This window comes from Helicobacter sp. TUL (genome assembly GCF_002287135.1).
In the GTDB taxonomy this organism is placed as follows: domain Bacteria; phylum Campylobacterota; class Campylobacteria; order Campylobacterales; family Helicobacteraceae; genus Helicobacter_F.
The window spans coordinates 1-98,808 of the sequence record NZ_NESU01000007.1 but is presented as its reverse complement, the minus strand read 5'-3'; the positions used below and the strand labels follow the sequence as shown (position 1 = coordinate 98,808).

The window sequence follows — 98,808 nt, the reverse complement described above, 5'->3', positions numbered from 1 at the left end:
CAAAAATACTAAACTTCCGCTTACACCTATTGATGTGTATAAACAAGCAGGATATGATGTTATTTTTATCACTTCTGGTAATCAAAATTGGTATAACCTTGGAGATTATCTTATGACCTTAGGTGCAGATGCTATCTATGATAGTAGTTATATAGCACAACACTACCCACAAAGCAAGGCTAATGCTTGGGCATTTGGGAATGCTGATGAATATGCTTTTGCGCTTGCCACAGAGATTCTGTTAAAAGCAAAGAAACCTACTTTTATTATGATGCTCACAATCTCAAATCATCCTCCATTTGCGACACCAAAAAGCTTTAAGGCACCAGAATATGAAATAAACTCATATACAGAATTCTTTAGTAGTAAGCAAAAAATCCATGATGTTTTAGAAGCTTTCACATACGCAAGTGATGCCTTTGGAAACTTTGTTAGTGCTATACGACATAATCCCATACTTAAAGATAATGTCATTATTGGAGCAAGTGGTGATCATTTGTGTCGTGATATGAAACAAGGTGCAAATATTGCACTTGATCATTCTGTGCCATTTTATCTCTATATCCCTACAGCTATTGCTAAGGATTTAAATTTTAATCCAGATACTCTAGGATCACACAAAGACATATTTCCTACACTCTATGCCCTAAGTCTTCAAGAATATGATTTTCTTTCACTTGGAGGAAGAAACCTCTTTGATACAAATGCCAAAGACACATATGCCTTTGCATATAATGAGGCAGTATGGATTGACAAAGATGGCATATATCCACTTGGATTAGATACAGGATTGAAATACATCACAAAAAATGGCATTATCACGCCTCAAGAAAGCTTTATAATCCCAGAATCTAAAAAGCAGTTCATACAAAATTATACTAAGCTTTCTTGGTGGCAGATTAATTATAGAATCTATGGAGAAAATACACAAAAATAATGCATAAAGAGTGCTTAGATTAAGGTCTAAGCATAACTCTTGGTATCAATAAGCCTTTATGAAGCTATTCTCAAAGTATTGCGAATCTTTTCATATGCCTCTTGTATGGTTCTAAAACGCTCGTTATAACTCTCAATCACTTCAGAATCTTGCCCAAAAACATTATCAGGGTGATATTCTTTGGCAAGTTGCAAATAACGCTTTTTGACAACCTCAAAATCATCTTGATAATGAGATTCTAAAATCATATAACTATGGCGCAATTCTCGCTCTTGATCTGTAAGAAAGCTATCACCAAAGCCACCCATACCGCCACGATTTTTAAAGCTCTCATAATCAAAATCCAAAATCACATTATGAATCACTTTAAAACTCACAAGATTAATGATACTATCCCAAAAATACGGCTTAGTGCTATCTAAATAAATCTCATCACGATCACAACCCAAATAATATTCATCAAATAATGTAGCAATATAGCGCCTTGCTGTTGCATTAGACTTGCTCATCTTAAGCATTACACGCACACCATTAATAATACGCAACGAAATTTTTACGCGTTCTAAGAGGGAATTTTTGCCCACAATCTTGATACGAATAGGCAAATATGTAAAATCAAGCAAATATTCTAAGTCTTGCATTTCTTGGTTTGTGGTTTGGTTATTTTGATCATTTTGTAAGCACGCGTGATATGCCCAATTAATCAAATAATCTTTTTTGAATCTCTCACCATCATCTAAAATAAGCACGGTGCGTGAAAGTCTATAACTTTTAGAAAAATACTTCTCCGCATATGCGATTGCTTTATGTAAAAAAGCATTATCATCTTCGACAGTGATTTGAATATATTTCTCATTTAGTGCTACATGCATTCTATTAACTCTCTAGATTCAAAAATTAACCTGATTCCAACTACTATTAAGCAAAAGCAAACAAAATTCCACCTTTGCTTTTGGCATCAAGTATAGCATAAATCGACTGACAAGAGAGTTTTTTAATCCACTACTACTCTAATATCTCTCCAAAAGATCTCAAAAATTGTTACAAACTAAGGATTGATGTGCTACTATCCACGCTTTAAAAAGCTTACCACAAGGAGAGATTGTGCTAGATCCTACAATACAAGAGGGAATATTTGCCCTTATTGGTTTTATTAGTGGCATTGCTGCTGGTTTTTTTGGTATCGGTGGAGGCGTGATTATCGTGCCTTGCTTATTATTTTTTGGTATCAGTATGGAATACGCCATAGGCACTTCGATTGTGCAAATGATTTTTTCATCGGTTTTTGGAAGTATCCTTAATATTTGGCGTAAAAAGCTTGATTTGCGTGCTGGATTCTATGTAGGACTTGGGGGACTTATTGGCGCGAGCTTTAGTGGAATTATCGTTGCCAATATACATAGCACAATTTTATTGATATTGTTTATTCTGCTTACCCTTGTGAGTGTCAAAAAATATATTTTTAATACCAAAACCACTGCCAATCCCAATCCTCCTATCAAAGACCCTACTCAACAAAAGCTTGTAATGATTGGTATAGGAGCGCTAACAGGGATATTTGCGATTTCGCTTGGTATCGGTGGTGGGTTGATTATAGGACCACTTCTTGCCTACTTTCTTGGACTAGATTCCAAAAAAGTTGTGCCTATTGCTCTTTTTTTCATTGTCTTTGCGTCCATATCTGGATCACTTTCACTCTATAATCAAGATCTTATTGATTGGCATAAGGGATTGATTGTGGGTATTTGTGCGATGATTGGTGTTGCCATTGGTAGTAAGCTTATCGATCTTACAAGCCTTACAAATCATCGATACGCACTTATTGGAATCTATGTTTTCTCACTTTGTGCGAGTCTATACAAACTTTTTCTAATATTAGTTGAATAAAATCTCTAATTATTATGTTTGATTTTTACTTTTTGTAAATATCGCATAATAAAATTAGAGTTTATTAACCTAAGATAAATGATTTTTAGTATAAATTTTAGTTGTATACAACAACCACGGAGACAACCAATGAATGAACAAACTCAAATAGCACTAATTGGTGGTGGGATTATGAGTTTTACTCTCGCTACAATCCTCAAAGAACTACAACCATCACTACAAATACATATCTATGAAATGCTTGATGATGTCGGACTAGAAAGCAGTATGGCGTGGAATAATGCTGGAACTGGACATCAAGCCTTATGCGAGCTTAATTACACACCGCGCCAAAAAGATGGCTCAATTAATATCACAAAAGCCCTCAAAATCAATCAACAATTTGAGCTTAGTAAGGAATTTTGGGCATATTGTGTCAAAAACAATCTTCTTGATACACCAAAGAGCTTTATTAATCCACTACCACACTTAAGCTTTGTGGCAGATTCTAATGTTGCGTTTCTCAAAGATAGATTTGAAGCCTTGCGTCAATCTCCATTTTATAAAAATATGCTTTTCTCCCAAGACAAAGACCAAATCGCACAATGGGTGCCACTTGTCATGCAAGATCGAGATCCTAATCAATCTGTTGCAGCGACATTTATAGATAGCGGTAGTGATGTAAATTTTGGTGCCATAGTAACCCAACTCAAAAACAATCTCACAAAACAAGATGGAATAGATATTTTCCTCTCACACAAAGTAACAGATCTCAATCGAAGCTCTAAGGTCTGGGAATTGCAAATCACTGATACAAAAAATGATATACGCAAAAAAGTCCAAGCGGATTTTGTCTTTTTGGGCGCTGGTGGTGGTGCATTCCCACTACTTCAAAAAAGTGGAATACCTGAAGGGCGCGGTTATGGAGGATTTCCTGTAAGCGGTTTATGGCTCGTGTGCAACAATAAAGACCTTATTGATAAACACGCTACAAAAGTCTATGGTAAAGCTTCTGTGGGCGATCCACCTATGTCTGTCCCTCATTTAGATTCAAGAATTATCGATGGCAAAAAAGAGTTAATGTTTGGACCTTATGCTGGTTTTAACACGAGATTCTTAAAAAGTGGTAGCCTTTTAGATTTCCCACTCTCTGCGCGGTGGAATAACATTATGCCTATGCTACAAGCTGGGATTGATAATATTCCACTTACTGCATACCTTGTGCGTCAAGTCTTTTTGAACAAAAAAGGGCGTGTGGAAAAATTAGAGTTTTATATGCCAAGTGCAAAAGAAGAAGATTGGGATCTAAAACTTGCAGGACAAAGGGTGCAAATTATCAAGAAAAATGCTCAAGGTAGAGGTTTCTTAGAGTTTGGGACTGAAGTGGTTGTCTCCGCTGATAAATCTCTAGCAGCAGTGCTTGGAGCTTCACCTGGGGCTTCTATCTCGGTTGATGTTATTCTTGAATTGCTAGAAAAATGCTTTGCAACGCAAGTAAGTAAAAATTATGACAAACTCAAAGAAATGATTCCCTCTTATAAAAACACGCTTGAGCAAAATATCGCTGCATTCAATACTCAACGATCAAAAACTGCACAAGCCCTACAAATGCCTTTTACAGAGATTTAAATCTCTGTAAGGCAAACGCGTTATGCCTCTTGTGTTTGCCCCTTTTTGGTGTGCAAATGAATATATAAATGCAACACATCAAGACTAGCGGGTGTAATGCCACTAATCTCACTTGCTTCAAAAAGAGATTTTGGATTAAATTTTTTTAGCTTTTCAATCACTTCAAGACTAAGCCCTGGGATTGCATCAAATTCGAAATTTTTTGGAATCTCAACTTGCAACATTTGCTCCATATTATTAATAGAATCTTGTTGCTTGGTGATATAGTTTGCGTATTTAGATTCTATACATACCTGCTCTTTGGCTTGCGAACTCACATCTATAAGATCCAATCCAAAATGTTTGCAAAGCCCATCAAGAGCTTGAATATTTATCTCATTGATACCAAGAAGCTGCAAGAGCGAAGCTTTATCGCCAATGCCCTTTAATCCTAATGAATCTAAAAGCTCTTTATTTGCCTTGCTAGGCGTGATAAAATTATGTGTAAGAAACTCTAGTATCCTAGCAATGTCTTGTTTATCTTTTAGAATCTTATCGTATTCATCTTGTGTGAGTAAGCCAAACTCATAGCCATATTCCCCTAAGCGCAAATACGCATTATCTTCTCGCAACAACAATCGATACTCTGCCCTAGAAGTAAAAACCCTATAAGGCTCATTCGTGCCTTTTGTTACAAGATCATCAATCATCACACCGATATACGCAAGACTGCGTTGCAAGATAAATGGCTCCTTGCCTTGCACACGCAATGCAGCATTAATCCCTGCCATAATGCCCTGTGCTGCTGCCTCTTCATAGCCTGTAGTGCCATTAATCTGCCCTGCTAGATACAAGTTTGTGCATTTTTTGCACTCGAGCGTGTGATACAATTCGGTAGGCTGTATATAATCATACTCTATAGCATAACCATAGCGCGTGATTTTGGCATTTTCTAAGCCCTCGATAGAATGAATCATCGCCTCTTGCACCTCCACTGGAAGTGAAGTTGTTAATCCATTGATATAGTATTCTACGCAATCGCGTGTTTGTGGCTCTAAGAATAATTGATGTCGTTCTTTGTGCGCAAAACGATTTACCTTATCTTCGATACTAGGGCAATATCTTGGTCCCACTCCCTGAATCTGTCCAGTAAAAAGTGGTGCGCGATAAAAGTTTTGGCGGATAATTTCATGCGTTTTTTGATTGGTGTATGTTACAAAACACGGAATCTGTGTGGGATTAAAATCCTTAGTGCGTGCGCTAAAATGTGGTGGATTCTCATCGCCATTGTGTTTTTCAAGATTGCTAAAATCAATACTACGCCCATCAATCCTCGCACAAGTCCCTGTTTTTAACCGCCCCACTTCTAAACCCATTTGATGAAATGAATTACATAATGTGCGTGCGCTAAGCTCACCAAAACGCCCATTTTCTAGCTTAGTTTCACCCACATGAATAAGTCCATTTAAAAATGTGCCTGTGGTGAGAATCACGCATTTTGCTTTGTATTCTTTATTGAGGTTGCTTTTAACTCCTATGACTGCAAAGTTTCCATCTGAATCTTGCTGCAATAACAAATCCGTAATAAGTTCTTGAGAAAGCGTAAGATTTGGGGTATTGAGTGCAAATCTTTTTGCAATGATAGGATACATATCCATATCAATTTGTGCGCGTGTGCCACGCACGGCTGGTCCTTTGGAGGCATTAAGAGTGCGAAATTGCAATCCACACAAATCCGTAATTTGCCCCATAACACCGCCAAGCGCATCTATTTCCTTGACTAAATGCCCCTTGCCCAATCCTCCCACTGCAGGATTACAACTAGCAAGAGCAATATTTTGGATTAAAATCGTAAAAAGATGTGTTTTTGCACCCATTTTTGCACTCGCAATGGCTGCCTCTAATCCAGCGTGTCCTCCGCCCACAACAATCACATCAAAAGTATTTTCCATGATAATTTCCATTTATATTGTGATGATTTTAAGATAAGGGTGGCATTATAGCAAATTTTTGGAGTGTCTTTTGCTTTGAGATGATTTGAAACTCTAAGATTCTAATAGGCAAGGATTATGCAAGAATACGATAAAACAACAGATATAGCGGCTAAAAAACAACTTTGTGCACAGGCGTTTGCTGATAAAAATTATAGCGAATGCGTGGGATTGTGTGTAGAGATTCTCACACTTGATCACTTTGATATAGATACTTGGAATCTCGCAGGGATAACGATGATAGAACTCAAAGAATATGCTAGAGCTATCGAATATCTCGCAGAGGGGCTACACCTTGCGCGCGAGAGGCTAAAAAGTTTGCAAGTGCAGGTGCTACACAAACATGATGAATCTTCTACACAAGATATGCAAGATCCATTGCATACGACACTACGCCAAACATTGCGCCTTTGTGAGGGTTTATGGCTTAACCTTGCGGAAGCCTATCGACGCGATAATAATCCCCAAGAAGCCATTACAATTTTGCACCAAGCTTTAGAATCTATACCGGTTTTAAACGAAAATCCTACCTTGCATTTTAATCTAGCAAAAGCCTATGTAGATGCAGGGGATCCACTAAGCTCGGTAGAACATTATGTCATATCATTGCGTTTAGATCCCAATGATTTGGGGGCAATGTTTAATCTCGCAAATGCTCAAGTTACCTTAGCGCGTTTTCCTGAAGCAATAGAACTTTATGAAATGGCGTATAAAAGAGGATTTCTCCAAGCCGGTGTGAATCTCGCCAATACCTACATTAAGCTAGGATTTTTTACACAAGCGCTTGAAATATTTAGAGAGCTTTATCCTGTCTTTGAAAATGATAGTGTATTTTTATTTAACTATGCCAATGCCCTAAACTATCTCAACGCAGATTTTGATGAAACCAAACATTATTATTTGCGCGCTATTGAGTTAGATTCTCAAAGGGTGGAGTATGCTATCAATTATGCGCATTTTTTGCTAAAAAATCATCATTTTGCTGAAGGTTTTAGCGTGTATGAAATGCGTAAAAAGTTTGATAATATGCTTCCTATCAATCTTCCAAATCTATGGAATAAGGGCTGTGAAGACACACAGAATCTACGCGATAAAAGAGTGCTTGTGCATTATGAGCAAGGTTTTGGGGATTGCATAATGTTTGGGCGTTTTATCCCTATGCTTACTCAAATTGCTAAAGAAGTCATTTTTTGTGTCCAAGAACCACTAAAAAATCTCTTTAGTGATGCACTTGAGCATATCCCAAATCTCACGATTCACACACAAATCCCAGATACAGAATCCTTTGATGTGAGTATTTCACTACTTTCACTTCCCTTAGCACTTGGCATACATACAAAACAACAAATCAAAGAACAACAACACTATCTTGTCTATCAAAATATCATCAAACGCGCACTTGTGCGGGGCGACATACAAGAAATCTATGGCATAAAGCCCAATATCTTAAAGATTGGTATTTGCTTTCATACAGATTCAAATTTCGCTGAAGTGGAGCTAAAAAATATCGATCCTAAAGCACTTTTGACAATGTTACGAGAAGTGTTTCCCAAAGATTCAAAAACACAAATTTATAGCGTCAATTATAATGGGATTGAACGCGCATTGTGCGAAGAATTTGGGGTGCATGATTGCAAAGAAGAAATGCAAGATTTTTTGCAAACACGCAAAATCTTAGAAAAACTAGATGTAATCATCACAATTGATACCGCACTTGCGCATTTATCTGCAAGTCTTGGCAAAAGCACACTTGTATTGCTACATAAACGCTTTGATTGGCGGTATGATAAAGGCATAGATAGCGTGTGGTATGAAAATATTTTGGGTTTTGTGCAAAGCGATATGGGAAAATGGGAGAGTGTGCTTCATAATCTCAAAAGCTACCTAAGTAGCGGATATGGCGAATATAGTCATGATATGCTCAATTGATATTTTAGAGCGATTATATGCGCTAAAACTCCTAGAAAATGCACCCAAATGGTGGTGGGTTAATGCTGGGAGTTTTGAAGTGATACTAGGTTGTGTGCTTGTGCAAAATAGCAAATGGGAAAATGTGCAAAAAACACTCCACGCCCTACGCAAAAATGGAATCTTGCCTATCTTTAGTGGGGATTTTGAAACAGATTATCATGATGAGGAGCAAAATTATCGTGCAATCTGCAATATCGCAGCACTTTCGCAAGATGTGCTAAGTTCTTATATCTTTGGTTTGCAAAACCAAAAAGCACAACGACTAATCCTCTTAGCACAAAATTTATTGCAAGATTTTGAGAGCTATACATCTATGACACACAATCTCACCAAAGAATGGCTATTAGCCCAAAAGGGATTAGGACTTGAAAGTGCTGATTGTGTGCTCAATTATATGTGCAAGCGTGAGGTAATGGTGGTAGATCGCTATACTTACAAACTTTTGTGCGCTCTTGGGATAGAAATTCCAGATTATGATGAATTACAAAGCTTTTTTATGCGTGGTGTGGAGGAAAATATACATCGTGCCTACGCCCTATATGGTGAGGCTAACCTCGCCTATATATACGCGAGATTTCATGCTAAGATTGTAGAATTTGGCAAACGCAAATATGATCCAAAGATTCTTATAAACTAAATGCGTTAAAACTCATAGCCTATGGACATTCCTACTGCTTGTGTAATATTATGAGGCTCATAGTATACGCCTATGAATCTGCCATTATAATATGCACTATCAGCGCTAGAATCTGCGATATTCCAATATTGCAGATACGCACCAAACACGATAATACCACTATAACCATACTCATCTAAATTGCGTCTGACACCTATATCCAAACGTACGCCATATCCTCTATTTTGCGTAAAATAGAGATTCCTATCAAAACCAATATCTTGAAAATGGCTTGTATTATAGCCACGCAATAACTGCTGATAGGTAAAAATTCCATACAATGCTATGCGGTGAGAAAACGCATATTGCATATGGATAAAAAGAGGCATATACACATAACTTTGCTCTCTAGCATAGCCACTACTTGCACTAATAGCATTATCCAAATCCCAAAAGCCAAGTCCAAATCCTGTATATACAAATGTCTCGCTATCTTGATACATAAAAGAACCAAAGCGATATTCTAATGTGTAATATGAATCTTGTGAGGTGCTTTGTAAAGGTGTGCATAATGTGGCATTGGTGATACCACATTCTGACCCATCATAACGCGTTATACCACCAAAATAATTCGCATGTATTTGATGTCTAAAACGCTGTTGTGCCATATACGCATACCCTCCCACACCATACATAGCACCGCTTATATTCATCACTTGTGGTTCGCTATATTTATAATACCCTCCACTGACATTCACGCCAAAGCCAAATTCTTGCGCATAGCTTATCGCACAAAATATGGCGACACAACAGAATCTAATCCACAAAAAGTTCAGAATGCGCATCAAAAACACCACTTGCAAAAAGTGCAAGAAACAATCCACCTATGCAGATTCTATAAATTCCAAACGGCACATAACTAAAGCGAGAGACAAACGCAAGGAATACCTTTATAGCCACAATCGCACACAAAAATGCCACAATCCCACCAACCAAGAGAATGCTAACATTTGCATTATCAAGAATATGGAGGTTTTTATACACATCATAGCCTGTGGCAGCAAACATTGTAGGTAATGCCAAAAGAAATGAAAATTCTGCCGCCACACGACGATTTAACCCAAGCAATAAACCGCCTATAATTGTAGCTCCACTGCGCGAAGTGCCAGGAATCATAGCAAGACATTGCATGAGTCCGATAAGAAATGCTTGTTTGTAGCTTATTTGCGTAACTTCATTGGTTTGATACACCTTGTTTTTGTGCCAATACTCTATCAATAAAAACGCAATCCCACCTACAATAAGCATAATTGCCACGACATAGCCATCAAAAAGTTGCTTGATATATTTATACAAAAACAACCCACAAATACCAGTAGGCACAAAACCTATGCAAAGCTTAATCCAAATATCTATACCTTGAAACAATCGACGATAAAATAAAAAAAGCACTGCCAAGATAGAGCCAAACTGAATAGCAATCTCAAATGTTTTTAAAAACTCATCTTGAGGCAACCCAAGCACACTCGAAGCCAAAATCATATGTCCCGTGGAAGAAATAGGAAAAAATTCCGTCAATCCCTCTACTATACCTAAGACTATCGCATCAAAAAAATCCATACTTTAAACTCCTTGTATAATATCCCTACCCTCTATCGTGGTAACAAAAGGTGTGATTGTAACAAATTTACATTTAAGCTAGTTTTATGCATAATCCCAAGAATCTAAAAAACACCACGAAAACTTGGAGCGTTCCTCATGAAAAAAATTTTACGGTCTATTATATATAGACTAAGAACTATTCTTACAGCACAACTCAATGCAAAACTTGATAAATTACTCATGCTTTCTGCTCACAATCTCTCATTACGCAACGCTTCATATGCACAAAAGCTTGGTGCTACTCCTATAGGGGGGGGGATAGGCATAGAGTCTAGTGAATTTAGTGTTTATAGCCAAAATGGTGAAGATGGAATCATAGATTTTTTACTTCATACCCTAGACCTTAGCTCATATCCAAAGGCTTTTGTGGAATTCGGTGTGGAAAATTACACAGAGGCTAATACAAGATTTCTACTTAAATTTCGCAATTTTCAGGGATTAGTAATTGATGGTTCGCAAGATAATATCAATTTTATTAAACATGATGAAATATATTGGAGACATGATTTACACGCACAATGCGCATTTATCACCAAAGATAATATCAATAGTATTATTCAAGATTGGTTAGATTCTAGAGAACTAAATAACATCGCGATTCTTAGCATTGATATTGATGGCAACGATTACTACATATGGGAGAATATTACTTGCGTGTCTCCAGCTATCGTTATTATAGAATACAACGCAATTTTTGGTGCAACAAGAAGTGTTAGTATCCCATATAAAGAAGATTTTATGCGACATTCGGCTCATTATAGTGGACTTTATTTCGGTGCGAGTATAAAGGCACTCATAGAACTAGGTAAACACAAGGGATATACTTTCATTGGGGCCGATTCAAGTGGTACAAATCTATTTTTTGTCAAACAAGAATGTGCCAAAACTTTGGATTCCCTTATAGTTTATCCCTTAGAAGAATATTGCAAACGCCATCATGCACGGCAAAGTCGAGATGAAAATGGAAATCTAACTTTCTTAAGCCACACGAAGCGTTATGAAACTATCTCTTCTCTCCCATTATATGAAATCCATACACACTAGCCTTTGAGTCTTGTATTTATTATTTATTCACAATCCCACCATAGACTAAAGAATGTATAGTTCCAAATCTATGGCTATCAAAACACCTAAACTTTTATTCTTGGCTTTGATGTCATATCACAGCTACAATCGGTATTTTACAAATACCAAATCTTGTCTATCATTAAGGAGAAGTAATGCGTATAATCATTGCTATATTTTTGCTTATGAGCACTATATATACTAGTGAAACTAGTAATGCACTAATGAGTCCTAGAAGGGATATAAGCGTTGAGTCTTTAAAAATGAATGAACACTACTACTACCAAATCCCTTTGTCTAAGATGTATAACTACACTACAAAATACTCTCATCTTAATGATGAGGAATTACAAGAATACTTTGACCCTACATTTATTCCCTTTATCCATACACTCCCAAAGGTTACAAATACTCTCAAACTCAAAGGCAATCTTAGAATTTCTTGGAGCTTTGATATAAATTATAATAAAAACATTGATGTAATCTTTTTCCCTGAAGAAAATCCTTATATTAATTATGCGGTATTGTTTGCAAAAGACTTTCCTAAAACCATAGATAAAGATAAGAGAGAATTAAGTGCTATTAGCATTCCTTATGATATCAATTATGATTTTGTTAAAAAAGTCCTCTCTCAAAGTGCTTTAAGTAAAGCACAACAAGAGAAATTCTTTGAAGTAAGATTTGGCAGTGTGTTTGTGCCTATGGAGATTGAGTTTGAGTGGTATAATGTGCATTGGGATCCTTACCCAGAATCTAGCATTGAAAAGAATATTCTATTTCCAAAATACGATCCATATCTTAATTTTAAGTTTATTGATGAGCCACTTGCTTATCTTTGTCTTGGCATTATTAAATCTTATCAAGTCCTACCCACAAACACTCCACTAAACTTTTCTGATTCTATTGAAGATTGGGGTTACGATTATATAGTTTGGAAGCTTTTCTTACTCCCAAATCTTCACTCCTCTGCCTACTGCTGCTTTAGCACTCACGCAAACTAACATTGGAGATTATCTTGTGAATGTGAGAGATAAACCAGATTCTAAAGAGGGTAAAATTGTGACACAACTCCTAACACAAAAAACAAAATTTCCTTCTGATTTCTGTCTGAGTTATGGTAACCATGGTTGTGAAGTTAATCCCTTGTATCAAGAAATAGTGTATCAAGGGCTCAAATGGTATAGAGAATCTTATGATAATAGCTCTACAGATGATGAAGGAGGTTTTTTATACTACAACGACAAAACCAAACAAGCCTATTATAAAAAAGAAAAGTCTAAACTTATTAATCCTTTAGATAAATATCTTATCTTAGTATGGAATATAGATTCTAATAATTGGGCAAAGGTGTGGGTATTAAAAATGATAAGAGATGAGGATTGGGTAATGGTAGATGCATATGATTCTAGTGAAAAAGAAAAAAATACTTTAGGGATGAGACAGAAGATAGATTTAATGATGATCTCATTGCATTTATCAATGGCAGCTATTCCCAAACTTTCTTAGAATCTCCTTCTACTCTCAAACTCTATGAAGGCTATATTCATTGCAGTGGTTTGAAATACTTTACACCTTTTACACAAAACTACATCAAGCGATAAATTCCATTATGGCAATAGTAAGTATGATATACACGAGATTTGCTTGAGAGATTATAAAGTGGGGTTAATCGTGGAGGAAATTTGATATACTAACTTCATCTCACAATCCCAAGCATACACAACCATTCTACACAAATACGGATTTAAGCATAATGCTTTGGCTTTAGTTTTAGATTCACAATCTCGCTAGGAGCCAAAAACCGCATTGCTGGTCCCCAAAATCCTACCCCTGAACTTACATAAAGTTGTGTCTTAGAATCTACTTGATAAAGCCCATGAACATAATGCTGATCAAGCCATACAAAAATCGAGAGTGGGAAGACTTGTCCAGCATGTGTATGCCCACATAGCACAAGATCAAAATCACTTGCATCATTATGACGCACGAATTTTGGTTGGTGTGCCAATAAAATACTTGGCTTATTTGGGTTTAATCCATTTCTAGCAGCAGATAAATCAGGAGGCAAAATACCAAATCTACGCCCTGCCAAATCACTTACTCCTGCTAAATTAAAACTTTGTAATTCTATATTTTGATTTTCAAGTATCGTAAGATTGAGGGTTTTGAGAAATGCACTAATAGATTTTATACCATGATAATATTCATGATTACCGCTTACATAATACACACCTTCTTTGCTTTGGAGGTCATTAAGTGGGAGCAAAAAATCTTTGGCAAATTCAATATTTTCATCAACCAAATCCCCAACAATCACAACAATATCAGCATTAAGCGTATTGATACGATCCACAACGCCTCTGACAAACTCCCCTTGAATCATTTTGCCCACATGCACATCACTAATCAAGGCGATAGTTTTTGGGGTATCTAAACCCTCTATTTCTACCTCTACTTCTCGCACCTTAGGAATGTTTAGAGCATTTTTAATACTTTTTGTGCTAAATATTATAAAAAGTGCCAAAACTCCCAAATCTAGCACAATTTTTAAAAATCTCCGTCGTTGTGAATCTAAAATATGAGATTTATCCTCTATCACTTTGCCCACACTACGCGCCATATCGCCAATAATACACGCTAAAAAGAGTGCATAACTCACAATCACACACGAACCAAGCGCAATATATGTATGATGATCAAATCCGCGATCTTTTGCTAAAAAGAAAAATGCCACTTCACCAATATACAAAAGACTAAGTAGCACAATAAGCAACACTCTATGATGAGAAAAAATAAATGTATGGCGTAAAAATCGCCTATAAGCATAGATTTTTATCAATGCCAAAACAACAAAAATAATCCCAACAACAAATAGAATCTTCATGCAAAACCTTATATGTAGTAATCACAAATTTAGATTCTATCATAACTTTTAGCTCACTAAATTTTTCGTATCAAATGTGATTTTATAAATCTTTTATACAAGTTTTGGTGTAATAGCAACCTTACATAAATTTTGCAAGGAGTGAGTATGGCACTAAAAGTGTATTATGACAAAGATTGTGATTTAGGGTTAATTCAAAAGAAAAAGGTGGCAATTATCGGTTTTGGGTCTCAAGGACACGCACACGCAGAAAACTTACGAGATTCTGGAGTAGAAGTTGTTATTGGGCTTTATAAAGGTGGCAAAAGCTGGGCAAAAGCAGAAGCAAAAAACTTCAAAGTCCTTGAAGTAAGTGAAGCCACAAAATGGGCTGATGTAGTGATGATTCTAATCCCTGATGAATTACAAGCCGATGTGTTTGAACGCGACATAAAAGCAAATTTGAGTGAAGATAAAATCATTGCTTTTGGGCACGGATTTAATATCCATTTTGGACAAATCAAAGCACCAAAGGGCGTAGGCGTGATTATGGTAGCACCAAAAGCACCTGGACACACAGTGCGAAGCGAATTTGTAAAAGGTGGCGGAATCCCTGATCTCATCGCGGTAGAGCAAAACACAAGCAAAGGTGATGCAAAAGCGATTGCACTAAGCTATGCGAGTGCGATTGGCGGTGGTAGAAGTGGGATTATTGAAACTACGTTTAAAGATGAAACTGAAACCGATCTTTTTGGCGAGCAAGCCGTGCTTTGTGGTGGCGTAAGTAGTCTTGTTAAAGCAGGATTTGAAACACTTGTAGAAGCTGGATATCCTGAAGAAATGGCGTATTTTGAATGTTTGCATGAACTTAAACTAATCGTGGATTTAATCTATGAAGGTGGCTTGGCAAATATGCGATATTCTATCTCAAATACCGCAGAATACGGCGATATGGTAAGCGGTCCTAGAGTGATTAATGCTGAATCTAAAAAAGCAATGAAAGAGATTTTGAGCGACATTCAAGAAGGACGCTTTGCAAAAGACTTTATTTTAGAGCGTAAAGCAGGTTATGCGAGAATGAATGCAGAGCGCAAAAATCTAGCCAACCATAAAATCGAGCAAGTGGGCGAAAAACTTCGTGCTATGATGCCTTGGATTGGTGCAAACAAGCTTGTCGATCAAAACAAAAACTAAAAGATAAGATTGTGAGAAAGCAAGGTGGGAAAAAAGGCTGTGTCGGCACTTATGTTTTGTGTGTGGAGCTATGCTGATGATCTAGCTTGTCTTGTGCAGACACAAATAGATTCTAAAAACTATGCGGTGCGAATTTCTAAGGAATATGGAACACAAGAAGAGGTTTTAGAGCGCCTTAATGAACGCTTTGGCGGGAGAATCCACACCTTGACACTCACACAAGGGAATGACTTTGATGTCATCTCTCTTGGAACACAAAGTGTAAAAAATTTCAAGCTATATGAAACCTTGCGCGATTCAAATGGTGATGTGGCGTTTGCATATGACAAAGACAACACGCCTATTATTCAAAAAGGCAAACTTGTAGCTGAAATTCCTTATTTGGATCGTTTTGATGACATCGTGCTTATCCAAGCCTCCACACCCGGTAGTGCTTCTGTTTCTGGCATTGTGAGCCTTACATTGGAAAATGGCAAAACCATAGAATACGCAATACAAGAAGATGCAGTTGCAAGCGATGCATTTTATGATGAAAAAGGGCAAGTATATCTTGAGTGTGCGGCACTAGAGATATAGTAATCTCACATAGCATACAGAAATGCACAAAACTTTGCTATAATTGCAAACTTGTTTTCGGAGTATAGCGCAGTCTGGCTAGCGCACACCCTTGGGGTGGGTGAGGTCGTGGGTTCAAATCCCGCTACTCCGACCATGAAAGCATAAAGAACATATATTTCTATCCTAATCCCCTAGACTACATCTTACAAAACTTGATACTTTCTCACACATATTTGCAATCTTAAAATAGCGTGCAAGTATCACTTATACTGATTCATCATATGTGAGTATTGCTCACCATTCTTTAAGAAGGCAAGACTTTTTGCGTTAGGCTTAGATTAAAACCACTTAGTGTGCTAAAAGTATGCCCTACACCCGCACTCTCTGAACTTGAATTAAGCAATCTAAACTCCTCTATGCCTAACTCTCGCAAAATCTGTGCGCCAATGCCTAATGTTTTGAGATCTTGTTGTGGTTTGGTATCAAGGCAGATGAGATACCCACCCTCTTCTTGAAGCATTTCTATACTCTGCAAAAATGCTCTATGCGCTTGGAGTGAATCTTCAAAATGCTCATAATCCTTTTGGATTATATGGAATTTCACCAATGGATTTTTTGGAGAGAGATTCTGTGTGAAAGCATATACGATATGTTGATGATGAATGTGATCCATAAATATATATTTGAGACATTCTTTATCAAGAAATTTCGCTTCCATTTTGCTTTGTAATGTGATAAGCTTTTCGTATTGAAGGCGATATTGAATAAGATCTGACACATATAAAATCTTAAGATTATGTTCCTTAGCAAATTCGGCAATATCCGTGTTACGCGCCATAGTGCCATCATTTTTCATAATCTCACAAATCACACTCACAGGCTTAAGACCTGCTAGGCGACAAATATCAACACTTGCTTCTGTGTGTCCTGTGCGCACAAGCACTCCGCCTTCTTTGGCAATAAGCGGAAATATATGCCCTGGGCGCACAAAATCCTTGGGCGTGCTATAATCTTGACACATAAGCTGTATTGTCAAATCTCTCTCATGTGCCGAAATGCCTGTCTTAGCACTTGCCGCATCAATAGAAATTGTAAATGCTGTCTCATGATTGGAGCTATTTGTTTCCACCATAGGTGCAAGATCTAATCGCGTGGCAATTTCTTGAGTCAATGAGACACAAATAAGCCCACGTGCTTCTTTTGCCATAAAATTGATTTTTTCTGGGGTACTAAAAATCCCCGCCATAACCAAATCACCCTCATTCTCCCTATCTTCATCGTCCATTACTATAATCATTTCACCCTTTTTGATAGCCTGTAATGCCTCTAAAACACGCTGTTTATACATAGAATCTAACCTTAAAGTAATATTGTATTTATTATAACTTGTCGTTCCTTAAAGACTTGTTGTTATATAATGGCGGTATTGTAGCAACACTTCTTACCAAAAAGGGAAATCATGAAGATTCATGTATCATTTTTTATGTATATCGCGGTGGGTTTTTGTGTCTTGTGGCTTAGTGGGTGCTCACACAAAGATACAATGCAATCTTTTAATGATAAATACTATAGTGGAAATCTCACCTCCGCCTATAAACTTGCAAAATCCAAATATGACGACAAAGATGATATGGTGCTATGGGGCTTTGAATCTGGAGTTATAGCCTCGCAACTTAATGATCAAGAGAGTTTTGCATTGCTTGATGAAAGTGAAAAAATCTTTAGTCAATATGAACAAGAAGGGTTATTTTCTGGAATTTTTAGTGGAGCAGCAGCGGTAGTTATCAACGAAAATGTCACAACATATCGGGGCAATATCTATGAGGGTGTGCTGATGAATTATTACAAGGCGCTTGTGCTTATGAAAGAGGGTAAAAATGCCCTTGCTAGAGTGGAATTTAATCGTGCCAATGATCGCCAACGACGCGCCAAAGATTATTTTGCAAAAGATATCCAAAAGGCTATGATGGATCAAGAAGCACAAAATGCCAAAGACACAAGCACACAAAGACTTAATACACGACAAACCACCAATGAAGCAGACTCGATTCTTGCACAACAATATTCCAACCTCAAGGCATATCAAGCCTATAATAATTTCATAAATCCCGCAGTTAGTTATGTTTCCGCGCTGTTTTTTATGCTTGAATCTGATTGGGCAAAATCATTAGATCTCTACAAAGAATCCTATGGTATGAGTAAGGCAAAAGTCATTGATGAGGACATACAAATTTTAGAATCTCGTCGCAAACAAGTAAAAAACTTTTACACATGGCTTATTATTGAAGATGGTATAAGCCCCACAAAAGAAGAGGTTACGATTAATCTCCCTACCTATCTTGTAAGCAGTAATGTTTTGCACGCTGGTGTGGCATTTCCTAAGCTTGTAGCGGGCAAAGAATTTTATACAAACCTCAAAGTAATAGGCGATAATAAAACCTTTAATGTCTCAACGATAGCAGATCTTGAAGGTGTGATCGCAAACGAATTTCAAGCACAATTTGGGTTTATTATGACACGCGCCATAAGCTCTGCGGTTCTTAAAGCAGCTACACAAGCTACATTAAGCGATCAAGTCGGCATATACGGAAGTTTGGTGGGTATGATTTATTCTTTGAGCACCACATCAGCAGATGTGCGAAGCTCAAGTGTCTTGCCTAAAAAAATCCATGCGGTGCAAATCCCAAATACACAAGGCAAATACCAACTCATAGGGAATCAAAAACCACTTATTAATCTTGAAATATCTCCTGCTTGTCAGCCACAAAATAACACCGCCTTGAGTGCGCAAAAATTGATTTTGTGTCAAAAAAATGATAACATTCTTTATATCAGATTACGACCAACAACCATAAGTATCCAAAAATTGCGTGGGCAATAATAACCAAACACATAAAGGATGTAACGATGAAAGTAATGTCTAAGGTAATTGTAGCTTTAGTAGGTATTGTGTTTTTCAGTGCGTGTAATAATGGTCCAGAATATGTAGATTCAGCAGATTCACGCTCGTATGCAAGTATGGGACTAGATTATCACGATATAGAAAGTGTCGTAGAAAAATCCGTTGATTCATTGCTTTCAAGCGGTTATGTGCAAAATATCAAACAACCAAAAGTGCTTGTTATTTCAGATATTATCAATGATACTATGCAAAATGTTGATGTTGAGCAGCTTAGTAGAAAAATCACACGAAATATGCGCAATAGCGGTAAATTTAAACTCTCTTTGGCAATTTCTGGCACTGGGACAAGTAGCGATAAAATGATAGATTCTGTGCGAAAACAAACGCGTGGTAATGAAGAATTTGATCAATATAGCGTGATTGAAAAAGGGCAATTAAAAGGTGCTCAGCTTTCACTCTCGGGAAAAATTTGGCAAAAAAATGTGAAAGTCAATGGAAAGCAACGCACGGATTATTTTTTCTTGCTCACACTTGTTGATTTAGCTACAGGAGAAGTGGTGTGGGATGATGAAGCAAATATCATCAAAGTAGGCTCGAATAAATCTGTAAGTTGGTAGGATACAGATACGCGTATGCAAAAATTTATCTTGGCGATAGGTATTTTGTTATTAGGGTGTCATGATACCCCTACTCCGCCAAGCTGGTATTATGAAAGCCAAAGTGATGCAAACAATCTCTATGGTGTAGGAAATGCAAAAAATCTCCAAACCGCCAAAGATAATGCCATTACCGATATGCTCTCTCATATGCAAGTTTCTATAAGCTCAAATTCACATCTTATGCAACAATATCGTGATGGCGTAGAATCTAGCACTATGTCTCAAAGCATTGAAAAAGACATTACTAAAACCACGCTTAGTAATGTATCCTATACAACAAAGCGTGTCGGTGATGAATATTTTGTGCGCGCCCAAATCACAAAAAAAGACTTCATAACACAACTCCAAAAGACACAAAAACAAGCCCTACAAACACTACAATCCCTTAATCTCACATGTCAAGATATAACACTCTCCCAATACAATACCCTTGCACAAGAACTCAACAAGGCGTTGGGTGCAAAAAGCTATCTTGATGCGTTGGGAGAAACACACGCTATCTCTTTATCGCCATATATGCAGATTTTAGAATCTAACTCACCAAAACCTACTATTGCCCTTGTGTTTGAAACCTCGCTAGATTCATCGTGGCTAAAAAATTACCTCCAAAAAGAACTTATCAAATTTTATCGCCTAACCACGCAATCCTCACAAAAAATCACCATTTCCTTTACTATGCCTACACCCACGAGTATCAAACTACATGCCACTATCACAGATTGCAATGGGAATCCGACATTTGTAACACAAATTTCAGAATCTTTACCAACCAATACTAGTCTTGATACACTTGGAAATCGCGTGGGCGTGCTACTATACAAAAAACTTCTAGAAAACATACAATAAAGGGTTTTGCAATGCAAATGAATACACAAACATTTATACTTTCTGCGCTATGGTTTGCGCTTATCATTGTTTTGGCAAATTTTAGTGTGCAATATCCTATCTTTGGCACACATTTGACATATGGTGCATTATGCTATCCGCTAAGCTTTTTACTTATGAATATTTTGAGTGAAAAATATAGCAAAGATCAAGTCTTAAGAACCTTGCGTTTAGGGCTTGTGTTAGCATTTATTCCTAGCATTTTTGCAGCAGAATTTCGCATCGCGTGCGCGAGTGTGTGTGCGTTTTGTTGCTCACAAATACTTGATGTGTATGTGTTTTTTTATCTCAAACAAAGATTCCCAAAAATTTGGTATCTTAGAAATAACGGCGCGACTATGGTATCCCAACTCGTTGATACAATGATTTTCTTTCATGTTGCATTTTTATTCACCAAACCATATGAAGAGGTAATACTTATGGCATTATCAGACTATGCCATAAAAATCATTCTTACCCTATGCAATACGCCACTTTTTTGGAATTTTGCTATACGCGGTAAAAATCTCTATAAAACAACTTTTGCAAACAAAAAGGATTCAGTATGACTAATCTTATATCTAGGCTTTTTGGTGCATTTGCCTCTATGGCATTTCCCTCAATCATTCAATCTTTTATTAATCGCGTATATATCGCTTTGTTTCATATCGACCTTAGTGAATTTGAGGAAAGCAAAAACTTCACAACACTTAACAAACTCTTTACGCGTAGGCTAAAACAACCGCGTATCTTTGATACGACTCCAAATGTGCTTATTTCTCCTACAGATTCACTTATCACAGAATCTGCGACAACCTCCAAACACAAAGCACTACAGATTAAGGGTATGGAGTATGATATAAATGAGCTTTTAGGCGAGAAAATTCCGCAAGATATGGAATTTTCATATGTCAATCTTTATCTTTCTCCGCGAGATTATCATCGCTACCACGCTCCTTGTGATATGTATATTGAAGAGATTCGATATTTTGGTGGGGAACTCCTCCCAGTGCATATTCCAGCGCTCAAAAAATTCAATAATCTCTTTATTCGCAATGAGCGCGTCGTGCTAAAAGCCAAAATGTATAATGGCAAAACAATCTATTTTGTCGCGGTGGGTGCGCTCAATGTGGGTTCGATTGTTTTTCATTGTGAGCCAAAGATTCACACCAATGCCAAAAAAGGCAATGAAACCTATACTTACGCCTCACCAATCGCCATACAAAAAGGCGAGGAACTTGGAATGTTTAATATGGGATCAACCATTGTCCTTTTTATTGAGGATTTTACACCACAGATTCAAAGTGGCGATAAGGTGCGATACGCACAGAATCTTGGGACTTTAGCATAAGGAGAAAAAATGTCGGCAACACTAGAAACAATGATGCTAGAAATTAAAGACTTACTGCACAAACTTGATGCGCTTTTGGTAGCACATTTTTATCAACGCGATGAAGTCGTGGCTCTCGCACATTTATGTGGAGATAGCTTGGAGCTTTCAAGAAAGGCTTCCCAAAGTCCAAAGAATCTTATTGTGTTTTGTGGCGTGGCTTTTATGGGGCAAAGTGTCAAAGTTTTGGCGCCACAAAAACGCGTGATAATGCCAAAAATGGCGTGTTGTTCAATGGCGCGAATGATAGATTCAGAATATTTCGATAGAAGTATCGCCACATTAGAATCTTATGGCATACCAAAAGAAGACATTTTCCCTATCACCTATATCAACTCAAACGCCGATGTCAAAGCCAAAGTCGCCAAAATGGGTGGGCTTGTCTGCACAAGCGCAAATGCCAAAAAAATCTTTGATTATGCCAAGTCTAAGCAGAAAAAAATCTTTTTTCTCCCAGATAAATGTCTAGGGCAAAATCTTGCAATAGCAGATGGTAAAACATCTTGTATCATAGGAAATGCAAGCAAAGAGGAGGTCCTTGGGAGTGATGTTATTTGCTATGATGGTTTTTGTTCGGTGCACCAGCTTTTTAGCGTGAGTGATGTAGAGTTTTATAGACAAAAATACCCAGATATACAAATCGTTGTGCATCCAGAATGTGATCCTAGTGTCGTGAGCATAGCGGATTTTGTGGGATCGACTAGTCAAATTATTTCATATGTGCAAAGCCTGCCCTTAGAACAAAGAGTTGCTGTTGGCACCGAATTTAACCTCGTCAATCGGTTACGCCCAAAACTCAATGGAATAAACACAACCTTTGTGCTTTCTGCCTCCAAACCAGAATGTCCGACGATGAATGAAACGACACTACAAGATGTGCTTGATTGCTTGAGGGCATATGAGGATAATATGCCAATCAATGAGGTATTTTTAGATGATGATACGCAGCATTGGGCAAAAATAGCCCTAGATAGAATGCTAGAACTCTCTTAAGGAAATCAAATGTTAGCCCCAATTGTGCTTTTTACCTATAATAGAGTAAATCATACAAAACAGGTCATAGAAAGCCTCACGCAAAATGCTCTAAGCCCACAAAGCGATCTTATTATCTATTCTGATGCTCCAAAAAACACAGAGGCTACTCAACAAGTTGCTGCTGTGCGTGAATACCTAAGGAATCTTGTAGATTCCAATAAAGACAAGCATGTATTTAAAAGTATTACAATTATTGAGCGTCCCTATAATTTTGGATTGGCAGATTCTATCATAGATGGAGTCACTGCCACGATGAATAAATATGGTAAAGCAATCATCTTAGAAGATGATATCGTAGTTTCACCTGTATTTTTAGATTACATGAATGATGCCCTTAATCGTTATCAAGCAGAGACAAAGGTGTGGAGTATCAATGCATGGTCTTATCCTATAGATTCTCATGATTTGGGGGATAGTTATTTTTGGTCTATACCTCATTGTTGGGGATGGGGAAGCTGGGGCGATAGATGGCAATATTTTAAGCGTGATATCCAATGGGTGGAGCAAAATTTTAATAAAGCAGATATAAATGCAATCAATCTTGGCGGAAGCACAAATTATTTTGGAGACTTTATCCTCAATAAACAGGGCAAGATAAAGAGCTGGGCGATATTTAATTATCTCATAGCCTACAAACATAATGCCTTAAGTCTTGCCCCTAGTATATCTTATGTCTATCAAATTGGCTTTGATGGAAGTGGGGTGCATTGTGGAGAAGAGGGAAATGTCTTTAATCCATCTACTATTAATGTAAAGTTTCCAATAAGTTATCCTACAGAAATTAAGGTCTCTCATCTTGCATTTGAGAGAATTTGTGCCTTTGAAAAATCTCTAAAAAAACCTCTATGGATAAGGATAAAAAATAAACTCGTAAGAATCTTCAAAAAACTTTTGGCAACCACCTAAGAGCTATATAATTTCTTCTTAAAGCTCCTTTGGTAATGCATTTTTGTGAAACATTGCAAGAAAAAGCATTAGATTCTAAGAAAGAATCTAAAGAAACAAATAGCACAGAATCTAAACAATTACACATAAAACCCATAGCAGATTCTATACCTCTTAGTATAGAGATAGAGAAATGCCATAATGGTATAAGTGGGAATCTCCTAAGAAACACAACAATATATATTTATAATCATAGATTTAAAAGAGTGGTAGCTAAAGGCAAAAGTGATGAGAACGGAAAGCTTATAGTGCATAATGTCTATGTAGGGAAAGAAGATACTATAGATAAATTAAGCTTTATTACTGATAGAGATAACTTTGATGAGAGGGTAGCGTAAATGAGTGAGAAACAAGAAAAAAATGCAGAATCTAAAAAGCTAGATTCCAATGGTGATGAGATGATTTGGGAGTTGGAAAAAAAATAATATATTCAATGCTCTATGGAGTTGGGGAATCTTGATTATTGTTTTATTGGCAGTGCTTTTTGTTTTTACATTGCTTCCCTTAAAATATAGTTTGGGATTTGCAACTTTTCTGATATTTGTCATTGGTGTGTTAGCAATTATTGGGATATTTTGTGATTTTTTTTATAAAACACTTAATATTAAAAAAATATATGCTACCAAGGATTATCTTGTCATTGAAAGATTGTTCAACAAAAATATAATGATTCCACTTGGAAGTTTTTATATAAGATTGGCAGGTGAACCATCTCCAATTATTTTGGACAGTGTTGGTTGTTTTAGCTTTGTTTCTATTATCAATTTTCAACAGCAAAAAGAATTGTATAATTTTATATTACCAAGCATAAATCCGCTAAAATCCACGAATTTTAATTTACTAGAACAAATAATGATTCCAAAAATTGAATTATATCTTGCCAATATAGGCCAAGATGACTATGAAAAAATATCAATACAAGAACACCCAGAGATTATAGGCTCAAAGATTGATTTTGATAGGATAGATAAGATGAGAAAGGAAAAAGGCAATGGAAAATAAAAATATTTATAAAGGTTTAGAATGCCATTGCAATGAGTTTGAGAAAATTCCCATAAATCGTAGAGATTTAGGCTTCTATGGTGGGGTAGCAACCTATGGGATTGCAATAGGAGAAAGTTATACAAGTTATAAACTTGATAAATATTTAGAATAAAGTGAGTAAGGAAAAATTGAAATGAGTGAAATAAACAACAATGAAATTACTAACATAGAATCTAAGAAACTAGATTCTAATGGGGAAGAAATTGTGTGGGAGATGAAGAGAAGTTTTCATATTGGGAATAAAATATATCGTATCTATTTCCTTATAATTAGCATTATAGTATGTTCTATTATCACCTATACAATATTTTGGACAGCATCTCCACTTAATGGATTTCGAGGACTATTTTTAATTTTATTCGTGCTGGCTGTATATTATGTTTTTTTATCAGAAATCTTAGGACTATTTAATTTTAAAAGACTATATATTACTAACAATTATCTTATTATTGAAAAATATATTGGCAAAAAAGCAATACTTCAGCTAGGAAGTTTTTACGCTCATTCCTCGAGACTTCCCACTAATCCTTCAAGCCCAAAATTAACAAAAGATTTATGTCTTACATTTTTTTTACAAAATAACGAATTTCGAATTGATGAATCAAATTTATCCTATGATAATACTACAGATGAATTAACTAATAAATTAAATGTAATCTTTGAGCCATACATAACACAATATCTACTAAACTTAGATGAAAAACAATATTCAAAGGTTAAAAATGATACCTTCATCAAAAATGAAATTTCATACTTCAAAGAAATAGACAAACTGCGAGAGGAACAAACAAACAATGGTTGAAAATAAAAATATTTATAAAGGTTTAGAATGTTATTGCAATCACTTTGAAAAGATTCCTATTGATAGGAGAGATTTAGGAATAGCTGGAGATATAGCACCTTATGCTTTTGCAATAGGAGAGGGTTACACAATCTATAAATTTAATCAATATGCCAAACAAGAGAATATAGGACAATGGGGGCAAAAATCAGCAAGAATAAATATTAAAATGAATGGAGGATTATTAAGTTTTTTACAAGCAATAATAGAGGGGAAATCTGGTGAGAGAGGATTAAAAGAAGCAGGAATTAGTGTTGCAAGCGGAATCTTTGCAGACAAGATTATTGACAACAAACTAGGCAACAAAATAATTGAAAATGCTACAAAACACACCCTTAACCAAACTAGCAAACTCGCCTCAAGCAGTGCCACTAGACTTGCTACTTCAAGGGTAGCTTCAAATATTGCAGCCAAAACAGGCGTATCTCTCCTAACTCGCATTGCCACAGGAGCAGCCACAGGAGCAGCAGTTGGTTCTACTGCACCTATTGTAGGCACAATAATAGGTGCAGTAGCAGGAGCATTAATAGCTGGAATGGTTAATGATTATATGTTTGCAGACGAAGACGAACAACTAAAAAAGGATAAAGCCCATAACGCAGAGATAGAGAGATTAGAAAAAGAATACAAATTAAAGATTGATAGAATAACAGACTATCTTGTGCGTTATCACTATATAGAGCTAAGAGAGCTTACAGAAGCAGAATCTGAAGAACTTTGTAAAGAAGTAGGCAATCTTAAGAATAGTTATTTTCAAACTATTATGCTTATGCAAAGCTTTCCTAATTACTTGGATATAGATAAAGAGTTCTATGAAACATTGCAAGAAAAAGCATTAGATTCTAAGGAAGAATCTAAAGAAATAAATAGCACAGAATCTAAACAATTACAAATAAAACCCATAGCAGATTCTATACCTCTTACTATAGAGCTAGAGAAATGCCATAATGGCATTTCTCTAGCTTCGTAATATTGGCTTTTATTGACAATCCCTTAGATTCCAACGCTCAATATAAAACCTAAAAAGAAAAATTCACATACATACAAGGGACACGGGCTATTTTTCAGCCGCTGTATCAGGTAGCGTATCAACCAAAAGCAATTTACGATTTTGCTTATCAATCATAATATGGCTTTGCTTAGCATCTTGTAGCACCAACCCATCACGCCCATTTTTGGGAAAAAGATACTCATAAAATACCTCATTATGATTCTTCCAAGGGCTATGGCATATAATCCTTGCATCTTGTAGCACCTCATCAATATGTTGCAAGGCATTACTTTTTTCTTTGGCACAAGTTTGGAGAGACACAATACGATCTTTGAGAAACTGCGCACGCTTAAGGGTTACTACATATTCAGCTATCGCTTTTGTAATCTTAGGATCCACTTGTTCTTTTAGGCGCTTTTTTTCTTCCACGATTGTTTTTAGCTGTGCGATTATGGGCTTACTTTGCTTAATAAGCGTATTATCTTTGCCCAAAAGATGCAACAAAGCATTTATTTGTTTAATATAATGCTCTATTTGGGCATTGTTGTGTGTTATGGTATCGCGCAGTTCGTAATATTGCGCTGCTATATAAATCTCATTTTCACTTCCCACAAGTGTTTGAAGCTCAAGCGTATGAGAAACATAGATTTTAGCGTGAGAATGGAGCTTTTGTATTTTTAGATTCTTTGCATACACACTTCCGCCACTAACCTCATCGATTTCAACATCACATCCATCGATTTTTCCCATTTCTGAATGCTTGATTTTGATATTTTGTGCTTGCACACTGCCTTTTAAAAAATCGATTTCGCAATTTGTAGCCTTGATACTTGAGCTTTGGTGGGTTTGCCCATGAATCTTGACATCTGTTCCGATAATCTGTGCTTTTTCGCCAACAGATCCTACAATATCTATTTGTGCTGCTTCAAGGATTGTGCCCTGCCCCAATGCGTCATCGTGCGGATTTGGACATGTGATACTAATCACCATATTTTTTTCGATACCACCGACAAGACTTCCTGTTGATCGCATATTGACTTCTCGAAATTCTTGCATTTCAAGGAGCTTAAGCGTATTATCGCTAAATGATACATAACCCTTGCTAAGCGCTGTATATACGATGATGTCTTCAGATTCTGTCTTGCTAAAAAGTCTTTCATCATAATGTATCTCTAATGGCTTATTTTCTTTAGAATCTGTATGTTCCTCGCTAGATTCTGCTGTATCGTTTGATACCTGCACATAATGTCCGCATAAATTCCTCCCACTCACGCCACTTTGGGGCATACTCACATGCAAAACCTCTTCATTAGAATCCACCGCATATGAAGCAGATTCTAAACTCATAGTATTTTTATGCTCCCATGCTTTTTTGGGAAGCAAAAGAGCGCTAGAGCAAATCTCTGGCTTATACACGCGTGCGCGCATTATCTCTATACGCACATCACTAGAAAGCACATTTGCAACATTTTTGCATTGTTCTTTGAGGGAAGCTATCGCTTGGGGTTTTTTTGCGTCATCTATGGATTCGACAATAACGCCCAAGAGGGCTTTTTGTCGCTCGATTTCTGTATAGAGATTCTCCCAAAATTTCTCTTTTTTAGTATCCAATCCTTGTTTTAAGATTAGTGTCAATGTATGCGCATAAGGATCCAGCTCCAAACTCACAAAATGCGCCAAATCCTCTGCACTAAGCTCACGCACACTAATATCAAAACTCTGGATAAGATCAAATCCTGCTGCATTATACGCATCGCTATTTTCCAAAAGATTGGCGCATTCTTCTGGGCTAAGTTTGATATTTTCTTCTTGAGTAGGAAGCTGCTTAAAGGTATGAATGCGCAAAATTTCATATGTCGCACCTTCAAGCGCATAGGTGGCACAAATATTTTCTAAGCATTCTTTGATGTTTTGAATCTCACGCACTATCACAGAATGAAAATCCTGCATTCATATTCCCCTTAAAGCTTTTGGTGTTATAATTCCGAAATATTGTAGCTTTTTTACACTTAATTTATTTTTGTATTGACTAAAGAGGGTTTGTGATACGCAAAGCATTTTTGACAAATAGTATTGGCACTTTATGTTCTCGAGTCTTTGGACTTGTTCGCGATCTTTGCATGGCGTCATTTCTTGGGGCTGGAATTTTGAGTGATATTTTTTTTGTAGCATTTAAGTTTCCTAATCTTTGTCGCCGAATTTTTGCTGAAGGTGCATTTATACAAAGCTTTTTGCCAAACTTTATTCAAGCTCGCAAAAAAGGGGCTTTTAGTGTGCTAGTCTTTGGCATATTCTTTGGGGTTATTTTTATCCTTAGTCTGTTTGTATGGGAATTTAGCGGACTGGTTACAAAAGCCTTGGCAAATGGATTTTCAGAAGAACAAATCGCATTAGCAAAGCCTATTGTCGCTATTAACTTTTGGTATTTGGAGCTTATTTTTGTAACAACATTCCTAAGCTCATTATTACAATACAAAAACTGCTTTTGGGTAAGCGCTTATAATACCGCACTGCTCAATATCTGTATGATTATTGCGCTTTTTTTTGTGCGTGATATTGAGGATATGCGTGCAGTATATATTTTGAGTTATGGAGTGCTTTGCGGAGGATTGGCACAAATTGCACTGCATTTTTATCCACTCTTTAAGCTTAACTATTGCCGACTTTTTAGTGTCGGTATACAAGAAATTTGGCGTGTATGTAAGCAAAAAAATGGGACACAAACCCCAAGATTCAAACAAATCCTTGCAGATATTCGATCTTTTTTTATGCGATTTTTTCCCGCAATGCTTGGTAGTTCTACGGCACAAATCGCTTCTTTTCTTGACACGGTGATTGCTTCATATCTGGGTGCTGGCGCTATTAGCTATCTCTATTATGCTAATAGAATCTTTCAGCTCCCATTAGCCCTCTTTGCTATTGCTGTCTCCACTGCTCTTTTTCCTACCATCGCAAAAGCGGTAAAAAACGCTCAATACACACAAGCCCTTCAGTTAATGAAAAAATCTTTTTGGTTTTTGTTACTTGTATTGTGGGTGTGTGTAGTTGGCGGTGTCATGCTCAAAGATGAAATCACATGGTTACTTTTTGAAAGAAATAAGTTTGTGCGAGAAGATACACTTGCTGTGGGTATGGCGTTTGGTATGTATATGTTGGGACTGCTTCCATACGGATTAGCAAGGATTTTTTCTCTTTGGCTTTATGCACACAATCTACAAGGCAAAGCTGCCAAAATCTCTGCAATATCTCTCCTTGTTGGTGTTGGATTCTCGCTTGTGCTTATGCACCCTTTGGGCGCGAGTGGCTTGGCGTTGGCGTCTTCACTTGGTGGAGTGCTACATTTTATCCTTACGATTAGAATCTTTGGTATGCAACACTTTATAGATATACTCAAAAATACAAAAGGCTGGATTTTCCTTGCTATAATTACAGCTTTAGAGATTCTTATTTTATATATTTTTAAACTTTACGAACACCATTTTGGCATACTCACATAAAGGAACGCGATGGATATAAAACTCTATGATAGTGCAAAAAAACAAAAGTGCGATTTTGTAAGCCTCAAAGACAAACAAGTGCGATTGTATGTTTGTGGTCCAACCGTGTATGATGACGCACATTTAGGACACGCGCGTAGCTCTATTGCTTTTGATCTGTGGCGACGCGTCCTTATAGCTAATGGATATGAAGTGTGTTTTGTCAAAAACTTTACAGATATTGATGATAAGATTATCAAAAAAGTCCAAGATTCACACGCTACAAACCCACAAGATACAAGCGATCTCTACACACGCTTAGAATCTCTCACCGCGCACTATATAGATTCTTATCTCCGCGATATGGACGCTCTTGGCGTGTTGCGCCCAGATTTAGAACCCAAAGCCACCCAAAGCCTCCAAGCTATTGTCAATATGATAGAAACTCTTCTCCAAAAAGGCTATGCATACAAGGGAGAAAATAATGATGTCTATCTAAGTATCGCCAAAGATTCACGCTATGGCACTCTCTCCAATCACAATCAAGATCACACTAAAAGTCGCGTAGAATCTGCGGGTGATAAACTTGAGAGCAAAGATTTTGCACTATGGAAAGGCTATAAGGGTGAGCAAGATATAGGGTATGAAAGCACACTTGGTAAGGGGAGACCAGGTTGGCACATCGAATGCTCAGCGATGATAGAGCAACATTTGGCATATGATGATTGTGAATATACTATTGACATTCATGCTGGAGGTGCGGATCTGCTATTCCCTCATCACGAAAATGAAGCTTCACAAACACGCTGCGCCACTCAAAGAGAACTTGCAAAATATTGGCTACACAATGGGTTTGTAAATATCAATGGCGAAAAAATGAGTAAGAGTTTGGGTAATAGTTTTTTTATAAAAGATGCGCTTAAAGTCTATCATGGCGAAATTTTACGAAATTATCTTCTTGGCACACATTATCGATTAGTTTTAGATTTTAACGAGGAAGATTTGCTTGTTTCTAAAAAGCGCCTTGATAAACTCTATAGACTAAAAAAACGTATTAAACCTACGCTTGTATGCACACCAAATGCACAAAGTGCTAATGACCTCTCTATATCTTGGCGACAACACGCAAGCAAGGCAAATGCACAATTTATCAGCGAATGCCTACACGCGCTTAATGATGATCTGAATATCTCTAAGGCGTTGAGTGTGATTGAAGAGATGATAAGTAACGCCAACGAACGCCTTGATACGAATCCAAAAGATACCTTGTTTATGCAAGAAATCGCCCATAATCTAGCAATTATAGAGCTTTTGCTAGGGATTGGAACACTAGATTCTGCGGCATATTTTCAGCTTGGCGTTGATGAATCCACAAAACAACGCATACAAACTCTTATCGATGAACGACTTGAGGCAAAAAAACAAAAAAACTTTGCTCTTGCAGATTCTATCCGCAACGATCTAAAGGCGTTGGGTATAGAGATTATGGACACGCCACAAGGCACAATGTGGGAAAAACAAATCTAAACTTAGGAGAACACAAATGCCAAATACTTACCGAAACCTAGAAATTGATATCTTACGTGGAATCTGTGTTATTAGTATTATCATGATTCATACAACATTCTGGAGTGGCGGAGCTTATGTTCCATGGCCCGTGCAATCTCTATCCCTTCTTATTGATGTTCCAGCTTTCTTTTTTATTGCCGGAGCAAGTGTGGCCTATACACAAAAAATCCAACCTATCAAGGTAATCTACAAGATGATACTTTATTTTGGTGTCACACTCCTTATCTATGATATTGTGCAAAGTATCATAACTCATACAATAAATTTCGATGCCACACTTAGCGCATTTGGTCTACATGGCTTTGAAACACCTCTTTTACCAGTGTTTGGAGGATCGTATTGGTTTGTGCCGGTATTCTGTGCAGTAAGTATCCTAGCAGCTATCATCTTGGAGTATTTCCCAAAGGCTATAGTAGGGTTTATTCTTGGAGGATTAATATTGTATGTCTTAGGTTATTTCATGAATTTTCCTGTAGGAGGTAAATTTTTACATACAACTTTAAATTTTTGTATATTTTATACAAGCTTATATCTTTTGGGTTATCTCTTTATCCAAAAACAATATTTTCGCAATTACCAATTTGCTCTTAGTCTAATAATTATAGGACTTTTAGGTTTTATCTTGACATACTTTCTTAAAGGAGGAAACCAATTTTTCGTCTTACAATCTTCCAAATTTCCGGTATCTCTACCTTATGTCCTAGCTTCGCTTTTTGGTATAGGGTTGCTTCTTGTAACTTGGAATCTTTGGAAAAAATTCTCAAGTATAAATGGGGGGGGGGCTATCATCAAATTCCTTACATTTGCTGGACAAAATGCAATCTATTTCTATATCGCACAAGGTATTTCCTCAAGTTTTCTACTTAAAATTACCCCAAAGATTCAGATTTTTTGGATACCAAAACTCGCTTTATGCTTTTGTATTAATTTTGTTTTGTGTGTTTTATGTGTGGCTGTTTTAAAGATATTCTTTGGATATCTTGAAACTTTCTTACAAAAACTACGATAAAAATCATAACAAATCAATGGGAAAAAATGAAAAAAGATAAATAAAATTTTACTAATGTATTGTCTAGTTGGCAAAAAAAACTTACAATTACCAATATTTGCAACATATCTCTTATTACATTAAGGAGACACTATGGCAGACGCACAAACACAGGATATGCCACGGATTCTCATTCTTGGTGGCGGTTATGGCGCTCTAAAAACTGCACTTGGCTTACAAAGACGATTGCCACAAGGCAAAGCACACATCACGATGATTAGCAAACATGACTATCACTACCAAACGACCCTTTTACACAAAGTCGCTGTAGGAACACTCAGCGCGAGAAAAGCAAGAATCTATTATCGCAAGATTCTTGATCCACAAAAAATCACCTTTATCAAAGACAAGGTATTAGAGATTCACCCAGAAACAAAAAATGTTGTTTGTCGTCGCACGGGAAATTATAGTTATGATTACCTTGTGATTGGACTAGGCTTTAAGCCCGAAACCTTTGGTATAAAAGGTGTAGATAAATACACATACAAGCTCTCTTCACTCAATGCAGCCCTCAAACTCACAGACAATATCGAAAACAAATTTAAAGATTTTGTGCTAACCAAAGATCCTAACGATCTTCGCGTTATCGTGTGTGGCACAGGATTTACAAGCATAGAGTTTGCTGGAGAACTTGCGACACAACTTGATGATCTTTGTCAAATTTGTGGTATAGATCGCTCAATCCCACGCGTGATTTGTATAGGACGATCTGAAGAGATTCTTCCTGTCTTCAAAAAACCTCTTGCAGATGCAGCAAAAAAGAAATTGCTTGACTTAGGTGTAGAAATCATCACCGGCGCAGAAGTCAAAGAATGCAAAAGTGATGGCGTGATAATCCAACTATGCAATACAGGCGAGGAAAAAGAGATCAAAGGTAACACAATCCTTTGGGGAGCAGGTGTGCGTGGAAGTGATGTGATTGAACATTCAAGCTTTACAAACAAACGCGGAAGAATCCCTGTAGATTCGTATTTGCGTTGTTTTGAATATCCAGAAGTATTTGTCGTGGGCGATAGCGCGCTTGCCACAAGCAAAGATGTTATCCACGCACCCACTGCGCAATTATCCGCGCAAATGGGGGATTTTGTAGGCACATACCTTAGTAACCTCATATTAGGCAAACCCAACAAAAAAGACTTCCGATTTATTCATCGTGGCACCATGTGTAGTATCGGACATACTGATGGTGTTGGGGTAGTGTTTAACAAAAATATCAAAGGCGAATTAGCGGCGTTTATGAAAAATACTATTGAAAATAGGTGGCTTTTAAGTATCGGTGGATTGCCTATGGTATTTCGCAAAGGACAATTCCGCTACCGCACAAGCAGCTAGATTCTAAACCTAAAAATATGTATATTCTTTTTAGCCCAAGTGAAGGTAAGCAAATATCACAACAGCACTCCCAAGATTCTAGCCTCCTTATCCTAACCATTTTTGGGACCTCACAGCCTTTAAGATATTGAAAAATATCTTGATGAAAATACCCAAAAAATTTATTTGGTTTATGTCTTGATCTTTGAAGCTCCAAGCCTATAATTTCTTCAAATGCCTTGTAATTATCACTCATACACTAAACGTATCGAATCTAAATACAAAATTTTGTGTGCTTGATGGCAAAGTAGTGAAGGTTTTGGCGAATGGATAAATTTCATAAATAAGCTAAAAGAACGAGTTTCCAAGGCTAGATTTTTTAAGCTAAAATTTGTTTCCAAAAAGTTTTCAAGCATTTTTATAATTTTGCTCGTAATTTTAATAAAAAGGAGCAAAAATGCTTAAGAAATGTCTAGTTTATGTGCTATATTTAAGTATAGCTTTTAGTGCGGCAAATGCTGCAAAATTAACAGGGGTTGGTGCTACTTTTCCTATGCCTGTTTATAAGGAACTTTCAAAAATTTATTTTGAACAAACAAAAAATCAAGTAAGCTATTCAGGTGGTGGCAGTGGCAAAGGGATAGCAAGCATAAGTGCTAAAAATGGTGATTTTGGTGGAAGTGATGAGCCATTAAAACCAGAGGTTTTAGCTGAAAAAAACTTGATTCAATTTCCAGCTGTAATTGGTGCAGTAGTGCTTGGATATAATTTGCCAAATATTAAAGATTTGCAATTAGATGGAAATGTATTGGCTGATATTTATAGTGGCAAAATAACAAGATGGAACGATGCAAAAATAGCTCAATTGAATCCAAATTTAAAACTACCTAATAATGAAATAATTGTTATTGTTAGAAGTGATGCTAGTGGAACTACATTTAATTTCACAAATTATCTTGCAAACAATGAACAATGGCGCTCTAAATACGGAGTAGCAAAAAGTATAAATTGGGACGCAAAAGTAGTACCTGTTGCTTCAAATCCACTAGTAGCTACAATGATACAAAAAACTGCTTTTAGTATAGGATATTTAGAATATTCTTATGCTCAAAAAATGGGCTTAGCAAAGCTAAAAAATTCAAATGAAGAATTTGTATCACCGGATCCTGTAAGTTTCAGTGCGGCTAGTAAAAATGCAAATTTTTCTAGCGAAAATGACTTTTATAAAATCCTTACAAATGCTAGCGGTAAGGGCTCTTATCCGCTAGTAGGAGCGAGTTTTATTTTATTACATAAAGATGGCAAAAATAATAAAGAAGTAGCGGATTTCTTTAACTGGGCTATGAGTGATAAAAAAGCTCTAGATGCTACAAGAGCACTAGGATATGAGCCGATTGATTCGCAAACTAGCGCAAAAATTAAAGCATACTTAGAACAAAAACTTTCAAAATGATAGAAAAAAGCTTTAATTTTTTAGTAAAACTATGCGCATTTAGCATAGTTTTACTTATGTTTGCGTTACTTTTAGTGCTTATTTTTGGTTCATCTACTGCTTTTGAACGCTTTGGTATAGGCTTTTTATTTGATAGTAGCTGGGATATAAGCAAAGAGCATTTTGGCGCAGCCGCGGCAATTTATGCTACTTTGCTTAGCTCGGCAATTGCGATGATTTTTGCTTTGCCTGTTTCACTTGGAATAGCAATTTTTCTTACGCATATTTTAACTAATCGTTTCAAATCGTTTTTTAGCATTTGCATAGAGCTTTTGGCCGCAATTCCTAGCATAATTTATGGAATGTGGGGCTTTTTGTATTTTGTGCCAATTGTGGGGGCTATTTTTGGTGGTTCTGGTGTGGGGCTCTTAGCTAGTGGTGGAGTTTTAGCGATTATGATTTTGCCACTAATTGCCTGTATTGCAAAAGATGCGATAAATGCAGTGCCAAGAGCTATGGTTGAATCCGCTTATGCGCTTGGTAGCACTAGGGCGCAAGTGCTTTGCTCTGTGGTTTTAATACACGCAAAAGGTGGCATTTTAGCCGGAGTAATTTTAGCACTTGCTAGGGCTTTGGGTGAAACTATGGCGGTAGTTTTTTTAATGGGTGGAATTTTAAAAGTTCAGCCTAGTTTAGTAGAGCCCGCAAGCTCAATCGCACTAACAATTGCTTTACAATTTGGCGAAGCAATAGGAAATGCCACACACCAAAGTGCACTTTTTGCTTTGGCCCTTATTTTATTTGGTATTTCTGCAATTTGCTCATTTGGAGTTAGATATGCTTTTAACAAATGAAATAAAAGACAAAATTTTTAGCGCAATATGCATATTTTTTGGTTTTCTTGGTGTTAGTTTTTTGCTTTTTATTATTGCTTGTTTAATTTATAAAGGAATCGGCGGATTTAGCCTTTCTTTATTTACTATGCCTACTGCTTTTGGTGGTCTTGGCAATGCAATTTTAGGGCAAATAATTTTAGTATTTATGGCTAGTATTTTAGGATTATTTTTTGGTTCTTTTGCTGGTATTTATATTAGCGAATATATCAAAAACAAAGCCCTAAAAAATGCCTTTAAATGTTTAGTAGAAGTAATGCTTAGCACACCTAGCATTATTGTAGGTGTATTTATTTATGCCACTTTTGTAAGATTTTTTGGCTCTTATAGCGGTATAGCTGGTGCATTGGCACTTGGTTTTATTATGCTTTGTGTAGTAGCTAAAACTTATTTTGAAGCACTAGAATCTGTAAGTGTAAAACTAAAAGAAGCTAGCTTTGCTTTGGGTGCAAATAAAATGCAAGTAATAATGAGTGTAATGATAGCAAATGCTAAACCTGCACTTATTACTGGTGTAATTTTAGGTATAGCTAGAATAGCGGGTGAAAGTGCGCCATTATTATTTACAAATGCCAATAATGACTTTTTTAGCTTTGATATTTTTAGCTCGCTGCCAAGTCTAAGTGTAAGCATTTATGAGTTTAGCCTAAGTAGTGAAGAAAACTTACGAAATGCGGCGTGGAGTGGAGCAATGCTATTACTTATTATGGTGCTAGGAGCAAACTTAATAAGCAAAATAGCATTTATGAAAAAACAATAAATCAAGGATAATACAATGAATAGAAGAGGCTTTATTAAAACGACAATGGCAATCAGCTGTGCTAGTTTTGATGGCAATTTGTATAATAGCTATCTAAACAAAAGACTTGAATTGAATCCATAATCAAAATCAGTAATTATAAAACGCCTAAAAGGGATACAATGAGTATTTTAGAGATAAAAAATTTTAGCTTTTATTATCCAAATAAAAGCGAAGCGAGCGTTAAAAATGTAAATTTAACGTTAAAGAAAAATAGTGTAACTGCACTAATAGGACCTAGTGGATGTGGCAAAAGCACTTTGCTACGCTCTGTAAATAGAATTTGTGATATCACAGAGGGTAATCGCTACACTGGTGAAATTATTTTCAAAGGCAAAAATATTCTCAAAAAAAGCACAAATTTAATTGATTTACGCAGTAAAATAGGTATGATTTTTCAGGCACCTACACCCTTTAATATGAGCATAAGAGCAAATGTGCTTTATGGATTAAAAATTAAAGGCGAACGCGACAAAACCATACTTGAAACAAAATTAGAAAGCTCACTAAAAAGAGTAAATCTTTGGAATGAAGTAAAAGATCGGCTAAATAGCGATGCTACCGCATTAAGTGGCGGACAAGCCCAGCGCCTTTGTATCGCAAGAGCTATCGCGCTAAGTCCTGAAATTTTACTTTTTGATGAGCCAACTTCCGCACTAGACCCTATAAGCACAGCAGCGATTGAAGAGCTAATTTTAGAGTTAAAAGAAAAATACACCGTATTAATTGTCACGCATAATATGGCACAAGCTATGCGAATAGGTGATTTTACTGCATTTATGTATATGGGTGAAATGATTGAATCTGGCGCTAGTGAAGAAATATTTAAAAAGCCACAAACTAAACTTTTACGAGCTTATTTAGGAGGTAAAATAGGATAATTTATTTTTTAACAATTCCACAAAAAAGCCCGAGTTTAAAAATTCACAATAAACAAAGGAGAAGCAGTGACAAAAATTATAATAATTGACAATGAAAAAGATGTGTTAAAGCTTTTAAAACATCATTTCAAAGCTGAAGATTACGAAGTGACTTGTTTTAAGTCTTGCACCGGTATTTTAAAAGAATGCCAAAATGTAGATTTGCTTTTAATTGATATAGATTTAATTGCAGAAAATGGATTAGATTTTATTAAAAATATTCGCGAAGAAGGCATTGAAATAGGTATCATTGTAATTAGTGCAAAATGCGAACAAAGCGATAAAATAAATGGCTTTTTAAGTGGTGCTGATGACTATATAGCAAAGCCTTTTGATATAATTGAGTTAAAAGCTAGAATAAAAGCTGTTTTGCGCCGCATACAAGGTATAAAAAATGAGCTAAATTTTAAAAATATATATATGGATTTATCTCAAAATAAAGTGCGAGTAAAAAAGAAAAATATAAAACTTTCTGCACTAGAATTTCGTATTTTAGCGCATTTTTTAAGCAATAAAAAACGGCTAATTGAACGCTATGAATTAGCTAGTGAAGTTTGGGGTGATGATAGTGTCAAAGATAAGGCAATAAACATTGCTATTTCACGACTAAAACGCAAATTAGGGAAAAGCGGTAAAGCCCTTGATGCAGTCCGCGGACAAGGGTATATATTGTGCTAAATTTATGTGCGATTTCTCACCACTTTTACTTTTTATCAAAAAAACACTTTTATAGAGCATCATACTTGGGTTATTTTTTTCAATCAATGCTTGTGAGCACTCCTTCATATTCATTTTCTGTAAAACATATTTTTCAAATTACTTTGTGATATAAAATCTAAAATAGATTCTTGTCCCAATGTGTTTATTCATTTAATGATATGATTATTTCTCTACCTACCTTATAAGCTAAATATACAGGCACAGCATCGCCTATTTAAGCCTTGTTTTTATTGTATATTAAAAGCCTTTTTTGCATTTTCAAACAAAAATATCTTAGATTATATTTTCTAGGTCGCTCGCTTTTTAATCTATTTATCATCGCGATTTTTTGGTATAACTCTAAGTTTTCTAGAGCTAGATTCGTGTCTATTTTTGCATTACAAAGCCCACATGTATAAGCATATATCCGCCCACAAATACGGACTACCGATGATATCCAACCTCACTCTGCGCTTTATGTCAAGTGTTTTTACGATTGCAAGGTTATTTTCATCTATGCTTAATGCTTTTGAGGGTATTGAAAGGCACGTTTCACCCTCTTAGTAATTGCATTGGGTACGGATTGTAGCATCATCAGAAATTATATTATTAAATTTGCTGTTTTGATAGAAACGTTTATCATATCCTAAAGCCATGGTCACTCCCCATTAAATTTTAAACCTTTAGGCAATATCCACTATCTCCAGCACCTCCTCTATGCTCAAGGGCTTTGTTTTATCGCATACAAACGCCTAATGAAACTCTAAGCCTACTTTCTCAATTTTTATATATTTCTCAACACATAAAATGATGATGCGACACTAGATTCGTAACGCGAATTAGTAACTTCCTAGCAAGATTTCTGCAAACCTTACCTAAAATTCAAAAGAACTAAGATATAATTAAGGAACATTAAGAGATTTTAGGAGTATATATGCTTATCACCCCTCGAACATTGAGTGGATTCAAAGATTGCCTACCACAAGAGGCAATGGCGAAAAAAAATTTATTACAAAAAGTTAGTGAAGTATTTTTGAAATTTGGCTTTGTGCCTATTGAAACACCACATTTAGAATATGCTGAAGTGCTTGTCAAACAAGGTAGCGATGAGATTCAAAAAGAACTCTATCGCTTTAAAGATAAAGGTGATCGTGATGTTGCCCTGCGATTTGATCTCACCGTCCCATTAGCGCGTTTTATTGCCCAATACCAAAACCAGCTCCAACTTCCCTTTAAGCGTTTTGCTATAGGTAATGTGTTTCGTGGTGAGAGAGCGCAAAAGGGGCGCTACAGGGAATTTACACAATGTGATTTTGACTTTATTGGGAGCGATTCACTCTCTTGTGATGCGGAGATTCTCCAAGTTATCTATGCCTCACTTGTAAATTTAGACATTGATGAATTTAGCATACGTATTAACCATCGCAAGATTCTTAATGGTATTTGCAAACATTTTGGTATCACACAACCTCAAGATGTTAATGCAACCTTGCGTATCATCGATAAGCTTGATAAAATCGGAGAAGAAGGGGTATTGGCTGAGCTTGATAGTGAGCTTGACATAAAAGAACAACAAGCAAAAGAAATCTTGCAATATGTTTCAATCAAACAAAATGGTTCTGGTGAAGAATTTTTTACAAGTATCGCGCATCTCAAACAATGGAATGATGAACTCAAAGAGGGCATTGAGGATATTGAGCGACTTTATGAGATTCTAAAGCCACTCCAAATGGATAAAGATTGCTATCGTGTGCATTTTTGTATTGCTAGAGGGCTTGGATATTATACAGGGATCGTATATGAAACAATCCTCACACAAATTCCAAGCATTGGCAGTGTATGCTCTGGAGGACGATACGACAACCTAACTACGACATTTTCTAAGCAAAAAATGAGTGGCGTGGGTGCGTCTATAGGTGTTGATAGGCTTCTTGCGGCTATGAAAGAACTTAAGCTTTTAGAGGGCAAATCCACTTCTGCACGCGCATTGCTTGTATGTATGAGTGAGGAATATATGGCGTATGCGCACACTCTAGCAGAATCCTTTAGGCGATCAGATATTGCGATTGAAATATACCCTGACATCGTTAAACTCAAAAAACCATTTAGTTATGCCAACACTCTAGGGCACGAATTTGTGCTTGTCATAGGAGAAAGTGAGTTTAAAGCAAAAAGCATAACACTAAAAAATATGACAAGTGGTATGCAATTAGAAGATATATCCTTCCTCAAAACGCTAGAGATTCTCAAACAAAACTAGGGGACAAAGGAGCAAATATGCAAACACGAACAAAACAAAACAGGACAAACAAAGTCACACCAAAACCTATAAAAATGCGATTTCCCACAGATTCTGTATGGAATCTAAAAGCACTTTTTGCTTCACAAAAACAAGCACAAGGCGCGTGTATAAAAGCACAAAATGCGTGTAAGAATTTTGCCAAAACTTATGAGGGCAAGTTGCATACTCTCGCGCCAAAAGAATTTGAAATCGCTATCAAAGAATATGAGAATCTTTGTGAGAATCTAGGTAGGATTATGACATATGCGTTTTTGCTTTTTGCACAAGACACGACAAATGGCTCGATATATGCGGAGTTTGAGCATAAAGTCAATAAGGCACAAAATGATATTGTATTTTTTGACCTAGAACTTGCGAGATTGGATTCACAAAAACTTAATGCCTTTATACAATCCGCTCCACAATACAAATTTTATCTCCAAAATATCGCCGCACAAGCCAAGCACAATCTAACTCTCAAAGAAGAACAAATTATCCTTAAGCTCTCCCCTATTGGAAGTGATGCGTTTGGGCGACTTTTTGATGAGCACCTTGCACAAATGAGATTCAATATGGGTGAAAAAAACCTCTTAAGTGAAGAGGAGATTCTCGCGCGCCTACACCACCCACAACAAAAAATGCGCAAAAAAGCACAAAAGGTTTTTAGTAAAAAACTTGCTAAATCACGGCATTTACTTACCTATATCCTAAATATCGTTCGCAAAGATGTCGCGCTTACTAAGCAATTGCGTGGCTATCCAAAAAGTGAAAGTTTCCGCCACATCAGTAATTGCATATCACAAAAAAGTGTCGATACGCTTATAGAATCTGTTACAAAAAACTTCCATATCGTGCAACAATACTACAAGCTCAAAGCCAAAATGTTGGGGCTAAAAACACTCAAAGATTATGACAGATACGCGCCACTAGAAACCAAAACACAAGACACAATAAGCTATAACAAAGCATTGGAGCTTGTCTTGCACTCCTTTAATGCATTTTCTCCGCGTTTTAGCGACATCATCAAAGAAGCCATCAAAAATGGTTGGGTAGATTCACATCCTAAGCCAAATAAACGAGGTGGGGCATTTAGTCATGGTGCAGTGCCTAGCGCACATCCTTATGTATTGCTAAACTACACGGATTCAAGGCGTGATATTTTTACCATAGCTCATGAGTTTGGGCATATGATTCACCAAGAGCTTAGCAAAAAAATGGGCTATCTTAATATGGATACACCACTCACTACAGCCGAAACAGCGTCGGTATTTGGTGAAATGCTACTCTTTGATACGCTCAAAACTAAACTTAGCAAAGAAGAGCTTATCCCGTTGTATGCTGGAAAACTAGAGGATATCTTTTCCACGCTTTTTAGACAAATTGTTATGACAAATTTTGAACGCGCTATACACAGCATAGAAGGCGAGTTACAATCTCAAGACTTTGATAAAATCTGGCTAGAAGAAAATACCAAAATGTTTGGAGATTCACTTAAACTTACCAAAAACTATGCTTCGTGGTGGTGCTATATCCCACACTTTATCCACTCTCCATTTTATTGCTACGCCTATAGCTATGGGCAACTTCTTGTATTGGCGCTTTTTGGACTCTACAAACGCGCACAAACCCCAAAAGAGAGACAAAAATTTATCAAAACCTATACCGAATTTCTCTCTCTTGGTGGTAGCCAAAGCCCAAGAAAACTTGTCAAAAAATTTGGCTTTGATATTGAAGATGGTGCATTTTGGGATATTGGTATTCAGGAAGTGCAAAAACTTTTTAGTGAATTTGAAGGGTTGCTTGCATGATTTGCCAAAATATCAAGCTAAAAGCCCTGCTTACCAAACATGCAAAAGAAATTTTACATCTCCTTATTGAGCAAAATATTTCTTTTAGCATTTTGTGTGATATTTCTCAAACAACCTTTGATCCACCATTGCCACCAGACATTGACAAAAATCTTGATACACTTACTCTCTTTGTGCTTGCAGGCTACACATTTGAGAGTATCGAGATAGGAACGCATAGTATTAGCTTTGAAGCTGGGTTTGGGGCGCATAATTTTGGGAGTTTAGTAACTATCCAATATGATGGAATCGTGCAAATCCTGTTGCAAGATTCTACATTGGCGCAAGAAATATCGCTTTTTATCAATGTCAGCAATCCTAATTTATATAGCGGTCTTGAAATCGCGACACAAGATTCAGAGGGCTTGGAGCACTCATTTTTTGCTCTCTCTTCAAACCCCAAAAATGCGTATTTATTTGAAACAAAAGATGATAAATCATAATCCTATGGAGCAATTGTGAAGCTTTTTTTAAAATTCTTTATCTCGGCACTTGTTGGGGCTTTGTGGTTTCATTTTGGCGGAAACGACTCGGCTATGGCGCTTGTGTTGTTTATGGTTGTGCTTGGTATGATGTTTATGAAACCTATACAATACCAAGATCCAAAACGACGCGAACAATATATGCAAAAAATACGCGAAAGCAAGGAGCGCAAAGTAATGCTTGAAAAAGAGCGGCTTGAGGAAAGGAAACGCGCCAAACAAAATTTACGAGAACAAGAGGCAAAGCTTAAAAAAGATTTTGAAAATAAACTAAGAAATAATCGCTAGATTGAACGCGCATCAAGGGCACGATTGAGTGTCTTTGTAAGCTCGTATTCCAAGTCAGGATTAAGCTTTCGCAAGAGTGTATCAGCATTAATAATAATCTCGTGTGTTGCATGTTTATGCACTACAAGTGCAAACAAAAAAGCTTTTTTCTTGTAATCACTAAGCTCCATTTCATCATAATAGGTAAAAAAATCATCAGAAGCTTTTTGCAAGGCTTTTGTATCACTTTTGGGATTATCCACAATCTCCATAATCGCCTTAAGTCTATCTTGGGCTTTTGGCGTCGTTTCCTCCTCAAGTGTTACAACCTTTTTGGGCGCAGGACCAAATAAATACAATAAAACAATGACACCAAATAAAAAAGTAAAAAAGAAGCTCACAAGAATAAAAAGTGCTTCAGGTGAGAGAGTATCCATTAGTATTGTATCCTTATATTTTTAGCTAGATTATACCAAAAGCACCCAATGTTTGCAAATCCTACCACATCATTTCAACATGGCATATCAAAACAAATTTCACTCTTAATCTCTAAATCCCTATATTGTAGGAGCATTATAAAAGTGATTCGTTGGACCATTGCCCTTTCCTAGATTCAGTGCATACAAAATAGCATTAAATACATATTCTTTAGCTATTTTGATAGAATCTAGTGGCGTTTTGCCAAGTGCGAGATTAGCTGCGATTGCAGAGCTTAGCGTGCAACCTGTGCCGTGCGTATTTTTGGTTTCTATACGATCAGATGGCAATACAAAAAAATCCTTTCCATCAAAAAACACATCACTACAATCCTCTTGCCTATGCCCACCTTTTAGCAATACCATCTTTGCTCCAAGATCACACAAACTCTTTGCAGCGTGTTTCATATCTTCAATACTTGCAATCTCAAATCCACACAATTCCTGCGCCTCTGGAATATTTGGCGTAAGCACATCAGCAAATCTAAGAATCTTCTCTCGAAACACATTGCGTATATTCTCTGGCATCAGCGCAAAACCATTTTTTGCAAACATCACCGGATCGATGACAAGATTCTCTGGCTTATAATGCGCAAGATTATGCGCAACGCACTCAATAATTTCACAAGATCCAAGTATACCGATTTTGGTGGCTTTGGGTGGAATATCCTCAAAAACCGCCACAAATTGTTCATCGATAACTTTTGTAGGCACATCAAAACTAGAAATAACACGCACGGTGTTTTCTGCTACCACACTTAGCACGATACTCATACCAAATACATTATGTGCACCAAAGGTTTTGAGATCTGCTTGTATGCCTGCTCCTCCACTGCAATCACTTCCTGCGATACTTAACACTGGGATACAATCTTTATTTTGTGCTTTCATACCATACTCCCAAAAAAGATACGAGATTCTAACATGTTTTTACCATACATACTAGATCTCTAGGCAAAATACAAGTTTTTTGATTTTTGGTAATGCTTGGGGGTGCAATGATAACGATTTTTAAATCTTTCTATAAACCACGATGAAGATCCGAAACCGCATTCCATACAAATTTCATTGATATTCTTACTAGAATACTCGAGCAAAAACTTTGCCTTTTCAAATCGCCTCTCATCAAGCCAATGTTTTGGAGAAAGCCCAAACACTTGCTTAAATTTTCTACTAAATGTTGCTTGATCGGTTTTGGCGTATTCTGCCATTTGCGCAACATTATCAAACTCTTTTTGACAATACAAAAACGCCAAATGTGAATCTAGGGCAAAACCTTGCATAATCTGCTGCACAAAGCTTGTAAAAACTCGAGCATATTGCACGCTTAGATACAAGAATAATTCTTCAAATTTATGCGACACAAAAGGCAATAATTCCTCTCTAAATTCTTGAATATAAAACTCAAAGCTTTTTGTGATTGTAGAGAGCATATCAGAATCTCGGAGATGAAACACCTCAGATCCTTGCGCTAGAGAATGAAAATGCAAGCGCTCTTTATGCTTGCTTATAAACTCAAACAAGCTCACATTATCAAAAAATAATAAAAGCGCCTCATATCTAAGGTTACTAGCTTGATGTGTATCACTTGCTGCCCCTATATCAAGTGCTGTGATATTGCTTAGACAATAATTATCTGCTTGTAAAAACAAGCCCTCATTTGCCCTAATCACAAAATCACCACTTTTAGTGTGCATAATCTTTTCGCCACACAACACGATTACAAGACAATGCATATCGGTATACACCTGTTGTTTGATGCCACTTTGTGTTTGGGTGTATTTTGCAAATGCTACATGTGGTGTGCTAAAAAGTTTTGTGTCAGGCAATTTTTGTAAATCTCTAGGAAGATACACAATCTTATCCATGCAAACCCTTTATATATATTTAAAGCATATCATTATACAAGTTTTTTGTTATATCAAAGCATTGCGTAAATAAAATAACATAGGATTTATGAAACTTAGGATTGAAGAGTGGCGTGTGTTTCAAAGCATAATTACATTCTATGACATAGAGTTAAGCTATGTGTCTAAAATCTTTGCAAGAAATAGTACAAAGCTTGTAATTAGTTAGCAAAGACTCCATAACGCATAATTTTTTCATAACGCTTTTTCATATATTTTTCATCATGCTCAAGTTCTTCGAGGGATTTTAAAAAATACTCTTCTATGGCTTTTGCTGCTCCTGCCTTGTCTCTGTGTGCGCCCACTGATGGCTCCATAATCACATCATCAATAAGTTGCATTTTTTTAAGTTCATCAGGAGTAATTTTTAGTGATTTTGTCGCGGTTTCTAGCTTACTTGGATCATTCCATAAAATCGCAGCACAACCCTCCGGTGATATAACACTAAATACAGAATATTGCATCATAGCAAGTCTATCAGCTACCGCAACAGCCAATGCACCACCACTTCCACCTTCACCTATCACAACAGAAATAGTATGTGTTTGAAGCGCTGCAAAATCCTGAAGATTTTTTGCGATAGCCTCACTCTGTCCGCGTTCCTCTGCACCCACACCGGGATATGCACCTGATGTATCAACAAGCATTAACACAGGCAAGCCAAATTTTTCTGCAATTTTTGCGGCACGCAATGCCTTACGATAGCCTTCTGGGTGAGGCATACCGAAATTACGCATAAGTTTATTTTTTGTCCCTCTTCCCTTTTCCTCGCCTATCACGACAGCAGGTTGCACACCGATTTTTCCTATAAAGCACACTATAGCCTTATCATCATGAAAATGACGATCGCCACAAATTTCATACTTATCTTTAAGAATTAAGTCAATATAGTCCATCGCATAAGGTCGATCTGGGTGTCGCGCAAGTTGTAACTTTTGGTAATCACTCATATTACCATATACTTGTGCTATCTCTTTGTCTAAAGCCTTTTTAAGAATCTCTATTGCAGCATGATCACCGCGAATATCAGCAGATTCTATATCATCTTGTAAACTTTTGATTTTTTGCTCAAAATCAAGGTAAGTAGCCATCTTTGAAGCCTTAAACCCTTTTAAAAATGACTACACCATTGGTGCCACCAAAACCAAAAGAATTGCTCATCACAGCATCAATCTTTGCTTGTCTTGCGGTATTTGGGATATAATCAAGATCGCACTCTGGATCAGGAGTTTCTTGGTTGATTGTAGGTGGAAGCACACCTTCTTGCATTGCCATAATAGCAATCACAGCTTCTAAAGCACCTGCTGCACCCAAACAATGCCCAATCTGACCTTTTGTAGAACTTACAAATGGGACATTTTCTTTTGATCCAAAAGCACTCTTTAACGCCATAGTTTCAAATAGATCATTATAGGCTGTGCTTGTGCCATGCGCATTTACATAATCAATCTTGGTATTTGCCATCTTAAGTGCAGCTTTCATCGCACGCAACGCACCTTCTCCGCCCGGAGCCGGAGTCGTTATATGATTAGCATCACCGCTTTCACCAAAACCTACAAGCTCTGCATAGATTCTAGCTCCGCGTGCCTTAGCGCTCTCATAATCCTCAAGCACCAATGCACCAGAACCCTCGCCCATAACAAAGCCGTTTCTATCTTTATCAAAAGGTCTTGAAGCCTTTTGTGGTTCATCATTTCTATCAGAAAGCGCTTTCATTGCCGCAAAACCACCGATACCCACAGGACATATCGCAGATTCAGAACCAATCACAAGCATTTTATCTACTTCACCTATCATAATAGACTTTGCAGCTTCTATGATAGCGTGTGTGCTTGCCGCACAAGCTGTAACGCTAGAAATATTTGGTCCCTTAAGACCAAACTCAATAGACGTGAAGCCTCCAAGCATATTCACAAGCGCAGAAGGAATAAAGAATGCACTAATTCTTCTTGGTCCCTTTTCGGCGCATACTATAGAATTTTTTTCAATATTGCCAAGTCCACCAATCCCCGCTGCAGAACTTACGCCAAAGTCATCAGCAATATTTGGATTAACTTTTCCATCGCTTTCAAGCAATCCAGAATCCAGCATAGCTTCCTTAGAAGCTTTGAGGGCAAGCTGAATGAATCTATCAGCCTTTTTCACTTCTTTGGGATCCATGACTTCATCGGGGCTAAAATCAGTAATTTCGCCAGCAATTTTTACAGGAAAATTTTCCACATCGAAACAAGAAATTCTTTTAATCCCACTTTTTCCCTCAATGATAGCCTTAAAAGAATCGCTCCTATTAAGTCCTAGTGAATTAATCATGCCAAGACCTGTTACCACTACTCGACGCACATAATCTCCTTGTATAATGTAATAAAATTGAAATACTTTAAAGTTAGATTCTCTCAAAAAGAGAATCTAACATCACTTATTGCTTAGCTTTTTCAATATAATCTACAACATCTTTTACGGTTTTGATAGCTTCAGCATCTTGATCTGGAATCTCAATACCAAATTTTTCTTCAAGTGCCATAATCATTTCAACAACATCTAATGAATCTGCATTAAGATCATCGATAAAGTTTGAATTTTCCTTTACCTCATCAGCATTTACACCTAATTGCTCAACAATTACTGCCTTTACATCATCAAAAAGTGCCATATAAAATCTCCTTACATTTAGAATTAACTTACAAACGAGTCGGAATTATAACCAAGAAAAACAAAAATAACCTTAAACTTTGTAGCCAACCTACATATAAAGCCCGCCATTCACCTTCAAAACTTCACCAGTAATATAACTTGCTTCATCACTTAAAAGAAACGCTACAGCATTCGCAACTTCCTTTGCCTCTCCAAACCTCGCTAGAGGGATATTTTTGATATACATATCTTTAATTTCATCTTTGAGAACTTCTGTCATATCTGTGCGAATAAAACCCGGTGTTACGCAATTAAAGCGTATATTTCTAGGTGCACCCTCATAGGCAAAGCTTTTTGTCATAGCAATCATACCACCCTTGCTTGCGGCGTAATTTGTTTGTCCTGCGTTACCCTTTTCACCCACGATAGAAGAAATATTTACCACCGATCCGAAGCGCTGTTTGCTCATAACCTTAAGCGATTCTCTAGCACCGATAAATGCCGATTTCAAGTTTGTATCAATCACACTCATAAAATCTTGTGTGCTCATTCTTATAGCAAGCTTATCATTTGTAATCCCTGCATTATTAACAAGATAGCCTAATTCTCCATCGCTTTCAATAATCGCTTTGATAGCATTTGAGAATCCTTCTTCATCGGTAGCATCAAAACACACAACCGCAGCTTTACCACCCTGAGATTCTATTTCGCTCTTAAGTGCATCAGCAATTTCTGGCTTACTACGATAATTAATCCACACTTTTAAGCCATAACTCGCCAATACCTTACAAATTTCAGCACCTATACTTCTACTCCCACCTGTAACAAGAACATTTTTACCAGTAAAAGTCATAACATTCCTTTATTTAAAAATATGATGATACACCATCAAGAAACATTATAGCTAAGATCAATTAAGGAAATGCTTTAAGAAAATTAAGAGTCTAAGAAGAACCCCCTTACAGATACCTACGGCACATAAAAATCTAAGCTACTCTGCTGTGTTCCCACCCTGAAGTGTTGTCTTAGAAGCCTATTGCATAGGTCTATAAGAGAGCAAGCGGATTATATACAAGCTAGACTTAAAGAAAAATTTAAAACTAGAAAAAAGCTACACTTTGCAAGCAACAAGCAGCCTTAGCTTTCGCTAGGTGCTTTTGGATAACAGAATCTATACCCTCTGCGACGCACAGTTTCAATGGTGCTAATGCAAAGAGGCTTGTCCATTTTTTGGCGAATCTGATTGATAGCTACTTCGATAACATTTGGAGTTACAAGCTCTGGCTCCTCCCAAATCGCATCTAAAAGCTGCTCTTTGGATACAATCTGATCGCGATGTCGTGCTAAATGCGTCAAAACCTCAAAAGGCTTGCCCTTCACTTCGATTTCTTGTCCCTTGTATGTGATTTTTTCCTCATCTGGGTTAATCACAAGGTCCTCAATTTCAATCACGCTAGATCCCCAAAATTTAAGTCTAGCTTCCACGCGGACAAGCAATACTTTCATATTAAGCGGCTTTGCAATGAAATCATCAGCGCCATCTTTAAAAGCCTCAATTTCACGCTCTGCATTCGCTTTGTCAGAAATAATAATCACAGGAGTGCGCGGAGATTTTTCTTTCACTTGAGGAATGATTTCCACTCCCACACCATCAGAGAGATTGTATCCGCTTATGACTAAATCATAATTTCGGATACTAATAAAATACTCGCCATCTTTAATATTTTCAGCTATATCTGTCTGATAACCACCTGCACCAAGCGTATCGCTAAGCTCCTTGCTAAGTGATACATCATCCTCTATAATTAAAATTCGCATAATCTTTCCCTCTTACAAGATTCAAATTCTTAAAAAAACCTAAGCATTATAACACATAAAATAATTTTTTGTTAAAAAAATTAAAAAAACCTTATAAAAAGACTCCAAAAAGCTTATATCTCAAAGCATTAGCGCAAATAAAAAGAAATTTTTTCAAGTAAGATAAGCTATTACGCATAGCGTAATATATATTCTCATCTAAGCAAGAATCTTGAAAGTTTAACCCATGTTGCTTGAGATAAAATGCCTTAAAATCCATTTTTTTGGCAGTGCGTAAAAGTGTAGCATCATATTCACCGCGAGGCCAAAGTAAATGGGTAGTTTGTATCCCAAGATGTTGCGCAATAAGATCTTTTGAAAGCTGTAAGTCTTCATGCCAAGGCTTTATGACATAATTTGAAAGCTGATATGTATGCGTCATAGAACCAAAACTGATAATATCTTGTGTATGTCGCAATTCTTCCCAAGTGCATACCACTGATCGAGGATTTTCTTTTAGCGCCATCATAGATTCATCATGAGGAAGTTCACTACTTGGTATATTAGGATTACTTATGGCTTGTTTTGAGGCTTCATCAATCCATTCTGTGGCAATAAAAAGCGCCGCCTTGGCATTATATTGCCTCAATACAGGCATAGCATTGGTATAAAAATCTCTCCACCCACCTTCAAAAATTACAAGAATATATTTTTTCTTGCTAGATTCTAAAGACCCTGTATTGCATTTGAGTGTTACATATTCATCAAGGCTTAAAAACTCATAACCTTTCTTTCTTGTGTATGCAATCTGTTTTTCAAACTCCGCCACACTTACGCTTTGAGATTCTGCTCTGTCTCTAATATGCTGATAGCTAATAATAGGTATAGTTTTCATAGATAATTCACCAATGACATTTGATTAATGCGACTTGTTGAAGCCAAAACCGCATTATAGTTTGTCGTGAGATTCGAAAAGTGGTTATAAGTTTGTGCCATATCCGTGCCAATATTATCATTTTTGATAGAAGCAATTTGCACCTTAAGTACTTCATTGCGTCGCAAAGCATTTTCAAAACTCCTTCCATGTGCACCATTTTGAGCAATCATTTTTTCTATGTGGTTACTAAAATGCCCAAAAAGCTCAATGCTATTTTGTATGCCGATATTGCGCATATCTGGCACATAATTATCCCCATATGCATCTGGTCGATAGATTCCATTACGCACAGCCTTAATCATTTCATCAAGCCCATCAAAAAAATTAAGATCTGGTTGATCAATCGTGAGAGCATTATTAGCGTTAAATGTCAAAAAAGTCGTGTGATCATGCAATGCCTGTTCGGAAAAATCATTGCTTTGATCATTATAAATCATAAATTTCATACGCGAAATAGATCGCATTTGATCAGAAATCTGTATACGCCCCTGTGGCGTTAAAGTTACTTCTATTTTGCCTTGTTGGGCTTGAAGCAAAGATTCAAAAGCTCTTTTGCCCTCTTGCGTTGGTGTGCCATCTTCTAGCTGTGTATTGATATATGCTTGTGAATCTTGATTAGAATAATTCAGTGCAATACCAATAGCGTCCATTAATTGTCTATATGTCAAATCATCAGCTTTTGTAACACTCACAGCAGGGGGTTCATCGTGTGGATTATAAAGCGGAATATGAATCTCTTGATTAGACTTTGAATCTGGGATAACCAAAAACGATCCATCTTTATTGCTAAGCGTAATGCGTGCTTGAAGTGGCACACCATTATGATCACTAAGACTTAAATTATATACCTGTCCATCGATGCTACCACCTGCAACTTCAGAAAGTTTGGTATCATCATTGGCAAATCCCATACCACCACTCAGAATCTGCTGCACATTAGACACTAACTTTGATCCGCGATTTTCAAATGCTAACCTATCATATTCTGCCTTATAGTCGCTCCTAAGCCCATCGCGCAATTCCCCATTACCATATGTAGAAAGCGAAAAGCTAAACCCACTCTCACCATTAAATGGAGGCTCATATGTGTCTTTGTCTTTGTTTTTGACATTATTGTCTCTAAAGACCAATTCACCATTAATCATCTCTCCCTCGAGTTTGCCACCAAAATGTGTGCTCACTTGCTTGATAATATCACGAAATTGCATAGAATCATCAATGGTAATTTTTAGATCCTCTATAGGTTCAGGATTTATTTTCCCATCATTGGTGTTTGGGCGTGTGCCGGAAAAAACTAGTGTATCAACACCTTCTGGCAAAACATCACGCACTTTTGTTGTAAGTGTGGCAGGAACATTATCTTTGGTAAGAAATGTTGAAGGAATTTTAGAAATTCTATAATCATAATTATCCCGCAATGCCATAATGGTATGTTGTGAGTATTCACCTATAAATGGGCTCTTTTGAAAACTCGTAACTTTCGCACCTATGGAAGCAAGCTCATCAAGATTCTCTACATCTTTGTCGCTTGATATGAGATGAAAATCCAAATTTGCATTACCGGGTGCTAAATTTTTTATTTCAATTTGCCCCCAATAATTCAAACTCACATCCACAACCTTATTTTTAGAAGTGTTACCAAACTCCTTGCCTATCTTGTCCAATAAATCTTGGACTTTTGTAGCGTTTTTTTCATCTCCAAAACCCACATCAAAAGAAAATTTACTCTTAAAACTTGTGCCATCAGGACGCACACCACGCATATAAAAATACTCTTTGCCATTATTATTTGTGATCCTATCATCATCACCTAACAAATCCCTTAGAGTATCAGTAGCCTTAATATACACTTCTTCAGGAATATCACCACGGCGGATTCTATCCATAATATCAGGATTTAACTTGCTTTGGTTAAGCTTCCGTATGTTGGTGGTGATGATTTTGTAATTATCAGAATCCCTACCAAAAAAAAGCTCATTGCCAGTAATATTGTATGGCATAAGATTGCGTGAGCTTATCAACGCTTCCAAACGCTCATTATTTCCTTTATATGTGCCATCAGGCTCAAAAGGGCGAATCTTTACATTACTTCCAGCAAAGAGAAATTCCCCGCCAATTGAAGTGTTGGCAATATTAATCATATGTTCTTTAAGCTTTTCCAAATCTCGTGCAATTGCCTCGCGCGAGATAGGAGAATGTATATCATTTGCTGCTTGAATAAGCTTGGTATTAAATTGCACCGCTGTTTGAGAAAGCTCTGCCAAAGCCTTATCGGTGTTAAGTGTGCGTGTGTAAGCGGTATTGGAATTATCTATGCCTTGATCAAGGTTTAATTCTTCATATTCAAGCTTTAGATTCTGATTAAACACTGAGCTATCTTGATATCCATACTGAATCTTTAGCCCTGATGCAATTTTTGTATTAATGTCAGAAAGCTTGCTTTGCATCGTGCCTTGATAGTAATTCATTTGGTTATATTTAGTCCCAAAAGTGATACGCATTGTTCTCACAACCCCCTTACAAAAGGTAAAATCCTACACAAATATCGCAATTATCATAGTGAAATTTAATGTCTATGTCAAAAACCTGCATTTTCCATTCCATATTTTCCTACTAACTCTCCCTCATAGCTCTTTAATACATACTTGCTGCATTGCATAAAGCAATTTTAATACCCAAAACATTTTTTAGATTCAAAAAAAAGGACAACTATATATTAATAAAGATTGTGTAAAATCCACGCGTTTTTAGTATCCCCTATAAACTTTAAACATATTTTTCTAACGACAGATAACTTAGGAGCAACGATGAAAGGTGTATATTTAGACAATAATGCCACGACTATGGTAGATCCCAAAGTCAAAGAACTTATGGACCCATTTTTTTGTGAATACTATGGTAACCCAAACTCTCTACATAAGTTTGGCACACAAACTCACCATCCTATTCATAAGGCAATAGAGGAGCTTTATAAGGGCATTAATGCAAATGATGAAGATGATATCATCATTACTTCTTGCGCGACAGAATCTAACAATTGGGCGCTTAAAGGTGTGTATTTTGATCTTATCCATAATGGCAGTAAAAACCACATAGTAACTACTGAAGTTGAGCACCCAGCAGTGGGCGCAACCTGTAGCTTTTTAGAATCTCTTGGTGTGCGTGTTACTCGCTTACCAATCAATAGTAATGGCAATATCTCTGTAGATCAAGTGCGTGAGGCAATTTGTGAAGATACGGCACTTGTTAGCATTATGTGGGCAAATAATGAAACAGGGCTTATTTTCCCTATAGAAGAAATTGGTGCATTATGTAAAGAAAAAGGCGTGCTATTTCACACAGACGCGGTGCAAGCTATCGGTAAAATCCCAGTAGATGTGCAAAAAGCAAATGTAGATCTCTTGAGTTTTAGCGCACACAAATTCCATGGACCAAAGGGCGTAGGTGCGCTCTATATCAGAAAGGGCGTGGAATTAACTCCATCATTTCATGGTGGAGAGCATATGCGTGGGCGTCGCAGTGGCACACTCAATGTCCCTTATATCGTTGGTATGGGAGAAGCTATGCGACTAGCTGTAGAGAATCTAGAGTATGAAAATACGCAAGTTCGTGCGTTGCGCGATTATTTAGAAGATGAGCTTCTTAAAATCAAAGATGTGTTTGTTGTAGGCAGTCGTGAAAATCGTGTGCCAAATACGACACTTATTAGTGTGCGTGGCATTGAAGGCGAGGCGATGCTATGGGATCTCAACAAAGCAGGAATTGCTTGCTCTACAGGTAGTGCGTGTGCAAGTGAAGACCTTGAAGCAAATCCTGTGATGGTAGCTATCGGCGCGGATAAAGAGTTAGCCCATACAGCCATTAGAATCTCGCTTAGTAGATTTAATACCAAAGAAGAGATTGAATATATGCTAGATGTGTTTAAAAAAGCAGTAGAAAGATTGCGCAATATTTCTAGCTCTTATGAATAAATACCATAAAGAGAATCTAGTAAGATTAGATTCTCTTTGATTTTTAGTCAAGTTAAGTTGCTTGGCACACTTTTGGGCAGAAAGTATCCGTCCAAAATTGTGCTAATCATTACAAATGAATACACAAAACAAATTCTTAACATAATAACAATTAAGGAAGAAAAATGGCAAAAAATGACTTACTCGGTGGTGCGCTTTGGGACGCATATAGTAAAAAAGTTAGTGAAAGAATGGATAACCCTACACATTTAGGCGTATTGACACAAAAAGATGCAGATGCTAGAGGTGCAAAACTTATCGTTGCAGACTATGGCGCAGAATCTTGTGGTGATGCGGTGCGATTGTATTGGCTTGTAGATTCAAATGATGTGATTATTGACGCAAAATTCAAAAGTTTTGGCTGTGGCACGGCTATTGCAAGTAGCGATATGATGGTAGAACTTTGTCTTGGTAAAAAAGTGCAAGATGCTGTTAAGATTACTAATCTTGATGTGGAGCGCGCATTGCGTGATGATCCCGACACACCAGCTGTCCCAGGGCAAAAAATGCATTGTTCAGTTATGGCATATGATGTGATCAAAAAAGCAGCAGGAATGTATTTAGGTAAAAGTGAGGAAGACTTTGAAGATGAGATCATCGTATGTGAATGTGCGCGTGTAAGTCTCTCAACAATCAAAGAAGTTATTAGACTTAATGACCTTAAAACCGTAGAAGAAATCACAAACTACACTAAGGCAGGGGCATTTTGCAAAAGTTGTGTCAAACCCGGTGGGCACGAAAAGCGTGAATATTACCTTGTGGATATTCTTGCTGATGTGCGTGCAGAAATGGAGCGCGAAGCACTCAAAGATAATGTCGCAAAAAGCGCGAGTGGAGAATTAGCGTTTAAAGATATGACAATGGTGCAAAAAGTTAAAGCGGTAGATTCTCTTATCGATGCGCAAGTGCGTCCAATGCTTATGATGGATGGCGGTAATATGGAAATTTTGGATATCAAAGATTCTAGTGATGGACATATTGATGTGTATATACGCTATCTTGGAGCATGCAGCGGCTGCGCAAGTGGTGCGACAGGGACACTCTTTGCTATAGAATCTGTATTGCAAGAAAACCTTGATCCAAGTATCCGCGTATTTCCAATCTAATAACGATGATACATGGGAATAAAAAACATACATTTAGGGGCATTAGATAGCTTTAGAGGCGTTGCTGCTATTAGTGTAGTAGTTCATCATTTATACATTAGCTCGGCTGTGAGTGAGTGGGATTTTTTTCGCCATTCCTCGCTGTTTGTGCCATTTTTCTTTGCATTAAGTGGTTTTGTTATAGCTTATGTCTATGATAAAGCCACATTTAGCTTCAAGCACTTCATGATTGCACGAGGCTTTAGAATCTTGCCCTTATATTATCTCATGCTTGTGTGTTTTATAGCCTTAGAGTGCCTAAATTATGTCCTTTATCATCATTTTGGTTTATTTTTTAAAAATATTCCTTTCAGTGGAGATAGGGGCTTTGACCAAATTTTACCTAATCTATTCTTGCTGCAATCTTGGCTCTCTTGGACATATCCACTCTCATTTAATAATCCTGCGTGGAGCTTAAGCGTAGAATGGTATCTTTATATATTTTTTGGAATCTTAATGTTTATCCCAAAGTTTGCGCGTTATACAATCATGCTTCTTGGCGCTAGTTTTGCGTATTTTCATCTTATAGGATTTGTAAGAATCGAGGGTGTCTCTGGAATTTTATATTTTTGTAGTGGTGCGCTTGTGTATTGGGTTTTTACCCTCTGCAAAACAAAACCCTTATCACCCTTATTGCTTACAATCCTGGAAGCTCTTATCATTATTACAAGTGTCTATATCATTACTTCCGGTCAGGGACAATATGCAGTGTTTATCTTTAGTGGCTTAGTGCTTATCTTTGGATTAAGCTCATATTGGAAAAATACAGCCTATAAGGGGGGGGGGGGATTACCTATATACTAGAAACCAGAGTATTTCTATTTCTTGGCACACTCTCATATAGTATTTATATCTCCCATTATTTCATCATTAGTATTATCAAAGCAATAATAAGTCTCCTTGCCAAATATGGCTATTGGGAGATGATTCGCATAAATGAACAACTCTATATCAACTTTCATAATGTTCTTTTGGCAAACCTGTATCTATTAGCCAATCTCTGTGTTGTCGTGGCTTTTGCCTATCTCTTACATAAATATATCGAAAAGCCATGCATAGCTTTTGGCAAAAACCTCATAAACAAACACACATAATAATCTTTTTAGTTATTTCAAGCTACAATCCAGCCTCAAATTGTAGCAAAGGAATATAATGGGTATTAGTATAGTATTTGGTGGAGCAAGTTATGAGCATGAGATTAGCATTGTTAGCACAATCGCACTGAAAAAAACGCTTGGCACATACATAGAACACTATATTTTCTTAGATGGCGATCATCGCTTTTGGCTTATTCCACACGAATATATGAAATCCTCATTTTTTGCCCAAGGCTTATATAAAACAAAAGCCAAGGAGCTGTTTTTGGGCAATGGTGGCTTTTACTATCCACAGGGCTTATTTAATAAACCAAAGATTCTTAAAATTGCAGTTTTATATAGCCTCATACACGGAGCTGATGGCGAAGATGGCACACTAAGTGCGATTTGTGAATTTTTTGTAATCCCTTATATCGCGCCACGCGTGCAAGCTTGTGTTTTGAGTTTTGATAAATCCCTCACAAAACTTTTTGCAGCCCAAAGGGGTGTGCTCACTCTAGAATCCCAAATACTCACACAGCAAGACACACCGCCACTCACAATCCCATATCCTGTGATTATCAAACCCGCAAGACTTGGTAGCTCTATTGGCGTGAGTGTAGTCACACAAGAAAGTGAATTACGCTATGGACTTGATAGCGCATTTGAATATGATACGCGTGTGCTTGTTGAGCCATTTATCGAAAATGTCAAAGAATATAATCTCGCAGGGTGCAAGATTGGGGAAGAATGGGTGTTTTCTATCGTTGAAGAGCCTTCCAAAAAGCAATTTTTAAATTTTGAGGACAAATATTTAGATTTTTCGCGCACACAACAAGTGCTACGCGCTGATATATCCCCAACACTAGAGCAAGAATTGCAAGAAAATTTCAAAAAAATCTACACTGATGCATTTGAGGGCGCACTGATACGCTGTGATTTTTTTGTGATACAAGATCGTGTCTATCTCAATGAGATTAATCCAATCCCTGGTTCTGGTGCGCATTATCTTTTTGCAGATTTTCTAGGCACTCTCCAAGCACTTAGTGCAAATCTCCCGCATTCAAAGCGCATTAAGCCAAGCTATAAATATATAGAACAAATCCAAAGAGCCAAGGGCAAATAACAATTATGGCAAGCGCACAAATTTCTTATAACCATAACACTTTTAGCATTAGTTATGTATTGCAGAATCTACACATTACAAATCCTCGTGGTGTGCTTGTATTTTTGCATGGGTGGGGAAGCAACAAGGAGCTTATGAAACTTGCTTTTGGGGAAAGTTTTAGGGATTATGTGCATCTTTATATTGATTTACCCGGTTTTGGGGCAAGTCCAAATACCCACATTCTCTACACACACGATTATGCCAAGATTATAGAATCTTTTCTTTCTTATATACGCACACATTTTAGTGAGCTAGATTCACAAGAATACATCATGGTTGGGCATTCCTTTGGTGGCAAGATTGCAACCATTCTTGCCAAAACACAACTTATTCTTTTAAGCAGTGCAGGGATAGTAGTCCAAAAATCCCTTAAGGTGCGCTCCAAAATATTCCTTGCAAAACTTTGCAAAAGCCTTGGTATCAACGCAACCTTTTTGCGATCCAAAGACGCCAACAACCTCAATGAAGCAATGTATCAAACCTTTAAAAATGTGGTAGATGAAGATTTTGCCCCCTTGTTTTTGCAATGCAAGGCACAAGCCTATATATTTTGGGGCAAAGATGATAGCGCCACCCCACTAAGCAGTGGAGAAAAAATAGCCTCGCTTTTAACTCATAGCCGTTTTTTTGTGCTCAAAGGAGATCATTTCTTTTTTCTCAAACAAGCCAACAAGATAGAATCTCTTTATCAAAATGCCATATCACAAGGAGTATAAATGCAAACATATTACATTTTAGTTTTTGGAAAAGTGCAAGGCGTGGGATACAGAAAGTTTGCCAAATACCACGCTGACAAACTCTCTATACAAGGAAGCACGCGCAACCTCGAAGATGGCAGTGTAGAAATCTATGCCCAAGGGGAACAAAAAGTGCTCGATACATTTATGCAGTATCTAAAAAGTGGTCCGGAGCGTTCCGATGTGGTGCATATACAATCCCAAAAAATAGCACCGCGTGAATTTAGCGGATTTGTAATTTTAAAATAAGTGAGAAAGTATGACTATAGAATATTTTATCGGTATCGTAGCAAGATTTTTGCTAAATTTTGAGTTTGCGTATTATCTGATTACACTCTTGCAATGGTATAACTACAGCCTGTATCGCATTATTTTTATGCACCATAAATTTATGTGGCATATATGGTTTTTTCTCTTGCCACTTTCCCTTGCCACTGCGCTACAGATTCAAGGATATACAGAATATGTTATGCTCATTGCTATTGCACTGCTCATAGCTCTTGGAATATGGCGTTTTAAACAAGATAAGCCACTCAAATTTACCAAACGCGTGCAACGCTTTTTTGCTTTGTGTTTGCTTTTTGTCTTGCTTGATGAAGGATTGGGAATCTTATTTGAAACCTCTAATCCCTTTATGAATCTCTTGCCATTAGTGTTTGCACTGGTAGTATCTAATCTCTATGAGCGCGTGCTACTCAAGCAATACAGACAAATTGCCAAAGACAAGCTAGAAGTGATGAGTCGCCTTAAAATTATTGCTATCACTGCAAGTTTTGGAAAAACGAGTATCAAAAATTTCTTGCAACAGATTCTTAGCACACATTTTAGCGTCTATGCGACACCGCGCAGTGTCAATACACTTACAGGCATTATAGCAGATGTGAATGAGAATCTTGATTATAGTGCAGATATCTATCTTGCTGAAGCAGGAGCGCGCCTTAAGGGAGATATTGATGAAATCACGCAATTCTTGCAACCACAATACACAATCATTGGCGAGGTAGGCGCACAACATTTAGAATATTTTAAAACACTAGAAAATATCACAAATACAAAGTTTGAGATTCTCAATTCTTCACGCCTTAGAAAAGCCTTTGTGTTTGAACAAAATACCCTGCCAAAAGATTTAGATTCACAAAAAAAGAAGCTTATTAGCTTCTATCCTACTGGCTGTAGAAATGTCAAAGCCACGCTAGAAGGCACAAGCTTTGAGCTAGAATATAAGGGAAATTGGTATCCATTCCATACACAAATCTTGGGAGCTTTTAATGTCGGAAATATCGCTGCTGCTGTTAGTATGGCATTAGAACTTGGTATGCGTATGAGCGATATCCAACATAGTGTGAGCAAATTTGAGCCAGTGCCACATCGTTTGCAAAAGATTCTTACAAATCAAAAGCTTATCCTTGATGATAGTTTCAATGGCAATCTCAAAGGTATGCTAGAAGCTGCGCGTTTGGCGTCGTTGTATGAAGGACGAAAAGTTGTCGTAACACCGGGCATTGTAGAAAGCAACCAAGAATCCAACATCGAACTTGCAAGATATTTTGACGAAGTTTTTGATATTGTCATTATCACAGGCACTCTCAATGCAAAAATATTTTCTAAACATATTGTAAAAGCACAAAAAATTATCCTCCATAGTAAAGAATCCCTAGAAGGTATGCTTAAGGCTTGCACTTTGCCTGGCGATCTTATTCTTTTTAGCAATGATGCACCAAACTTCATCTAAAGGAGAATGATGCAAAGAATCTATGCTCCGTGGCGCAAAGAATATTTTGGATCAAAAGACACATCTTGTGTGTTTTGCGCCATTAGCGCCGATCCTCAATCTGATAAGAAAAACCGCGTGTTTTATCGTGATGAAGTCTGTTTTGGTGTGATGAATCTCTATCCTTACACGCCCGGACATTTTATGCTTATCCCACACACGCATTGTGATTCACCGGAGTTATTGGATTCTAAAGCTTGGATACACATACAAACCCTAAGTCAAAAAGCCTTTGGAATCTTGTATGAATATGGTGCGAGTGGAGTGAATATGGGTATGAATATCAAAAAAGCCGGTGGAGCAGGAATACCTGAACATATCCATATCCATTTTGTCCCACGCTACATAGGAGATACCAACTTTATGACTTCTGTGGCTAATGCGCGCACATATGGGGTAGATTTTGATGAAATTTTTGAAAAAATCGCGACACTTGCCAAAAAACATCTACACTAAGGGGAAAAATATGCGAATTGTAGTCTTAATTATGTGTTTAAGTTTTGGAAGTATGAGTTTTGGAGCAAATGATCGATACAATAGTATGCTATTTAGCAATAACTATACAGAAGTCCGCAAAGGGATTTCTCTAGGAGCCGATGTAGAAGCAAGACTACGCGGTAGCACACCGCTTTATGATGCTGCGCGTAAGGGTAATATTGAAATTGTGGGATTGCTCATAGAGCGTGGAGCTGATGTCAATGCTGTGTGCCACGGCGAAACTGCATTGCTCAAAGTTGTCGCATTGGGCGATGTGCGTATGGCAAAAGAACTCATACAAAAGGGTGCCAAAGTCAATGTAGCCGATGAACATTTAGGTAACACACCCTTGCATTATGCTGTGCTCAAAAAAAATACCGCTATGATAAACCTTCTCCTCTCTAATGGTGCAGATATGTATGCCCAAAATAATCGTGGCGATACACCAGCGCGTGTAGTGCTTGCCAACAAAACTATGCCAGCAGTAAGCATAGAAAACGATGATATTATCTTGCGTGCAAATGCCTTTAATCTAGGCAAAGGAAGTGTAGGTCTTAATATCAGCAACAAAACAGATGAATTTGTTACAATCACCTACCTTGCGCTTTATGTCGATGGAGATTTGATAAGTGAAATAGGTGTCAATAAAAAACTTGCACCAAGAACCGGAGGATCAGTGGGTGCGCTTAGTGTGCCACAAGAAACCTATGAGGGTGCAAAAATCAAAAAATCCGGCTTGGCAAGTGTGAAATATGGCTTTGCGGTCGAATACGACATAGGCGGAAGATCGCGAAGTTTATACAAAAATACAAAAACAGAATTTCAGCTGTGGTAGCAATAAATAACAAAAATTATCATTTGTTTAAAGCATTGCCATATAATCCTCTAAATCTAAAACAAAGGAGATACAAATGATTGATTTAGCGATTATTGGTGGTGGTCCTGCTGGACTTACTGCAGGATTATATGCGACACGAGGTGGGATAAAAAATGTTGTTTTATTTGAAAAAGGAATGCCTGGCGGACAAATCACAGGCAGTAGCGAAATAGAAAACTATCCAGGTGTCAAGGAAATAAAAAGCGGTTTGGACTTTATGGAGCCGTGGCAAGAGCAATGCTTTAGATTCGGATTGAAGCACGAAATGGCAGAAATTAGTATGGTGAGCAAACAAGGCGATATTTTTACAATCACACAAAGCGATGGCAAAGTCGTAGAAGCCAAAGCGGTGATTTTTGCAGCAGGTGGGCGACCAAAACGATCTGGGGTAAAAGGTGAAGATGTGTTTTGGGGACGTGGTGTAAGCACTTGCGCGACTTGTGATGGATTTTTTTACAAAGGTAAAGATGTAGCAGTCCTTGGCGGTGGCGATACAGCACTTGAAGAAGCAATCTATCTCTCTAGAATCTGTAACAAAATCTACCTTATCCATAGACGAGATGGTTTTCGTGCGGCACCTGTAACAATCCAACATGTCAAAGAAAATCCAAAAATTGAGATTATCACCCCTACAATAATCGAAGAAATCAAAGGCGACAACAGCGGTGTAACAGGTGTAACAATCAAAAATATCCAAAGCGGAGCTGTGCAAGATTTGGCAGTGTTTGGTGTTTTTGTGTTTGTAGGTTATGATGTCAATACACAGATTCTCAAACAACCTGATGGCAGTATGCTTTGCGAATGCGATGAATGGAATAGCATAAAAGTAGATCTATCTATGAAAACTAGCGTCCCTGGGCTTTTTGCTGCTGGTGATGTGCGCGTGCAAGCTTCTAAGCAAGTCGTGTGCGCTGCTGGTGATGGTGCTACCGCCGCACTCCAAGCTATCGCTTACCTTGAGCATCATTAATACCACAAAACAGGTGTTGCAAATTTCTTGCGATACCTGTATATAGTTTTTATTCTAGTTAGATTCTCTACAATCCTTAAAAATCTCTCTTTATTCTTGCGGTTTGCTTTTACAAAAAGCACCAAAACTATCACGATAATATTTACATACACATTGCACAAGACTTCCTTTTATGATTGTTTTGATACAATCTCTATATCTTTAATTTACAAAGGAACGCAGATGAAAAAACTTGTCATCTTAGGGTTTATAACATTACATATGGCACTTGGTGACATACATATAGATTCTAAAAAGGCTTTGGAAGCATATATGCAAAAAGACTATCCAAAAGCGCTAGAGCTTTTTGAAAAAGCTTGTGAGCGTGGTGAAATGTATGGGTGCAAGATTCTTGGGGATATGTATTGCAAAGGAGAGGGGATAAAGAAAGAACATCTCAAAGCAATAGCATTATATGAGAAAGCTTGCAATGGCGGAGAAGCGTATGGGTGCAAGGTTCTTGGAGATATGTATTACAAAGGAGAGGGTGTAGAAAAAGATTATCTCAAAGCAATACAATTTATTGAAAAAGCCTGTAATAATGGATTAAAAAGAGAATGTAAAATGCTAAGAGACATACAAAAATAACCATTTTATCCCCTATCTTTTATAACAAATATGCGTTATTTGGTGCAAAAATGGATTGTGATACAATGTCTAAAGGTATTGACTAAAAAGAATAGAGATGAAATACTTTTTATGCTTTTTATTTTGGGGTTTATGACTTTAAGCATAATATTTGCTAATGAGGACATACAAAAAGCTTTATAAGCATTTAATGATCAAGGCTACACGCTTCTTGACGAAGCATATGATAGTGGTGATATGGCGGAGTGTGAAATACTAAAAGAAATCCAACAAGAAAATCATACCTTCCTGTATGGTGTTAGGATTTTATTGGAATTATGGAGCTTATCATCTTGGCTAATCTATCTTCCTCCCAATCGCGTATCCCTTAGTCCCTTTCTGAATCTTTTTATGATAAAATAGATGAATTATACTGCGTTTCAATAAGTTTGTTTTAGTCCCTTTCTGAATCTTTTTATGATAAAATTTCCCACATATCAGAGTTTTGAATTTTACAGTTTTAGTCCCTTTCTGAATCTTTTTATGATAAAATCTTTTTGTAATTCTAAAATTGTTTTCTCTAAGTTTTAGTCCCTTTCTGAATCTTTTTATGATAAAATAAATAATGCGATTAGGGACGAACCAGTATTGTTTTAGTCCCTTTCTGAATCTTTTTATGATAAAATTCTCAGACTTCTCATCAGTTCTTAATGATGGTTTTAGTCCCTTTCTGAATCTTTTTATGATAAAATGCACCGCTACCATAAGAAATAGGGAGCATTGTTTTAGTCCCTTTCTGAATCTTTTTATGATAAAATAAATCGGAGGTTTCTATGATTGTTAATGTGGTTTTAGTCCCTTTCTGAATCTTTTTATGATAAAATTCTACAATTTTTGTGTATTGCCTCATCTAGTTTTAGTCCCTTTCTGAATCTTTTTATGATAAAATGCCGTCGCCTATCATTTGGTCAATCGTGGGTTTTAGTCCCTTTCTGAATCTTTTTATGATAAAATTCAAAGAAGCGTTTGCTAGTGTGAAAAATTGTTTTAGTCCCTTTCTGAATCTTTTTATGATAAAATTCTTCAGTGGTGGTTAATTCTGCACCTTGGTTTTAGTCCCTTTCTGAATCTTTTTATGATAAAATATAGTCGTCTTGTGAAATCATGCCAGAACTGTTTTAGTCCCTTTCTGAATCTTTTTATGATAAAATCTCAAAATCTGTAAATCGTTCCGTATCTGGTTTTAGTCCCTTTCTGAATCTTTTTATGATAAAATGTGAAGTTTTTCACTCAATACTGGTTTGTTGTTTTAGTCCCTTTCTGAATCTTTTTATGATAAAATTTGAAGGACATTTGTAAAAAATGGAACTTGGTTTTAGTCCCTTTCTGAATCTTTTTATGATAAAATTCTATACTCTTGATATCGGTCGCTGTATCCGTTTTAGTCCCTTTCTGAATCTTTTTATGATAAAATACCTCGGTTTCTGGGGTAACGTCACTAACGGTTTTAGTCCCTTTCTGAATCTTTTTATGATAAAATAGGTAGTAATTTACTCGGTGCTGCTTTAAGTTTTAGTCCCTTTCTGAATCTTTTTATGATAAAATGGTGCAATTCTTGGCAGTGCTGCGATTACTGTTTTAGTCCCTTTCTGAATCTTTTTATGATAAAATAATTCCGGTGTGAAAAAGTCTAAGCGAGACGTTTTAGTCCCTTTCTGAATCTTTTTATGATAAAATTCCTTCAAAGTCGCCATCGAATCTTACTCCGTTTTAGTCCCTTTCTGAATCTTTTTATGATAAAATGCGAACGGACGATAAAATGCTTTTTCAGAAGTTTTAGTCCCTTTCTGAATCTTTTTATGATAAAATCCTACCATTACGGAAAATGACATGGAAAAGGTTTTAGTCCCTTTCTGAATCTTTTTATGATAAAATAATTTTAAAAAAATGCATGCATCACCTACCGTTTTAGTCCCTTTCTGAATCTTTTTATGATAAAATCCTACGACCACCTCTACGCTTATATCGAGGTTTTAGTCCCTTTCTGAATCTTTTTATGATAAAATGAAGGAGTATAGCCAGGGGAGTTACCCATAGTTTTAGTCCCTTTCTGAATCTTTTTATGATAAAATATAGAAACACTTCATTTAACACTTCCCACAGTTTTAGTCCCTTTCTGAATCTTTTTATGATAAAATCGCCTCTTTGTGTAAACGGGCGCGCAGTGGGTTTTAGTCCCTTTCTGAATCTTTTTATGATAAAATGGTGCAATTTTAGGCGGTGCTGGTATCACTGTTTTAGTCCCTTTCTGAATCTTTTTATGATAAAATCGAGAAAGCCAGAAAAATCACCAACTTTGATGTTTTAGTCCCTTTCTGAATCTTTTTATGATAAAATTTTAATAGCACCATTAACAAAAGTCGGGGCGTTTTAGTCCCTTTCTGAATCTTTTTATGATAAAATTGACACACTCCCCTAAAACAGGACGCGTAAGTTTTAGTCCCTTTCTGAATCTTTTTATGATAAAATGAATTGAGTTTTGCGCGAATTCCTTTTGTGGTTTTAGTCCCTTTCTGAATCTTTTTATGATAAAATTGCACCAGTCATTTTAACACCTCACTAAACGTTTTAGTCCCTTTCTGAATCTTTTTATGATAAAATTAATGGTTTGGGGTCAAGCTCATCACATGTGTTTTAGTCCCTTTCTGAATCTTTTTATGATAAAATTGAGATATCCAGCATTCCCAGTCGTCGAATGTTTTAGTCCCTTTCTGAATCTTTTTATGATAAAATACGATGAGGACCACCAGAAACGCCTTTTGCGTTTTAGTCCCTTTCTGAATCTTTTTATGATAAAATAGGTTCAAAAATGAGAATCTTATGCTACAATACTACAAAAGATTCAAAAAGGGACTAAAATAAGCTTGTCAGTCGGCGCAGGGTGAGGCTCTATGAGTGCTCGAAAATCCCTTTAGACTGACACCTCTTTTAAACTCCTGATGTTCTATCGTGTCTCAATACAACTCAAATAAACTTTTTTTATAGATAGTTTTGCTTGATGTCTTCTTTTTATGTGTTGATATATTTTGTGTATCTTGTTTTGTATCATTCAAATATACATAATCTCCAGTTTTTTCATCAAAACTAAAAAGTGTCAGATTTTTTTGGGTATTCATCTCTTCATTGAAACTCACACCACCAAGTAAAATTTCCATAGCATCAAACTGCTTTTCTGTAATTGTGATACACCGCACATTTCCCTTTGGCGGCACAAATTTCCTAATATTATTGATAGAAGACTTGGCAGAGGCAACGCCTTTGCAGATTCGCATATATACACTAAATTGGATCATAAAAAATCCTAACTTTATGAGATCGTTGCGAAATTTTGCACTATGATGTCTGTCTTTTTTGGTTTGGGTAGGTAAATCAAACATCACAAGCACACGCATAAATGTATCCTCCCTCATACCTAAACTCCAAACTCTACCAAAAGCAAAGGCTGTCCATACAATAAGGCATTTTTAAATCGCTGAACATAAAAATTAATAGCCCTATGCAGTGGAAAAACTCTCTCCCCTATCTTTGCTTCACTCTGTAGATTCTCAATCAAAGCCATTTTGTCTTGTCGTGTCATTGTCTCTATATATTGGCTATATTCAGAATCTAACACCCTAGATTCTAAAAGTGCTAAAACACATCTATCCACAAATGGGCGAAAGACCTCTATGAGATCATCACAAAGATTAAATTGATTAAACTGGTTATTGTGTTTGATACCAAACCAAGTGAGTAATCCACTCATACATACGCTTCTAATGACACAACTACGCACAATCGCATATCCATAATCTAGCAAGGCATTTTGAATCTTGTGTTTATGTTTGCGAGAAAACCCATTGCCAAAAAGATACCTAAAATACAAAGCTGCTGCATATGCCTCGATATTATCATGATCGCCCATAGATACTTTATCACATAGCTTTGCCAAATCTTGGGCTTGTTTTGTGTAGCCACACATTTGTAGCACACTTGCTTGATTACTAATCTTGTTTTTGACAATCTCACACCACAAACTTGCCTTATTTTGCGCACTCACTGCAATATGCTCCCGCGCAACCTGTGCATTGGCAAAATGTCCTAGAAATGGTGTATAAATGCCATTGATAGTGTGTGTCTTATCACAAGTCAGCACAAGGACTTTTGCTTCAGCCAACGCACTTAATAGTGCTTGCGTAATAGTAATTTGGGGACTTTCTAAAATCACGCATTGCAAATCCTTGATATACAATCGTGCGTTTTCCTCCTCATTTTGCACTACTAAATGTTGATCTTGTAGTCGCAAATGTGCCTTGCTTGCAAACACAACATTTCTAAACGCCTCATCATAGCCCACCTAAGAATCCTTGTTGGGTTTTTGTGTCTTTGGTGTGGTTTTGAGTGCGATAGGCTGTCTTGGTTCATATTTACTAGGCTTAAGCTCTCCTAATGGTGAGACTTTGTATTTCTCAAATACCTTTAGTCTTTGAATACCTAGGCTTTCAGCGGTTACTTTTTCTTGTGTTGGGCTTGTAAAGAGTTTTTGTTGGTTTGGCGTGAGAGTTTTTATATTATTATCATGTGTTTGTAGGGCAATACTCGCTGTTGAGACACCAAAATATACAAAATATGCAAATTCTGGTTTTTCCATAGAGCTTTTTTGCACAAGCACGACATCACCTTTAAAAAGTGAGAAACAAAATTCATAATTTTCATCCATTTCTATCCAATCTTTGATGACGCCATTGCTCTTCCCTCCTACTACTGCTTTATTGGGCAATACACCAAGTGCAATATCCATCGTATAGATAGGCACAGCATAGAATTTTTTGCTCTTTTTATGTGCAAATATATCAACACGCACCATTTCACCATTTGCCACAAGTTTTGTCCCAATTTGCCGTATCTTGCCTAATTCTAAAGCTTTTTGAATACCTGCTAATCCGCCATATGCTTTTTGATAGGTTGCATCATTAAAAGATTTAAAAGTCTCCTCATGTAATGCTCCTCGCACTCGCCTATTTGGCGAATGTGAAACAAATATTTGAGCTATTTTGTGCAAGGCATGTTCTCTAAATCCAGCAAATGGTTCAAAAAACTTTCTTTGATGTTTAAATGTATCTTGTGCTAGTTCTTTGGCATAGAGTTCTGCTTTCAGTGTTTCTTGGTGATTTTTTACAAAGTCTGAAAATCTCTTAATCATACTTGCATTACTATAAGCGATAATAATTGCATCAATAGCGTGATGTGTATGCTCAAAGCGATTTTTCACAGGTAAGCCCCAAAAATGACGCATAGTCGTGGTAAGCATACCATTGATTGTTTCTACATGTATCTTGCTTCCTTTTTCTCCAGCAACCAACATTGTATCTTCGTTGCAATCCAATGGAAGACAAGCAAGGTATTCTCGTGTATAACTAGCAATAAGTCGTGCTATATACCTTGTATCCGAAAGATTGCGTGCCTTAAATCCAGATTCTCTCGTGGCAAATGTTGTAGTAGTAATGTTTTGTGCTTTCTTCTTAGGATATCCATTACGCATAGCAAGAGAAACGATTTTGCTCCACTTGATGCAATCAGCACCAAATGCTTCAAAAGGCGTCTTGTTGCCTTTGTTTTGATTTTCTTTTGTAAAAACTAGCACCTTATTCAAATAGCCATTATCAAAACTCCGCGAATAAGGTAAAATATGATCAATCTCCAAAGCCCCTGCATTTTTTAAATCATCTAAGGTGATTTTTTTACCACTATAGGCACAAACCTCATCTTGTTCTCTAAAAAGTCGTAGTTTTAAAATATTATTCTCATTAAGTGGCAAATCGATTTTTTTACACATTTCCTTTGCCTGCTCTCTGTTTTTGTAGTTTGTGTCTATCTCTTTTTGATACCTGCCTCGATCTTTGTAGCTTTTGCCAACTTCACGTGCAAGCTCAATATGAATTTTATGGAATCTCCCATATTTTTTAATAAGAGCATTAAGCACCTTGCGATATTCCGATATAGCTCGAAGCACGACAGGATTATGCAAATCTTGTGCATACATACTCTCATTAAAGGGCGGTAAAAATTTCATCTTTTTATCATTATGTCGTGTTACAAGATTTGCATTTTTACAGGCTTGGTCATATCTAATGCCATTGCGCATAAATGGCAAAATCTCACCTAATGCTTTAAGACTTAAGCTAATATGATGATCAAAATCTATCTCTGATAGCTGCATAATTTGGTCTTGTGTCAATGCTGGATATTTACAGAGCTTTTGTTTTAATTGCTCCTTGTCTTTGGTCAATGTAAGATCTCGTGCAATATTGTTTGATGTCTCTCTATCCTGCTTTACATCGCCCAAAATGTGACAAAACTTTTTGAAATTTTTAAATTCTACAAATTTCTTTGTTTCGGGCTTTTCAAGATTACTATGCTTTAATTCTTGAAATTGAATACTCTCATCGATATTAAGCATTTTTCGTAATTGTGCGAAACTCAAACTTCCTTTGTTGCATACTTCCTCAAACACAGAGGACAATATCTTTTGATATTGCTCTTGTGTATAGATCTCACCACTTTCCTTGCTACAAGAAGCAAGAATATTAATAACTTTACTTATTGTAACAAATTCTACTGCACTCAATGAATATTTTGGAGCGCGATACTCATTCTCATAAAATGTGCATTTTCCTACAAGGTGCGAAAAATCTTTTAATGGTCTTTGATAGAATGCAATATGCAAAACCTCATCACATAGTTCTTGTGTCATTGCAAACCCAAAACCTCTTTGAATCTCAAAAATAAGACTAAGCTCATTTTGTAATGCCACTTGTGAAACGCAATTTGCGTAAGATAGGGCTTTGTTGCGTATAGGCTTTAGCACGCGTATCATTGGAGTTTTATCTTGTGCATTCCCAACATCTTGCACTGCACAAAATTCTTTATAAAAATACTCACCAGCTGTGCGATAATGCGAGATCTTTTTTGCATTTTCACTCAATGCACTTAGTATCTTGCCTTCCTCTTTATCTTTTTTATCTTGATCTTGTTTGATATTTTTGTTTCCATAGCCTCGATGTTTGGCAATATGCAATATAACACGCATAAGCTCTTCTTTGCTAAGAAGCCTTTCTAATGCCTCATAACGCAACTGATAAGGATTAAGAAATCTTTTGCCATAAAAAGCTTTAGGTAACTCCCCATCTGTAGCAATATAATCCTCATAAGATAAATGCCACGCATTCGTAAGAAGTTTCTTTAATGACTCTAATCTGCCTCTACGCCTTGCTAAACGCCTACGCACACTTCTAGCTTGCCTGCGAGGCAAAGCGAGAGATTCACCATTTTTTGGATTTTCTGCTCCAGTAAAGATTCGCACTCCACAATCTTTAAGCTCACCATTTTCCACAAACGCCCAACCAATAGATGTAATACCTATATCAATCCCTACGATTTTCATTTTAGATACCTCCGCAAAATACAAAACATTGGAATCTATAATACCATAAAGTCAGGGTTTGGAGAAAATATCTCTATGCTATGAGCAGCAATACCTCAAAGTCCAAAAAAATCTCTTTCTTGCTTAGTAATATCTATCTGTCCGCTAAGATAAAAATACTTACGCAAAACAAGAATATTTAATACTTCTTCTGCGTTTGTATCATAAAACTGCTCACAGAATCTATGGGCATTGTGGATAATCTCTTGTGCAACTTTTGGGTTGGCACAAAAAAATCTAAACTTCTCCTCCACATCAGAATAATCTTCTGCGATCTCACAATAATGCACATTTGGCAGGAGTGTAGATTCCATAAACCATGTTTCATATTTGGGGCGTGGCATCATACACAAAGAATTACTGCTAAGCACCCATTTTAGGTTACTTGCCACATCATTACCCTCCAAACTTAAAAGAAATTTATAAGGCAAATGCTTGGCGATAGATACTTTGGGTTTTAGGTATTGTGTATGCACAGACTTACTACCTGTGTGTCCGATATCACAAAATGGTGCGTCAAAAAATTGCTCTAAAAATCTTGATCTATGCTCTTGATAACACGCTCCACGAAAGAAAATGCGATCTTGTTTTTCTGAAAATGTATAAGGATCTTTGATGAAGGTAAAATGCCTATTTTGCTCAAGCTTTAAGACAATAGAATTTTGATTAGATTCACTAATTGGTCGCGATTTGGTGATACTTGGTTGCGTAAAATAATAATTCACATCGCCAAACCCATAATACACTTTGAGATTTTCATCAAAATACCGCGCATACGATCGCATATCATAATGATATGTGCTAAAACGCCGCCATTTATAGCTTTCTTTGATACTTCCATAATGCGGTGGATATGTGCCAAGTCGCTCGTAGGTGCTTGGGGCTGCATCACTAAGGGGAGCGATACTAAAAGGTGTGCACACGCGATGATATAGCCTAAGTCGCGACACAAATCCCTCATATGCCTTAGAATCTAAGCTCGCCAAAAACTTTGTGATTTTAGATTCTGTTCTTGCACGCGTAAGCACACTGGGTGTGAGAATTTTTACAAGACTTGAGAGGTTATAGACAAATTGTGATGCCATAAAAATCCTTCTTGGTGTATTTAAGAATATCGTTGTGTAAGATATTCTTGGGGTAACATATACTGCGTGGCATGTATGAGATTAGGATAAAACCCTGCCTCAAATCCAAGCTTAAACAACACATCAATAGCTTGAATCTGCACGGGATTTAGCGTGATAGAATCTGTGTTTGCATAGAGATTAAGATATGTCTCAAGCTTGGCAGAATCTACCCTAATAAGATTACGTTCTAAAAGCATTTGCGAAAGTAATGCTTTATTATGCACAGCTACTTCCACCGCCTTAGTAAGCATAGATTCACATTCTAGCGCGATAGTAAGGGGTAGTGATCGACGCAATGCCATACCACCCAAAGGCAAAGGTAAATCGTGCTTATTAAGATCACACCAAATATCCCACAATTCTGCTTCAACAACCAAACTTTCATCATAGCCCAAAATAGATTCATGGATAAGCACACCCGCTTGCACCTCGCCACTTAATACGCTAGATTCTATCTCAAGAAAATTTTTATAGACAATGCGTGCATGTGGATATGCGAGTCTAAAAAGTAAAGCATTTGTCGTATGCGCACCACTTAGTGCAACCTTGAAATCTCTTTTTAGTGTAGTGGTGCGTTTTTTAATAAGCTTTGGTCCATAGCCATTCCCAAAACTCACACCTGTCCGCAATAGTGCATAATCCTCACAAACAAGCGGATATAATCCAAAAGAAATCGCGCTAATATCATATTCACCTTGCAAGGTCGCTTCATTGAGTGTCTGTATATCTTTGGCACACGCACTAAATTGCACTTGCGTAGAATCCACCCAGCCAAAATTAATCGCATAATACATAAATAAATCATCAGCATCAGGGCTATGTGCGACACTAAGATGTCGCTTTTTACCAATCATATATTGGGGGGTAGGTTGTGGGTGTTTCATCGCTATAATATCCTTACATCTTTTGTGTGATGGACATTGTAACAAAAATCGCTTTAAAAATTTGTTTGGGTTTTTTAAAGATATTTTTCAAACTTATAAGATACAATCCCAAGATTTAAATCACTTTTACAACAAGGATAAGAATGGCGATAGACGAAAAACGGCAAAAAGCCATTGAGCTTGCACTCAAGCAGATTGATAAGGCATTTGGTAAGGGTGCGCTTGTGCGACTTGGAGATAAGCAGGTAGAAAAAATCGATGCAATCTCTACAGGCTCACTAGGGCTTGATATGGCGCTTGGCATAGGTGGCGTGCCAAAGGGTAGAATTATAGAAATCTATGGTCCTGAATCTAGTGGTAAAACAACACTAGCATTACAAATCGTGGCAGAATGCCAAAGAAATGGTGGCATTGCAGCATTTATCGATGCAGAGCACGCGCTAGATGTGTATTATGCAAAAAATCTTGGTGTAGATACACAAAACCTCCTTGTCTCTCAACCAGATAACGGCGAACAAGCACTCGAAATCTTAGAAACGCTTACACGCAGTGGAGCAGTAGATCTTATTGTAATAGATTCTGTGGCAGCCCTCACGCCAAAAGCAGAAATTGATGGCGATATGGGCGATCAACATGTAGGCTTACAAGCAAGGCTTATGAGCCACGCATTACGCAAAATCACAGGCGTTTTGCACAAGATGAATGCCACACTTATTTTTATCAATCAAATTCGCATGAAAATTGGAATGATGGGCTATGGAAGTCCAGAAACAACCACAGGTGGTAATGCCCTCAAGTTTTATGCAAGTGTGCGCATAGACATACGACGCATTGCCACTCTCAAACAAAATGAGCAAAATATCGGTAATCGCGCAAAAGCAAAGGTGGTTAAAAACAAAGTGGCACCGCCATTTAGGGAAGCGGAATTTGATATTATGTTTGGTGAGGGCATTAGTAAAGAGGGTGAAATCATCGATTATGGTATCAAGCTTGACATCATTGACAAAAGTGGAGCGTGGCTTTCTTATGGTGATATGAAGCTTGGGCAAGGGCGTGAAAATGCAAAGGTGTTTTTAAAAGAAAACCCAACAATTGCTCAAGAAATCACAAATAAGATCCGTGAGCAAATTGGCATAAAAGATGAAATTTTACCACTTCCTGATGAGCCAGAGGAAGAGGAACTCTAAAAATCTAAATCTAACAAAGAGGAGCAAATATGGTGCGTATTAGCAAGATTTATTCACAAGAGGTGCTAGATTCACGAGGCAACCCAACTATTAAGGCAATTGTAGAATTAAGTGATGGCACAAAAGAAAGCGCTATCGTCCCAAGTGGTGCGAGCACAGGTAAAAGAGAAGCACTTGAATTACGCGATGGCGACAAAAATCGCTTTTTGGGCAAAGGAGTCTTAAAAGCTTGTGAAAATGTTGATCTTAGCATATGTGAAGCTTTGGTAGGTGCTAGTCCATACGATCAAGGACTGATTGATGCAACGCTTAAAGATCTAGATGGCACACAAAATTTCTCTAAGCTTGGTGCTAATGCCACGCTTGGTGTTTCTATGGCGACTGCTCGTGCAGCAGCAAAAAGCCTTCATATACCACTTTATCGTTATTTAGGTGGTGCAAATGCGCTTGTATTGCCTGTGCCTATGCTAAATATCATCAATGGTGGTAGCCACGCTGATAACACGGTAGATTTTCAAGAATATATGATTATGCCACTAGGCTTTGATAGCTTTAGTGAGGCGCTACGCGCTAGTGCAGAAGTGTATCAATATCTCAAAAAGATTCTTAATGAACAAAATCACATCACAAGTATCGGTGATGAAGGAGGTTTTGCACCTAATCTTACAAACAATACACAACCTATTGAAATTATCCTCCAAGCCATAGAAAAAGCAGGATATAAACCAGGTGATGAGATTGCTATCGCCCTTGATGTGGCTAGTAGCGAACTTGTCGATGAAAGCGGTATGTATCATCTCGCAGGAGAAGGACGTAAGCTAACTTCACAAGAACTTGTGGCATATTATGAAGAAATGGTGCAAAAATATCCTATTGTTTCTATTGAAGATGGCTTGAGTGAAGATGATTGGGAAGGGTGGAGTTATCTCACACAACGACTTGGAAATAAGATTCAGCTTGTAGGTGATGATTTATTTGTAACTAACAAAAAGATTCTCGCACAAGGAATCGAAAAAAATATCGCTAATGCTATTTTGATAAAACCTAACCAAATAGGCACAATCACACAAACTATACAAGCGGTGCGACTAGCACAACGCAATGCGTATAAATGCATTATGAGTCACAGAAGTGGGGAAAGTGAAGATAATTTTATTGCGGATTTTGCTATTGCACTTAATACCGGTGAAATCAAAACAGGATCTACAGCTAGAAGCGAAAGAATTGCAAAATACAATCGCCTCTTAGAAATAGAATCTGAACTTTCTAATAGCGAGTATCTAGGCACACAACTCTTTAAAAAATAATACAAAGAATGGGTATGCAAGAGCTCTATCAACAGCCCTCAAGATTCAAGCGATGGATACAGATTAATAAAGCATTTCTTATCATCGCTGCGGTGTTGGTAGCGCTTTTGACCTATAGCGCATTCCTACTCTTTGGGAATGCCTCACTCTACACACTGCTAAGTTTGCGCAAACAACAAGAAAAATTACTCCAAGAAGTCGATTTACTCCAAAAGCAAAATGCAAAGATTCAAAAAGATATTTTTGAACTTAAGGGGTTGGAACCAAAATGAAACACATCATTGTACTGCTTATATGTTGGAGTATCCTCATTGCTAGAGAAGATCCTTTTGAGCCCTCTATTACCCCAAAAGAAGGACAACATAATCAAAGAGAACCAAAAAAAGAATTTCTTCAAGATATAGAAATTGCTTTGCCCTCTACCGCGCGTGTGCTACAAAAAGTGAGTATCACATACCAAAATATCGATGGCACCATAGCGACAAAAGAACTTCAAATACATCAAAACATTGATTGGCATTATCCACTAGAACTTGCACAAAAAGCTATAGGCAAAAAATATACTGGTGAAAAACGCCTTAGATTCGGAGACTTTGAGCTTATTTTTGATAAAAATACAATATTTATTGCTACCCAATACCCAAATGTGCGACACTTTATTTTGCCAAACCCTTACCGCATTGTTTTGGATTTTGAAGGTATGGATAAGGCCATCAATCAAACACAAATCCTAGACAAAAAATACATAAAACAAGTCGTATTTTCTAGCCACGAAAATTTTTATCGAATCTCGCTTGAGCTCGATGGACAATATGCCTATGACATTAATGCACAGCGCGATGGCTATATGCTGGAGTTTAAATAATGGCAAACATTGTGCTTATAGGTTTTATGGGCAGTGGCAAAAGCACCATAGGTTCAGCCCTTGCACAAAAAATGGGGCGATTTTTGCTCGATACAGATTCACTTATCCAAACAACATACAACCAACGTATTCCTGAAATTTTTGCGCAATATGGTGAGCAGAAATTTCGTGAGTTAGAATCTCAAGCTATTGCGTGGCTTAGCACTAATGTGTCTAATGCTATCATTGCCACAGGTGGAGGAATGCCAATCTTTAATGATATAAGCACCTTAGGGGAGATTTATTATTTACAAAGCGATTTTGAAACAATCCTTGCACGACTTGATCACCAAGAGCGCAGCAAACGCCCTCTTTTTAGCGACCAAGCACAAGCCAAAGCACTCTATCTTGAACGTCAGAATCTCTATGCCAAAGTAGCACATCACACTATTAACGCCAACAACGACATTCCAGAGATTCTCACAGAGATTCTCACACACCATAATGCCTCTAGCACTTCTAAAAACGCTTGATAAATTTCTCCCAAACCCTACTCTTAAAAATAATCCAAAAAATCAATGCGCGTAAATATGTTTCCACAAAAATCATACCAAACACAAAGCGCACATCGGCTTCATACAACACAAATATATACATCGGTATAATCCGCAATAGCCAAATACTCATAGCATTAATCATAAGAGAAAGCTTAGTCGCACCTACCCCACGCAGCGCTCCATCAAGGCAAAAAATAATCACTAATGGCACTTGAGAGAAGCCCACTGCAATAAGATAATACAAACTCGCGCGTAATACTGCTTCTTGGGTGTTAAAGATTCTAGATAATTCCACGCCAAACACACAAATCATAAGCCCCAAGATTCCCATCATAATACTTGCATACAACAAAAGCGTGTGTAAAAAATCATATGCCAAATCCATACGCTTTCTACCCAAACTCTGCCCCACAAGTGCCATAGCTGCAACTTGAAACCCAAAGCCAAACGCAAGAATAAATGCCTCAACCTTAGATCCTATTTGGAATCCTGCAATGACATCAGCACCATAATCACTCATAAATTTTTGTGTCAAAACAAGGCTAAAAAGCGTCAAAAATCGCTCGATACCAGCAGGAATCCCAACGCTAAATGTTGTTTTGCTATATTCTAAACGCAATACAAAATTAAAGCCTATAACTCTTTTACGCATATAAATGACGCCAGAAAGTAGCAATGCCTCAAGATAGGTAATACACACATTACATAATCCTGCGCCAAAAATACCTAATGAATCTAGCGTAAAGATTCCAAAATCAAAGCCAAAAATAAATACATAATTGAGTATGATATTGAGCGTGGTGGTGATACATTTAATATACATTATGCGTTTGGTATCGCCAAGTGCAGAAAGTCCAGCTATGCAAATTGTTTTTGTCATCAAGGCAGGGATTCCAAACACCACAATCCCCAAATATTCCATACCCAAGAGTTTTGTCTCGCCACTCACGCCATTACCCATCCAATCCAAATACAACTCACCACCCATAAATGCCACAATCAAAAGCGGAATAGACACAAAAAGCGTGATAAGAAAATTATTGCCCATTATGCTTTTTAGGCGTTGATAATCTTTGGCTCCATAGGCTCGAGATACTTGTGCGCTTGTCCCAATAAAAAAAATCGCTGTGATTGCAAAAAGCATCATCATATAGCTCATACCCACATTTAGCGCGATCATATGTTCTTTGGAAAAATCCGCAATAAAATACATACCAACCGTGATATTTGCCATATCAAGCAATGAATTAGCGCCACTTGGCAGGGCAATAGAAAAAATCTTTATAAGCTTATGCTGAAGTGAAAATTTTGACATTTTAGGGCTTTTGTGCGATAAAAGTTTGCGTGAGATATACGCTCTTGGCAGATTCACTCACACTTCTATACAAAGGATTTAGTGCATTATAGATAATGTTCCACCCCCTAAATACTTTTTGTAATTCTGCGTGTTTTAGGCTTCTTTGTGCGCTAAATTCACAAAAAATATCTTTATCATAGATTTTTGGTATGGCGCAAAATGTTTCAAATATCACAAGCCCTCCGCTTTTTACTCCGTGTTTAATCCCAGCAAAAAGTCTCCGATCCAAAAAATAAAAATTTAACACCACATCATATGTTTGCCTAGCAATATCAAAGCTATCCAAATCCGCACACAATGTAGTAATATGCTCCATTCCTTGAAGAGAATCTAATGCCACTTGCGAAATATCCACACCCAAAACCTCAAATCCCAATGCTGCCAAAAACTTCGCATTACGCCCATTACCGCAGGCTATATCAAGTGCCTGTGCGCTTCCTTTTTGTGCATAAGATTCTAACAAGGGCTGATATGTGTGTAAAATATCACTTGGTTGTTTTGGCATAAAGCCATCACTATGACGCTTATTCCAGCGAATCGCATCTTCTTGCATAACACATTCCAATTCTTAAAGACTAAAACTAAAATTATACGCACTTACACACAAAAAGCCCATTAAAATATTATAATTCCCCTATGAAAAGTTATCTCATAAAAGTTTTTGGCATTATTCAAGGCGTGGGGTTTCGCCCATTTGTATATAACCTCGCGCATACTATGAATCTTAAAGGCTCTGTATGCAATACCTCTGCGTGTGTAGAAATATGCCTTTATGAAATCACACGCCAAGAACTCATTACATTTCTTGCTCATTTACGCCACATTCCAAAACCTGCCAAAATTACTTCAATCACCCATACAATATACACACCACAAACCCCTTACAAAGACTTTTGTATCCTTCATCAATCTCACGCCCTACCCCACACACATACAAACACACCACTTGCGCTAGAAATCCCTCTGGATATGGCTATGTGCGAACAATGCTATGCGGATATGCAAAGCAGTGGGCGATTTTCCAACTATGCCTTTTGCGCTTGCACACAATGTGGCGCAAGATATAGTATGCTCTACACTCTTCCTTATGAGCGACAAAATAGCGCAATGTCTGTGTTTAGATTCTGTGAATCTTGTGCCAAAGACTATCATAATCCACATAATAGGCGTTTTCATGCACAACCTATTTCATGCAATCTTTGTGGCATACAGCTAAATTTTGAGAACACGACCTACAATGAGGCTGCATTAGATTCTACAATCCAAGCACTCAATCGCGGAGAAATTGTCGCTATCAAAGGCATTGGCGGATATGCCCTTGTCGCCAAGGCAAATATGCCAAATGTCTTACAAACATTAAGAAAACGAAAAAATAGACCTTATAAACCCTTTGTGATAATGTGCAAGGACATACAACAAATTCGCACCTTTGCGCTTTGCTCTAATGCACAAGCCAAGATTCTATCAAGCCCACAAGCGCCAATCGTGCTTCTTACAAAACGCAAAAATCTTGCAAAAGATTGTGTGCTAGATTCTACTTGTTTGCACCTCATCGCACCACAACTAGATACCATAGGTGTTATCTTGCCTTATAGTGGGATTATGCACCTTATTTGCGCTGCCTTGCAAACTCCACTGATTTTTACAAGCGCTAATCAAAGTGGTGCGCCCATTGCAATACAAGCAAACGAGCTTATGACACTCCCACAAAAACCGCACGATGTCCTCTTAAGCTACAATCGCACTATCACACATCGCATTGATGATAGCATTGTGCGCTTTATAGCCAACAAACCAAGAATCTTGCGCCTTGCCCGAGGCTTTGCACCAAAAACACACAAACTTCACACCCCATTTGCACCTACAAAAATTCTCGCATTTGGTGCAAACCAAAAGGCAAGTTTTTGCATAACTGACGGGAGTTATACATTATTATCACCATATCTTGGAGATCTTACAAATCTTGCTACCCAACAGCACTACACCCATACGCTTACATCGCTTTTGGGATTTTTTGGGTTAGAGGTTAAAGATTTTGCACTCTATGTGTGTGATATGCACCCACAATATGCTTCTAGCACGCTGGCAAAAGAGATTGCACAATCCATACACGCAAACAAGGTTTCTAAACATTCTAAACTTTGGTCCCAAGAAGCAAATATGTGCTATGTCCAGCACCATTATGCGCATTTTTGTGCGTTGCTAGGCGAATATGGGCATAGCACTAAAAATATCCAACATCTTGGCATTATATGGGATGGCACGGGATTGGGAAGCGATGGACATATTTGGGGTGGAGAGGCTTTTGTAGGCAATCTCTATTACGCAAAAAGAGTTGCGAGCATAGAGGAATTTAGTCTTCTTGGCGGAGAAAAAGCCATTACAGATATACGACGCATAGCTCTTGCTTTGCTTATAGAATTCGCACCAAAACATATAGAACTCATAGCACACAATTTCAGCACACACGAATTACAAACTCTAAGCCTCATGCATGCAAAAAATCTCAATACAATGCGCACAAGCTCCATAGGAAGGCTTTTTGATGGCGTGGCATATCTTTTGGGTGTCTGCCAAAATGCCACATACGATGGACAATGTGGCGCAACCTTAGAATCCCTGTGCAACAATCGCACTAAGGAGCATTATCCAATCATATGGAGAGATTCTTTGCATCTAGGACTAGGAGAGATTATTAACGCACTTTGTGATGATATAGCCAAAAAACTTCCCACCAATTATATCGTTACAAAATTTTTTAATACCCTAAGCCATATGGCACTCGCCATAGCCCAAAAACATACAACAGATTCAAAAGAAATATTTTTTGGCGGTGGGGTTTTTGCAAATAAAAGTTTGTGTGAAAAAATCGCCTCGCTTCTAGCCAACAATGGCTTTAAGGCGCAATTCCCCACGCAATACCCAAGCAATGATACAGCCATTAGTTTTGGGCAGATTCTGGCTACACTCGCGCGCACAACCCACTAACACCAAAGATTATCCAAAAGCCTTGTCTTGCCAACTCGCACGGCAAGTAAAAATAGACTTTCTCCCTTGCAAATCTTTTCAATTGGTGCAAGATTATAATCACAAAAATATGCATAAAAAATATGCATCGGCACAAGAGACTTGATAGAATCTAGGGTTTTATGCACAAGCTTATGAAGTTCTTGCACTTCATACACACCTTGAGATATGGCAGATTCTATACATTGTATGGTCTGTGGGATACAAAGTGCTTGAGCGCGCTCTTGTGGGCTTAGATATACATTTCGTGAGCTAAATGCCAACCCATCATCATCACGAACGATAGGACATGCCACAACTTCAAGTGGCAAATGCCAATCTCGCAACATTTTTTGCACGATAAGCACTTGTTGAGCGTCTTTTTTGCCAAAATACGCTTTTTGAGGGCGCACAAGCATAAAAAGTTTTAATACCACTTGCAACACTCCCCCAAAATGCGTTGGTCTATCAAAACCCTCCAACACATACCCCATCATCTTGGGTGGCAATATCGTAAGCTCATCGGCACTTGGATACATCTCTTCTATGCTTGGGACAAATACCCCACTCACTCCTAAACTCTCGCACAATGCCAAATCCTGCTCTAATGTGCGCGGATATGTGCTAAGATCTTCATTTGCTCCAAACTGCGTAGGATTAACAAAAATACTAACAATTGTATGTGTGTTTTGTGCGCAAGATTGGTGAATTAAGCTCATATGCCCTTTATGCAAGGCACCCATAGTCGGCACAAGCCCAACGCTTTGTGTGCCTAGATTCTCTCTAAATGCCTTTAGTGCCTCTATGCTTTGTAAAACTTGCATATTCTCTCCTAATAGCTCATAATTTCTTGACAAACCTTAGCAATAATCCAATCTGGCGTGCTTGCACCCGCTGTAATACCACAAACTTTCTTGTCTTTAAACCATTCTTTTTGCAATTCTTGTTCATCTTCTATGAGATAACTTACGCAATTTTTCTCACAAATATATAAAAGCTGCTTGGTATTTGATGAATTTTTACCCCCAACTACAATCATAATATCCACTTCCTTACTTAGTGAATCTGCTGCACTTTGGTTATCAAATGTTGCATTACAAATCGTGTTAAACACTCGCACTTCAGCCACACGCATACTCAAATATCCCGCAATCTTTGCAAAAATTTCTGGTTGTTTAGTTGTTTGAGAAATAAGAGTGATTTTTTTGTGTAATTTCAGAGATTCCAAATCCTCTAACCCAGCGATGATATGTGCGCCATTTTGGGCGTAACTCACTACACCTTTTACTTCAGGGTGTTCCTTATCCCCAAACACAATGATTTGATAGCCCTCTTTGCTCATCTCTTCGACTATCATTTGTGGTTTTCGCACAAATGGGCAAGTCGCATCAATCACCTCAAAGTGTTGATCTTGTAATCTTTGGAGATCTTTTTTGGGAATCCCATGTGTGCGGACAATAAGCTTCCTGCCAGATTCTAGATTCTCCAAGTCTTCACTCAAATCCACATTAAAATCTCGCTTTAAACGCGCAATCTCCTTGGCATTATGAATAAGTGGTCCTAGTGTAATAGAATCTTTATGATCCTGTGCAATTTTTATCGCGCGTTTGACACCAAAACAAAATCCATAATTCTTTGCTAATCTTACTTCCATACTACAATCCTTTCTGTATTAAATATGTTCAAAAATTTGTCTTATCTCTGTGGGATTTTGCGTGTGTATCAATGCCAAAGCAAGAAGCACTCTAGCCTTTTGCGGATTAAGATCACACGCACCAATAAACCCAAGCATAGAATCTTGCTCACTCACTCGCACAATCCCAGCACCTACTCTCGTGCTTTGCACCACGACCAAACCTTGTTGCATAAGAGTTTGTAGCATTGCCTTATGAGAGTGGTGTATATTTCCTGCGCCACTTCCTGCTACTACAATCCCTTGTGTCCCATGCTCATACAACGCCTTTGCAGCCACTGCCGATCCATCATTGGCATATGAATACAAAATATCGACCTTTGGGAGTTGGGTGATTGTATCAAGACAAAATTGCGCCTTGTGCATAGCAAAAGGTGGATTATAAAAATACGCCCTATCATCTATCACATATCCCAAATCACCAGTATTTGAGCAAGAGAAAGCATCAAGATTATGTGTGTGGGTTTTGCTCACATAGCGCGCACTTTGAATCCTCTCATTCATTACAATCATCACACCTCTATGCTTAGCATTTATATCCTTTGCAACTACAATAGCACTATAGAGATTCTTTATGCCATCAGCGCTTAAGGCAGTATTTGGGCGCATAGCTCCGGTAAAAACAATGGGCTTATCACTCCTAGTTACCAAATGCAAAAAAAATGCACTCTCTTCCATAGTATCGCTTCCGTGCGTGATGACTATACCCTCAATATCCTCTTGTGCCAAAAGCGTATTGACACGATGTGCTAATTGCAACCACAATGTATCACTCATATCAGCACTATCGACATTAACAATTTGCTCACACATACATTCAGCAACACTATTTATCTCCGGCAAAGCCTCTAAGAGCGTTTGGACACTAAGCACCCCTGCTTTATACCCTGTAGTTTGAATCTTGGCATGAGCAACCCCTGCGATTGTCCCACCCATGCCCAAGATAGCAATCATTGCACAATACGCTTAAGAATGTGTTTGGGTAGATTCTACGCGCGTAAATTGCAAAAGAATCTCCAAAAAGTTTGGAAATGACACATCAATACACGCACTATCTCGTATCTCCACACCGCACACAAGCCCTGCTATGGCAAAACTCATCGCGATTCTGTGATCACCTTGCGAATCCACACTTGCGCGTTTTAACTCTCCGCCTTGCACGCTAAAACCATCTTCAAATTCCTCGCACTCTATGCCCATAGCACGCAAGCCCTCAATAGTTGTTGTGATTCTATCGGATTCTTTGACACGCAATTCTTTGGCATTGCGCACAATGCTTTTTCCCTTTGCGCACGCAAACGCAATACTAAGCGCTGGAATCTCATCAATAAGCCACGCGATATTATGCGCAACCTCTATAGCACTAAGCGGTGCATAACGCACTTCAATATCGCCTATGTCCTCATATTGTGAATATTTGCGCGTGTAGGAAATCTTTGCACCCATTTTTTTGAGAATCTCAAAGGCTTCTATGCGCGTAGGATTGAGTAAGACATTTTCTAGCACGACATGAGAATCTGGCACGATACACGCTGCTAGTGCAAAATAAAAGGCGCTAGAAGGATCAGCAGGAATACGCATTTTAAACGCATGGAGTTTCTTACCCTTTGGAAGTGGATCAAAGCTTATATGTATGCCATTTGAATCATGATGTGTCCTAAACTCCACACCCATACCTCCTAGCATACGCTCGGTATGATCGCGGCTTAATAGTGGTTCGCTAAAAGTATTGTGTGCATTACTATAAAGCCCTGCAAGAATCATAGCGCTTTTTACCTGTGCTGAAGCGATGTTACTTACATAAGAAAAACCTTGCAATTCCCTGCCAATGATACTTAATGGCGCCAAAGAATTATGACAACGCCCATAAATTTTTGCACCGATATTTGTCAATGGCTCGATAATACGCTTCATTGGGCGTTTGTTGAGATACATATCACCGCTTAGCACAAAATAGCCTTGCACACCTGCCAAAAGCCCCGCATATAAACGCATGCCTGTCCCTGCATTGCCGCAATCAAGCACATCACTTGGCTCAACAATACCATCTTTTGGTGGGATAAAACGCATACAAGTAGATGATATATGCTCAACCTCTAATCCCAACTGAGAAGCAATCTTAAGCGTGTGGAGTGTATCTTCACCCAAGAGATAATTTTCTACCTCGCACGCCCCATCACACAAAAGCGAGAAAATCGCGCAACGATGAGAAATGGATTTATCCGCTGCAATCGTATTAATGGCACTTGAAAATGTCTGTGCCTTATCAATTTTTGTGATGCGCATATTATGCCTTAAGCTTTGCACCAAATTCTTGCTCTAGCACTGCTAGTGCATGTTGTGTAGCCTCTAGCAAATCTTGCTCTTGGAGTGTTTTTGTCATAGACTGCAACACAAGCCGTATGCTAAGTGCGACTTGTGAATCTAAGTCTTGAGTAAAAATATCCATAGGATAAAGATTTAGCAAGTGAGGAATATTTGCCTTAAGCAGTGCTTCTCTAATGCGATAAAACGGAATCTTAGAATCTATAAGCACGGTGAGATCACGCTGGGATTTTTGGTATTTTGAAAATTCCTTGGCATGAGTGAGATGATGTGGCGTAGAATCTAGTGCGATCTCACATACAAAACCATCTCCTAAACCAAGCTTTGGATGAAGTTTTGCAATAAATCCTATGCACTCATCACCCTTATAGACAAAACCACTTTGAAATGGGTGCAAAATATGGGGCTCACCACGAAAACCAAACTTAGCGAAATTTTGCGCTTTGTGTGGGTGTGTGGAGGCATTTTGTAAGCTAAATTCACCAATAGCATTTTTAATAAGCGCGCTAAAACTAAAAATATCCCACTTCACGCCTTTGGGATATGGATAATGCTCCCCTTCTCTTTCCCCACAAACAAAGACATTCAGGCGTTGGCTTTCTTCACGCTTTTGGGTATATACAGCACCTATTTCAAAAAGCCCGATACTTTTATATCCCAAATTAAGATTACGCCTTGTGCTAGCGATCATATGCGGAATAAGACTTGTGCGTAGCGTATCAAGCTCGGACACAATAGGATTTAAAAGCCCAAGTTCAGAATCTATCTGCACAAAACCATATTCCTCTAAATCTTTTGAAGAAGCAAACACATAATGAATGCACTCATAAAGTCCCTGTGCCAAAAGCGAATGAGCCAAATTCCTACGATATGTATAGAATCTATAATGCGTATTAAGCACAAGATTCTCTCTAAAAGCCAATGGCTTAGCACGAATAGAATCTATGCCATAAAGGCGTAAAATTTCTTCAGCCAAATCCTGCATATCCGCAATATCGTGGCGATAATTTGGCACTGTCACCATAAAGAAATTTTCATCACAAGTAACATCAATCTCAAAATTTAAGCGTTTTAGAATCTCAGTCATTTCCTCTGGGCTAAGCGTATTGCCAATGATTTGATTAATGGTTTGAAAAGTGGTTTTAATCTTATGTTCTTGCTCATGGTGGGTAATATTGTGTGTGCCCGAATACAATAACACATCACCGCACTCTAGCATACACTGACACAAAAAGTTCATACCTTGATCAAGATTAGGATTGCTCCCACGAGTGCTTCTGTAGGTAAGTGAGGGTTTGCATTCTGGCTTATTATCATGGATAATTTCTGAAATCACAAGTGGTGGCACATAGCTTGCCTCCAAAATTAGAATCTCGGATTTTACATCGCAAGTAATTTCATCACAGGTTATACCTATTTGGGAGAGAATCTTATCTTGTGCGCACACAATTTCTATACCAGATTCATCTTTTTTGATAGAAAGCTGTGCTTGGAGGGAATTTGTGTCTGCCCCACGCAAACGACATTCATCTAAACGATAGGCATTAAGAATCACCCCTGTCATATATGTAGCATATTCCAAGAAATTTTGAATCACATTATCTTTAAGCGCATCTGTATAAGCAAGAATTAACGACATCGATACAGATGGGCAAAGCTCTCTTATCTCAATAATCCGATACAACAAATGTGAATACAATGTATTTTCGGTAAATACACCAAGCACACGCCCAAGTCCTATGCTTAGGATATTATCCGCATCATTAATGGGTTTTAGGCGCAAATCAAAACACGCACTAATATCTCTTGCAATCCCAAGAACACTAAGGCAATCGCCCCTATTAGGGGTAATGGAGACTTCAATGACATAATTATCAAAAAGCTCTAATTCTCGCAATTCCTTGCCTAAGGTAAGGATTCCAGCACTCTTATCAAGCACCATAATACCATCATTGATTTTTGGTAAGCCAAGCTCTGTGCTTGAGCAAATCATTCCACAACTTTCCACATCGCGCAACATCGTGCGTTTGATTTCTAGCTCCTCGCCCTTGGCATTACGCACCACAGAACCCTCTAGTGCTACTGCGACAAATTGATCTTTGGCAACATTTTTGGCACCACACACAATTTGTAGCACTTGAGATCCTACATCAACCTCACACACATTGAGTTTATCCGCATTTGGATGAGGAGTTTTAGTCAGCACCTTTCCAACAACAACCTTATTCGGAATCTCTATATGCGTAACACCCTCAACCTCTAACCCAATATCATTAAGCTTCGCACAAAGCTCCTGAAGAGAAATCGCGCTAATATCGACAAACTTTGATAATAAATGCTTGGTGATAATCATCTAAAACTGCTCCAATACTCTTAAATCTGTTTCAAAAAAACTTCGTAAATCATTCACTCTATGTAGCAACATAGCAAAGCGCTCCACACCCAAACCAAACGCATATCCACTAACATTTTCATAGCCCACAGCCTTAAAAACATTGCTATGCACTACACCACAGCCCAACACCTCAAGCCAACCTGTGTGAGAGCACACTCTACACCCTGCTCCGTCACAAAAAACACACGAGATATCTACTTCTGCGCTTGGCTCCGTAAAAGGAAAGAAACTCGCACGAAAACGCACACGCACATCGCCAAAAATATAACGCAAAAAATCCTCCAAAATAAATTTGAGATTTGCAAAGCTAATCTTTCCTGCCTCATCAACCACAAGTCCCTCAACTTGATGAAACATTGGTGAATGCGTCAAATCATAATCCCTACGAAACACGCTACCTGGTGCTATCACGCGAATAGGTAAAGAGTGGGATTCCATAGTGCGAATCTGCACCGGTGAAGTATGCGTGCGAAGCAAAAAAGAATCTTTGAAATAAAACGTATCTTGCATATCCCTAGCTGGGTGAAATTTGGGTAGATTCAATGCTTCAAAATTATGAAAATCATCTTCAACCAACGGACCACTTTGGATAGAAAAACTCATATTGACAAAATAATCAATAATCCTATCTAATACTTGTGTGATAGGATGTCCAAAGGATCGAGAATGTAGTGTGTTAAAAAGCGATACATCAATGTATTCTTGCTCAAGCTTTGCATTTAGTTCCAAAGTCGTGAGAATCTGCTTTTTTTCTTCATAGAGTGTTTCAAATGTATTTTTTAACGCATTTAGTTTTTGGGCTACACTTTTTTTGCTCACCTCATCTAAATCTCGTAATGCACTAAAATATGTAGTAAGCTTGCCTTTTTTGCCTATTATGTGGATACGAAAAGTTTCCAACTGCTCCATTGTTTTGATCGTATCAAAACTCTGCTGTATTTCATTATCTAGCTTTTCAATCTCTGCTAACACGCTTCACCCTTGCTTGTAAAATAAGTCGCAATTGTAACACACAAAACTTTATTTAAAACTTTTTGGCTATGCTTAGATTCTAAGCTTTAAGCACTCTTGTATTACAATAAAAGTGTTTTTTGGATTTTTCTATACCAAATATGAGGTCATCATTTATGCATAAAATAGCCATATATCCGGGAACATTTGATCCAATTACCAATGGACATTTAGACATTATCAAGCGTTGTGTTGGAATCTTTGATAAGGTTATTGTTGCTGTAGCAAAAAATCAAACTAAGCACCCGATGTTTAGCCTTACTCAACGCCTTGAGATGATACGACTTGCACTAGATTCTATGCCCAATGTGGAGGTGGAAGGATTTGATTGTTTATTAGCAGAATTTGCAAAATCAAAAAAATCAAATGTGCTTATACGAGGACTTAGGGCGGTGAGTGATTTTGAATACGAACTCCAATTAGGATATGCCAATACCTCCTTAAATCCAGATCTTGATACTATGTATTTTATGCCAAGCCTCCAAAATGCTTTTATTAGCTCTTCTGTAGTGCGATCTATTATTATCCATAAAGGGCAAATCTCTCATATGGTGCCACAAGCCGTGTGTGAGTATATCCAAACACACACAAAATAAGGAATATCTATGCACCCACAAAACCTCTCATTCTCAACCCCAAAAAGTGGCATATATGTTGCACTAGAAGGCATTGATACTTCTGGCAAAAGTACACAACTTGAGGCTCTTAGTAGCTATTATCCTCAAGCGATTATCACCAAAGAACCCGGTGGGAGTAAAATAGGGCAATATATACGAGAGATGATTTTACACACGCCCAATCTCGATAGCTTTTGTGAGTTTTTTTTATTTTTGGCAGATCGCGCCCAACACTACCACGAAGTGCTAAAGCCCAATTTAGATTCTCAAAAACTCATCATCTCTGATCGGAGCTTAATCTCTGGCATTGCCTATGCAAAAGATATCCCTCAAGCCATTGCATACAATCACGCAAGTATGAGGGGCATAAAACCGCATTTGTGTATTCTTTTATCCCTTGATGAAGCAAGTCTAAGGGCACGATTAGGGCAAAAAACACACGACAAAATTGAGGAGCGTGGTATCGCCTATATGCTTGAGATTCAAACAAGACTGCAAAGATTTTGTGCATTACTAGAAATACGCACACTCACACTAGATGCAACCCTCCCTAGAGAACAAATTACACAAGCAATTGTGCGTGAGATTAACGCGCTTTAGTAATTATGCGATGCCTTGTATGTGCAAATCTGAGCCTAAAACCTATTTGCAAAAAATGCCTAGATTCACTCCCCATACACCCTACCTCAAGAGTGCTTGAATGCGGACTTAAGGTCTATAGTTTTTTTGGACTAAGCGATATTGCACCGCTGCTTTATAGCAAATATCATCGTTTTGGCTCACGCGTTTTGACACATTTGGCGCGACATTGCGCACGATATTTTTTTGCCAAAGCCTCTTTGCACCCACAAACCATTGCTATAGGTTTAGATGATGTCCCTCGTGGCTTTTATGCACACACTGCAATCATTGTCAAAGAATTCTGCAAGGCTTCCAACAAGACATTACACCCACAATATGGCACACTCATTGCCCAAAACCCCATAAGCTATGCTGGTAAAAGTTTGGCATTTCGCCAAAAGAATCCACGCAATTTCCTCTATAAACCAAAGCTCCATAACACGCACAAGGAAGTCATTATCTTTGATGACATTATCACCTCTGGTCTCACACTAACCCAAGCATACCAATGCCTAACAACGCACGATGTCCGTGTGCTTTTTGCACTAACACTCGCAGATTCTAAACTCTAAGCACTATATAAACCTCCATGCACAAACCCTCACAAAGCACCTACCAAACGCGATTGTATACCTTATATTTAAGTTATTATTAAGAAAGCTTGTCTTATTATCCGCGCGTTATTTTACCCCCAAAGGATATGCTATGAACGCAACAAACACAAGTTTCCTTATGCTTTGTTCCTTACTAGTGTTACTTATGACTCCGGCGTTGGCTATGTTTTATTCAGGTATGGTAAAAAGCAAAAACACGCTAAATACCATTATGAATTGCTTTATTGTCTTTGGTGTGATTACCCTGCAATGGGTTGCCATAGGATTTTCTCTTGCATTTGGCGAAGATAGTGGGTCTGGTATCGTAGGATCACTAGAAAATCTTGGATTAGTAGGCATTAGTGGCTATGATGAAAATGGTGTGCCTCATATCTTGCATGTCATTTTTCAAATGATGTTTGCCCTCATTGCTTCAGCCATTATCACTGGATCTCTTGTGGGGCGTATAAAACTTGGCGTTTTGGTCATCTTCCTCATTTTTTGGAGCACCATAGTCTATGATCTATTAGCACATATGATTTGGAGTGAAAAAGGCTTTTTGCTTGTGCGTGGTGGTTTGGACTTCGCTGGTGGTGGCGTTGTGCATGTAAGTGCTGGTGTAGCAGGTCTTGTAGGAGCATTAATTGTGGGTGCGCGCAAAGAAGAGGATAACTATCATATCTCTAGTGGTGCGCATTCTGTGCCATACACATTTTTAGGAGCAGTGCTTTTATTTATTGGTTGGCTAGGATTTAATGCCGGAAGTGCAGGTGGTGTCAATGAAATTGCTGTTAATGCGTTCGTGGTAAGTATCATCTCTGCAGCAAGTGGCTTTTTGGCTTGGGTTTTGCTAGAGTGGGCTATACACAAGCGTCCAACTATTTTGGGTAGCTTAAGCGGGCTTGTAGCTGGACTTGTGGGTATCACTCCAGCATGTGGATTTGTGGGAATCTACTCAAGTATTTTCATCGGCGCTATTGCCGCAATCGTGTGCTATATGGGACTTAGTTTTATCAAAAATAAGCTCCGATGGGACGACTCACTTGATGCATTTAGTTTGCATGGCATAGGAGGTGTATGGGGCGGTATCGCTACTGGACTTTTTGCAAGTAGCAAGGTTAATCCACAAGCCACAGGCGAAGGCACATTGGGTGAAGGATTATTTATTAGCGGTAGCTATCATCTGTTTTTAGAGCAACTTTTTAGCATTGTCGTGTGTATTGTATTTTCAGCGATTGTAAGTTTTATGATTTTTAAAATCATAGCACTTTTTACAGATTTGCGTGTATGTGAAAATATTGAGGCACAGGGCTTAGATATAGCACTTCATGGTGAGCAAGCCTATACAATGAAAGATCATTAAGGTTTTCGTGGCGCACGCCACGCTTGCCATACCAAAAGCACAACACCTACATCAATCATCACATCAGCAAAATTAAAAATCGCAAATTCAAAGCCATAATGCCAAAACACATAATCCACCACGCCTCCGTGTATGAATCTATCTAGCACATTACTTGCACCTGCACCCAAGATAAGCCCAAATGGCACATAATGCCTCTCTATAAACCCTCCATAGATGATAAGTCCGCATAATGCCACAAGTATAATACTTTGAATATATTTAAGATATATGCCCAAAAATGCAAACATAGAAAATGCCACTCCATCATTATACACAAGGGCATTACCACCCAAAGTAATCACATAAGAATCAAAACTAAATCCCTGCAAAAACACATACTTTAGCCACTGATCCACCCCAAAAATACCAATGCCAATACCAAACATAATAAGAATCTTGCCAAGATTCTTGGTGGGTGCAATACAAAGCTTACGCCACATTAGCCTAACTTTGCTCTAAAAAAGTTCGCAAGATCTTGGATTTGTGTTTTGACACTTTTGGAGTTTTTCCCTTCTATTAAGATTCTTAGCTTGTTTTCTGTGCCAGAATAACGCACCAAATGGCGATTGCCAGATTCACTTATCAAACCTAGTTTCTCTTGCAATCCTGCAATTTGATCCAATGGCAGCTTTTGGGAAACATTAAGATTTATTATTTCGCTTGGATACAACGCAAAAGGATTAAGAGCAAGGGAAGATTTTTTGCCACTTTGTTTGATATAGGCTAATACTTGCAATGCCGATACAAGTCCATCACCCGTCTTTGCATAATCCCCAAAAATAATATGCCCACTATTTTCTCCGCCAAAATTTGCTCCACATTTTTGCATGCTCTCTATTACATACTTATCGCCCACATTACAACGCTCCAAACCAATGCTATGGCTTTTTAAGAACTCTTCTAGCGCAAGATTACTCATAAGTGTCGCAACAATTTTATCGCCTCGTAACATATTATTTTGTTTTTGATATAGCGCCAAAGCACCAATAAGCTTATCACCATTTACAACCTCACCTTCACTATCCACTACCACAAGTCTATCTGCATCGCCATCGAGTGCAAAACCTATATCAGCGCGATATCGCTTGACTTCTTGTGCAAGGTTTTGAGGATACATCGCGCCACATTGTTCATTGATATTATGTCCATTTGGCTCATCATTAATCATAATCGCATCAGCTCCAAGCTCCCTAAAAATAGTCGGTGCAACCTTGTATGCCGAACCATTTGCGCAATCACACACAATTCTCATACCTTGTAATGTAAGGTGCTTGGGGAAAGAATTTTTGATATGCACGATATAGCGCCCAATGACATCATCGATACGCTTTGAGCTACCAATCTCACGACCAACTTTGAGCGAGGCGTTGAGCAACTCTTCATCATAATAATTATCCTCTATGCTTGTTTCTGAATCTTCATCAAGTTTGTAACCTAGATGATTAAAAAACTTTATCCCGTTGTCATCAAAAGGATTATGACTGGCACTAATCATAATCCCCGCATCACAGCGCATATCTTCTGTCAAAAACGCAATCGCTGGAGTAGGCATAGGTCCTACTTGAATCACATCATAGCCTACAGAAGTGAGGCTGGAAACAAGAGCATTTTCTACCATATAACCGCTTCGGCGCGTGTCTTTGCCTACGAGGATTTTATTGCTACGAATTGCTTGGGAAGCTTGTTGGAAATAAATTCCTGCACTTGCACCTAGTTTAATCACAGAATATGGCGTCAAAAAACGACCTGCCTTACCACGCATACCATCAGTCCCAAAGATTTTTTCTCTTTTTGCCTTGCTCATTGACTACTCCCCAAAGATTTGTAAATCTCTAATAATCCTAACAGATTCTAAGACTTAAACTCTCTTTAAATAAATTTTGGTAGAATTTTGCCCTACATTTTTTTATAAAAGGATTAACTAGACCCATGGCAAATCATAAATCTGCACAAAAACGCATTAGACAAACAAAAACAAGAACTGAACGCAACCGCTACTACAAAACTAAACTCAAAAATATGGTGCGATCACTACGAGAAGCAGTAGAATCTAAAGATGTTACAAAAGCTCAAGAATGCCTAAAAGTAGCTAACAAAGAGATTCACAAACTTGTTAGCAAGGGAATTCTAAAGAAAAATACAGCAGCTAGAAAAGTATCACGACTAAACGCAAGCGTCAAAAAAATTGCCCAAAGTGCTTAATCTAAAGCATAATGGGTTTATACAATTTGGTGTGTAGTAACTTAATATAATTAGTAAGTTAGGTATCAAAATCAAATGTTAGTGAGTAAGCTTCAACCCATTATCGCGCGCTATGATGAGATTAGCACACTCTTACAAACTCCCGAGATTCTGCATGATATCCAAAAGCTAAAGACTCTTAGTAAAGAACAAAGCGATATAGAATCTCTTGTGCAAAAAGCACGCCAATACATACAAATCCTAGATGATATAGAACAAAACAAGCAACTTTTAGAGGATAAGGAATTAGGGGAGCTTGCCAAAGAGGAATTAAAAAGCCTTGAAACCCAATCCAAAGAAATCGAAGAAGAAATAAAAATCCTCTTAATTCCCAAAGATCCAAATGATGATAAAAATATTTACCTAGAATTGCGTGCCGGAACAGGTGGCGATGAAGCCGGAATCTTTGTAGGGGATTTGTTTAAAGCCTATTGTCGCTATGCAGATTTGCAAAAATGGAAAGTAGAAATCATTAGCTCAAGTGAAAATAGTGTCGGTGGATACAAAGAAGTCATCGCACTTATTAAGGGCAAAGGCGCATATTCAAGGCTCAAATTTGAGGGTGGTACACACAGAGTGCAGAGAGTCCCAGAGACTGAATCTCAAGGGCGCATACACACTTCTGCTATTACCGTTGCGATTATGCCAGAAGTCGATGATGTGCAAGTGCATATCAATCCCAATGACCTAAAAGTCGAAGTCTTTCGTGCAGGGGGACATGGTGGGCAAAGCGTCAATACCACAGATTCGGCGGTGCGTATCACACACATACCTACAGGTATTAGCGTTTCTATGCAAGATGAAAAATCCCAACACAAAAACAAAGACAAGGCAATGAAAATCCTCCAAGCTAGAATCTATGAAGCCCAGCTCCAAGAACAGCTCGATCAAAACGCCACCGCACGAAAAAATCAAGTAGGTAGCGGAGATAGAAGCGAGCGCATACGCACATATAATTATCCTCAAAATCGCCTAAGCGATCATCGTATCAACCTCACGCTATATTCTTTAGAAGAAATTATGCTTTCTGGCAATCTTGATTTGGTGATAAACCCCCTTATTACCGCAGCACAAAGCGAAGCTATGAGCAATCAAACAACATAAGGGATTCTCTCATTTTGACACTAAGGAGATACAAATGCTACAAGTTGGAATTTTTGGGGCAAGTGGGCGTATGGGATCATTGCTTATCCAAGAAGTATCAAAAGATGAGAATCTACAGCTAAGTAGTGTATATGCGCGTGATAACACACAAGAGCTTTATGCACAAAACCTTCCTGTAGCACAAACTATCAAAGACTTTTTAGATTCTTGTGCGTGTATTATTGATTTTTCCTCCAAAGAGGGTAGCTTGGAGCTTATGCAGACGGCTAAAAATCACCATATATACAAACCTATGGTGATAGGCACAACAGGATTTTCACAAGAAGAATTTGATATGCTCCAAGCCCTAAGCACACACTGCCCGATTCTATATGCAAGCAATACGAGTATGGGTGTAGCGATACTTGCAAAAATCTCTGCCATAGTCGCACAAACACTCAAAGATAGCGATATTGAGATTGTTGAATATCACCACAGACACAAAAAAGATGCGCCAAGCGGCACAGCACTTACACTTGCACAGGCGTGTGCAGAAGCTAGAGGACTAGATTTGCAAAAAGTTCGCGTGAGTGGGCGTGATGGTATCATAGGAGCACGAAGCAAAGATGAAATAGGCGTGATGAGTATACGCGGGGGCGATGTGGTAGGCAAACACAATGTGGGATTCTATCTTGATGGCGAATACCTTGAGCTCACACATAATGCCACAAGTCGTTTGACATTTGTCAAGGGCGCTATTTGTGCGCTCAAATGGTTGGCTACTAAACCAAATGGTCTATATACCATACAAGATTCACTAGGTCTTAATGCATAATCTAGCATGTCGTTTATGCATTGTATTTAATGGATAGAATCTACCTTGATAATGCCGCTACAAGCTTCCCTAAAGCACCGGGTGTAAAAGAAGCAGTATGTGCCTTTATGGAAAACATAGGGGCAAGTCCGGGGCGAAGCACACACGCGCTTTCTATAAAATCTGGACAAATCTTATATCAATCTCGAGAGTTTTTAGCGGATTTATTGGGATTGCGAGATTGCAAAAGGGTATTTTTTACATACAATGCCACAATGGCGATAAACACACTTTTGCAAGGCTTTTTGCGTCCAAATGATATTGTTGTTACCACACAAATGGAGCATAATGCGCTTATGCGCCCACTTCACGCCCTCCAAAAACGCTTAAACCTTACTATCCTACAAATCCCTTGCACACCACTTTGCGAACTAGACTTAGAATCTGCTAGGAGATTGCTAAAAGGCGCTAGACTTCTAGCTTGTGCACATGTCAATAATGTCAGCGGTGCAGTAATCCCACTTAAAGAACTTAGCGCCTTGGCAAGAAGTGAGGGCGTGAAATTTTTGCTCGATGGCGCCCAAAGTGTAGGCTGTATGGAAATGTATGATGTCATGCAAGAAGTAGATTTTTTGGCTCTTAGCGCACACAAAGGGCTTTTATCGCCTATGGGTGTGGGTGCGCTACTCATACATGATGATTTTGATATGCAAACTTTAGAGCCACTTGTATTTGGTGGCACAGGTAGTGCGAGTGAAGAGGAGATTCAGCCAATATTTTTGCCCGATAAGTTTGAGAGTGGCACACCAAATATGCACGGCATTGCAGGGCTTTGTGCTGGGATTCAATGGCTCAAAAAACATGGCATAGCACAAATTCACACACACGAACTAGCCTTGCGTAATGCCCTTGTTGATGGGTTAAAGTCTCTCAAAAATGTCAAACTCTATGAAGTGGCAAACCCCGCTAATGCGACACTTTCAATTGATATTAAACATAAAAGCATTACAGAAGTGGGATTAAGGCTTGATAGAGAGTTTGGGATTGCGGTGCGTGTGGGATTACATTGCAATCCTGCAACACACAAAATCTTAGGAAGTTTTGCCAAGGGTGGTAGCATAAGGATAAGCGCTGGAGCATTTACCACACATGCAGATATAGAATCTTGCATAGCGGCTATCCACACAATCACACAAACCTAAGCCTATCGATATATACCAAGCCGCTATTAACGCTTCGCGATAAGCAAAAAATGTGGATACCAAAGCTTAGGTATATAAAAATATTGCGTATGATACCCAAGCTCCTCTAAATCCCTAGCAAGATCATGAGGATATATACTCCGCACACGTTCACCATTTATCAATAAATCGTGCATGGCATTAGCAAAATTCCCAAACCGATGCGTTGCATCAATATCCTTAATAACAACATAACGCGTTTTAGAAGTAAGATTATGTAAGATATTCTGCCAAGCCTTAAGATTCAAATGATGCAACACATCACTTGCAAAAAACATATCAGGCTCTTTTTTCATAGAATCTAAATCCCAAAGGCAAGTAATATTAGAATATTTGAGAGGTGGTGTATAAGTCTTATAAATAGAAT

General features: G+C 37.7%; 94 protein-coding genes, 1 tRNA gene, 1 other RNA gene and 1 CRISPR repeat array. Of the genes, 61 read left to right on the top strand and 35 right to left on the bottom strand.

The features are described from left to right. Window positions 1-937, top strand: a 937-nt coding sequence (locus tag B9T66_RS04930) for an LTA synthase family protein (protein WP_180763338.1), incomplete at its 5' end; no start/stop codon positions are given. A gap of 56 nt (window positions 938-993) precedes the next feature. On the opposite strand, the gene B9T66_RS04925 is transcribed toward B9T66_RS04930, so the two are convergent. Further along, window positions 994-1,809 (bottom strand): J domain-containing protein, encoded by an 816-nt coding sequence (locus B9T66_RS04925; RefSeq protein WP_095627867.1) that lies wholly within the window; start codon window positions 1,807-1,809, stop codon window positions 994-996. Between the two features lie 232 nt (window positions 1,810-2,041). Between B9T66_RS04925 and B9T66_RS04920 the strand changes: the two genes are divergently transcribed. Both B9T66_RS04920 and mqo read left to right on the top strand, forming a co-directional pair. Then, window positions 2,042-2,824 carry a sulfite exporter TauE/SafE family protein gene (locus B9T66_RS04920; protein WP_257874609.1) on the top strand — a complete coding sequence of 261 codons (783 nt, stop codon included), beginning with the start codon at window positions 2,042-2,044 and terminating at the stop codon, window positions 2,822-2,824. 129 nt (window positions 2,825-2,953) lie between these two features. Next, entirely contained in the window at window positions 2,954-4,432 is a 1,479-nt protein-coding gene (gene mqo / locus B9T66_RS04915) for a malate dehydrogenase (quinone) (RefSeq protein WP_095627866.1), read from the top strand. 20 nt (window positions 4,433-4,452) lie between these two features. Here the strand turns inward: mqo and mnmG are convergent, their stop codons facing one another. Further along, window positions 4,453-6,363, bottom strand: coding sequence for a tRNA uridine-5-carboxymethylaminomethyl(34) synthesis enzyme MnmG (gene mnmG / locus B9T66_RS04910; protein ID WP_095627865.1), 1,911 nt, complete (start codon window positions 6,361-6,363; stop codon window positions 4,453-4,455). A 117-nt stretch (window positions 6,364-6,480) separates the two neighbouring features. Here mnmG and B9T66_RS04905 point away from each other — a divergent pair, with 117 nt between their 5' ends. Beyond that, entirely contained in the window at window positions 6,481-8,331 is a 1,851-nt protein-coding gene (locus B9T66_RS04905; protein WP_095627864.1) for a tetratricopeptide repeat protein, read from the top strand. After that, window positions 8,315-9,010, top strand: a complete 696-nt coding sequence (locus B9T66_RS04900) for a 3-methyladenine DNA glycosylase (protein WP_095627863.1) — start codon at window positions 8,315-8,317, stop codon at window positions 9,008-9,010. Before B9T66_RS04905 ends, B9T66_RS04900 begins: the two co-directional genes overlap by 17 nt. Before the next feature lie 5 nt (window positions 9,011-9,015). Here B9T66_RS04900 and B9T66_RS04895 read toward each other — a convergent pair whose 3' ends face one another. After that, window positions 9,016-9,837 (bottom strand): hypothetical protein, encoded by an 822-nt coding sequence (locus B9T66_RS04895; protein ID WP_143429098.1) that lies wholly within the window; start codon window positions 9,835-9,837, stop codon window positions 9,016-9,018. Further along, window positions 9,806-10,609 carry an undecaprenyl-diphosphate phosphatase gene (locus B9T66_RS04890; protein WP_095627861.1) on the bottom strand — a complete coding sequence of 268 codons (804 nt, stop codon included), beginning with the start codon at window positions 10,607-10,609 and terminating at the stop codon, window positions 9,806-9,808. Before B9T66_RS04890 ends, B9T66_RS04895 begins: the two co-directional genes overlap by 32 nt. A gap of 138 nt (window positions 10,610-10,747) precedes the next feature. Here B9T66_RS04890 and B9T66_RS04885 point away from each other — a divergent pair, with 138 nt between their 5' ends. From B9T66_RS04885 to B9T66_RS04875, 3 genes are all read left to right on the top strand, one after another. Further along, entirely contained in the window at window positions 10,748-11,695 is a 948-nt protein-coding gene (locus B9T66_RS04885) for a hypothetical protein (protein ID WP_095627860.1), read from the top strand. Window positions 11,696-11,871: 176 nt separating this feature from the next. Next, a complete protein-coding gene (locus B9T66_RS04880; RefSeq protein ID WP_095627859.1) occupies window positions 11,872-12,717 on the top strand; it encodes a hypothetical protein in 846 nt (281 codons plus the stop codon). A 22-nt stretch (window positions 12,718-12,739) separates the two neighbouring features. Beyond that, window positions 12,740-13,222, top strand: a complete 483-nt coding sequence (locus B9T66_RS04875; protein ID WP_143429097.1) for a hypothetical protein — start codon at window positions 12,740-12,742, stop codon at window positions 13,220-13,222. A 238-nt stretch (window positions 13,223-13,460) separates the two neighbouring features. Here the strand turns inward: B9T66_RS04875 and B9T66_RS04870 are convergent, their stop codons facing one another. Then, complete coding sequence (locus B9T66_RS04870; protein WP_095627857.1) at window positions 13,461-14,600, bottom strand: metallophosphoesterase; 1,140 nt, start codon at window positions 14,598-14,600, stop codon at window positions 13,461-13,463. Window positions 14,601-14,747: 147 nt separating this feature from the next. Between B9T66_RS04870 and ilvC the strand changes: the two genes are divergently transcribed. From ilvC to B9T66_RS04855, 3 genes are all read left to right on the top strand, one after another. After that, the gene (gene ilvC / locus B9T66_RS04865) at window positions 14,748-15,773 is read left to right on the top strand and encodes a ketol-acid reductoisomerase (protein ID WP_095627856.1); all 1,026 of its coding nucleotides are present in this window, start codon (window positions 14,748-14,750) and stop codon (window positions 15,771-15,773) included. A 39-nt stretch (window positions 15,774-15,812) separates the two neighbouring features. Further along, complete coding sequence (locus tag B9T66_RS04860; protein WP_143429096.1) at window positions 15,813-16,349, top strand: hypothetical protein; 537 nt, start codon at window positions 15,813-15,815, stop codon at window positions 16,347-16,349. A gap of 58 nt (window positions 16,350-16,407) precedes the next feature. After that, window positions 16,408-16,485: transfer RNA gene (locus B9T66_RS04855), tRNA-Pro, on the top strand. Window positions 16,486-16,635: 150 nt separating this feature from the next. On the opposite strand, the gene B9T66_RS04850 is transcribed toward B9T66_RS04855, so the two are convergent. Beyond that, window positions 16,636-17,679, bottom strand: a complete 1,044-nt coding sequence (locus B9T66_RS04850; protein ID WP_095627854.1) for a bifunctional 3,4-dihydroxy-2-butanone 4-phosphate synthase/GTP cyclohydrolase II — start codon at window positions 17,677-17,679, stop codon at window positions 16,636-16,638. Between the two features lie 111 nt (window positions 17,680-17,790). Here B9T66_RS04850 and B9T66_RS04845 point away from each other — a divergent pair, with 111 nt between their 5' ends. The 12 genes from B9T66_RS04845 (at window position 17,791) to B9T66_RS04795 (ending at window position 26,981) form a co-directional block, all read left to right on the top strand. Next, window positions 17,791-19,212, top strand: a complete 1,422-nt coding sequence (locus tag B9T66_RS04845; protein WP_257874608.1) for a COG3014 family protein — start codon at window positions 17,791-17,793, stop codon at window positions 19,210-19,212. Window positions 19,213-19,238: 26 nt separating this feature from the next. Then, window positions 19,239-19,850, top strand: coding sequence for a penicillin-binding protein activator LpoB (gene lpoB / locus B9T66_RS04840; RefSeq protein ID WP_257874607.1), 612 nt, complete (start codon window positions 19,239-19,241; stop codon window positions 19,848-19,850). 15 nt (window positions 19,851-19,865) lie between these two features. Next, complete coding sequence (locus B9T66_RS04835; RefSeq protein WP_095627853.1) at window positions 19,866-20,738, top strand: LPP20 family lipoprotein; 873 nt, start codon at window positions 19,866-19,868, stop codon at window positions 20,736-20,738. Window positions 20,739-20,749: 11 nt separating this feature from the next. Beyond that, window positions 20,750-21,325, top strand: coding sequence for a queuosine precursor transporter (locus B9T66_RS04830; protein WP_308201213.1), 576 nt, complete (start codon window positions 20,750-20,752; stop codon window positions 21,323-21,325). Beyond that, window positions 21,322-22,107, top strand: a complete 786-nt coding sequence (locus B9T66_RS04825) for a phosphatidylserine decarboxylase (RefSeq protein ID WP_095627852.1) — start codon at window positions 21,322-21,324, stop codon at window positions 22,105-22,107. Before B9T66_RS04830 ends, B9T66_RS04825 begins: the two co-directional genes overlap by 4 nt. Before the next feature lie 30 nt (window positions 22,108-22,137). Next, window positions 22,138-23,139 carry a quinolinate synthase NadA gene (gene nadA, locus B9T66_RS04820; RefSeq protein ID WP_095627877.1) on the top strand — a complete coding sequence of 334 codons (1,002 nt, stop codon included), beginning with the start codon at window positions 22,138-22,140 and terminating at the stop codon, window positions 23,137-23,139. Between the two features lie 9 nt (window positions 23,140-23,148). After that, the gene (locus B9T66_RS04815) at window positions 23,149-24,087 is read left to right on the top strand and encodes a sugar transferase (RefSeq protein WP_095627851.1); all 939 of its coding nucleotides are present in this window, start codon (window positions 23,149-23,151) and stop codon (window positions 24,085-24,087) included. Between the two features lie 35 nt (window positions 24,088-24,122). Next, a complete protein-coding gene (locus B9T66_RS04810) occupies window positions 24,123-24,464 on the top strand; it encodes a hypothetical protein (protein WP_095627850.1) in 342 nt (113 codons plus the stop codon). A gap of 118 nt (window positions 24,465-24,582) precedes the next feature. Beyond that, window positions 24,583-25,128 carry a hypothetical protein gene (locus B9T66_RS04805; protein ID WP_095627849.1) on the top strand — a complete coding sequence of 182 codons (546 nt, stop codon included), beginning with the start codon at window positions 24,583-24,585 and terminating at the stop codon, window positions 25,126-25,128. Beyond that, window positions 25,118-25,282 (top strand): hypothetical protein, encoded by a 165-nt coding sequence (locus tag B9T66_RS08860; RefSeq protein ID WP_180763337.1) that lies wholly within the window; start codon window positions 25,118-25,120, stop codon window positions 25,280-25,282. Before B9T66_RS04805 ends, B9T66_RS08860 begins: the two co-directional genes overlap by 11 nt. Window positions 25,283-25,303: 21 nt before the next feature. Continuing rightward, on the top strand, window positions 25,304-25,972 hold the full coding sequence (locus B9T66_RS04800; protein WP_095627848.1) for a hypothetical protein: 669 nt from the start codon (window positions 25,304-25,306) through the stop codon (window positions 25,970-25,972). After that, on the top strand, window positions 25,965-26,981 hold the full coding sequence (locus B9T66_RS04795) for a glycine zipper domain-containing protein (RefSeq protein ID WP_095627847.1): 1,017 nt from the start codon (window positions 25,965-25,967) through the stop codon (window positions 26,979-26,981). Before B9T66_RS04800 ends, B9T66_RS04795 begins: the two co-directional genes overlap by 8 nt. 87 nt (window positions 26,982-27,068) lie before the next feature. Here the strand turns inward: B9T66_RS04795 and B9T66_RS04790 are convergent, their stop codons facing one another. After that, window positions 27,069-28,952, bottom strand: a complete 1,884-nt coding sequence (locus tag B9T66_RS04790) for a hypothetical protein (protein WP_095627846.1) — start codon at window positions 28,950-28,952, stop codon at window positions 27,069-27,071. 92 nt (window positions 28,953-29,044) lie between these two features. On the opposite strand from B9T66_RS04790, the gene murJ reads away from it, so the two are divergent. The 4 genes from murJ to B9T66_RS04770 all read left to right on the top strand — a co-directional run bounded on the left by murJ (window position 29,045) and on the right by B9T66_RS04770 (window position 34,427). Then, the gene (gene murJ / locus B9T66_RS04785) at window positions 29,045-30,499 is read left to right on the top strand and encodes a murein biosynthesis integral membrane protein MurJ (RefSeq protein WP_095627845.1); all 1,455 of its coding nucleotides are present in this window, start codon (window positions 29,045-29,047) and stop codon (window positions 30,497-30,499) included. 9 nt (window positions 30,500-30,508) lie between these two features. Further along, window positions 30,509-32,005, top strand: coding sequence for a cysteine--tRNA ligase (cysS, locus tag B9T66_RS04780; RefSeq protein WP_095627844.1), 1,497 nt, complete (start codon window positions 30,509-30,511; stop codon window positions 32,003-32,005). Between the two features lie 16 nt (window positions 32,006-32,021). After that, window positions 32,022-33,056 (top strand): acyltransferase family protein, encoded by a 1,035-nt coding sequence (locus B9T66_RS04775; protein ID WP_095627843.1) that lies wholly within the window; start codon window positions 32,022-32,024, stop codon window positions 33,054-33,056. Between the two features lie 132 nt (window positions 33,057-33,188). Then, the gene (locus B9T66_RS04770; RefSeq protein ID WP_257874606.1) at window positions 33,189-34,427 is read left to right on the top strand and encodes an NAD(P)/FAD-dependent oxidoreductase; all 1,239 of its coding nucleotides are present in this window, start codon (window positions 33,189-33,191) and stop codon (window positions 34,425-34,427) included. On the opposite strand, the gene B9T66_RS09370 is transcribed toward B9T66_RS04770, so the two are convergent. After that, entirely contained in the window at window positions 34,381-34,662 is a 282-nt protein-coding gene (locus B9T66_RS09370) for an Eco47II family restriction endonuclease (protein ID WP_143429095.1), read from the bottom strand. The two genes, B9T66_RS04770 and B9T66_RS09370, sit on opposite strands and share 47 nt — an antisense overlap. Window positions 34,663-34,863: 201 nt before the next feature. Here B9T66_RS09370 and pstS point away from each other — a divergent pair, with 201 nt between their 5' ends. From pstS to B9T66_RS04715, 9 genes are all read left to right on the top strand, one after another. Next, on the top strand, window positions 34,864-35,859 hold the full coding sequence (gene pstS, locus B9T66_RS04760; RefSeq protein WP_095627841.1) for a phosphate ABC transporter substrate-binding protein PstS: 996 nt from the start codon (window positions 34,864-34,866) through the stop codon (window positions 35,857-35,859). 56 nt (window positions 35,860-35,915) lie between these two features. Next, entirely contained in the window at window positions 35,916-36,692 is a 777-nt protein-coding gene (gene pstC / locus B9T66_RS04755; RefSeq protein ID WP_257874605.1) for a phosphate ABC transporter permease subunit PstC, read from the top strand. Further along, window positions 36,676-37,491: a phosphate ABC transporter permease PstA gene (gene pstA, locus B9T66_RS04750; RefSeq protein WP_180763336.1), complete on the top strand. Its 816-nt coding sequence runs from the start codon at window positions 36,676-36,678 to the stop codon at window positions 37,489-37,491. The genes pstC and pstA overlap by 17 nt, the downstream gene beginning before the upstream one ends. Window positions 37,492-37,652: 161 nt before the next feature. Beyond that, window positions 37,653-38,411 carry a phosphate ABC transporter ATP-binding protein PstB gene (gene pstB, locus B9T66_RS04745; protein ID WP_095627838.1) on the top strand — a complete coding sequence of 253 codons (759 nt, stop codon included), beginning with the start codon at window positions 37,653-37,655 and terminating at the stop codon, window positions 38,409-38,411. Between the two features lie 66 nt (window positions 38,412-38,477). Beyond that, entirely contained in the window at window positions 38,478-39,128 is a 651-nt protein-coding gene (locus tag B9T66_RS04740; RefSeq protein WP_095627837.1) for a response regulator transcription factor, read from the top strand. Window positions 39,129-40,083: 955 nt separating this feature from the next. Beyond that, entirely contained in the window at window positions 40,084-41,409 is a 1,326-nt protein-coding gene (hisS, locus tag B9T66_RS04730) for a histidine--tRNA ligase (protein WP_095627836.1), read from the top strand. Between the two features lie 74 nt (window positions 41,410-41,483). Next, on the top strand, window positions 41,484-43,238 hold the full coding sequence (locus B9T66_RS04725) for a M3 family oligoendopeptidase (protein WP_095627875.1): 1,755 nt from the start codon (window positions 41,484-41,486) through the stop codon (window positions 43,236-43,238). Continuing rightward, entirely contained in the window at window positions 43,235-43,720 is a 486-nt protein-coding gene (locus tag B9T66_RS04720) for a hypothetical protein (RefSeq protein WP_095627835.1), read from the top strand. The genes B9T66_RS04725 and B9T66_RS04720 overlap by 4 nt, the downstream gene beginning before the upstream one ends. A gap of 15 nt (window positions 43,721-43,735) precedes the next feature. Next, entirely contained in the window at window positions 43,736-44,047 is a 312-nt protein-coding gene (locus tag B9T66_RS04715) for a hypothetical protein (RefSeq protein WP_095627834.1), read from the top strand. Here B9T66_RS04715 and B9T66_RS04710 read toward each other — a convergent pair. The 11 genes from B9T66_RS04710 to flgL all read right to left on the bottom strand — a co-directional run bounded on the left by B9T66_RS04710 (window position 44,044) and on the right by flgL (window position 54,275). Then, complete coding sequence (locus B9T66_RS04710; protein ID WP_095627833.1) at window positions 44,044-44,463, bottom strand: hypothetical protein; 420 nt, start codon at window positions 44,461-44,463, stop codon at window positions 44,044-44,046. The two genes, B9T66_RS04715 and B9T66_RS04710, sit on opposite strands and share 4 nt — an antisense overlap. Before the next feature lie 120 nt (window positions 44,464-44,583). Then, window positions 44,584-45,393: a bifunctional hydroxymethylpyrimidine kinase/phosphomethylpyrimidine kinase gene (gene thiD, locus B9T66_RS04705; RefSeq protein ID WP_095627832.1), complete on the bottom strand. Its 810-nt coding sequence runs from the start codon at window positions 45,391-45,393 to the stop codon at window positions 44,584-44,586. 59 nt (window positions 45,394-45,452) lie between these two features. Then, window positions 45,453-46,370, bottom strand: coding sequence for a helix-turn-helix transcriptional regulator (locus B9T66_RS04700; RefSeq protein ID WP_095627831.1), 918 nt, complete (start codon window positions 46,368-46,370; stop codon window positions 45,453-45,455). Window positions 46,371-46,570: 200 nt separating this feature from the next. Beyond that, window positions 46,571-47,500 carry an acetyl-CoA carboxylase carboxyl transferase subunit alpha gene (gene accA / locus B9T66_RS04695; RefSeq protein WP_095627830.1) on the bottom strand — a complete coding sequence of 310 codons (930 nt, stop codon included), beginning with the start codon at window positions 47,498-47,500 and terminating at the stop codon, window positions 46,571-46,573. A 10-nt stretch (window positions 47,501-47,510) separates the two neighbouring features. Continuing rightward, window positions 47,511-48,749, bottom strand: coding sequence for a beta-ketoacyl-ACP synthase II (locus B9T66_RS04690; protein WP_095627829.1), 1,239 nt, complete (start codon window positions 48,747-48,749; stop codon window positions 47,511-47,513). A gap of 76 nt (window positions 48,750-48,825) precedes the next feature. Next, entirely contained in the window at window positions 48,826-49,059 is a 234-nt protein-coding gene (gene acpP, locus B9T66_RS04685; RefSeq protein WP_095627828.1) for an acyl carrier protein, read from the bottom strand. A gap of 90 nt (window positions 49,060-49,149) precedes the next feature. After that, window positions 49,150-49,893 (bottom strand): 3-oxoacyl-ACP reductase FabG, encoded by a 744-nt coding sequence (gene fabG / locus B9T66_RS04680; RefSeq protein WP_095627827.1) that lies wholly within the window; start codon window positions 49,891-49,893, stop codon window positions 49,150-49,152. Window positions 49,894-49,995: 102 nt separating this feature from the next. Next, an RNA gene (ffs, locus tag B9T66_RS04675) (signal recognition particle sRNA small type) lies at window positions 49,996-50,093 on the bottom strand. An 84-nt stretch (window positions 50,094-50,177) separates the two neighbouring features. Next, complete coding sequence (gene hsrA, locus B9T66_RS04670; RefSeq protein ID WP_095627826.1) at window positions 50,178-50,858, bottom strand: homeostatic response regulator transcription factor HsrA; 681 nt, start codon at window positions 50,856-50,858, stop codon at window positions 50,178-50,180. A gap of 91 nt (window positions 50,859-50,949) precedes the next feature. After that, complete coding sequence (locus B9T66_RS04665; RefSeq protein ID WP_095627825.1) at window positions 50,950-51,732, bottom strand: polysaccharide deacetylase family protein; 783 nt, start codon at window positions 51,730-51,732, stop codon at window positions 50,950-50,952. Beyond that, on the bottom strand, window positions 51,729-54,275 hold the full coding sequence (flgL, locus tag B9T66_RS04660; protein ID WP_095627824.1) for a flagellar hook-associated protein FlgL: 2,547 nt from the start codon (window positions 54,273-54,275) through the stop codon (window positions 51,729-51,731). Before flgL ends, B9T66_RS04665 begins: the two co-directional genes overlap by 4 nt. A gap of 306 nt (window positions 54,276-54,581) precedes the next feature. On the opposite strand from flgL, the gene B9T66_RS04655 reads away from it, so the two are divergent. From B9T66_RS04655 to B9T66_RS04605, 11 genes are all read left to right on the top strand, one after another. Next, window positions 54,582-55,745: a NifS family cysteine desulfurase gene (locus B9T66_RS04655; protein ID WP_095627823.1), complete on the top strand. Its 1,164-nt coding sequence runs from the start codon at window positions 54,582-54,584 to the stop codon at window positions 55,743-55,745. Window positions 55,746-55,909: 164 nt separating this feature from the next. Then, complete coding sequence (locus tag B9T66_RS04650; protein ID WP_095627822.1) at window positions 55,910-56,890, top strand: iron-sulfur cluster assembly scaffold protein; 981 nt, start codon at window positions 55,910-55,912, stop codon at window positions 56,888-56,890. A 12-nt stretch (window positions 56,891-56,902) separates the two neighbouring features. Next, entirely contained in the window at window positions 56,903-57,733 is an 831-nt protein-coding gene (locus B9T66_RS04645) for an acyltransferase family protein (protein WP_095627821.1), read from the top strand. 348 nt (window positions 57,734-58,081) lie between these two features. Beyond that, window positions 58,082-59,131, top strand: a complete 1,050-nt coding sequence (locus B9T66_RS04640) for a D-alanine--D-alanine ligase (RefSeq protein ID WP_095627820.1) — start codon at window positions 58,082-58,084, stop codon at window positions 59,129-59,131. Between the two features lie 5 nt (window positions 59,132-59,136). Then, window positions 59,137-59,889 (top strand): alpha/beta fold hydrolase, encoded by a 753-nt coding sequence (locus B9T66_RS04635; RefSeq protein ID WP_095627819.1) that lies wholly within the window; start codon window positions 59,137-59,139, stop codon window positions 59,887-59,889. Beyond that, entirely contained in the window at window positions 59,890-60,159 is a 270-nt protein-coding gene (locus B9T66_RS04630; protein WP_095627818.1) for an acylphosphatase, read from the top strand. 10 nt (window positions 60,160-60,169) lie between these two features. Continuing rightward, window positions 60,170-61,642: a Mur ligase family protein gene (locus B9T66_RS04625; protein WP_095627817.1), complete on the top strand. Its 1,473-nt coding sequence runs from the start codon at window positions 60,170-60,172 to the stop codon at window positions 61,640-61,642. A 9-nt stretch (window positions 61,643-61,651) separates the two neighbouring features. Beyond that, window positions 61,652-62,137, top strand: a complete 486-nt coding sequence (locus B9T66_RS04620) for an HIT family protein (RefSeq protein ID WP_095627816.1) — start codon at window positions 61,652-61,654, stop codon at window positions 62,135-62,137. Window positions 62,138-62,147: 10 nt separating this feature from the next. Beyond that, window positions 62,148-62,993, top strand: coding sequence for an ankyrin repeat domain-containing protein (locus tag B9T66_RS04615; protein WP_257874604.1), 846 nt, complete (start codon window positions 62,148-62,150; stop codon window positions 62,991-62,993). A gap of 76 nt (window positions 62,994-63,069) precedes the next feature. Then, the gene (gene trxB, locus B9T66_RS04610) at window positions 63,070-64,005 is read left to right on the top strand and encodes a thioredoxin-disulfide reductase (protein ID WP_095627815.1); all 936 of its coding nucleotides are present in this window, start codon (window positions 63,070-63,072) and stop codon (window positions 64,003-64,005) included. Between the two features lie 222 nt (window positions 64,006-64,227). Continuing rightward, entirely contained in the window at window positions 64,228-64,632 is a 405-nt protein-coding gene (locus B9T66_RS04605; protein ID WP_095627814.1) for a tetratricopeptide repeat protein, read from the top strand. Between the two features lie 364 nt (window positions 64,633-64,996). Further along, window positions 64,997-67,470: a CRISPR direct-repeat array (repeat unit 36 nt; unit sequence GTTTTAGTCCCTTTCTGAATCTTTTTATGATAAAAT). A gap of 155 nt (window positions 67,471-67,625) precedes the next feature. Here B9T66_RS04605 and cas2 read toward each other — a convergent pair. The 5 genes from cas2 to B9T66_RS04580 all read right to left on the bottom strand — a co-directional run bounded on the left by cas2 (window position 67,626) and on the right by B9T66_RS04580 (window position 74,144). Then, a complete protein-coding gene (gene cas2, locus B9T66_RS04600; RefSeq protein ID WP_257874603.1) occupies window positions 67,626-68,081 on the bottom strand; it encodes a CRISPR-associated endonuclease Cas2 in 456 nt (151 codons plus the stop codon). Window positions 68,082-68,083: 2 nt separating this feature from the next. Beyond that, entirely contained in the window at window positions 68,084-69,007 is a 924-nt protein-coding gene (gene cas1, locus B9T66_RS04595) for a type II CRISPR-associated endonuclease Cas1 (protein ID WP_095627813.1), read from the bottom strand. Further along, window positions 69,008-72,094 (bottom strand): type II CRISPR RNA-guided endonuclease Cas9, encoded by a 3,087-nt coding sequence (gene cas9 / locus B9T66_RS04590; protein WP_095627812.1) that lies wholly within the window; start codon window positions 72,092-72,094, stop codon window positions 69,008-69,010. 95 nt (window positions 72,095-72,189) lie between these two features. Further along, the gene (locus tag B9T66_RS04585; RefSeq protein ID WP_095627811.1) at window positions 72,190-73,218 is read right to left on the bottom strand and encodes a glycosyl transferase family 90; all 1,029 of its coding nucleotides are present in this window, start codon (window positions 73,216-73,218) and stop codon (window positions 72,190-72,192) included. Between the two features lie 20 nt (window positions 73,219-73,238). After that, on the bottom strand, window positions 73,239-74,144 hold the full coding sequence (locus B9T66_RS04580) for a menaquinone biosynthesis family protein (RefSeq protein WP_257874602.1): 906 nt from the start codon (window positions 74,142-74,144) through the stop codon (window positions 73,239-73,241). Between the two features lie 143 nt (window positions 74,145-74,287). On the opposite strand from B9T66_RS04580, the gene recA reads away from it, so the two are divergent. The 5 genes from recA to B9T66_RS04555 are packed head-to-tail and all read left to right on the top strand — an operon-like array spanning window position 74,288 to window position 78,015. Beyond that, the gene (gene recA / locus B9T66_RS04575; RefSeq protein ID WP_095627810.1) at window positions 74,288-75,331 is read left to right on the top strand and encodes a recombinase RecA; all 1,044 of its coding nucleotides are present in this window, start codon (window positions 74,288-74,290) and stop codon (window positions 75,329-75,331) included. A 29-nt stretch (window positions 75,332-75,360) separates the two neighbouring features. Then, complete coding sequence (eno, locus tag B9T66_RS04570) at window positions 75,361-76,638, top strand: phosphopyruvate hydratase (protein ID WP_095627809.1); 1,278 nt, start codon at window positions 75,361-75,363, stop codon at window positions 76,636-76,638. Between the two features lie 14 nt (window positions 76,639-76,652). Beyond that, on the top strand, window positions 76,653-76,910 hold the full coding sequence (locus tag B9T66_RS04565; RefSeq protein ID WP_257874601.1) for a hypothetical protein: 258 nt from the start codon (window positions 76,653-76,655) through the stop codon (window positions 76,908-76,910). Then, window positions 76,907-77,503 (top strand): AMIN domain-containing protein, encoded by a 597-nt coding sequence (locus B9T66_RS04560; RefSeq protein WP_095627808.1) that lies wholly within the window; start codon window positions 76,907-76,909, stop codon window positions 77,501-77,503. The genes B9T66_RS04565 and B9T66_RS04560 overlap by 4 nt, the downstream gene beginning before the upstream one ends. Continuing rightward, complete coding sequence (locus B9T66_RS04555; protein ID WP_095627807.1) at window positions 77,503-78,015, top strand: shikimate kinase; 513 nt, start codon at window positions 77,503-77,505, stop codon at window positions 78,013-78,015. The genes B9T66_RS04560 and B9T66_RS04555 overlap by 1 nt, the downstream gene beginning before the upstream one ends. Here the strand turns inward: B9T66_RS04555 and B9T66_RS04550 are convergent. Together B9T66_RS04550 and B9T66_RS04545 are read right to left on the bottom strand one after the other, a co-directional pair. Beyond that, window positions 78,002-79,354 (bottom strand): MATE family efflux transporter, encoded by a 1,353-nt coding sequence (locus tag B9T66_RS04550; RefSeq protein WP_095627806.1) that lies wholly within the window; start codon window positions 79,352-79,354, stop codon window positions 78,002-78,004. The genes B9T66_RS04555 and B9T66_RS04550 overlap by 14 nt on opposite strands. A gap of 1 nt (window position 79,355) precedes the next feature. After that, the gene (locus B9T66_RS04545) at window positions 79,356-79,949 is read right to left on the bottom strand and encodes a class I SAM-dependent methyltransferase (RefSeq protein ID WP_095627805.1); all 594 of its coding nucleotides are present in this window, start codon (window positions 79,947-79,949) and stop codon (window positions 79,356-79,358) included. An 83-nt stretch (window positions 79,950-80,032) separates the two neighbouring features. On the opposite strand from B9T66_RS04545, the gene hypF reads away from it, so the two are divergent. Continuing rightward, window positions 80,033-82,384, top strand: a complete 2,352-nt coding sequence (gene hypF, locus B9T66_RS04540; RefSeq protein ID WP_095627804.1) for a carbamoyltransferase HypF — start codon at window positions 80,033-80,035, stop codon at window positions 82,382-82,384. Here the strand turns inward: hypF and panC are convergent. The 6 genes from panC to pheS are packed head-to-tail and all read right to left on the bottom strand — an operon-like array spanning window position 82,381 to window position 89,724. Beyond that, complete coding sequence (panC, locus tag B9T66_RS04535; RefSeq protein ID WP_095627803.1) at window positions 82,381-83,226, bottom strand: pantoate--beta-alanine ligase; 846 nt, start codon at window positions 83,224-83,226, stop codon at window positions 82,381-82,383. The genes hypF and panC overlap by 4 nt on opposite strands. An 8-nt stretch (window positions 83,227-83,234) precedes the next feature. Then, a complete protein-coding gene (locus B9T66_RS04530) occupies window positions 83,235-84,056 on the bottom strand; it encodes a 4-hydroxy-3-methylbut-2-enyl diphosphate reductase (RefSeq protein ID WP_095627802.1) in 822 nt (273 codons plus the stop codon). An 18-nt stretch (window positions 84,057-84,074) separates the two neighbouring features. Further along, window positions 84,075-85,049, bottom strand: a complete 975-nt coding sequence (locus B9T66_RS04525; RefSeq protein WP_095627801.1) for a type II asparaginase — start codon at window positions 85,047-85,049, stop codon at window positions 84,075-84,077. 12 nt (window positions 85,050-85,061) lie between these two features. Continuing rightward, window positions 85,062-86,381, bottom strand: coding sequence for a 3-phosphoshikimate 1-carboxyvinyltransferase (gene aroA, locus B9T66_RS04520; RefSeq protein ID WP_095627800.1), 1,320 nt, complete (start codon window positions 86,379-86,381; stop codon window positions 85,062-85,064). A gap of 1 nt (window position 86,382) precedes the next feature. Then, window positions 86,383-88,773, bottom strand: a complete 2,391-nt coding sequence (gene pheT / locus B9T66_RS04515; protein ID WP_095627799.1) for a phenylalanine--tRNA ligase subunit beta — start codon at window positions 88,771-88,773, stop codon at window positions 86,383-86,385. Continuing rightward, a complete protein-coding gene (pheS, locus tag B9T66_RS04510) occupies window positions 88,774-89,724 on the bottom strand; it encodes a phenylalanine--tRNA ligase subunit alpha (protein WP_219350215.1) in 951 nt (316 codons plus the stop codon). 218 nt (window positions 89,725-89,942) lie between these two features. Between pheS and coaD the strand changes: the two genes are divergently transcribed. The 4 genes from coaD to B9T66_RS04490 all read left to right on the top strand — a co-directional run bounded on the left by coaD (window position 89,943) and on the right by B9T66_RS04490 (window position 93,020). Next, window positions 89,943-90,422, top strand: coding sequence for a pantetheine-phosphate adenylyltransferase (gene coaD / locus B9T66_RS04505; protein WP_095627798.1), 480 nt, complete (start codon window positions 89,943-89,945; stop codon window positions 90,420-90,422). Window positions 90,423-90,431: 9 nt separating this feature from the next. Then, entirely contained in the window at window positions 90,432-91,043 is a 612-nt protein-coding gene (gene tmk, locus B9T66_RS04500) for a dTMP kinase (protein WP_257874600.1), read from the top strand. A 5-nt stretch (window positions 91,044-91,048) separates the two neighbouring features. After that, complete coding sequence (locus B9T66_RS04495) at window positions 91,049-91,636, top strand: ComF family protein (protein WP_095627797.1); 588 nt, start codon at window positions 91,049-91,051, stop codon at window positions 91,634-91,636. A gap of 133 nt (window positions 91,637-91,769) precedes the next feature. Beyond that, window positions 91,770-93,020, top strand: coding sequence for an ammonium transporter (locus tag B9T66_RS04490; RefSeq protein WP_095627796.1), 1,251 nt, complete (start codon window positions 91,770-91,772; stop codon window positions 93,018-93,020). Here B9T66_RS04490 and lspA read toward each other — a convergent pair. Together lspA and glmM are read right to left on the bottom strand one after the other, a co-directional pair. Beyond that, a complete protein-coding gene (lspA, locus tag B9T66_RS04485; protein WP_374220124.1) occupies window positions 93,017-93,502 on the bottom strand; it encodes a signal peptidase II in 486 nt (161 codons plus the stop codon). The two genes, B9T66_RS04490 and lspA, sit on opposite strands and share 4 nt — an antisense overlap. Beyond that, the gene (glmM, locus tag B9T66_RS04480) at window positions 93,502-94,866 is read right to left on the bottom strand and encodes a phosphoglucosamine mutase (RefSeq protein WP_095627795.1); all 1,365 of its coding nucleotides are present in this window, start codon (window positions 94,864-94,866) and stop codon (window positions 93,502-93,504) included. Before glmM ends, lspA begins: the two co-directional genes overlap by 1 nt. A 125-nt stretch (window positions 94,867-94,991) precedes the next feature. Between glmM and rpsT the strand changes: the two genes are divergently transcribed. The 4 genes from rpsT (at window position 94,992) to B9T66_RS04460 (ending at window position 98,402) form a co-directional block, all read left to right on the top strand. Next, window positions 94,992-95,264, top strand: coding sequence for a 30S ribosomal protein S20 (gene rpsT / locus B9T66_RS04475; RefSeq protein ID WP_095627794.1), 273 nt, complete (start codon window positions 94,992-94,994; stop codon window positions 95,262-95,264). A 75-nt stretch (window positions 95,265-95,339) separates the two neighbouring features. Beyond that, window positions 95,340-96,407, top strand: a complete 1,068-nt coding sequence (gene prfA, locus B9T66_RS04470; RefSeq protein WP_095627793.1) for a peptide chain release factor 1 — start codon at window positions 95,340-95,342, stop codon at window positions 96,405-96,407. A gap of 34 nt (window positions 96,408-96,441) precedes the next feature. Further along, window positions 96,442-97,221, top strand: a complete 780-nt coding sequence (gene dapB / locus B9T66_RS04465) for a 4-hydroxy-tetrahydrodipicolinate reductase (RefSeq protein WP_095627792.1) — start codon at window positions 96,442-96,444, stop codon at window positions 97,219-97,221. Between the two features lie 29 nt (window positions 97,222-97,250). Next, the gene (locus tag B9T66_RS04460) at window positions 97,251-98,402 is read left to right on the top strand and encodes an aminotransferase class V-fold PLP-dependent enzyme (RefSeq protein WP_095627791.1); all 1,152 of its coding nucleotides are present in this window, start codon (window positions 97,251-97,253) and stop codon (window positions 98,400-98,402) included. Window positions 98,403-98,428: 26 nt separating this feature from the next. On the opposite strand, the gene B9T66_RS08855 is transcribed toward B9T66_RS04460, so the two are convergent. Continuing rightward, window positions 98,429-98,808 (bottom strand): hypothetical protein (locus B9T66_RS08855; protein WP_180763335.1); only part of this gene is annotated, 380 nt, incomplete at its 5' end.

Bases quoted from the DNA above. Each gene is read 5' to 3' on its own strand.
- pstB (WP_095627838.1), top strand. From the start codon at position 37,653: ATGAGTATTTTAGAGATAAAAAATTTTAGCTTTTATTATCCAAATAAA.
- cysS (WP_095627844.1), top strand. From the start codon at position 30,509: ATGGATATAAAACTCTATGATAGTGCAAAAAAACAAAAGTGCGATTTT.
- flgL (WP_095627824.1), bottom strand. From the start codon at position 54,275: ATGCGTATCACTTTTGGGACTAAATATAACCAAATGAATTACTATCAA.
- B9T66_RS04530 (WP_095627802.1), bottom strand. From the start codon at position 84,056: ATGGAAGTAAGATTAGCAAAGAATTATGGATTTTGTTTTGGTGTCAAA.
- B9T66_RS04495 (WP_095627797.1), top strand. From the start codon at position 91,049: ATGCGATGCCTTGTATGTGCAAATCTGAGCCTAAAACCTATTTGCAAA.
- mqo (WP_095627866.1), top strand. From the start codon at position 2,954: ATGAATGAACAAACTCAAATAGCACTAATTGGTGGTGGGATTATGAGT.
- B9T66_RS04880 (WP_095627859.1), top strand. From the start codon at position 11,872: ATGCGTATAATCATTGCTATATTTTTGCTTATGAGCACTATATATACT.
- B9T66_RS04835 (WP_095627853.1), top strand. From the start codon at position 19,866: ATGCAAAAATTTATCTTGGCGATAGGTATTTTGTTATTAGGGTGTCAT.
- B9T66_RS08860 (WP_180763337.1), top strand. From the start codon at position 25,118: ATGGAAAATAAAAATATTTATAAAGGTTTAGAATGCCATTGCAATGAG.
- B9T66_RS04525 (WP_095627801.1), bottom strand. From the start codon at position 85,049: ATGATTGCTATCTTGGGCATGGGTGGGACAATCGCAGGGGTTGCTCAT.
- aroA (WP_095627800.1), bottom strand. From the start codon at position 86,381: ATGCGCATCACAAAAATTGATAAGGCACAGACATTTTCAAGTGCCATT.
- B9T66_RS04545 (WP_095627805.1), bottom strand. From the start codon at position 79,949: ATGCAAGAAGATGCGATTCGCTGGAATAAGCGTCATAGTGATGGCTTT.
- B9T66_RS04700 (WP_095627831.1), bottom strand. From the start codon at position 46,370: ATGGATAAGATTGTGTATCTTCCTAGAGATTTACAAAAATTGCCTGAC.
- glmM (WP_095627795.1), bottom strand. From the start codon at position 94,866: ATGAGCAAGGCAAAAAGAGAAAAAATCTTTGGGACTGATGGTATGCGT.
- lpoB (WP_257874607.1), top strand. From the start codon at position 19,239: ATGAAAGTAATGTCTAAGGTAATTGTAGCTTTAGTAGGTATTGTGTTT.
- cas9 (WP_095627812.1), bottom strand. From the start codon at position 72,094: ATGAAAATCGTAGGGATTGATATAGGTATTACATCTATTGGTTGGGCG.
- trxB (WP_095627815.1), top strand. From the start codon at position 63,070: ATGATTGATTTAGCGATTATTGGTGGTGGTCCTGCTGGACTTACTGCA.
- B9T66_RS04640 (WP_095627820.1), top strand. From the start codon at position 58,082: ATGGGTATTAGTATAGTATTTGGTGGAGCAAGTTATGAGCATGAGATT.
- rpsT (WP_095627794.1), top strand. From the start codon at position 94,992: ATGGCAAATCATAAATCTGCACAAAAACGCATTAGACAAACAAAAACA.
- B9T66_RS04845 (WP_257874608.1), top strand. From the start codon at position 17,791: ATGAAGATTCATGTATCATTTTTTATGTATATCGCGGTGGGTTTTTGT.
- accA (WP_095627830.1), bottom strand. From the start codon at position 47,500: ATGGCTACTTACCTTGATTTTGAGCAAAAAATCAAAAGTTTACAAGAT.
- B9T66_RS04710 (WP_095627833.1), bottom strand. From the start codon at position 44,463: ATGGATACTCTCTCACCTGAAGCACTTTTTATTCTTGTGAGCTTCTTT.
- mnmG (WP_095627865.1), bottom strand. From the start codon at position 6,363: ATGGAAAATACTTTTGATGTGATTGTTGTGGGCGGAGGACACGCTGGA.
- B9T66_RS04825 (WP_095627852.1), top strand. From the start codon at position 21,322: ATGACTAATCTTATATCTAGGCTTTTTGGTGCATTTGCCTCTATGGCA.
- thiD (WP_095627832.1), bottom strand. From the start codon at position 45,393: ATGAAAGCACAAAATAAAGATTGTATCCCAGTGTTAAGTATCGCAGGA.
- B9T66_RS04810 (WP_095627850.1), top strand. From the start codon at position 24,123: ATGCATTTTTGTGAAACATTGCAAGAAAAAGCATTAGATTCTAAGAAA.
- hypF (WP_095627804.1), top strand. From the start codon at position 80,033: ATGAAAAGTTATCTCATAAAAGTTTTTGGCATTATTCAAGGCGTGGGG.
- prfA (WP_095627793.1), top strand. From the start codon at position 95,340: ATGTTAGTGAGTAAGCTTCAACCCATTATCGCGCGCTATGATGAGATT.
- B9T66_RS04775 (WP_095627843.1), top strand. From the start codon at position 32,022: ATGCCAAATACTTACCGAAACCTAGAAATTGATATCTTACGTGGAATC.
- B9T66_RS04890 (WP_095627861.1), bottom strand. From the start codon at position 10,609: ATGGATTTTTTTGATGCGATAGTCTTAGGTATAGTAGAGGGATTGACG.
- B9T66_RS04900 (WP_095627863.1), top strand. From the start codon at position 8,315: ATGATATGCTCAATTGATATTTTAGAGCGATTATATGCGCTAAAACTC.
- hisS (WP_095627836.1), top strand. From the start codon at position 40,084: ATGCTTATCACCCCTCGAACATTGAGTGGATTCAAAGATTGCCTACCA.
- B9T66_RS04665 (WP_095627825.1), bottom strand. From the start codon at position 51,732: ATGAAAACTATACCTATTATTAGCTATCAGCATATTAGAGACAGAGCA.
- eno (WP_095627809.1), top strand. From the start codon at position 75,361: ATGGTGCGTATTAGCAAGATTTATTCACAAGAGGTGCTAGATTCACGA.
- pheS (WP_219350215.1), bottom strand. From the start codon at position 89,724: ATGGAGCAGTTGGAAACTTTTCGTATCCACATAATAGGCAAAAAAGGC.
- pheT (WP_095627799.1), bottom strand. From the start codon at position 88,773: ATGATTATCACCAAGCATTTATTATCAAAGTTTGTCGATATTAGCGCG.
- B9T66_RS04585 (WP_095627811.1), bottom strand. From the start codon at position 73,218: ATGGCATCACAATTTGTCTATAACCTCTCAAGTCTTGTAAAAATTCTC.
- cas2 (WP_257874603.1), bottom strand. From the start codon at position 68,081: ATGAGGGAGGATACATTTATGCGTGTGCTTGTGATGTTTGATTTACCT.
- pstS (WP_095627841.1), top strand. From the start codon at position 34,864: ATGCTTAAGAAATGTCTAGTTTATGTGCTATATTTAAGTATAGCTTTT.
- hsrA (WP_095627826.1), bottom strand. From the start codon at position 50,858: ATGCGAATTTTAATTATAGAGGATGATGTATCACTTAGCAAGGAGCTT.
- B9T66_RS09370 (WP_143429095.1), bottom strand. From the start codon at position 34,662: ATGAGTGATAATTACAAGGCATTTGAAGAAATTATAGGCTTGGAGCTT.
- B9T66_RS04725 (WP_095627875.1), top strand. From the start codon at position 41,484: ATGCGATTTCCCACAGATTCTGTATGGAATCTAAAAGCACTTTTTGCT.
- B9T66_RS04925 (WP_095627867.1), bottom strand. From the start codon at position 1,809: ATGCATGTAGCACTAAATGAGAAATATATTCAAATCACTGTCGAAGAT.
- lspA (WP_374220124.1), bottom strand. From the start codon at position 93,502: ATGTGGCGTAAGCTTTGTATTGCACCCACCAAGAATCTTGGCAAGATT.
- B9T66_RS04620 (WP_095627816.1), top strand. From the start codon at position 61,652: ATGCAAAGAATCTATGCTCCGTGGCGCAAAGAATATTTTGGATCAAAA.
- B9T66_RS04645 (WP_095627821.1), top strand. From the start codon at position 56,903: ATGGGAATAAAAAACATACATTTAGGGGCATTAGATAGCTTTAGAGGC.
- B9T66_RS04580 (WP_257874602.1), bottom strand. From the start codon at position 74,144: ATGAAACACCCACAACCTACCCCCCAATATATGATTGGTAAAAAGCGA.
- B9T66_RS04555 (WP_095627807.1), top strand. From the start codon at position 77,503: ATGGCAAACATTGTGCTTATAGGTTTTATGGGCAGTGGCAAAAGCACC.
- B9T66_RS04650 (WP_095627822.1), top strand. From the start codon at position 55,910: ATGGCAAAAAATGACTTACTCGGTGGTGCGCTTTGGGACGCATATAGT.
- B9T66_RS04800 (WP_095627848.1), top strand. From the start codon at position 25,304: ATGAGTGAAATAAACAACAATGAAATTACTAACATAGAATCTAAGAAA.
- B9T66_RS04885 (WP_095627860.1), top strand. From the start codon at position 10,748: ATGAAAAAAATTTTACGGTCTATTATATATAGACTAAGAACTATTCTT.
- ilvC (WP_095627856.1), top strand. From the start codon at position 14,748: ATGGCACTAAAAGTGTATTATGACAAAGATTGTGATTTAGGGTTAATT.
- dapB (WP_095627792.1), top strand. From the start codon at position 96,442: ATGCTACAAGTTGGAATTTTTGGGGCAAGTGGGCGTATGGGATCATTG.
- B9T66_RS04850 (WP_095627854.1), bottom strand. From the start codon at position 17,679: ATGTATAAACAGCGTGTTTTAGAGGCATTACAGGCTATCAAAAAGGGT.
- B9T66_RS04815 (WP_095627851.1), top strand. From the start codon at position 23,149: ATGTTAGCCCCAATTGTGCTTTTTACCTATAATAGAGTAAATCATACA.
- B9T66_RS04830 (WP_308201213.1), top strand. From the start codon at position 20,750: ATGCAAATGAATACACAAACATTTATACTTTCTGCGCTATGGTTTGCG.
- coaD (WP_095627798.1), top strand. From the start codon at position 89,943: ATGCATAAAATAGCCATATATCCGGGAACATTTGATCCAATTACCAAT.
- B9T66_RS04625 (WP_095627817.1), top strand. From the start codon at position 60,170: ATGACTATAGAATATTTTATCGGTATCGTAGCAAGATTTTTGCTAAAT.
- B9T66_RS04550 (WP_095627806.1), bottom strand. From the start codon at position 79,354: ATGTCAAAATTTTCACTTCAGCATAAGCTTATAAAGATTTTTTCTATT.
- B9T66_RS04790 (WP_095627846.1), bottom strand. From the start codon at position 28,952: ATGCAGGATTTTCATTCTGTGATAGTGCGTGAGATTCAAAACATCAAA.
- pstC (WP_257874605.1), top strand. From the start codon at position 35,916: ATGTTTGCGTTACTTTTAGTGCTTATTTTTGGTTCATCTACTGCTTTT.
- B9T66_RS04565 (WP_257874601.1), top strand. From the start codon at position 76,653: ATGCAAGAGCTCTATCAACAGCCCTCAAGATTCAAGCGATGGATACAG.
- B9T66_RS04905 (WP_095627864.1), top strand. From the start codon at position 6,481: ATGCAAGAATACGATAAAACAACAGATATAGCGGCTAAAAAACAACTT.
- B9T66_RS04770 (WP_257874606.1), top strand. From the start codon at position 33,189: ATGGCAGACGCACAAACACAGGATATGCCACGGATTCTCATTCTTGGT.
- B9T66_RS04720 (WP_095627835.1), top strand. From the start codon at position 43,235: ATGATTTGCCAAAATATCAAGCTAAAAGCCCTGCTTACCAAACATGCA.
- fabG (WP_095627827.1), bottom strand. From the start codon at position 49,893: ATGACTTTTACTGGTAAAAATGTTCTTGTTACAGGTGGGAGTAGAAGT.
- B9T66_RS04635 (WP_095627819.1), top strand. From the start codon at position 59,137: ATGGCAAGCGCACAAATTTCTTATAACCATAACACTTTTAGCATTAGT.
- tmk (WP_257874600.1), top strand. From the start codon at position 90,432: ATGCACCCACAAAACCTCTCATTCTCAACCCCAAAAAGTGGCATATAT.
- B9T66_RS04655 (WP_095627823.1), top strand. From the start codon at position 54,582: ATGAAAGGTGTATATTTAGACAATAATGCCACGACTATGGTAGATCCC.
- B9T66_RS04460 (WP_095627791.1), top strand. From the start codon at position 97,251: ATGGATAGAATCTACCTTGATAATGCCGCTACAAGCTTCCCTAAAGCA.
- B9T66_RS04560 (WP_095627808.1), top strand. From the start codon at position 76,907: ATGAAACACATCATTGTACTGCTTATATGTTGGAGTATCCTCATTGCT.
- acpP (WP_095627828.1), bottom strand. From the start codon at position 49,059: ATGGCACTTTTTGATGATGTAAAGGCAGTAATTGTTGAGCAATTAGGT.
- B9T66_RS04615 (WP_257874604.1), top strand. From the start codon at position 62,148: ATGCGAATTGTAGTCTTAATTATGTGTTTAAGTTTTGGAAGTATGAGT.
- B9T66_RS04490 (WP_095627796.1), top strand. From the start codon at position 91,770: ATGAACGCAACAAACACAAGTTTCCTTATGCTTTGTTCCTTACTAGTG.
- B9T66_RS04605 (WP_095627814.1), top strand. From the start codon at position 64,228: ATGAAAAAACTTGTCATCTTAGGGTTTATAACATTACATATGGCACTT.
- nadA (WP_095627877.1), top strand. From the start codon at position 22,138: ATGATGCTAGAAATTAAAGACTTACTGCACAAACTTGATGCGCTTTTG.
- B9T66_RS04795 (WP_095627847.1), top strand. From the start codon at position 25,965: ATGGTTGAAAATAAAAATATTTATAAAGGTTTAGAATGTTATTGCAAT.
- B9T66_RS04630 (WP_095627818.1), top strand. From the start codon at position 59,890: ATGCAAACATATTACATTTTAGTTTTTGGAAAAGTGCAAGGCGTGGGA.
- pstA (WP_180763336.1), top strand. From the start codon at position 36,676: ATGCTTTTAACAAATGAAATAAAAGACAAAATTTTTAGCGCAATATGC.
- panC (WP_095627803.1), bottom strand. From the start codon at position 83,226: ATGCAAGTTTTACAAAGCATAGAGGCACTAAAGGCATTTAGAGAGAAT.
- recA (WP_095627810.1), top strand. From the start codon at position 74,288: ATGGCGATAGACGAAAAACGGCAAAAAGCCATTGAGCTTGCACTCAAG.
- B9T66_RS04870 (WP_095627857.1), bottom strand. From the start codon at position 14,600: ATGAAGATTCTATTTGTTGTTGGGATTATTTTTGTTGTTTTGGCATTG.